Raw genomic sequence first — 89,839 nt, 5'->3', positions numbered from 1 at the left:
CCATTTGCTCTGACACACCAAGGGTTAAGATAGCACGCCACTGGGAGACTGGAGAATCTTTTGACTGGCGTGATTACTTTGAAATTGAGTCAAATGCTTTTTCTCCCAGAGAACGAGTTGACGTCGTCACTACGCTAAATGATCTCGCTCAATTACCTGAATTTCAAGAAACACTTACCAGAAGTCAAAGCCCGCACATCAGAGAAGTATATGAAGAAGCTGCGAAACTGGCTTTAAAGAACGTAGAAACATTGGAATCAATGAACAAGAAGCTGGGTCTTTCAGATCAAATGGTTGTCAAACATTTAGAGCCAAATCTCCAACGGCAGAAAATACGTATAGGTAACTTATCCTCTGTTCGTCCTGGTAGTTTTGCAGATGCTTCTACGCGCTTCGTTTCCGTCGACTTTGATCTACTAAAAAGAGCTAGTTACGGTAGTGAAAAATATAAAGGAGATGGAAAGGGTATCACTCATAACTTTAGCTTACATGATGTATTGTATCATGAAATTAAGCATCTTTCTGATATCAATGTTTACAATAAATGCCTTATGGGGCAGCGCTTTAAAGCTGCAAATTTGAGTGGTGCACGCTTTGATACGGGTCCTAGTGGCTCACTTGCAGAGCGCAATAAGCATACGACAGATCGCTCAACCGAGCAGTATGCTATCGGCGCAACCAATCACGCAAGAAGTCGCTATTTTGATGAAGAAAAACGAGTTTACAAAGAACAAGATTCACCGGTAGATGAGCGGATCTCTTCAGAAAAAAACGAAAACTATATGGCTAAAGTAGAAATAGAAACGGAGTTCCCATTGCCTATACTCTCTAGAGAGGAGAAAGTACATACAGAGATTACACCAGAAAGCTTTATCAAAATGATTGTACATGGAGAGTCTAAAATAGAAAATGAATACGAAGTCCTCGATTCTATTCATGAAGATTACAAACCGAACTTACCTCAGCCTTCATCCTCAGTAAGGGCGGGAGATATAGATATTCCTCCCAATAAGATACCTGCCGCTTCAATTTCAGTAATACACTCCCCACCTTCTGTTCATCATGTTCAAGGACAGCAATCACATGGAATAGGTATATAATAATGAGCTTTACTGCACAATTATTAGCTAAACGCGGCCACTCTATAGAACGCCTGTACTATCTGCATGCTTTTATTGATGATCGTCTTGCTTACTACTTCATATTAATTGATCCGCCAAAAGAGCCTGCATTTTTGGCGGAGATACAAAAAGGCAACGCTATGATTGATCTTGAAGAATTCGCACTGGAAATTGTTGCAAAAGGATATGGAGAACCTTCAGAGGAACTACAACAGAGAATACAACAAAAATATAACGCTGTGGTCAAAAAACCTGAATAGTTGGTTTTTTCTATTTCAGGCAGACACATATGTGTCCGTTCAAATGGGGGGGCTAGTTCACACAAGAGCTCCCTTGTGGGGGATTCACGCACTATTTCCCATCATTAGCTGTGCAAGACGTTCTCCTCTTTACATAGCCAAGCCACCGGATACGCTCATGCATGAAGCAAATGCAGAGCAAGTATTATGTGGCTTATTACCGTGTCAGCACGGATAGGCAGGGGAAAAGCGGACTCGGGCTGGAGGCACAGCAGGAGGCAGTACGGCGGCATCTTAATTTCGGCGAGATGCTAGTGCGGGAGTTCACGGAGGTAGAATCCGGTAAAAAGAGCAACCGCCCAAAGCTGCTAGAGGCGTTAGAATTCTGCAAACAACATAATGCTACCCTACTTATCGCAAAACTGGATAGATTAGGCCGTAACGTCTCCTTTATCGCCAGCCTGATGGACTCAGGAGTCTCCTTTACTTGTTGCGACAACCCACACGCCTCTAAATTTATGTTACACATGCTAGCGGCCTTTGCAGAGCACGAGCGAGAGCAAATCAGCATCCGTACCACGCAAGCTCTCGCCGCAGCCAAAAAGCGCGGAGTCAAACTCGGTGAACATGCCAAAGCCCCTGATAACCAAAATGGTAATCGTGCAGAGATATTTGCGCGGACGATAGACATTCTCAAAGTTATCTTTAACGCCCGCTTTTGTTATAATAGCGCCTAGCCAGCTATCATAACTAACTTTAGCCGTCTCGCTGACGTTCTTGATCTCTAGCTTGATCATTAACGCTTTATTTTCTGACTCTGTGCGACCTCCAATAGTTTCGATTGGGGCATTATCAATGATGACTGAAAGGACTTTAATCTGAATATTTTCTAATTGAACAGCCTCTTTTGCATCGGCCCATATATCAGGTTCTGTAGCTTCTTTCTGCTTACCATCAGAACTAACAACTTTCTGTTTCGCTCCACTATTCCCCTCAATAGCCTCTCCGATCTCTGTGGCCGCATATACCCAAGCGGAGGCGATGTAGAGAGCGATTCCGCAAACGACTAAACCAGAGATAGCATAGCCCGCTCCAGTGCTCTTCTTGAGCGCGATAAGGACAACTGAGATTGCAGCCATAATCAGGCCAATGATACTTAGCGGCATGGTGATCACGCCAACAAAAGGAATCCACGCAATGACAAAGGCGGCAATAGGAAAGAAGTGGGAGGTGCGAGAGGAAGTGGAATATGACAGTTTCATGACAATGGCACATAAAGCCTCTCTGCTACTGGTGTGAAGAGGCAATTTGTGCAATAATGCGCTCGATTTTTGTATTTACAGGCAGGGGTTATAAAGAATTTCTCAAAGCGTGAAAATGAAGTGTGTGTTTTGCCATACGACTTTACATAAAGCACCCTTCAATTGCGAGCCACTCGCAGTGACATTACTTGCACGAGCGCCCTTCATCCATCATTGAGCGTACAGGATGGGTAAGTTGTCGATGGTTTTCTTGTTCAGGTTTAATGTTGGCATGGTAAGTCCTTTCTTGTTGAGTAAGCGACGAGTAAACATTTGATTGCTTAAACGTGCTGACTCGGACGTAACATGGCGGGGCAGGGTGACGAACTAAAATCATTGAATTACAGTGTGTTGCAGTATCAAAACGTAGGTAAGAGCACTGCACCGAAAATCCCCATAGTCCAACTTTTAATCAGTAGGCGCTAATCGTAACATAACTGTAGCATAAGAATAGAAACTACGAGCGAGGTGTGCTGCTCTCTGAAGGCGCCTTTTTTTCCTTCAATATGTTGATTAATAACAATTAATGTTTATATTTGTTCGTTTTTTAGCACCGCAAGTTAATCTTGGATTTATCTAAAAATCTATCTAAAGGTTTACTTGCATTAACCTTTTTATTGCATACTGAGAATATAAAGAAACACATGAGAGAAGTATGAAGTTATGGCTGATTCTACAGGAACAAACGGTGGTGAGACTATAACAGGCACTGCGGTAGCAGATAATATGTTTGGTCTAAACGGTGCGGATATCTTAAATGGCGGCGATGGAGCGGATATACTTTATGGTGATTCAATAACAACTGCCGAAGTGTTGGCGGCAAATCCTTCGATAACTTATAACGCCGCCACTGATTCGTACTACGAATTTGTGAATGGAGGCTTTACTCATGGAGCGGCAACTACGGGTGCAGCGGCTAACCAGGTAAATGGCCTAAGTGGGAGTCTGGCAGTCATCACTTCTGCAGCAGAGAATGCATTTGTATTGGGATTAACAGGCGGTGCCCGAACATGGTTGGCTGGTTCAGATGCGACGACAGAAGGCGAGTGGTTCTGGACAGATGGTCCTGAAGCGGGAACACAATTCTGGACAGGCGGCGCAGGCGGCTCCGCTGTAGGAGGAGCCTATTCGAATTGGGTGCCAGGTGATCCCTCAAATGGTAGCGGGGCCTGGGATTATGTTGAGTTTCGTGCCGACGGTACTTGGTGGTCTAATGCTAGCACTTCAAGCTTTTCTTATGTTGTTGAGTGGCATGATGTCACTTCCACTGAAGATAACTCTGCGGATACACTCAATGGCGGAAATGGCAATGACACACTCTATGGTCAGGGCGGGAATGACGTGCTTGATGGTGGCGCAGACAATGACACTATATTTGGCGGCGATGGCGCTGATAGCATCGATGGTGGCACGGGAGTGGACACCTTAAACGGTGATGACGGAAATGATACGATTAATGGTGGCGATGGCGCTGACATCATTAATGGCGGAAATAATAATGACACCTTAAACGGCGATGCCGGAAATGATGTCATTGATGGTGGCGCCAATCATGATGCCATTACGGGTGGTAGCGGAGCTGATACGATCAATGGTGGTACTGGACGTGATACGATCGATGGTGGCATAGATGATGATACCATTAATGGTGATGGCGGTCATGACAGTATTATCGGTGGTTTAGGGGATGATACTCTTAATGGTGATGGCGGTCGTGATACGATTGAAGGCGGTGCAGGTAGCGATACGATTAGCGGCGGTAATAGCACCGATAGCCTACTAGGGGGTGACAATGATGATGTTATCAATGGTGATGGCGGCAATGATACTATCGATGGTGGTAATGGTAACGATGTCGTTAATGGTGGAAACAATGATGATAGCCTAGATGGTGGTGCTAATAGCGATACCGTTGATGGTGGCGCGGGTGCTGATACTGTAGGCGGTGGTGCCGGTGAAGACTTAGTTGAAGGTGGTTCTGGCTCTGATACTCTCAGCGGTGGTGATGATGATGACTTTATTGTAGATGTTGATTACGAAGGTGCTGGTGGGTACGATGCCGCGGGTGCTGATACACTTTCTGGAGATGCCGGAGATGATATCCTTGTTTCTACTTCAGGTGCCGATCAATTATATGGCGGTGGCGGAGCAGATATCTTTGTGTTTACTCCATTTGATGCAGTGATCGATGCGCGAATTTATGATTTCTCTCAAGGAACAGACTTGCTCTACTTGATCGATTTGACGGGAGCTTACAAGATAGATACGAGTTACATATTTGATTTTGACAATGATTTCACGACTTCGGTGGGTGGGGGGAATACCACTCTTACCTTTGGTAATGGTAGCACAATCCAGATTGATGGAGTCACAGCTCTTACAGTGGCTGATTTTGACGGACAGCATCTCTTCTAGAGCCTAACCCGAGAGCATGGGTTTTGAAGAAAGTGCAAGCGAATCCATGCTTGATGGGGTTCGAAAGGCCATCCAACGCTACGAGGAATATACGGGGTTTAAGGACTTCATTTGCATAGCTGATGGTATGAATGATTCCAGAAAATAGTCCCGACTATGCTCCTATTGCACCTAAGAGTTCATCGAGGCCCTGCGATAAATTTTGCTCGATTTTGCCGCCCTGACCAGTCACTTTTTTCGCGAGGAATATCTTGATGGTCTCCACGTATTTCTGCAGCACTAAGTTATGGCGTCTGTTTCCTAACTCAAAGCCGTCGCGCAGGAACTTGTAGATGTCATAGGCGGTCTCAGCCTGCAGACTGTAATTGAAGGTGCCGCCGTGTGCGCGCATTGAAAGCAGGCTGGCTTTGCATTCTTCCAGCGCACCTTCATCAGTATCAAGGATAACCTGGCTGGCTGCTTGTTCCAGCTTTTCCACATCCTCTGCGACCCACTTCAAGCATTCAGGACTGAAGGAATTAATGGTTTTCTGTGCTTCGGTTAAGATTCTTGGGGTAATAACTTCCTTCAAGCTTTGCTGTAAACCGATCTTCCGACGAAGCTCTTGTTGTGCAACAAGTTGCATCGGCCGGTTGCCCTCTTTTGTAATCTGAATTTTATCTAATTTCAGGAACATGACGGGCTGCATAATGCGACGATTTTTATCTACAGTTCTTTTGATTCGTCGTCGACATGGGCCGGTAAAACGTTCCCAAACGATGAAGTCACGAGGAAAATCAATAATATTCTCTAGATGCTGGTAGAGAGTTTTGGTGGTGTATGGTTTGACCAGAAACTCTGTTACACCCATATCTCGGGCTTCCATCACATCTTCTTTGGTGGCGCGGGCGGTCAACATGATTACTGGCAGCAATGCGAGCTTAGGGTCTTCTGATTTACGCAACTGGAGGATCAGGTTAATGCCGCTCAATGACTTGGTGTCCCATTCTGTGATCAGAATATCAGCAGGTTCAGACTTCATCATCTCCAAAGCCCTTTTTCCGCTTTTCGTAATGGAAATATTGCTCAACCCCAGTTTACGCAGAGTTCGCTGCAGCAACTCTGCCATATGGAAGTCGCTGTCTACAATGATAATACGTGCTTTAGTAAGGTCGGGATTTCTTTTTTTCATCTGTCTACTCATGGTTGTTTTAACATGCGCCTCATGCGAATTTTATAAGTTCTTCATTAAGCGGCCGCTAATTGGATATATAATTCTGTTAGTTACAAAAAATGGTCGGGGCGGTTGGTCTTCAGTTAATCGACTGTAGTTCCTGAATATGTCATTTTTATTACAGTTTTTAATTTATTAGAAGATACAGCCAAGGGTTGCAGTAAATCGCAGTAAACTCAAAGAGGAGAGTGATTGATCTATTTTGTGGATTGCTAGGGGGTTACCTAGTTAAGAAATAAGTCGGAGATGCACCCTAGATTTCCCTTACGAATTTGTAATGCAATTTTATGCTTATAGCGGCTATAACGCCTTATGGCGTTACATATGATGAAATTAGTCGTGGGCATGGATAGCTTGCAGGAATTTGCGAAATGGCAGTCGCATGAACGGCTCGATTTTAAAGGTCGTGCAGTGAATGTGGTTTATACGCGCCATATGCCTAAGCAGGTGACTGAGATATTGCTCAGCGGCGGTTCGATTTACCGGGTGATTAAAGGGGTGATGCGTTGTCGGCAGAAAATTCTTGGGTTTGATCGGGTGGAGACATCGCAAGGTACTAAATCCATTATTTATACGGATACAGAAATTATGCGTACTCATCCATTGCCCAAGCGTGCATTTCAAGGCTGGCGCTATTTGAAAGAAGATGGCACCCCGCAAGATGTGGCCCCTTATGCGGTGGGCGATGAATTGCCTCCAGCAGAGATGGAAGCGGAGTTGAGCGAGCTTGGGCTGCTTTAGCGCGCGTACGAATTATCCAATCGCCTCTTGTATCTGCGCGATAGGCATCTATGTTTAAGGTATGAGTCAATTAGAGATTATTTCTGCCAAGTTCGGCATGGGCCAAAAAATCCGTCATAAGTTGTTTGATTACCGTGGGGTGATTCTGGATGTAGATTCAGATTTTCAACTCAGCGATGATTGGTACAAAAAGATGGCGAAAACCCAGCCAGCCAAAGATGAGCCATGGTATCATGTGCTCGTGCATGAATCCGCGCAAATGACTTATGTGGCAGAAGCAAATTTGCAAACAGATGCATCTGAAGAGAAAATTGACCACCCGGTGATTGATCTCTGTTTCGATATTGACGCACAAGGCAAATACCAGCGCCGTTTGAACGTCCAATAATTCCTGACAGCTTGACGTTTTTTTAACATTCATCAAGTATGGTGGATGTAGGGTACAAAATAATGTCAAAAACTTTTTCACATGCTTCAAGCCGCGCGCCTTCTTTGCAAGATTGGGCCGGACGGTTTGTATTTATCGCGTTGTTCTTCGGCTCGGTATTATTGGTTGCGATTGGCCGCTTTGAAGATACGAGTATGGGCCAGGTACAGCAGAAGGTTTCAGGCTTCTTGGCTCCGATTGGTAGCTTTATTGCAAGCCCCGTTGAAACAAGCTTAACTACGATGACAAACTTCCAAACCGCATTGAGTAATGCCACCAATGCGAATCAGCTGGCCGCAGAAAATGTCGCACTTCAGCAATGGAAATTACGAGCGGAGCAGCTGCAAGCCGAGAATACCGCCTTGCGTCAATTGATGAAAGTGGTGCCGGTCATGAACACGGTCGATCTAACCGTACGTGTTTTGGGTAGCGTGGCGGGCCCTTATAGTCATCAACTGCAATTAGCCGCCGGTTCAGATGATGGCGTCAAAGAAAATATGGCGGTGGTGGATGGACATGGTTTGGTCGGTCGTGTGATGGGCATGACGGGTAGCAGTTCGCAGGTGTTGACACTGACGGATATTAATTCGCGCGTGGCAGTAGTAACGGGTAAAAGCCGAGAACATGCCGTAGTAAAAGGCTTAGGCGAAGGGTATCTGGGGCTCTATTACCTGCCAGAAGATACGAAAATTCAATTGGGCGAGAAGCTTTATACCTCCGGTGATGGCGGGTTAATGTCTGCCGGTATTTTAGTAGGTGCCGTGGTGGAGATCACTGAAACCGGCGTTACCGTTGCACCCATCGTGGACCGAGCGCGCTTAGATTACGTCCGCCTGCTCATCGCTTCCGATGGATAAGTCGGCCGAGTGGCGAGATTTTATCCCCGTGTTGTTAGCGGTGCTGGTGACGCTAATCGCGCCGCATCTTTTACCTTCTGAATTACGAAATATTGCGCCGCCTTTAGGCTTGGCGGTGATTTTCTTTTATTTGCGTCGCGGTGGGTTTCCGCTCTGGGCAGCCGTCATTTGCGGTGTGTTACTAGAGATATTACAGGCGATGCCTTTGGGCGTTGGTGTTTCTGCGGCTTTGCTACTTTACGCCCTAGCACGTCGACGTGAGGAGCGTCAGGAAGCTTCAAGTTTTGCACGTAATGCATTTAGGCATTTTTGGGTTTCGGCCCTCGTTATGCTGTGGATTTATCTTTTAATGTCGCTTACACAAGCGCAATTCTTCCCCATTGCGGCGCCGCTTTTGCAATGGTTGGCTTTAGGGTGCAGCTATCCGTTGATTTACGCCTTTTGTCATGCCATGCATCGACCCATGAGCAAATCAATCGCATCGCATCTGTAGTGTTAAAAAATGAACTTTCATAAACGCAAAGATTTAGAACATCCGGCCATTAGTCGTCGGGCGGTGTTGCTGGGTGCACTGGGCTTGGGTGGCATGGGAGTGCTGGCTGGTCGGCTTTATTATCTGCAATTTATTCGGACCAAACAATTTGCCATGTTGGCCGAAGATAATCGGGTGAAGTTGCAAGTCTTGCCGCCCATCCGCGGGAAGATTCTTGATAGAGAGGGCAAGGCGCTAGCCGAGAATGAGAGCGTTTTTCGTCTGTTCTTGGATTTAGATAAAAACCCTAATCCACGCGAGAGTTTGGCCAAATTACAGCAATGGGTGAGTTTGAGCGAAGAAGAACTAGAGCGTATTGAGAAGCTTCTTAAGCGCCGCCGTGCCACGGTGTTGATTAAAGAAAATGTGCCGTGGGATTCCGTGGTGACCGTCGAGCATAACATCCCGCAACTGCCGGGCGTGAGTATCGAGCAAGGGCAACAACGCATTTATCCCTTGGCCGAGCAAGCCGCACATGTGATCGGGTATGTCGGGGGCGTAAAGGATGCAGAGAAGAAGAGCTTTTATCGTTGGGCAGAGGCCAAGGCAGGACGTCAGGGTTTAGAGCGATCAATGGAGGAACGACTGCGCGGTGAGCCCGGTTTGCGTCAATTGGAAGTGAATGTGCACGGGCTTGCGCTGCGTAAACTGGATGAACGTCCGATCGTTAAAGGGCAAGATTTGCAGATGAGCCTACATCGCGAATTGCAGGCCTTCACTTATGATACGCTATTGCAGCAAGAAAGCGGCGCCGCGGTGATTATGGATGCGCGCAATGGTGAAGTGCTTTCCATCGCCTCCGCGCCGTCCTTTAATTCGACCGTGATGAGTCAAGGCATCGGCCAAATGGCTTGGAATAAACTGCGAACGAGCGAGAAATTCCCCCTACTCGATAAATCGATTACCGGCCAATACCCGCCGGGATCTGTCTTTAAAATGATGACGGGGCTTGCGGGGTTAGAGTCAGGAACCGCGGCGCCGCATCGCCGAGTTCATTGCCCAGGGCATTTCCGTGTGGGTCGTCAGCGCTTTAATTGCTGGCGCGTGGGCGGTCATGGACAGATGGATTTGCGCAATGCTTTGATGCAAAGTTGCGATACGTATTTTTACACTATCGCGCATGAAACGGGCATGGAGAAGTTGGCTGAGATGTGTGCACGTTTTGGCTTGGGGCAGAAGACCGGCGTGGATATTCCGGGTGAAAAAGGCGGCCTTATTCCCGGTGCCGATTGGAAACGTAAATCGTACGATCAGCCATGGTTCCCGGGTGATACGGTCAATGCTTCAATCGGACAGGGCTATGTGTTGACGACTCCGTTGCAGCTCGCTTCGATGACGGTGGCGTTGGTCAATGGCGGCAACTTGCATCGCCCGCGTTTGCTGCAGGAAGAAAAGAGCCAGCGGTTGGGCATTGACCCTGCCCATTTAGACGTGATTCGTAGCGGGATGGATGCTGTCGTGAATGCCCCGCGTGGCACTGCACGAGGCTCTCGCCTGCCGGATGTGGATTATTTGATGGGCGGTAAAACGGGTACAGCGCAGGTGCGTAAAATTAAGATCCGTGGACAAAAGCAATCGGAGCTTCCTTGGAATCAGCGTCACCATGCGCTGTTTGTTGGCTATGCACCGCTAGAGAACCCGCGTTATGTTTGCTCTGTTGTGATCGAGCATGGTGGTGGGGGGAGCGCTGTGGCGGCCCCAGTTGCGAAAGCACTTCTTCTTAAAACCAAGGAGCTGCTGGGATGATCAGTCACCGTGATGAGCTGAATTTCATGCAGCGCCTTGGACAATTAAACTGGGTGCTGTTGCTGCTTACATTGCTGCTGGGCGGTATTGGTATTGCGATGCTTTATTCGGCCTCAGGCGGCGACTGGCTGCCTTGGGCAAAAGCGCATAGCATCCGTTTTTCCGTAGGCTGCGTACTGATGTTGGCCGTCGCCGCGATGCCGCTAAAATTTTGGTATCAGTCAGCCTATCTTTGGTATGGGCTAGGCGTAGTGCTTCTGATCGTTGTGGAAGTGATGGGGCAGATGGGCATGGGTGCTCAGCGCTGGGTCAATATTGGTGGTATGACCATTCAGCCTTCTGAATTTATAAAATTAGCGGTGATTTTGGCCCTTGCAAGATTTCTTCACACGCTGCATCCGATGGATCGCAAAAGCCTTATCTGGATGATTCCTCCCCTTGTGCTGATAGCGCTCCCTACAGTGCTCATCCTAAAACAACCCAACCTTGGAACGGCAACTATTCTAGTCGGTATCTCGTTGGCGATTTGGTTTGCGGGAGGTTTGCTGTGGCGCTACGTGCTACTGGGACTTGCAGGGATTGCCGCTGTGGTTCCGCTCAGCTGGAATTTTTTGCTGCATGATTACCAAAAGCAACGTGTGATGACATTCCTTGATCCTGAATCCGATCCGCTTGGTGCAGGCTATAATATTATCCAGTCGGTCATAGCGATCGGCTCGGGTGGGCTAGAGGGAAAAGGCTTTGTCAAAGGCAGCCAAGGGCAGCTCGACTTTTTGCCAGAGAAACATACGGATTTCATTTTCACCATGCTGGCTGAGGAGTTTGGGTTTATCGGTTGTATCGGGCTTTTATTTATCTTCACCCTTTTGTTGGGCTATGCGGTGGCAATCGCCATTCGGGCAAGGCAGCGTTTTGGTGGCATGGTGGCAACGGGTGTCGCTGCGATGCTATGGCTGCATGTAATGATTAATACCGCAATGGTGATGGGCCTTATTCCTGTCGTTGGTGTGCCGATGCCATTTTTGTCTTACGGCGGTACGATCCTGTTGGCGACCTGCCTCGCTATGGGCCTGTTGCAAAATATCTATATCAATCGTGATACCGTATTAACGCGCAATAGTTGACCGCAGGCGGCAGCTCTAGTAATTCTCATTCAACAAAATTTAGGAGAGTTATCTATGGGCGCACTATCAGGAAAATCAGCATTAGTCACCGGCGCAACAGGTGGTATTGGCGAAGCGATTGCGAGAAAACTAGCGGCTGAAGGCGCCAAAGTTGCGCTCTCCGGCACACGCGAAGAAAAGCTAAAAGAAGTGCAAGCGGGCATTGATGGTTCAATTATTCTTCCCGCCAATTTAGGCGATGCCGAAGCGATTAATGGCCTGATTGCCGATGCGACGGAGCAGCTTGAGGGTATTGATATCCTTATTTGCAACGCCGGCGTGACCAAAGATAACCTCACCATGCGTATGAAGGATGAGGAATGGGAGCAAGTGCTTCGCATTAATCTCGATGCGGGTTTCCGCCTGAACCGCGGCGTGTTACGCGGCATGATGAAAAAGAGATGGGGCCGTATCGTAAATATTACCTCTGTCGTAGGTACAATGGGCAATCCCGGTCAAGCCAACTACTGCGCGTCAAAAGCCGGCCTGCAAGGCATGAGTAAATCGATCGCAATGGAAGTGGCGAGCCGTGGCATCACCGTGAATTGTATCGCACCAGGTTTCATTAAAACCCCAATGACCGAGGCGTTAGACGAGAAACAAACCGATCGTATCACCAGCAATATCCCCGCAGGTCGTTTTGGCCTACCCGAAGATATCGCCGCTGCCGCTGCCTTCCTAGCCAGCGATAATGCAAGCTATCTGACCGGCCAGACCTTGCATGTTAATGGTGGATTGTTGATGGTTTAGGCTCCTATTTCTTGCATTCTGTTATTTCATGTGCTACCCAACGCATAGAAACCCACTGGGTGTAAGACAACTATTTGAATAACAAGGATAATCAAATGAGTGATATTGCTGATCGCGTAAAGAAAATCGTAGCTGAACACCTAAGTGTGGAAGCAGACAAAGTCGTAGCAGAAGCTAGTTTCATCGACGATCTAGGCGCTGATAGCCTTGATACTGTTGAACTAGTGATGGCTTTCGAAGAAGAATTCAACATTGAAATCCCTGATGAAGCGGCTGAAAAAATTCAGACGGTTCAAGATGCAGTGAATTTCATCCAAGAAAATTCATAAGCGAATACGCTTAATTTAATTAAAAACAGGGGCGCTTTTTGTGCCCCTGTTTTCCATCACACATAGGAGATTTCTCATGAGACGTGTCGTTGTTACAGGAATGGGTTTGATTACACCGCTTGGTGCAGGTGTCGAAGCAAGTTGGAAACGCCTCATTGCAGGTGAAAACGGTTTCAAGAATATCGATAATTTTGAGACGCATGACATCCCTTGTAAGATCGCTGCTTATGTGCCCAAAACAGGCGAAGGCGCTTTTGAGATTGATAATGTGCTGGATAAAAAAGATCAGCGCAAAATGGATGAATTTATCCATTATGGTATTGCCGCTGCAGATGAAGCGATTGAAATGTCTGGCATTAAAGACATTATTGAAAAAGAAGCGGAGCGTATTGGTGTTCTGATTGGTTCGGGTATCGGTGGTTTGCCAGCGATTGAACGTACGGTTCAGCTGATTGCTGAGCGTGGTGCAAAACGGGTTAGCCCTTTCTTTATTCCTGCATGTTTGATCAATTTGGCCTCAGGCCATGTTTCGATCCGTCATGGTTTGAAAGGCCCTAATCACTCGGTGGTTACGGCATGTTCAACAGGCGCGCATGCGATTGGTGATGCCGGTCGTTTGATTTCTTACGGTGATGCTGATGTGATGGTAGCAGGCTCTGCTGAAGCCACTATTTGTCGTACGGGTATGGCGGGTTTTGCTGCTGCACGTGCGCTATCGACCAGCTATAATGACACGCCTTCAAAAGGCTCCCGCCCATGGGATAAAGGCCGTGACGGTTTTGTGATGGGTGAAGGTGCGGGTATTGTTGTATTGGAAGAATATGAACATGCGAAAGCGCGTGGTGCGACGATTTATGGCGAGCTTGTGGGCTATGGCCTATCAGGTGATGCGCATCATATTACCGCGCCTGCCTCCGATGGTGATGGCGGCTTCCGTGCGATGCAATCAGCTCTTCGTAATGCAGGTCTTGAGACGTCGGATGTAGATTATATTAATGCGCATGGTACTTCAACGCCGCTCGGTGATGAGATTGAATTGGGCGCGGTGAAACGCCTCTTTGGTGAAGATGTTCACAATCTTTCGATGTCATCGACTAAGTCTGCGATTGGTCACCTTCTCGGGGGTGCGGGTAGTGTGGAAGCGATCTTCTCATTACTAGCAATCCGCGATCAAATTGCGCCACCCACGTTGAACCTAGAAGATCCATCTGAGGGTTGCGATATTGATCTCGTGCCTCTCAAAGCGAAGAAACGCGAAATTAATACCGTGCTTTCTAATAGCTTTGGTTTCGGTGGAACGAATGCTTCTGTTGTGATGAAGAAGATTTAACCCTATATTTAGGGCTATGGACTTTCTAAACCGACCAAAATCTACGCTACGTCTGGGCGGAATGCTGGTGGCAGCATCGCTTATCATGGCGCTGATTTCGCAATATGGTTTTGAGCTCTGGCCGTGTGACTTATGTATTATACAGCGCTATCCTGCGGCGGTGGCAGTGGCGATTGCTATTATGGCTGAATTCCTGGGTCGCCCGCGCTTTATGTTGGCGCTCTTTATGCTTGCTTGCCTAGTGACGGCGGATATTGCGCTCTATCATACGGGAGTAGAGCAAGGCTGGTGGCCGGGACCAACGAGCTGCAGTGGCGATGGTCTCTCCGGGGCGGTGCTTTCCCTAGAAGAACTCAAGTCTGAGATTATGGGCGCACCACTGATTCGTTGCGATAAGCCCGCCATTGAAATCATGGGAATCACCATGGCGAGCGCCAATGTGCTGTTCTCAGGCCTCTTATTTATGATGGCATTTATGGGACTGATGAAATCACGTAACGGAGTCGAGAATGTCGAAATTAACGGATAAACCTTTGCCGGGAAGCCTGTCAGAAGAGGCCGAATTAGAAAGCATGATTCGTGTGAATCATGCGGGTGAGTATGGCGCGAAGCGCATTTATGAAGGCCAGCTCGCTTTCATTAAAGATACCGATGCTAAAGCCAAAATTCAGGAAATGGCTGAGCAAGAAGAGGCCCATTTAGAATATTTTGATTCGCAAATTAAAGCGCGAAAGGTGCGTCCGACGGCGCTGCAGCCGTTGTGGCATTTAGGCGGTTATGCGTTAGGTGCGGCCACGGCCATGATGGGTAAGAATGCAGCGATGGCTTGCACGGTTGCTGTCGAATCTGTCATTGACGAACATTACGCTGAGCAAGAAGCGATGCTCGGCAAGGATGAGAAAAAGTTAAAAGATAAAATCACTCAATTCCGCGCCGAAGAGCAAGAACATCACGCTACCGGCCTTGCAGAGGGTGCTGAAAATGCTGTGGCCTATCCTGTGCTTTCCGCAGGTATCCGCGGTATTACCAAGCTTGCCATTGAGCTTAGCAAGCGAGTTTAATTCGCCGGAATAATATCGCGACCGTTCATTTTGGCGGTGTAGGGCACGCGCGACGAGAGTTCATCGCCTTGGGCGTAGCGTTTGAGGATTTTCTTCTCGTAAACAGTCAATATGTCTTCGATTTTTGTATCTCCGTAATCTGCGCGTTCATGCAGGTAGCGCAGTCCCGCCTCGTTGGCGAATGTATCGGCGACTTCGGCCTGAGTGCTCTGGCCAATAAATTCGCGTTTGATGGTTCTATTTAATGTGAGCGTCATGCGCGATTGCCAGATAGGTTCGCGGCGCTGGGTGAATTGATTGGTCGAGCTACGACGCATGGTTCGGTCGATCCATTCGCTGGTTTTATCGATCCATTCCAACGCATCATCGGCGTCAATCGGGATGGCATGCAGCCGTTCGCGTTTGCGGAATAGCCCTTCATGCACGGGACGCATTAATTTGCTGCGTAGCAAGGCCTGCCACGCCAAGGCGCGCGCCGTTTTCTTATTCTCGCCGACACAAATAAAGGAGATCGGATCTTTATCGGTTTTCTTAGTGGAAGCCTGAATATGGTAAGTCTTGGTTTTACGATTCCAGTGTCGCTCCACATGGATATTCGCCTCTTCGGCTTTCTCTTTCAACAGGTCAATCATGGTAGAGTTGGGCGAGGTAAGCTCCTTCATCCCGGCTGCCGTCATGAGGCGTAACGCGCGTGGCAGCTTAACCTTCTGTGCGGGTACAAGAATATCGAAGGCCAGTCCGTGCAAGAGTTCAATCCTTGCATGGTGACGGGTGGTTTTACCCCAATATCCAATCGAGAAGTTCGGCGAGAAGAGCGTTTGCTTCGTCGCCTCTGCCACTGTTTCATGCGGCACTGGATTCAGGCTCATGCTCGCGACAATGGCACCTTTGGCGATGAGTGAGGCATGGGTAGAATGAATTTCCCAAACATAACGAGTTTCGAGATATTTCAAAAAACCTTTGGTGAAAGAAGGGTTGCTCTGAAAGCGGTGGAGCAGGGCATCTTGCAAGTTCCGCCAATCCTCGCAATTTTTCTGGAGCCAGCTTTGCGAATCTTCATCGGCAAAGGCAGCATCTTGGGCAGCATCTTCAGGGGTTGGAATTCTCATTTCAACCAGTAATGTCGCTAAATCCGAGGGTTCCTTTAAGCGCCCTTCTTGCATGCGTCGTAGGATTTCAGAAGCGGGAATACGGTATTCTCGTTTTTGATGAGCCGCCAAATGCAGGGCGAGGGGGAAGCGTTTCTCAGCAGAGAATTCAGCAATGGCGGTACTGCGTTCCCGATGGTTATCCATTTCGAGGGCGTTGAGCACTTGCAGTTCGGCCAGTTCTAATTCGCGTTCAATTTGGGTGAGCATGAGTTTCTGCGCCAAGCGTTCCCGCTCGGTTAATTTACGGCTCGATTGATTCAGGTTAATCTCACGTGCAAGCGTGTCCATTTCAATAGAACTATAAGGCGGGTGATTAATACCGCTATCGAGCCTTATGACCATCGTCTTGGCGAGCTTTTGGCATTTATCAAGTGCGAGCTTTGGTGAGAGATCATGCAGAAATGCGGCTAAATATTTATGCAGATTTTTACGGCATTGTTTGCGGCTGGTTTCACGTTCAGACAGTCGCAATTGACCCACCCATTGCACTAGCTTCGCGCCATTAGAGGGAATGTCTTTCTCAGGATGAGCGCGTAAAGTTCCGATAGAATGGGTGATCTGTTCAAGCGTAATATCAGGCACGGCGTGATTGATACGGAAAGCAATTTCGGCAATGGTTTCGCTTACCCAATGCTGCATGCGCTGGTTTGGAATATCTGAGTATCGGCGTATGGGGGATGTGACGTGGGAATAGGCATATTCGCCCAACGCTGCATGGCGGCTGCGGCGAGCGGCATAAGTGGCGCGATCGAGGATTAATTTGATATTACTGTGATGTGATTTTATGAGTGCTTGGCGCGCATCAGTGGCTTCGCTTAATGTCTCATAACCTCGGTGAGTATTGATCCCGTCAAGCTTCACCTGATGCACTCGGAAAAGATAAGGCAAGTGGCAGGCATCAAAGAAACGGGCATTGGCGCGATTGGCTAATAGGGCAGTTTCTTCGACCATTTTACTGGCGGCGCTATCGCGGGCGGAGAGTTCTATCACGCTGCCCTCTTCGCTAATATGGGTGATTTTGTCGTGCAAATCATCGCTCATGCTAATGGGTAAAACGCCTTCATTGCTGCGCCGGCGGATGCGCTTGAGCAAGCCGCTATACTCGCTCCATTTGGCGAAGCGGCCTTGCGGGTTTTGCTCAATATCATCGGCGATTTGTTTGTAATTTGCAATCTCTGGGTGGATAAGGCTCGCAAAGATTTCGATATTTAGAAGCCGCTTGGTTCTCATATCGATTGTCACGCGGGTGGTCATGCCAGCGCGGATGCTCTTATCGGAAAGGCTGAAGATTCCATTGCCATTTTCTCCATCATCTTGGCTGAGGCGAAAAGGGAACATCGGCTCCACTACCGTATCGGCACCATATTCGGTTTCGGTCATTTTGCGGGCGCGCTTATCGAGGAAACTATCTTTGGAAATAAAGCTGGCCACATCAGCAATCGTGACATCGACGATGAGCTTTCCGCCTGTCTCCTTGAACCAGATGGCATCATCACGGTCATATGAATGGTCGCTATCAATGCAGGCTCCGCGCACGATGGGGCGGGCTTCACGGGCTTCCCAAGAGTCAATAGTGCTCAAGGCAGCCTGAGCGACTGCTTCCGTTTCAGACTGTATGTCTGGTCTAAGCATCTGGTTTATTATAGCATAAATTGACAGAAAATGCGCGTTTGGCGCGAATTGGGCTTGTCATTGCCCATAGTTTGCGGCATTCGTGGCAGCATGAAAACACTCGAAGGTAAAGTCGCACTTATCACAGGCGCAAGTCAGGGAATCGGCGCAGCACTCGCACAAGCCTATGCAGGCGACGGAGCGCAGGTGGTCATGGTCGCACGCTCGGTTGAGCGAATGGAGCAGATTGATGATCTCATCCGTGCAGAGGGCGGCAAGCCTGCCGTAATCGTTCCATGTGATTTGTTGGAAATGGATTTGATTGATGCGATCGGCCCCAACTTGTTAGAGCGTTTCGGCAAGCTAGATATTCTGGTGGGTAATGCTGCGATGCTTGGCAATCTCGGCCCCCTCACGCATATGGAGCCAAAGACGTGGCAAAAGGTGATGGATCTAAACGTCACGGCAAATTATCGCCTGCTTCGTATTTGCGAGCCATTGCTTAAACTCTCCGAAACCGGTGGGCGTGTGATGATGGTGACCTCGTCTGTTGGCCAAAAAGCGGCACCTTATTGGGGTGCTTATAAAGTGAGCAAATCGGCACTGGATGCGATGGTGCAAATGGTGGCCGCTGAATGGAATGAAACGAAGTTACGCATTAATGCGGTCAACCCGGGTGCGACTTGCACGGCGATGCGTGCGAAAGCCATGCCGGGTGAAGATCCGGAAATGATCAAAAAGCCGGAAGAAGTAGTGCACTTGTTCTTAGAATTAGCTAACGATTTTGACACGCGAAACGGTGAAATTATCAACGCATAAAAAAAGCCACCTCGAATAAACGAGATGGCTTTTCCGTGTTTTTGCTTAAATTAAGTATTAAGCAGCCGCCTGTGCAGAGGCACCTGGAATGCGTAGGTTTTGGCCCGGATAGATACGGTCAGGGTCTGAGAGCATTGGCTTATTCGCTTCAAAAATCTCAGGATAACGACCGGCGTTACCGTAGAATTTACTTGCGATTCCACCAAGCGTGTCGCCGCTTTGTACAGTGTAGAATGTGGCTTCAGGAGCAGCTTCTGTAATGTTTAAGTTAGACTCAACTTGTGAAACACCTGCGATGTTACCGGCGATAAGAATCGCTTTTTCAGCCGCTTCAGCAGTAGGTGCCGTACCGTTAAGCGTTACTTTATCGCCATCAACGGTTGCTTCTAAACCTTCAATACCAAAATCATAAGTTTGAATTTTGTCTTGAATGGCTTCGTTTGCGTTTGCGTCAGAAATACCAACTGCGTTAGCTAGTTTTTCGCCTGCGTCTTTAAAGAAATCAAAAATACCCATTATAAACCTCCATGTAATATTGTGGAAGGCGGAGACTATCAGGTTTCTGCGGTATTTCCAGTATTTCTACTAAAATAACGTTTCGAGAACGCCACGCTCGGCGGGCTCAACCACAGGGGTATCGCCTTCGGTGATAGCTTTGCCTGCTTCAGCATTAGCCTTAATGCGGGCTTTTTCCTTTTTCGCATCTACAATCACATCTTCTGTTTTTGTAGGGACGAGCCAGTTATCTTTGGCCTCTTCTTTGGTCTTTACGCGCTCTTTATAAATGCGCTCGCGGATGTTCGGATCAGCTTTGGAAACCCCCGCACGTGAAAGCAGAGCATTATCAGCTTGCGAGCCGATAGCATAAGCATCAACTACGCCTACAGCGGTTTCGGCAACGCCCATTTTGCGGCGGATATCATAATCGATATCGCTAATATCTTTGCCATCTACGATGAGTGACTTGGCTTGCAGGTCTGCGGGCGGCAGGCCGAGGCTATCTTCGCCTTCAACGGGTGGGCGCAGTTGGAAATCGGGCGGAGTGGAAAGCGGCGGGCGTGATACGACTCGAAATTCATCAGGTGCTTTGCGATCGAGGCCCAGCATATCGCGCGCATTCTGGCCGTCACAGGCGGTAAGGCTTAATAATGAGGCGACGATAATTAGTTTTTTCATGTTTCACTCGTAGTTGGCGCAGCGCGCTGTTTCGGCTCTATTATAGTTTCAATCAGCAACAGTACAACCCCGATAAATATCGCAGCATCAGCGATATTAAAGGCTGGCCAGTGCCATTCATTTAAATGGAAATCGAGAAAATCGACGACGGCGCCGTAAAGAATGCGATCAATGATATTGCCGATCGCGCCACCAATGACGAAGCCAAGCGAGATCGCCGCAAGGCGTGATTCTGCTTTCCATAACCATACGAGCAGCATGGCAGTGATGGCCAGTGCTACGATGGTGAGAATGATCGGCATCCATTCCGGGTGGTTAGAAAGCATGCCAAAGCTTACGCCACGATTCCACACTAACACGAGATTGAAGAATGAAGTGACCTCGCTAATGAAGCGGCTTTGCAATCCATCCATCACAACCCATTGCTTGCTCACTTGGTCGAGCACTAGGATGACGATGGCGATGAGGAGCCCGAGGCGTTTCATGTGGATTTGCTTTCTTTAAAATAGTCGCGAGCATTCTGTGCATCGCGTTTAATTTGTTCTATCAGCTCTTCGACGCTTGCGAAGATCTCTTCGGGTCGCAGGTAGTGATTTAACGCTACTTTCACGCGCTCGCCGTATAAATCGGGTGACACATCAAATAAGTGCACTTCCATCAAAGGGCGGGTCAGTGGATACATCGGACGGATACCGTAATTAGCCACGCCTGGGTGCTGCGTGCCATCGGCGCGAGTCATCGTTACGGCATAGATGCCATAAGCGGGGGAGAATAAATTGGGAGGCGCGATGTTGGCCGTAGGGAAATCCCATTCGCGCCCGCGCTTATCGCCATGTAAAACACGACCAGCCATTTGATAATTGCGTCCAAGCAATCCGCGTACTTTATCGGGGCTGCCGTCACGCAAGCCTTGGCGAATGCGGGTGGAGGAGCAGGGCTCGCCCTCAATCAAGAACGGTTTTATCGGCGAGTAACCAAAAGGTGCGATTTTAAGCATTTCGGCATTGCCGCCGCGCTTATAGCCGAATTGGAAATCACTGCCTGTAACGAGATGTTTGATGCTTAAGCCATCGATCAAAATTGTCTGAATGAAATCTTCAGCAGGCAGTTTCGAGAATTCGCGATTGAAGGAAAGTATGAATGCATGATCTACCTCAGCACCTTTAAGGAGTCGTAATTTTTCGGCTACGGGAAAGAGGCGAAGCGGGGGGAGCTCGGGGTTAAATAGTCGACGAGGGTGCGGCTCAAAACTCATGACGGCCAGAGGTGCGCCAAGTGCCTCAGCTTGTTTCCTCGCTTCGGCAAGTACGGCGCGGTGGCCTAGATGTAGTCCGTCAAAGTTACCCAGCGCCAACACGCAACCGCGTGCCGATTCGGGGAGATCTTTATGGGTGCGATGTAACTGCATGGCGACAGCTAGGCGGTTGCCTCAACCTTACTTTTCTCGCTCATCGGTCGTTCATCGGGCAATTTGAAATAGATCAAAATCGGCAATGAGATGTAGATGGAAGAGTAAGTTCCTGCCACCACACCAAACAGAATCGCTGCGACAAACCCTTGGATCACTTCACCGCCAAGCGTGACGAGTGCAATAAGGGCCAGTAAGGTCGTACCAGAAGTAAGTAAGGTACGGCTGAGGTTAAGGTTAATACTTTCGTTTAGCATCTGCATGAGTGGCATCTTTTTGAACTTACGACGCATCTCACGCACACGGTCAAATAATACCACCGAGTCATTAATCGAGTACCCGAGGATGGTCAGAATCGCCGCCACGGAAGCGAGGCCAAATTCATACCCCATGAAGGAGATAAAGCCGAGCGTTGCTATCAAATCATGCAGCAATGCCAGCACAGCGCCAAGACCAAACTGCCATTCAAAGCGGAACCAAATATAGATGAGAATTGCTGTAATTGCGAGCACCATGGCCAGCGTTCCTGCTTGGATAAGCTCCTTACCTACCGTCGGGCCGACATAATCGACCTTACGATAATCAATGGTGTAGTCTGTTATCGCAAGTTTGTCTTTTACGTTAGCGATTAGTGCTTTTTGATCACTACCTTCGCGTGATTGGAAGCGTAGCATGACTTCCTTTTCATCTCCAAAATGCTGGAGGCTGACTTCGCCATAATCGGCGGAAGGAAAGAGCGGACGGAAATCGGCCAAAATCGCGGGCTTGTCGGTGCGGACTTCCATCAACACACCGCCGGTGAAATCAATCCCCCAATTTAACCCGCGCGTGAGGAGTAAGAAAATCGCTCCCAATACGATGAGTGCAGAGAGGGCAAAGCCGAACCAGCGTCTGCCCATAAAGTCAAACTTAGGTGTATCGCTAAAGAAACGCAGTGGAAAAATTTGCATCAGGGTGCCCCAAAATAATTAGTACTGAACAGCGATATAGCCGATAAATGCGATGGTGCCAACACTTCCTGCAATACGGCCTAATTTACAGCCTTGCCAAATACCGAATACGAGCAGGATACTGCAGGCAATGAGTAGCGGAATATCGTTCGTTAGGAACACAGGTAGCACGTCGAGCGGCTGGATCATGGCGGTGAAACCGACAATGCCGAAAATATTCATCAAGTTGCTGCCCAACACATTACCCACGGCCATCCCCGCCTGGCCCTTGCGTGCTGCGATGAGCGAAGTAGCGAGTTCAGGCAATGAGGTGCCAATGGCAATAATGGTCAAGCCGATCACACCTTCGGATACACCAAGGGCAGTTGCCGCTTGTACGCCGCCATTTACGAGTAATTTTCCGCCTAATACCATCACGATAAGTCCGATGACCGTATAAATAATCGCTCGGGGTTGCGAGAGATCAGCGCCGCCCATTTCGTCTTCTAATTCAGCTTCAATTTCCGAAAAACCATCCTTCTTGCCCTGCGTAAAGGTGTAATAAGTATAGGCTAAGAGCATGATGATAAAGAGTCCGCCTTCAAGCTGACTAATTTGCCCGCTTTGCGCAAAGATCCAAAATAAAACACTTACAATAAGCAAAACATAGCCATCAGGCTTCAAGAGCCCTTTATCCAGCGTGAGAGGGTAAAAGAGCGCGGTCACCCCCAAAATAAGGAGGGTGTTGCTGATATTGCTGCCGACGACATTACCAATCGCCATATCGGCATGGCCATCGAGGGCAGATTCAAGGCTAACCACGAGTTCGGGCGCGCTCGTGCCATAAGCGAGGATGGTTAGGCCGATCACGGCCGCAGAAATACCGAGGTTTTTGGCTAAAGCAATGGCGCCGCGGACTAATATTTCGCCGCCGCCAATCAATAAAATCAGCCCGCCAGCGAGCAATGCAAAAGTTTCCATACGCGGTTTATAAGGCGCAATGTGTTAAAACGCGAAGTTTTTTGGCTTTCATACGGCTATTTTCATGGTTTTGTCATATTAGAAGCGTATAATTATTGAATATGAATAAATATTTACCGAAATATTCCGAATACCTCTTGTTAATAACGCTTGTTTGGCTCGTGCCTGACGCGGCTTATGCGAGTAGTGTTTCTACCGTTCTATGTACCGTGGGTGGTTATATCTGGGGACCTGTTGGAAGTGTGTTAGCGATGCTCGGCGTCGTTGCAATTGGCTTGATTTCCATGTTCGGGAAAATTCAAATTTCCAGTGTTTTGACCGTCATGGTCGGTATTGCGCTTATCTTTGGTGCTCCAGGGATTTTGGAGCAATTATTAGGGTCTAGTTTTTCTAACAGTTGCGGCATCACGGTGAGCACGGCTGAAGCGAAAGCTATTGCGAATAGTACTTTTTACCTAATGCTTAGCTGCATTCTCTCTTGGTTCTTAGGACCGGTCGGTAAAGCGATTGCGACAGTGTCTATGATTCTGCTGGGGTTATTCGCGAGTTACGGCCGCATCTCTTGGTATCAGGCATTGTTAGTGGCTGTCGGAATTGCGACCATGTTTGGATCCGTAGGTATTGTGCAATCTCTAGGCGTCCCTGTGTATGATTCAAAGGGTGTCGTCAATAACTTGAGTTATGGCAGTCTCTGTATGGGGAGTGTAAGCTCAGTTATTTCGATTGAGAAAATTCTCTGTAATATGATCGGCTGGTTTACAGGTCCGATCGGTAAGGGTATTGCGACACTTGCTATCATTATTTTAGGGATCGGAGCTTTATTTGCCAAAGTATCTTGGGGCATGACAATGGTGGTTGCTTTAGGAGCGGCGATGGTCTTTGGCTCTACAGGTATTGTCAAAGCATTAGGAGCGGATCCATTGCTTTACGGTTGTGGAACGGGCGATCTTCGAAATCCAAAAGGCGTGCGGCCAATGCAAACGCTGCCAACGCTTCCATCCGGGCCGGTGGTTTCAACGACAACCCCAACGACAACGACTATTCCTTTGCCGCCGGTAACACCGCCATAATATTATGAGCTTATTGAAACGAAAATCAGAAGACTTACAAGAGCTGCGTGATATTGCAGATGATGTGGATGAGGCGGCGTTCTGTCCTTATGCCTGCCATGTTGATCCACATACGATTCTTACCAAAAATGGAGAATTACTGCAGACGTTAAAGATCGTTGGTTTTACTTATGAGGACATTGCTCAAGAAAATGAAAATTTACGTGATGTGATACGCACCGCGATCACCCAGTCTATTTTAACGACGGATTATGCCATTTGGTTGCATACGATTCGCCGCAAAGCCTCGCTCAAACCAAAGGGTGATTACCCTGCTGATTTTTCAAAAGTACTCAATGGCATGTGGGGTGAGTTGAAAGACTGGGAGCATCAGTATGTGAATGAGGTCTACTTGACGATTGTGAAGGAAGGCGAAACATCGGATATGGGTAATTTGCCGCGCTTCTTGAGATCTATTGTGCCGGCAATGGAGCGTAAAAGCCGATGGAAGTTTTTAGAAACGACTAAGGATGACTTGAACGCAACAGTAGGTCGAATTCATGAGCATTTATCTGGATTTGGGGCAAGGAGATTAGGGTTTTATGAGCAAAATGAAGTGGTTTATTCAGAGCCGCTTAGTTTTCTTAGTAAGCTGACGACGTTACTTGATCAGCCGATGCCGCTACCGGACATTGGTTTGGATGACTATCTTACGGCGCAAGAAGTGACCTTTGGCTTCAATGCGATGGAAGTGCGCGAACCGGATGGTCGTCGGCGGTTTGGCTCCCTTCTAAGCGTGAAGGAATATCGTGAGCTTCCAACCGATTCGATCGATTTGCTACTACAGGTTCCGGCTGAATTTATCATCACGCAATCCATGGATTTTATCAATGCGAAGAAGGCGCTTGGAGAATATAAAAAACAAGAACAGCTTTTTAAAATAAGCGGTGAAGAAGAGCTCCCGAAATTGACGGGGTTGGCTGAAGTTTTGCAAAGTGATATCAAAACAAACGTAGATTTTGGTGAGCAGCAACTCAGTATTTTTACCTTGGGTGATACGGTTAAAAAAATGGAAGAGAGTGTGGGGCACGTCGTGCGCGCACTGAACGGAATTGGTATTATCGCGATGCGCGAAGATATTAAATTTGAAGAAGTTTACTGGTCGCAGCTTCCTGGAAATTTTGAATTTCTAAGGCGATTACGCTCGATCGCGGCAGCGCGTATCGGTGGCTTTGCCAATATTAGTAACTACCCCGCTGGTCTCGCAAGTGGTGGGCCATGGGGGGCTCCGGTGACCGTTTTTCATACGGCGGCACAAACACCGTATTTCTTCAATTTTCATATCGGTAATAATGGGCATACAGCTATTATTGGGCCTGAAGGCGTAGGGAAGACGGTTTTATTGAATTTTTTGCTTTCAGAATCGCAAAAATTCCATCCTAAAGTTTACTTCTTTGATCGTGACCGGGGTGCGGAAATCTTTTTGCGTTCCATCGAGTCAGAATATTATTTTATTGATCGTCGTGATGCTCATGAATCCAAAGAGCAGGAGCGTCCGACGTTTCATAAAGTGCCGCGTATGAATCCGTTGGCGATGGAGAGTACTCCGCAGAATCGTTCGTTTTTATTAATGTGGTTGGATGCCATGTTGCGTGCAGATAAATTCTACCGCCCGGAAATGAGTGAAGAGTTTTGGCCAGATTTTGAGCGTGCCTTGGATTATATTTACTCGCTGCCAAAGGAGGAACGCTGCTTAACTCCACTGATTGATTATTTAAAAGAGCAATCACCCAAACTCGCCACGAAGATGTATGGCTGGTACAAGCAAGGTGAATTTTCGCGCTGGTTCGATCATGTGGAAGATGATTTAGATGTATCGACTGCGCGTAAGGTGGGGTTTGATTTAACGGCTGTGGTCAAGATAAAAGAGGCAATGCCTGCGATCGCAGGCTATTTGCTTCACCGGGTGGTCGAGCAGCTCAATGGCGAACCGACCATTATCGTATTGGATGAGGCTTGGGAATTGATGGATAATCCAATTTTTGCGTCTCGCATGGGTAGCTGGTTGGAAATGTTGCGTAGCCGAAATGCGATTGTGATTATGGCAACGGAGAAGGCGGATGAAGTCTTAACGAGCCCGCTTAGTGCGCAAATTATGCAACAGGTTGCAACGCAAATTTATATGCCAAATGCAGCGGCTCAACCTCAGGAATATGCGAAGATATTTGGCTTAACGCCGATGGAAACGCAATATTTAGGTAAAATGAGCTTGCGTCGCCGACAGTTTATGCTGAAGCGTGGCAGACAATCGATTGTGGCCGAGCTCGATTTACGTCAGTTAAAATCTCAAGTTGCCTTGCTCTCGGCGAAGGAGCCGGGACTTAATGCGATGACAAAAATTATGTCTGAGAAGGGGCTGAAGCCCAAAGATTGGCTTTTCGATTTTTTTGCGGAGGTAGAGAAAGAAGAATGATACAAAAATTTGCGGTTCTGTGTTTAATTTTGCTGGGAGTGAGTTTTTTCCCGGCGATTGCGCAGGCGCAGATTTTAGGTATCGAAATAAGCGGCAATCTAGGCACGGTTTGTACCGGTGGAGTGGCGCCCGGTGATAGCCTCTTTGCGAATAAGCCAGGTGATCCTTTTATCTGCGCTTCCAATGCATCAATGTTTGCGCGCTTTTTCTGTATTATTGAGACGACACTTGGGCTGGTGTTGGGAACCGCTTTTTGTGCCATTCGTGATGCATGGGTAGCGCCTTTTGCAGCGATGATGATGCTGTTGATGGCGGTGACGGGCATTTGTTTTGCGACCGGCATTGTTCGGTTTACCGTTAAAGATGTGTCTCTGCTGATTTTCAAAATGGGCTTGGTCACTCTTTTTGTAACCAATGCGGGGGTGGCGCTTGACCTTGCCTATGGCCTTTATGTTGGGATCATGAAAAATACGGTCAGGCTGATGATGTTAGGCTTTACTGATTTAGCTGCCACAGCAGGTAGCGCCGCTTCGGCGATTGAAAACTCCGTGGGCCTCAGTGGTGGCGGGAATGCCTTTACGGAAGCGGATAATAAAGTGGATTGGCTTGTAAAAAAGGTTCATGAAAAGGCGAGCAATGTTAACCCGTGTACAACCTTAACCTTTTTAGGCGGGTTATTACTTGTGGTTCCTTTCGCTGCAGGGATCGTGTTCATGGCGTTGATTACCTATTTGGGTTTCTTTGCCCGTGCCGCTTACGGATATCTTTATGCGTTGATCATGGTCACGTTCCTGATCGCTGCGATGCCGATCTTTGTCAGTTTCGCGCTGTTTAAAACAACAGATGATTTATTCACGCATTGGCTATCTTATTTGGGTTCCAATGTGATTCAGATTTTTATTATTTTTGCTATTATGGGCTTTGCTGCCTTGGTCGATTTAGGAGCTTTCATAAAAGAGCTCGATCTATTGATAATGCCGCATACCGGGAACCTTTCAGGTGGGTGGCTTAACATTGGTGAAGTCACAGCTTGTAGTATTTGTGAGCCCAATTTTACAACAGAGAAGGGCGGAGGGGTGCCTTATGATCCTACTATTCACTTTGGAAGGCCTTGGCTTGATACAGGCGCTCCTTGCCCAACTCCGAAAAAAGCATTGGATTGGGGCAAGGTTATGGCGCATGGGGTGTTCTTTAAATATCTGGCGCTTAATGGGGTTGCGCTATTCATCATAACGATGATCATGGAGGAATTCATGAAAATGGGCCCTGATATGGCGAGAATGCTGGGTGGAGCGAAGCTCATACATACTATTACCGGAGCGTCTACGATGGGGGCAAGGTACCATTCGGTTTCGAGCGCGCTGCATACGGGGAGTGTGTTATTTGAGACTGGCGCTAAACAGCGCTGGCGAACCGATGGTCAAACATCGTCTGATCGCGGCTTCTTAGCCAATACGACAGTGGGCCGAGTATTTAGTGCTACGGCGGGTGGTTTTGCTACTGCAGCAAATGGTGAGCATGTGATGTATGGTGGAGGAAATCAGGATGAAAACGATACTAGTTATAATCAGGAGCGGCGCGATCTTGACAGGGCAAAAGAGCAAGCCAACACGCAAGTGAGAACGACCATTGAAACCTATAGTGATGCCAAAACAAAAGCGGAAAGTATACAAAAGCTCTATCGTAAGGGAGAGGCGACACTGGATCAGGTAACGGTGGCGAATCAGAATTTAGCAAAAGCACATGAAAATGCAGTCAAAGCTAAAGACATTCGAGATGCTCAGGAAAGCGACGTGAAGCGCGACAAGGCGGCGGGTAAAGAATATAAACAAGGGCTCCGTAAATTAGAGAAAAATCCGAAATCCGTAGGTAAGTCTGTAATAGATAGCACACTCGAAGAGCCAGGTGGAGGCTAATGATAGGGTCGCCTATTTTTATCCCATTTCCTGCCTTGCGTGAACGGTAGAATCAGTCTAATTTTGTCTTAAAAATAATAAGAGAGTGTTGGCATGCTGAGTAAGCTGCAAGAGCTCCTAGGCAAAAAGAATGCTGGGGAAACGACCCAAAAGAACTGGTATACGGACCGGCATCAGTCTGTGCTTGTTCAGCGCAATGTACTCACCGTAATCTCTCTCATGGCAATTATTTTTTCTGCGGTTGCGATTTTCTTTGTTTATCGCAACATTCCGATTGTTACCGTTGAGCCTTTCGTGATTCAGGTGGAGCCACGTAGCGGTATGACGCAGGTGGTGCGTGCGGCTACAGCGAGAGAGTTGGGTGCGCAGGAGTCGATTAATAATTTCTTTATTGTGCGTTATATTAAGGCGCGTGAAACGTTTAACGCGGCGATCCAACAAAATTTCCATGTGGTGCGCTTGAGCTCCGACCCTTCGGCCGTGTTCCGTCAATATGCTTGGGAAGTGAACCCTAATAACCCAGATAGTTTTCTTGCTAAGTCGGGTGGGGCTGGAACGCGTGAAGTGAAGATTAAATCAATGGCGCGTCTTGATAAGAACGGGACGTGCGCAGATGTGACATGTCAGATTCAAGTTCGGGTGAGAATCATTGAAAATGCTCAAAGCAAAACGCAATATGATCGCGTGATTTTAATGGAATATACTTACACAACTCTCAATCTGGCGGTGGAAGAGCGTTACTTAAATCCAATTGGATTTAGAGTGTTGTCGTATCAGGTCGATAATGAGGTTTTACAATGATGAAGAAACTCAAGTTACTTGTTTGTTTGGCTTCGGTGGTGCTTTGGGCAACATCGAGTTTCGCTTATGTGACGGGTACGCCCGTGCCGACAGATAGTCGTATTAAGACATTTGTTTATAATGCTAACGATGTGTATCGCGTGTTGACTCATTATGGGTACCAAATGAATTTAGAATTTGGTGAAGAGGAGGAAATTGAAACGATCTCTGTGGGTGATCGTTCGGGGTGGCAGATTACACCGGATGAGAATCGAATTTTTGTGCGGGCGATGGAAGATAAAGCGCATACGAACATGACGGTTATTACAAGTGAGCGTACATACCAGTTTGATCTTTACTCGGCACAGCCAGGGCAGCAGGGCTGGGATGAGTTGGTTTATGTGGTGCGATTTTACTATCCATCTGATTCGCCAAATCAGTTTGTGTCTGCGCCCCAGCAAGCGCGACCAATGATGGCTGCGTATCCGACTGCACCTATGCCTCAGCCGATGATGCCACAGATGGCGCCACAAATGATGATGCCTGCACCAATGCTTCAGCCGATGATGCCACAGATGGCACCACAAATGCCATCAATGTCGATGCTTCCGGCGCTGCCTGCATTGCCACCTTTATCCGCACCAGCATTTTCATCTATGGCGCAGTTGCCGCCGATGTTTGGCTCAATGGCTCCTCAGCCATCTATCGCGATGCAGCGACCACAGTTGCCTCAAATGCCTATGGGGCAACCGCTTTATTCACCCGCATTGCCGCCTGTATCTGCCCCGCCAATGGCTTCGCCGCAAATGATGATGCGTCCGGCTACACCTGTGCCTCCAGTAAATGTGGCGCGAAAGCCTTTCGGTATGATTGTTCCGCCACATGTCGCCGTTGCGCCGCCGCCAAAGATGCCGCATCCGCGAGCTCCTTTTATTGTTAATGAGATGGGTAAGCCTGCGCAACAATTGGCGCGGGAGTACCCTCAGGGCTCTTATCGAAATCCGTTGCTGGCCCCACGTCGTTTGCCGTCGCTCGATCGATTTATGAAGCCGAGTGCTGCAGATGAATTCTCCTCCTCCTCCTCGATGAATGTTTCGCCTATGGGACTGCCCTTGCCTTCAGCGGCACCGGGTGGTTATATTCAGTTCTGATGTCAGATGAAGAACAAAAACCTCCTCCTCCTGATGGTTCCGGTGGATATGAGGAGGAAGGTTATTCTCCGGAGGCGCAGCCTCCAGAGGAGGGCGCCTTTGGCGATAATAGTGGCCCTGCAGTTGCCTCATCAGCCAATAAAAATATGATTTTGATGGTGATAGGTGGGCTTCTGGGTTTATTTATTCTGTATCAGGTTTTTTCAGGTGACGATGAAGTGTCAGTTCCTATACCGCCCCAGACAGGAGCTTCTTTAGATGGAGCTGCCGTTGCTGCTGCGACGGATATACCTATGCCAGCGGCGCCTATTATGGCTCCACCTTTGCCGCCGCCACCACCTCTTATGCAAGAGGAGGCTTTGCCAGAGTTGCCCCCGCCTCCCGCGACACCAGTCATCGATTTTATGGGAGGAGATCTTGCGAATGAAGAGCTTCAGCAACGCCGGGCTTCAGAAATGCTGATTATTAATAATCTACCTGACGGGACTAAGGGTGAAGATGAAGTGGATGGTAAATCGCAAGCTGAGCGTGCTGTTGCTACCCATGTTGGTGATTTGGAAAACTTAGTGCTGCAAGGGAAAATTATCGATGCTGTTTTGGAAACGGCGTTGGATACAACGCTGGAGGGGCCGTTGCGTGCTTTAGTGACGCGCGATGTTTATGCAGAATCTGGCTATACTGTACTTATTCCAAAAGGTTCGCGCATTATTGGTACTTATAATGCGGATACGGTGCGCGGACAGGGACGAGTTTTTGTTATTTGGAGCCGTTTGATACGTCCGGATGGTGTAGATATCCAATTGAATTCGCAAACGATTGATCGACTGGGCCGTTCTGGTATGGCGGGGCATGTGGATGACCGTTACTTCGAAATATTCGGTGGCGCCGTTCTGACCTCGATTCTTGGTATTACTTTGGCAGGTATTAGTGATGCTATTTTAGATCCGCCTGAGACGTCGACGACTCAGAGCACGGATGGAGCGACGACAGAAAGTACGAATGCTGTCACAACGGCAATCACTGAAGGAGTGGCTACGATTGGTGCAGTCTCAAAACAAGTGGTGGGTGGTTTGTTGGATGCACGTCCGAGCATTACAGTCGACCAAGGTACACCGCTTAAAGTCTATGTAAATCGTGATTTGGAGTTTCCTGGAGAAGCTGCAAGGGGAGTGAGGATAATTCAATGAGTGTTACGGCGCTTCAAACCTATTTAGCCCCGATCCAAGCGTTATTTGAACGTGATGGGGTAACCGAAATTTCAATCAATAGTCCCCATGAAGCATGGGTTGAACAGCGCGGAGAAATGCGTCGTGAAGAGATTCCGGAATTTAACCTTGAGCATTTGAAAAGCTTATCTCGTTTGATTGCACAATCGACGGATCAGCATATTAGTGAAGAATCGCCCTTGCTTTCGGCGACCTTGCCGAACGGCGAACGTATTCAAATTGTGTTTCCCCCTGCGGTAGAGGTGGGCAATGTGGCTATGTCTATTCGTAAACCAAGTACGTTGGATTTAGACCTTGATCAATATGAGAGCTTTGGCGCTTTCCAATCGACCGAGGTGGGTAAACTTGAAAATACCGATGATGTTAAACTTCGTCAGTTATTGGATGAGGGGAATGTAAAAGAATTTATTAAACAGTCGGTTGCATTAAAGAAAAATATTATTGTGAGTGGTGGTACCTCTACCGGTAAGACGACATTTGTGAATGCAGCTTTGAAGGAAATTCCATCCAGCGAACGGATCATTACCGTGGAAGATGCGCGTGAGGTGAAAATTGATCATATTGTCAATCGTGTGCATTTGCTTTCGTCCAAAGGCGGGCAGGGGCTTGCGAAAGTGGAGACACAAGATTTGATCGAAGCGTGCTTACGTTTGCGTCCAGATCGAATTATCGTAGGTGAGTTGCGTGGCGCCGAGGCATTTAGCTTCTTGCGTGCCGTTAATACCGGTCACCCAGGTTCGATTTCAACCTTGCACGCAGATACGCCTAGTTTGGCTCTGGAGCAGCTTATTTTAATGGTAATGCAGGCGGGGCTTGGCATCACACGCGATCAGATTAAAAACTACGTGGAAAATGTGATTAACGTCATCATCCAATTAAAACGCGGTGATCGCGGACGTCGTTACGTATCGGAAGTTTATTTTAAGGGTGAAGGGGAGTAAGTTGGCGCATGGCCACTAATTCAGAAACTGCGAATTTTTTCCTCATTGCAGGGGTGATTCTGATTTTAATGATCATCCCGATTTATTTGGGGGGCATCGGCAGTATCTATTTTGCATTATCTCATCTTTATGGTGAGCAATATGGTGAGGCCTATGCCAAGTTAATGGTAAATCCGCTGAGCTGGTGGACGTATATGAAATGGATGTTTGTAGACTTCTATTTGCCTTATAGCACCCATCCGCAGTTGCAAGATTCTGATTTTCAGATGAAATTATTCGGTCCCATCTTTGGCTCGATTTTCGGGATGATTGTGCTGCTATGGATGATGCGTGCGCCGCTTCTTGATTTTCGTCCGTTTTCAGAGAAGGAAGAAATCCATGGTTCGGCGAAATGGGCGTCTGAAGCGGATATTAAACGTGCCGGGTTGCGCTCTAAGAAGGGCTTCTTACTGGGGCGTACGGGAGCCAAAAATTATCTTGTGGCGGATGATTTCCAACATGCATTGCTCTTCGCACCGACCGGTTCTGGTAAAGGTGTGGGTTTTGTATTGCCGAACCTTCTTTTCTGGGAAGAGTCGGTGGTGTGTCACGATATTAAGTTAGAGAACTTCCTCGTAACGTCCGGTTGGCGTCAGTCAATTGGTCAAAGTTGTTACGTATGGAACCCGGCTGACCCGGATGGGCATACCCATTGTTACAATCCACTTGATTGGATCTCGACCAAGCCCGGTCAAATGGTGGATGATGTACAAAAAATCTGTAATCTTATTCTGCCAGAGCAAGAGTTTTGGATGAATGAAGCGCGCTCGCTTTTGATGGGCGTTATTCTCTATCTCTGTGCGGATCCGAATAAGCCTACTAGTTTTGGCGAAGTGGTGCGTACCATGCGTTCGGATGATGTAGTTTACTCGCTTGCCGTAGTATTGGATACAATTGGTAAGAAGATTCACCCGGTATCCTATATGAATATCGCCGCATTCTTGCAAAAAGCCGATAAAGAGCGCTCGGGTGTAATCTCTACCATGAACTCCGGTTTGGAGCTATGGGCCAACCCATTGATTGATACGTCAACGGCCTCTTCTGACTTTAATATGATGCAGTTGAAGAGAGAAAAACTGACCGTTTATTGTGGTGTGACACCGGATAACTTGCAACGTCTTGAGCCGCTTCTAAAAGTATTCTATCAGCAAGCGGCTGATTTCTTAACGCGTAATATGCCAACGGCAGAAGAGCCATACGGTGTGCTCTTCGTAATGGATGAGTTTCCGACCCTTGGCGAGATGCAAGCATTCCAAAGTGGTATCGCTTATTTCCGTGGGTACCGTGTGAAACTCTTCTTAATTGCTCAGGATACTCAACAGCTTAAAGGTATTTACGAAGAAGCTGGCATGAACTCATTCCTCTCGAATAGTTATTACCGTGTGACGTTTGCGGCGAATAATATTGATACGGCGAATATGATTTCGCAGCTTATTGGTAATAAAACCGTGAAGCAATATTCGCATAATAAACCGAAATTCCTCGATTTGAATCCAGGCTCTCGTACCATGAATGAATCGGAAATTCAGCGTGCATTGTTGCTGCCGCAAGAGGTGATTACTTTGCCGCGTGACCAACAGATTCTATTGATCGAGTCATTCCCGCCGATTAGAACGCAAAAGATTTTCTATTTCGAGGATCCGTTTTTCTGTAAGCGTGCATGGGGCCAGAATCAGTTTAAGCAAATGACGGGGCCGGTACCGGTTGATGTGCCAACGCAAGAGCCATATGACCCGCGCAAAAAAGCCGAGCCAGCTCCCGAGGCTGAAGCACCACCAGCCGATGCGGCGTCAGCTCCACCAAGTAACGATGTACCGGGCGGTGGCTCCGATGTGGCAACAACGTAAATTTAGGCAAATATCATGTATAGTATCTGCGCATTAGCATCGAAAGATAAGCCGCTTGATGAGGAACGTCGTGAGCTTCTTACTTCAGCATTGGCGCCCAACCAGTGGAAATGGTTGCGCCGTAACCGTGCTTTGGTGATGCGCTTTCGTAGTGCGCCCGCGGGAGTGCAAATAATCGCTGCGCGCGAATCGGCGGAGGTAGATTTATTCTTCAAGAAAGATGAAGGACCTTTTGCACCGAAGAAGCTTCTCATCTGCGATATGGACTCAACCGTGATCGAACAAGAATGCATTGATGAGTTGGCAGATTTTGCCGGTTTCCGCGAAAAGGTAGTGGGTATTACCGAAGCAGCGATGCGCGGAGAATTGGATTTCGAAGCCGCCTTACGTGAGCGTGTGGCATTGTTGAAAGGTTTGCCAGAAGCGACAATGCAGCAAGTATTTGACGAGCGTCTGACCCTATCAGAAGGGATTGAATGGTTGGTAAAAGGCATGAAGCGCGAAGGTGCGAAAGCGATTCTTGTGAGTGGTGGTTTCGTCTTCTTTACCGAACGCGTGGCCCGCAGAGCGGGTTTTGAAGAGCATTACGGTAACCGCTTGGCGGTTGAAAATGGTGTGCTAACCGGCGAGATCGTTGCTCCGGTTCTCACCAAAGATTCCAAGCTGAAAATTTTAGAACATAAGATCAACCAACTCGGTATTACGTCAGAAGATGTGTTGGCGATTGGTGATGGGGCTAACGATATTCCTATGCTGCAACATGCCGGCATGGGCGTGGCTTATCGTGCAAAAGCTGCAACGAAAAAGGCCGCGAAATTCTCACTCGATTTTGCTGATCATGAAACGCTGCTTTGGGCGCAGGGAATAAAATCGACTGCCTGAAGGAATATCGTTATTCCAGCGAAGGCCGGAACTGCCGCTAATCTTATTCGCAAAGCTTTGGGGTGTGAGGGCCCTAAGATACTGGTCTGTGCCGGTTATGACGAGAAACTAAAGAAATAACCCCTGTAGGCGGGTTGTTTTCGTCCAACCGGTTTCGGTATAAATTTGCATGGTGAGTGCTGGGTCGGCCAAATGGTCGAGGAAGCGTGCGAGGCTTTGAGTGATGGTGATCGCTTCTTCTTCGCTCAATGTTTGATGTACGAATAGGTGACATTGTAGTGCCAGACGAAGGGTCGCGAGGCGTACGCCGATAATGGTGATGCGATCTGTCAATGTTTCGCCGAATCCAGAAAAAGGAAAGAGAGCCATGCCGAGTTGAGCGCGAACCCAGCGTTTGAAATAAGGCTGCCATTGGTCATCCACAAATTTCCAGCCTTCACGCATGGTTTGTAGGTTGCTCATGCTATTGATACCAAAGGCAATGGTGCTGGTTGCTGCATCGATTTGGATATCGAGCGCCTTGTGCATCGTACCTAACACTGCCTCTAAGCGTGGACGGTTTGATTTACGAGCAGCACCGACTAAGCCAGCGAGTGAATGGTAAAGGTGGAACGGGTCCTCTGTTTTTGCTTCGGGCGTGCCCAAACGGCTATCGGCGCTTTTAAGGTAGAAACCTACTGCCATTGGCCAGGTTGCGATATCAATCATTTGCATTGACTGAGCCACGGCGTGAAACTGTGCAATAACCTCTCCAGCAGGCGTGCCATCTGCGATAGCAGCTTGTAGAAAAGCTTCGTGAATCTCAAGAGCTTTATCATTTTCTAGCCCGTCTGGTAAATAATTGGCCAGACTTAAGGGCGTGCGGTCCGTTTCGGGTTTTACCCACTTTGTATCGGTGGGTGCCAGAAGCGCGCGGCGTGCGACTTCAGGGCAAGAGATCGTCGCGGTTTGTACAACAGTTTCGCCTAATTGACGGGTAACACGCGGAAAGAAGTGGCAGGCATCGCCTAAGAATTCAGTGCCTTTGGCAGCATGAATTCCACACCAGCCGTTATCAAATTTCACGCAATGATCGGTTTCAGCATCGCGCTTCATAATATGTTCGACTTCGCCAGAGGTGACGAACTCCATGAGCTCGGGTGCCTCAGCCTCGTAACGCGCGATAGTGGCTTTATCCACTTGCATACCCCAGCCTTTGCAGCAGGTGTCTTCGCATTTATCACCGAGGCATTCGAAGCCTTCTAACCAAGTGGATTGTAGCATCATAAAAAATGCCCAGCATTTCTGCCGGGCACTCCATGTTTAAAAGGATTTACTCATCATCAAAGTTCAGAATTTCTTGAACTTTATATTTGCTGTTTTGGAATACATATTGAACCGCAGTACGGGTCGGGACGTAAACAAATAGAGGCGCGCGTGTGTTGGCAGAAACTTTCACATCATGCGGTGAGCGATGCACTGAAACGATCAGTAAAATGGTTAAGTTATCCAGTTCTTCTACGCCAACATCTTGTGCTGCTTTTTCGATATCTGCACGATCAATCAGTGCATTATCGAGTGCGACAGGTAGTGTAATGAATGAAACGGTGGGATCATTCAGGGATTGAAGTAGCTTGAACTGTGCGAGTTTTTCACTTGGAAAGTCCGTTAAAGCATATTCAAAGTTTCCGGCAATGCCGAGCAACCCTTGCGGGAAAACGATTGGATTTTCGGTTGATACTTCAATTTCGCCAAAGCGAGTTTCGATCGTAGCGGTGCTAGATTCGGTTTGTTTTAAAGCAGCGTTAACTACCTCTGAATCTGCATTATTTGGTTGTTGGGTCACGGTATGTAACATCTCCCACGTTCCTTATTTCACGAAAGGTAACCGACTACTTGCCTTGTCATCCTTCGGTTGAGTATAGCACGGTTACCTACCGTGTTAAAAACATTTTCCTTTTATTTAGCGCTTACGAAATAAAATGGCGGCTCAAAGTTGTGTATGCGGCGCTTACTTTCTGCCACGATACGGGGCCGTTCAGGGTGGGCTGACGCTTTGTCCGCCTAACCTCTAAATTGTCCTAATTTAGAGGAAATCGACCAATCTTAACCGGTTAATGGTTGAGAATGATTGGAATGCTGCTTGAAGAATCGTTTGATCAATGGCCACTTGGGTAGAGGCAGCCACAATATCAGTATCGATCACGCGGCCTTTCACGCCTTGCCAATAGAGCTGGAGCTCCTGATGGCGGACGGAAATGGCATCGATTGCGACGATATTGGCATTAATGTCCGTTTTTTCGGCGATTAAATCTTGCAGGCCCTCTTGTACGAGCGCTTGCGCCGCTTCTAAGTTTGGGTTTCCGCTTGAACTGTCATCATCCACATTGAGTGCTTGTGTAATGGCAGCGATCACTTTCTGGAAGCCTTCTGCATCCGCTCGTAAGCCATAATTTATTTCGATATTATCATCGAGGCGGGCGATTAAATCTTCGGAACTCCCCTGATAATAGGCATTGTCAGCGACACCAGGGATACGTGAAGAAGGGTTATCGACCACCGGTGGCACATTGGTGCGTGTTCCCGCAAAAAGGTGGCGGCCTTCAAATGTGCTGTTGAGCGCCTCCGTAATTCGGTCACGCATCGAAAGTAATTGACTGCGGAACTGTAGCGTTTCACCGGTGCTGGCGGCACGACGTAAAACCAGAAGATCTTCAATATCATCAACGGTCTCAATAATACCATCGAGAATTAGGCCGCTCGTATTGACGCGTGCTAGAATGATCGCGCCACTTTCGACATAATTTTCAGCTTTGGCGATTTTTGATTCAAGGGAAACAAAATGCTCTACCTGTGTTCCTAGGCCTTGAAAGCGGTCGGTCTGTTTCCCACTGGAGATTTGACCCTGCAGGTCGGCAAGATTTGCCTGTACGCGACTAACATCACCCAGAGTGCTCTGGTGGATGGCGAAGGTACTAACGCGGCTAATAGTCATAATTCATTCTCCCTTAGAATGCCTGTAACAAGGTATCAAATAGTTCATCGGTGATCGAAATAACCCGTGCAGAGGCGGCATAAGCATTTTGGTAAATGATCGTATTGGCGAGCTCTTCATCGAGGTTCACACCGCTCACGGCGTCGGCTCGTTCTTCGTAACCACTCAATAACGTTTCATCGTTATTGGCATTTCGTGCAGCAGAGATAGAATTTGCGGCGATATGGCCGAGCATTTCTCCTGCATAAGCGTCAAAAGTGAGAGAGGTATTGGGTAATCCACCTGCTCCGGTAAAATCATGCGTATCAATACCCAATTTTGCCAATCGCTGGATGATGCTATGGTCACCAGAATAGCGTTCGACCGTATAAATTGGGGCAAGCGACGGGCTGGATGGTTGATTGGAGAGCTGCAGATCACCGGTTGAGATGAGGCCTGAATTTTCATTGAAGCGAGAATCAACTGCCAGGTTAAGGGCTGAGTTTTTCACCGTATCGCCGGTTTGGGTTAGTGTGTTGTTATTGAAAAAGTTATTGAGGCCAAAATGGTGCGAGAAGCCACGACCATCGCCGACGCGAGCGGGGGTATCGCTAGGTAAACCAAGGTGGCGGCTGCTCGTATCGTCAATGGCTAATGTAAGGCCGTCACGAGCGGATTCAATTTTTAGGAAACCGTTTTGTTCGCCATAATCGCCACTTGAATTAGAGAGTTCAACGCCATTTTCATCGACAAGAGACGCACGCAAGAGCGGCTGCAAAGTGCTTGGGAAGGTGAAAACCCCAGTACCAGCGGTCACCGCACGCGCAGGAACGCGATCATTTTCTGTATCCGTTTGTGGGTTGAGGATACGGTACGTCACGGTCGTGGTGCTTAAGTTCCCGCTTTCATCGCGTGTGACCATATCGACATTTATATCGTAGAAGGCTGAGGCCGGGTTGCCGCTCAAATCAGCGCTGATCGTTCCATTTTGCTGTAAACGTTGTTGCTGTCCGCCTGCAATCGTATCGTAGGGTGGGCTGTATGTCTGTGCGGCGACGTTGGTCGAGGCGCCGATACCCGCAGGGGTCACCACTGTAATTTCAAAGGTGTTGCCGGTCACATTGCTGACGACGAAATAGCCATCAAATTCAGCAGCAGGAATACCATCAATCGGGACGCCAGGGTCCCCCAATCGCACCATATCGCCATTGACGAGCGTGTGATTTACACTGGTCGTGACGGTTACTACGTTGCTTGCCGCATTGGTGATGAATGTGTTCGCAGGGTTTAGGCTAATGGTTGGAATGGTGTTGGTGGTTGAAGTAATATCGGCGGCAGTGTCATCGAGCACTTGAATAGAATCCACCCAGAAATCGGCATTCTCACCAGAGATATTTTCAATATCGAAATCAAATTCGATAATCGGCGTGGTACCCGGCACGGTATCGCTAATCAGTGCAAGTTCAATATTATTGATATTGCCAACCTGTAGGCGGTTTTGCGGCACACCATAATGGTGATTGATCTCGTTAATGATGGTTTGCACATCCACTTCGCCCGCTGCCTGCCCATCAAATAATTCGCTAAATTGTAGCGTTAGGGGACGGAAGCCTGATACCTCATCGTTAAAGGCGCTGGCGGCGGGTGTGCCATCTTCATTCAAAGCGGCAATGGTTACAGAGCCTTCCCAGAAGCTACGTTCGGCGACATCGTAAGCGGCGGTACCGACGAGTTCACTTGCCGGTGGATAGCCCGAACCTTGATTGTGAATAGCATTGAAATTATCACGAAGTTGCGCGGCTAATTGATCGATTTGATCTAGAATATTTGGGAGTAATTCATCACGTACATTTAACAGCCCTGCAAGTTTTCCTTCGCTGAATCGGGCCTCAATTTGTCTGCTTGTGCCGCCACTTGCAAGATTAATGGGCATGCCGAGCGGTTGGTTATTTTCATCTAAACCTTGCAATATGAGCGGGTTAATATTGCCCTCTTCAATCAGCGTATCAATCGAACCAATCTCGCGATATTCAATACGGCTATAACCAAAATCGATCAAGTTAAGGCCGTTACCTGCATAGAGGTCGACGCCCCCATTTTCTTTTTCATTCACACGAATATCAATGTATTCGGCGATTTCTTCGATGAGTAAGTCGCGTTGATCAAGCAGTGTCGCGGTAGGCGAACCAAATGCCTTGGCTTCAGCAATCGCCTCATTCGTAAAGAAGAGCTCTTCTAGGCGTTGGTTTAAGATAGTGATTGAATTGTTTAACTCGCTATCGACCTGAAAACGCAGTTCCTCTAGCCCCTGTGCGAGGATTGCAATTTCACGTGCTGCGGTGGTGGCAGATTGAATCACGGCTGCACGGGTGGAACTACGCTCCGGCGTTTCCGCCATGAGTTGAATGTCGTTAAAGAAAGTCTCGATATGGTTATCGATACTATTACCCAAAGAGGGGTCACCCAACAGAATTTGAACTTGATCATAATAGTCGGTGATGGTGTCGCTTTGGCCTAGCTGACTGGTTTGATTATAGATCGAAACCTGCAAATATTGATCGACGGTACGCGTCACATCTTCGATACGCACACCCGCGCCCCTACCATCATAAGTGACCGACTCCAGATTCACAATCTGGCGCGAGTACCCTTCGGTATTGGCATTGGCAATATTGTTAGAGATCAAAGCCATCGTGCGTTGATTGACTTTGAGCCCCGTAAGTGCCGTATTTAATGCGAGTGATAGACTCATGGGTTTTAGACCTGCTCGTTTAAGGTGACAGACACGGAATCCAGTTTGCTTTCTGGCACTCCACGAAGATCGTAATTGGGTTTGCGATTATGCTCATTGACCACTTCGGTAATGGCTTCAACCACGCGCGCATTCACATCTCTTGCGGCGAGTAGGCGGCGGTGGTTTTCTTGCTTAATTTCGTTAAAAACCGAAATCATATCGGCAAATTCTTCCCGCTCTTCATAGGTAACGGCTTCAAGTAAATACGGATATTTTTGAACACGTTTTAACTGAAGTTCAACGGCCTTGGTCAGCCATTTCTTTTCATTCTGCAATGGGTCAATCGCTTGAATATCCATCTCCGCTAGGTAATCGACTTCCAAGGCGAGTATCTGCGCAAGGCGGGCGATAAGGGCCAATACATTTTCCATATTAATGCTTTGCGGGCGGATATCTTCTGCCGGCTCTGCTGTGTTTTGATAAGCGTCCATTATTGTACCTCCTCAGGGGTTTTCGCTGCGGCAAGTGCGGCTGCAGGGTCTTCTTTCGGGGTGGCGGCGAGTTCTACTGCTGCGCCCCCTTCTTGCACGCGTAGCATTTCGCGCTTCACATGATCGGCCACACCGATACCGCCAGAGCGGGACATCAGCTTGCCATATTCATCAATCATCATGGATTTATAAATATCTTCACCTGGGCCTTCATTGCTTGGATCGAAATCGACTTCGGCAAACATATGCTCCATCATTTGTGCGAGGAACACGGCTTCAAATTCTTGAGCCGCTTTTTCAATCGCCTCATTGCCACCGGTTTTACCCCCGCTTTTGCGGGCTTGGTCTAGCTTCATTCGCGTTTGGTCGGCTAATGCCTTGGCGCGGTCTACATTTACGATCATAGGATCCTCCATTATCGTGTCTCGATTTCTGCCTGTAATGCACCGGCAGCTTTAATATTTTGTAAGATGGCAATCATGTCGCGGGGGCCTACACCCAGCGCATTTAACCCGCCGACGAGTTGTTTGAGCGACGCGCCACTATTGAGAACGGCGAGCTTAGCATCACTTTCTTCATCCACCGCAACTTCGGAGCGCGGTACGATTTCGGTGGTGGCACCAAACGGTGCAAACGGATTAGGTTGCGAGACTTGCGGCGTCTCTTCAATCCGCACAACAAGATTACCCTGTGCGATGGCGACCGTATCAATGCGGACATTTTCGCCCATCACGATCGTGCCGGTCGCTTCATCAATCACGACTTTAGCAACCTGATCCGTCGCCACTTTCAACTGTTCAATATCGGCCAGCAAATAGGCTACGGCATTTTTATACTCTGGTGGAACACTGACCTGCACGGTACCCGGATCCGTCACGACCGAAGCTTCAGGGCCTAAGCGAGAGTTGATCGCCCGTGAGATATTATGGGCCGTGCTTAGATCAGGATTACGCAGCGCGAGTTTGACGGAATCGAGGGTATTTAGGGCGAAACCTACTTCGCGCTCGACCACACCGCCGCCGGAGATAATCGCGTTGGTCGGGACGCCTTTTGTAATACTCGTGCCAGATGCGCCTGTTGCCGAGAAGCCGTTAATCGTTACGCCGCCCTGAGCGACTGTGTAAACTTGGCCATCTGCACCGTAAAGGGGCGTCGCCAGTAAAACCCCGCCTTGCAGGCTTTTTGCATCGCCCATGGCGCTTAAGGAAACATCAATTTTTGCCCCAGCACGTGCGAAAGGCGGGAGTTTGGCCGTCACCGTCACCGCCGCTACATTCTTGGTTTTGAGGTTCTGCCCACGCGTATTGACGCCTTGGCGTTCCAAAAATGCGATAAGGCTTTGTTCAGTAAAGGCGTTATTTTGCAGCTTATCGCCGGTTCCATTCAAGCCAACGACGAGGCCATAACCCACAAGCATATTCTCACGAATACCTTCAAACGCGACGATATCTTTAATACGAGTATTCTGCGCCGAGGCAATATCTGCCCAGAGCACAAAAATAGAAAGTAATATCAATAAGTTTTTCATAGCCTGTAGAGCTATGCGAGAATCGTGCCAGAAATTGCTTTTTGCGCCCTGTGCGCAACTACTATCGCTCCGATGGCGCGCCGCTTTGTGGGCTCATGGCTGGCATGGCCTGCTGATTATGCTTTTTGGCTGGTTTTAAGCCGCCGCTGCTGCGAAGCCTTCAATATCTGCTGGGCCTTCAATATTGCTGGTTTCGATGTCTTTGGCGATGCGGCGTACTAGGCCGGACAGGACTTTGCCTGTGCCAAGTTCAACGGTGTGGGTGACGCCGCTATCATGTAAGGCGAGCACGGAATCGCTCCATTTAACGCTGCCGGTGACTTGATCTACCAGCAAGCTGCGGATCATACCTGCTTCTTTGACCGCATCCGCTGTTACATTGGCGATCACCGGTACGGCGGCATCTTTCATTTCGACTTCGGCCAAGGCTTCACGCATACGTTCGGCGGCGGGTTGCATCAGCGGAGAATGGAATGGTGCACTTACATTAAGGAGTAGGGCGCGTTTGGCTCCGGCTTCTTTGGCAAGCTCGCAGGCACGTTCAATTGCGCCTGCATTACCAGAGATTACGACCTGACCCGGTGCATTATAGTTGGCGAGTACACAAATTTCTTCAACATTAGAGGCGCTGCGTGCCACATCTTCTACGGCTTCGGTCGCAAGTCCGATAATGGCTGCCATGCCACCTTTTCCGGCTGGAACGGCTTGCTGCATTGCATCGCCACGAATGCGTAGGAGCCTTGCTGTATCGGCGAGCGAGAAAGTGCCCGCAGCGCAAAGTGCGGAATATTCGCCTAAAGAATGACCGGCAACATAAGCCGCATCGGTAATTTTGGCGCCACACTGTTTTTCTAGTACACGCCATACGGCAATCGAGCTTGCCATAATCGCAGGCTGCGCATTGGTCGTGAGGGTGAGTTCTTCAACCGGCCCCTCAAACATTAACGTGGAGAGATTCTGGCCTAAAGTATCGTCCACTTCGGCGAATACATCTTTGGCTTCGGCGAAGGCTTCGCATAAGGTTTTGCCCATGCTAACCGCTTGTGATCCCTGTCCAGGAAAGAGAAATGCTTTTGTCATAACGGTAAGTACTGCGCTTTAGCGAAGAGCGGGTCAAGAATTTTCCCTGCTAATGTCTATTTACACTTCATTTTCACTAAAGCGGCACTCACGCGCCATGCCTTCTTACGCCAAAATTCTCGACAGGCTTGCTTTGTAAGTCTGGCCTTAAGTTTAGCGGTTGAAATGGCTTCATAAAAAACATGACAAAACGCTTGCATTGGCAAGCTAAATGGGTATGTTGCGTTTCCATTTGGCCATGGTTGGCTAGAGTTAAGATGCAAATTTGCAGGAGATTACGAACATGGCATTTTACGAATGCACATTTATTGCTCGCCAAGATTTGGCGCCAAATGATGTCGAAAAACTGACGGATAACATGATTGCCGTGCTGGAAAAGCATGATGCAAAAATCATCAGACGTGAGGGTTGGGGCATGCGCCCGCTCGCTTACGAAATTAATAAAAATCGCAAAGGTCACTATGTGATGCTCTCAATTGAAGCATCTGAAGCGGCTCTTGATGCGTACCGTACTGAGCAACGTTTGTCTGAAGAGACGCTACGTAGCCTCGAAATTAAAGTAGACGAAATGGATAGCAGCAAGCCATCAATCATGATGCGCGACGAAGCTGCTTAAGGAGATATAACTATGTCATTTGGACAAAAAACTTTCTTTAAACGTCGCAAAACTTGCCCGTTGAGCCATTCAAAAGCTCCGGCGATTGATTATAAAGATGTCAAAACTTTGACACGTTATGTCTCTGAGCGCGGAAAAATCATGCCAAGCCGTATCACTTCGGTTTCTGGTAAGAAACAACGCCTTCTGAAGCAGGCGATCAAACGCTCTCGCATTCTTGCTTTAATGCCGTTTGTGAGTCAATAAGACGATAAAGGCCTCCCAGAAATGTGGAGGCCTTTTTTTTACCATGGATCAGGAAAAACAATCTCTCGCAATTTCATTGGCTGGCGGCGCTGTCTCGGCCTTTTTGTATTTTCTGGCCGTGCGGGGTGGGTTCTTTAGTTTTCTCATTTCTTACACGCCGCTTATCCCGCTTTTCTTAGTTGGATTATCAGCTGGGCCTCGTGCCGGCGGTATGGCCACCCTATTCGCACTCTTTTTGGGGTGCTTCCTAACCGGTTTATCGGGACTGGTGATTTATTCTGCGCTTTACGCGGTTCCGGCGGTATTTTTTATGCATGCGGCCTTAAGCCAGCTTTCCGATCCAAAGCGTTGGTATCCGATTGGCGGCGTATTGACCGGAATCAGCCTTTATGCCGCAGCGATGGTCGGGGTGCTGATTGCTGTCTCCATGCGTGATATGGTGAGTGTTTCTGAGATTCTTCCCCCGCTACCGCCCGAAGGGATCTCTCCTTTGATGCAGCAAGCGCGCGATCTTATTTTGGAGTCGCCATTCCTTGTCTTTGCGATGGGAGTCTGGATTCAGGTGCTGGCTTTTTACGGCCTTGCCATTTTTGCAAATTTCATGCTGAAGGGTTGGAAATGTGAGATTCGTGATCGCTTGACGCTGACTCCCTTTATGCCTTCAATCATGATTTTTGGCGCGATATTAGTCGCTGGGTTGCTTTCTTTTAGCAGCACTTTAGCCATACAGATTGCCGGTAAGACCGCCTTCATGATCTTATTATTGCCATATTTTTTGATGGGAGCTGCTCGTTTACATGCTTGGACACGTGGTTGGCCGAACCGTTTGAGCTGGCTGTTTGCAGTTTATATGCTGACAGTGCTTGTATTCTTGCCAGTTTTCTGCTTTATCGGCGCCGGTCTGTATGAACAGGCCAAGTTTTTGTCTAACCGCTATGGGAGCGGGACAGAGAGTGAATCTGACAAATAAGGAGATATTGTCATGGAAGTTATTTTATTAGAACGCGTTGCTCGCTTGGGTGGTATGGGTGATGTTGCAAATGTGAAAAATGGTTTTGCTCGCAACTACCTTATTCCACAAGGTAAAGCGATGCGCGCAACAGCCGCTAACAAAGCTGAGTTTGAAGTACGTAAATCTGAAATCTCGAAGCAAAATGATGCTCGTAAGGTTGAAGCAGATAAGTTTGCGAAGAAAATTGAGGGCACCATCGTTGAGTTGGTTCGCCAAGCATCAGATGATGGCCGTCTCTATGGTTCAGTGACTGTACGTGATATTGGTGCAGCGCTAACTGAAAAAGGTTTTGAGATTCCACGTCAGAACTTGCTTCTTGAGCGTTCGATCAAAGAAATTGGTTCTTACGAAGTAAAAGTTATGCCTCATCCAGAAATCGAAGTGGTTCTGCCGGTACGTATCGCACGTAACGAGTCTGAGTTCCTAACGTGGGATGATGCACCAGAGGAAGAAGAAGTAGTAGAAGCGCCAGCAGATGAAACGACTTCTGAAGAAGACGCCGCTTAATTTTAAGCGCTTTCTTAGAATGCAATAAAGGCAGCTCGGTTTCTCCGTGGCTGCCTTTATTTTTTTCGTTTCCACCAGGGGTTCCCAATTTGAGATCCCCAGAAAAACATGTTTAGAATCATCCATAAAAATAAGATGATTAGAATGTATCCATCATTCATAAGAGTGGTTTTTTTTGGTTAAAAAAATATGCGATTTTGTAACAGTAAAAAAGCAAAGTGAACCCACCGACTATCGTTCAATCGGTCTATTTCTCCAAGAAGCCAACTGTGAAGTTCTCGTGACGGTGATAAGGCATTAAAAAAGCCCCCGTGAATCGGAGGCTTTTTCGTTATCTAAGGGTGGTGCTGTTTTGTTTACGCAGCCACCCTACCTTCAACCGCTGTCACAATTTTGCGAGCAGCATCGGCTAGGTCATCGCCGGATTGGATTGGAAGTCCACTCTCCGCCATGATCTTCTTGCCTTCTGCGACATTGGTACCTTCAAGGCGAACTACGAGTGGAACCGTAAGGTTCAAATCACGAGAGGCGGCAACAACGCCCTCTGCAATAATATCGCAGCGCATAATACCACCGAAGATATTTACGAGAATTCCTTCAACATTCGGATCGCCCATGATGATTTTGAACGCTTCTTTCACTTTCTCTTTGGTCGCCCCGCCGCCTACATCGAGGAAGTTAGCCGGCTCAGAACCATAGAGGTTGATGATATCCATCGTCGCCATCGCAAGGCCGGCACCATTAACCATACAGCCAATTTTACCATCCATCTTAATGTAAGCGAGGTCGTATTTAGACGCTTCTAGCTCGAGTGGATCTTCCTCGGCTTCGTCGCGCAGTGCAAAAACCTCTGGCTGACGGTAAAGCGCGTTTGGATCGAAATTCATTTTCGCATCCAAAGCAATGAGCTCATTGCCCTTTGTAATGACAAGCGGGTTGATCTCAATTTGTGAAGCATCAGTACCCATGAATGCATCGTAAATGCCTTGTGAGAATTTGTAGAAGTCACCCATTAGTTCCTTGGGAATTTTGAGCGCAAATGCAAGCTGACGTGCGTGGAACGGTTGGAAGCCGCTCGCAGGATCAACCTTAGTCGTTACGATTTTCTCCGGAGTTTCTTCCGCCACCGCTTCAATATCCATGCCGCCTTCAGTGGAGGCCATGAAAGTTACGAAGCTCGTATCGCGGTCGATCACGACGGAGAAGTAAAGTTCCTTATCAATGTCGCAGCCTTCTTCGATATAAAGGCGTTGAACCTTCTGACCTGCAGGGCCCGTTTGGTGCGTGACCAAGGTCATACCCATAATTTCGTCAGCAAGTGCTTTCACTTCATCAATTGATTTTGCGAGTTTTACGCCACCCGCTTTACCACGGCCACCCGCGTGGATTTGTGCTTTAACCACCCAAAGATTGCCACCTAGCTCTTTAGCAGCAGCAACAGCTTCATCGGTATTTAAGGCAGGAAGGCCGCGGCCAACGCGTACACCGTATTTTTTGAGAACGGCTTTCGCTTGATATTCATGGATATTCATGGGTTTTCACCTTCTAAAAATGTTTCAATCCCGTCACTCTAGCGCGTGAGCGCAGAAGTGCAAGAGAGACTGAGAGTTTGCCTCTATCTAAGATGCACTTTCTCAAGTAGCTGCTGTACGGCTTCAACCGAGTGATCGAACATCTCTTTCTCTTGAGTGTTCAAGCTAACTTCAACGATTTTCTCAACGCCGTTTTTACCAATAACAGTAGGCACGCCAATATACATATCTTGCACGCCATATTCACCGCTTAGGTAAGCGGCGCATGGGAAGATGCGGCGTTTATCTTTAATGTAAGATTCAGCCATCGCAATCGCGGAAGCGGCGGGTGCGTGGTAAGCTGAGCCATTTTTCAATAAGCCAACAATCTCTGCACCGCCATCGCGGGTACGCTGAACAATCGCTTCAATACGCTCATTGGTTGTCCAACCCATTTTCACAAGATCAAATAACGGGATACCGGCAACAGTAGAGTAACGTGTGAGTGGAACCATTGTGTCGCCATGGCCGCCTAAAACGAAGGCTGAGACATCTTCAACCGACACATTGAATTCTTCTGCCAAGAAAGTACGGAAACGCGCGCCATCAAGTACACCAGCCATGCCGACAATTTTGTTGGCTGGCATTTGGCTGACTTCTTTAAACACCCAAACCATTGCATCCAGTGGGTTCGTGATAACGATCACGAAAGCGTCTGGTGCATATTTCGCGACATTCTCTGCCACGGTTTTGATGATAGAAGTATTGATATCGATCAAGTCATCGCGGCTCATGCCAGGTTTGCGGGGTACGCCAGCGGTGACGATCACCACATCTGAGCCTTCAATATCTTTATAACTATTGGTACCCATCATATCCGCATCAAATCCACTGACGGGAGCTGATTCCGCAATATCGAGTGCTTTGCCTTGCGGCATGCCTTCGGTAATATCGAATAACACCACATCACCGAGTTCTTTTAAACCGATAAGATGTGCGAGTGTTCCGCCGATCATACCGGAGCCGATAAGTGCGAATTTTGTACGTTTAGCCATGGGGGTTCTCCTAGTGAATATCTATATGTGTGGGCACTATAAGCGCGTAAATGGCAGGTGCAACTACAGATAGCTTGATTGCATGATTTTAAGGCCAGTTTTTTTAGATAAAACTTTAGCTATTTCGTCGTAAAATCTTCACACTAAAACAGTAAAGAGCATTAATCATTTATGGTATTCTAAGGATAAGGAAAAATCATCGGGAGTATTGGAATGCAACTTACATCTAGAACTGAAATGGGCTCCTCTTTCGAAGGTCAGGCAACGGGAGATTTATCCTTTTTAGATGGCGATATGAATACCGCCTTGAAGAGCGCTGACACTAGAAATTTGGATGAACTACTTCCGCAAATTAAGGCGCTAGAGTCTATAGTTTCAAACTTACATAGCTTAATAGGTAGACGGCTCAAACAAGAGCAACAAGAGGTCAATGCAGAAATCCTTCAAGCAGAAGAAGTGTTTACTATGGGAGCCGAAGACACGATTGATGTGCATGCGTTGCTCAATGAAATGGAAAACCTTGAAGATTCTTATCGATAGGTAAGGCTTAAACTACCCATTTAATTTATAAATATCGCCGCTGGCACTTTTAGCCTTCTGCAGCACTTTTCCGCGGCCCGAAAGCGACGGATTGGTCATGAAATATTCATGCGCACTCAGGCCTTTCTTTTTGTAAGGCATGCGGGTGTAGATGCCATCTTCGCCTAACATCCAACTTTGTTTTTCATCTTTAAAATTAGCCAGCATTATTTGCCCGAGAATTTGTGCGTGAACGGTTTCATTCTCAATCGGCACGAGCACTTCGACACGACGATCAAAGTTACGCGGCATCCAATCGGCCGACGAGATATAGAGTTTTGCCTCTTCAGAGGGCAACGTATGGCCATCGCCAAAGGCATAGATGCGCGAATGTTCTAAGAAGCGCCCGACGATGGATTTCACCGTGATATTTTCCGATAAGCCTTTGACGCTCGGTTTCAAACTGCAAATGCCGCGTACGACAAGGTTGATGGTCACGCCTGCTTGTGAGGCGATGTAAAGCGCATCAATAATCTCAGGATCGAGTAACGCATTCATTTTCGCCCAAATGAAAGCAGGGCGGCCTTCTGTCGCATGCACAATCTCATTTTTAATGAGAGTAAGTAAATGTGGACGTAGTTCTTTCGGTGCCAATACCAATTTCTTCATGTCGCGCGGTGGCGCGTAGCCGGTGACGAAATTGAACAGATAAGCAGCGTCGCGGCACAAGGTTTCATTGCAGGTGAAGAAGGAAAGGTCGGTATAAACTTTCGCCGTTTTCGGATGGTAATTGCCGGTGCCGAAATGGGCGTAGGATTTCAAGCCCGTTTCGTCTTTGCGGGTCACGAGTGTCACTTTGGAGTGAGTTTTGAGTTTGACGAATCCGTACACGACTTGCACGCCAGCGCGCTCCATATCGCGCGCCCAGCGAATATTAGCTTCCTCATCGAAGCGGGCTTTGAGTTCGACCAAAGCGGTCACAGACTTCCCATTCTCTGCCGCTTCGATCAGCGCGGCCACAATCGGCGAGTTTGAGCTGGTACGGTACAGCGTCGATTTAATCGAGATCACATCCGGATCGAGTGCGGCTTGCTGCACGAAGCGCACCACCACATCGAAGCTTTCATACGGATGATGTACGACGATATCCTTTTCGGCAATGGCGGCGAAACAATTGCCATCATAATCTTCAATCCGCTCCGGGAAACGGACAGTGAAGGGTGGGTAGCGGCATTCAGGGCGTTCTATTTGCAGTAATTCGGACAGATGCGAAAGGCCGACCATATCTTCCAGCGCTACGATATCACGCTCTTCGACTTGTAACTGCTCCATCACCAATTGGCGCAGCTCTTGCGGGGTATCTTTGGTCGTGTTGATGCGCACGGCGCGGCCACGACGACGGCGTTTAATGGCGCGCTCAAAGCCGCCGACTAAATCTTCAGCATCATCTTCAATATCTAAATCACTGTCGCGAATGACGCGGATAATTCCGCTATTTAACATTTTGAATTTGGGGAAAAGCTTGTCGATGAAAAGAGCGATCACTTCTTCAACTGGAATCATGCGGATGGTTTCATCATCATCGTCTGGATCCGCCAGGGTGACGAAACGCTGTAGCTTCGGCGGAAACAGGATAACCGAGGTTTGAGTATCGCGGCCGTTCGGTGTTTCCAGCGTGAAAAGCTGCGCGATGCCCAAATTTGGAATGAACGGGAAAGGGTGTGCCGGATCAATCGCAATCGGCGTAAGCACGGGGAAAATATTTTCCGAAAAATACTCCGCTAGCCAGTTAAGTTCCGCTTTTGAGAGCGCGTCTTTCGTGATGACATCGACACCCTGTTTGCTTAACTCGCCACGGAGCTGAATCCAGCATTGCTGCTGCTGCTGCATGATTTCGGCAATGCCGGTACGCATGCCTTTGAGCTGCTGCTTGGGAGTCATTCCATCAATCGAGATGCTCTGAATACCGTAAAGCTGTTGGTCCATAAGCCCTGCGACGCGCACCATCACAAACTCGTCTAAGTTTGATCCGCAAATGGAGAGGAAGTTCACCCGCTCCAGTAGAGGGGTGTACGGATTCTCCGCTTCTTCCAACACGCGGGCATTAAAAGCCAGCCAAGAAAGCTCACGGTTAAAGTATCTGTCTTCAGGTAAGGATGAACGGTTCATAGCGCGTGACACTATGCGCCCTTTATGCAAAAGATACAAGTCTATGGCGAAGCAGATTTACATTTTAAGGCATGCTCTGACCGAGCCCTATAGCGATAGTGGCGGAGATTTTGGTCGAAGCTTAATCGCCAAAGGTTTTGAAGATGCAGCTAAAATGGGTGAGAAAATTGTCGCAAGCGGCTTTATTCCAGAGGCTATTTACTGCTCTACCGCCAAGCGCACGCAGCAAACCTTAGAGATGGCTTGGCCGCATATTGGCGCGAGTGACCCTAAGATGACCCATCTGGATGAACTCTATTTGGCCAGCGAGGGTGATATTCTAAATATCATCCATAATTTGCCTGAAACGGCTCAAAAAGTCATGATCATCGGTCATAATCCAGGAGTGCACCACCTGGTGCAAATTCTTAGCGCAAGTACGTTGATGAATTTTTCACCCGCGACTTGTGCAGTACTGCAAAGCGAACATGCAAGCTGGCAAGATATCACGCCAGATAGCATGAAACTCGCCGAGCTGCTTGTTGCAAATTAATTAGATATCTTGGCCGGTTTTCGCCCAATCAGCGAGGAAGGTTTCTAGGCCTTGATCCGTGAGGGGGTGTTTCACCAATTGGTGCATCACTTTTGGCGGAATCGTTGCGACGTCAGCACCCATCAATGCGCTATCCACTAAGTGTAGAGGGCTGCGGATAGAAGCGACAAGAATTTCAGTGTTGAAATCATAATTGCTGTAGATTTGTACGATATCGGCGATGAGCTGCATGCCATCGTGCGAGATATCTTCTAAGCGTCCAACGAAGGGAGAGATAAACGCCGCGCCGGCTTTAGCCGCCATCAATGCTTGTGCCGCTGAGAAACAAAGCGTTACATTCACCATGCGACCTTGGCTTGAGAAATGTTTGCATGCTTTCAAACCGTCCATGGTCAGGGGAAGTTTCAAGGCGATGTTATCAGCGATAGCGAGAATTTTTTCACCTTCGCGTTTCATGCCTTCAAAATCAGTTGCCGCCACTTCGCCGCTTACAGGACCGTCAACGATCTCACAGATTTCTTTGAGCAAGGGTAGGAATTCTTTACCTTCTTTGGCAACGAGTGATGGGTTGGTCGTTACACCATCTAGCAAGCCAGTTGCGGCGAGTTCTTTGATTTCATCTAAGTTAGCAGTATCAACAAAAAATTTCATGAGGGCTCCTGAGTTATATTTGAGGTGGTTATAGCTCAATGCGCCTTAACTGCAAGGTCTAGTGCTTGGCTCTTTTTCGATTCGCTAGTTCCGTTACTTTCTCGCTTGCGGTGGTCTGAAAGAAAGCGGGGATGAGGCCATGAATGAGCGCCATTATTCCGGCAGCAAAGCAACTTAAGCCGTAGCGCAGCGCAAAGCGTTGATGGTGGAAATATGCTTCCCCTGTATCGGTTAAATGCTGTCGGCTTTTTTTAATCATTACTTTTACCTTCGGTTAACCTCTTTGCTCTATACTATAGATAAGTCACTCTTTGAAAGGAAATGCGTTTTGAATTCACCTGAAATTATAGATGCCGTTGGTAAGTTAATCACCTTTGATTGGGTCAAAGAGAAGGCGGGGAGCTATTTTGATAATGCCGAGCATTTAAACGAAGAAGATTATTTGACGATTCGTGCCAAGTTCACCTCGGACGTGATGAGAAATAAGTTTAAACCGAAGATGGAATCTTTAGATTCAAACTGTGCGATCTTTTTGAAAAAGATATGCGGTAGGTTGATTGAGGAAAAGATTGCAGGCCATATGCGCGAGCAAGAAAATCACCAATTAGCGAAATAAGCGAAAATTACTCCAGTGCCTAAGGGACAATAGAGTCGACAGAAAGCTCACATAGGGGCTTTAAGTCGCTACCCATTCTAGTTTTTCGAATTCTTCTTTCAAAATAATATCAAGTTCATCCATCGAAACGTCTTTGCCTAAAGCGCTGAGCGAGGTCACTCCATGTTCGTGAATCCCGCAAGGGACGATGCCAGAAAAATGTGAGAGATCAGGGCTCACGTTAATGGCGATGCCATGAAAGCAGACCCATTTCTTTACACGAATACCAAGCGCTGCGATTTTATTTTCGCGCCCATCCGGCTGTACGACCCAAATGCCAATGCGGCCTTCGCGGCGTTCGCCTGTTACGCCGCAGCGGGCTAGGCTGTTGATAATCCACTCTTCCAACAAACATACATAGCGGCGTATATCAGGTTTAGGCTGCATACGCGCTTTGAGGTTAAGCATCGTATAAACGATGCGCTGACCGGGGCCATGATAGGTATATTGTCCGCCGCGTCCTGCATCATAGACAGGGAATTTCTCAGGGGTGAGTAAATCGCTGATTTGAGCGCTACTGCCAGCCGTGTAAAGCGGAGGGTGTTCCAGCGCCCAGAGCAGCTCACCTGCCTCGCCATTGATAATCCCTTCGACACGCTGCAGCATGGTTTCATGTGCCGTTTCGTAATCAATAAGGGAAGGGGATGTAATCCACTCAGGCATTAGCGCATTTGCGGTGGCGTTTGTCTGCTGCTTCGCGCCAGAGCTTCATTATAGACGCAGACAATTTCATTGCCATGGCGCAGGGTGAAACGACTAGAGACTCGTTCAACGATAATTTTATCGCCACGCGCTCGGAAGTTGATCAGCGCCTCGTTATTTTGAGCATCTACATGGTAAAATGCTGGAATTGAGGCGTTTTTATCGCGGAACTCGAAATAGGTAAATTCGCCATCATCATAGATTTTGACCGGAGCGAAGATTTGAGAGCCACGAATGGAATAGTTGAAATTGAAATTCTCATACCCGTCTATTTCAGGTTTCCGCAACTTCTCTTTTTTCTTTTTCTTGCTCACGAAGGTCTGAGTCGGATAAATGAATTTCATCACCCAAATTAGATTAGGGTCTTCAATGCTTTCCGCTTCTTCTGCGTGCAATTCAAATAAGTAAGTACGCTTATTGGTCAGCAGTGTCATGTTGGTTTGCGCGTCCTGTTCGACTGGCTTTAAAAAGATTCGGTTTCCAGAAGGCGTGATCTGCCATGGTACGGAGTCACCCATAGAAATCGTTTGAATTTCTTCGCCCACATCTAGCAAAATACTGGACTGATAGCCGTAATGGCCGGTAAATTTGAACACCTCATCCGGCGCATACATGATGGTATGAATGCGGCCATCAACGCCTTGAGGGCGCGGCGACTTTAAAGCGTCCGCAGCACTGGGAGAGAGCAAGAATAGCCCGCTCAGAAGCAATGATAGAGTAAAAAGACGCATCATAGTTTATCTGTGTGTCACTTCCTGCACATTATATTGACCTACCCGAAAATCGATTTTTTCTGCGAGTTCATACGTTTCCTTTGCCGTATTCCATTGCAAAACCTCATTGGTATTCTGGTCTACCGTAAGTTTGGGGAAACGAAAAGTAATATTCGTGACCCAATTATTTTGTTGTTGCTGCTTGCCCCGTGCAACATTGGTGGTGAAGTAAAGGGTTGCGCGGCTTGGGTAGCTAGCAAGATCCATCCGGATATCATAGATAGAGACCGTACGGGTCGCCGATCTTCCATATTTGTTGAAAGGGCTGCTAGGGTTCTCAGGATTAATAAAGCGTTGGTATCGTTGAAATTCTTTTTCTCCGCTTGTGCTGCGGATACGGTTGAACTGCCATTCTAATTTTGTCACATCATAACGGAAGGCTTCGCGTTCTTTCAGATAGTTTGAGAGCAAGAACCGGGCAACCGCAACATTAATATCTTCAGCGGGTTTGCTTCGTAATTTACTGATAATAGGCAACTCTTCTGCCAAATCATCGCTGTAGATCGTATAAGGCACGGTACGCGATAAAGGTAGCATTGAAAGGTAGGTGATGGCAGAGAAGAAGATAGTGAGTGCAGAAAGTGCCATAATGAGGATAAAGAAGCTTCGTTCGACAAGAGGGCGGTGGTAAATCTCATCAAACCATTGCTTTGCATTAACAAAATAGCTTTCATCTGCCACCGACTTGCGAATGGCACTGGTATCTAACTGCTGTCTGATATCCTCCATGGTTTAATAATTACCCCTAACTGTCATAGAAATGAAATGTTTATGTGCGATCATTTAGATAATGAAGTATAAAAATACTGGGAGTGTCATGTAATGCGTCAATTTTATATAAGTTTTTTGATGGTTCTATTCGCAGGATTGACTACAGCGAGTGCTCAAGTAAATACAACTCAAGCTGATTTGTTAAACAGTATTGGCAAAGGTGGCAGTGCAACAGGCTCTGGCGCGGGCAAGAATTTGCTCGATACTTACAAAAATCAACTGAAACAAGGTATGGCTTGTACGAATGGTAATACAATCGGCTGTAAGGCGCTGCCTAATCGAAGTGGTTCTACGTCGAGCAGTCCAACGGCACCTCCGACGAAGTCCAATCCACCTCCAGCGACGCCTCGGACGAACTCGTCACCCTCAATGAGACCTCCAGCGACACCTCGGACGAACCCAAACCCTCCAACGACACCTCCGAAGACACCGCCGTTGACTGGATTAACGCGTGATAAACTCGTTGATGAAATGGGTAAGGCGGTTGCAAAGCGTATTAATAATTTGGGTAGCAACCTACCGACGGCCGATCTTGCTGGCATTATTCGTTATATTGAAGCAATGAATACGATTCTGAGGCTCTCTGAGGCGCCTGCAGATAAGCCAGCGATTACGGCTGTATTGAATAAACTGGCACAATCTAATACGGCGCCAATCATGGCGAATTTGGAGGTGATGCAGAAATCAGAAAGAGAGTTAAGCGTCCTACAAGTCGCCCGTCGAGTCGAGGGAACTGAGGTGATGACCAAGGTGATCAATGATTTCGGTAAGAATGGTGGCCGTAAAATGAAAAAAGCGATGTATAAAATGGACGAAAAACTTCGCTCAGTGCATGCAAGCGCTTCGCTTAAAGAAAAAAATAAAATTCGCAAAGTGATGAATTTGCTCAATGAGCACTCACGTAAGGATATTCCAAATCAAGTCATGAAGGCAGCCCTTAACCCTCTTATGATGAAAGGTAAGCTATTGCCTGGGTTTGATGGTCAAATGATTGCTCAACTGTTAGAGTCTACAGATTATAATTATGATGAAGAAGATGATGATGATGATTTACCGGGTGCTGACGTTATTAAGCGCGCCTCTCAAGTTAAATAAATAAAGGACTGTAAGCTGCATGGCTAAAAACGAAGCATGCGATTTTAAACATAAAGGAGTTAGAGGGTTAAGCCTCTTTCTCCTTTGCTTCGTTCTGTTATTTGCTTTTTCTGCCCATGCGCAACTGCAAATTCCTGGCTGTAATAAGAGTCCAACAGACTTGTTGAAGCTGATTCCTCCCGTTCCGGGCATCAAAGATGTTCGAAAAACTCTTGATTTTGCTACAAATTTAATGGGAATGACTGATGATGATCTTTATAATAATTTAGATCAAATCAGCCCTATGTTGGATGGTTTTCATCCTGATAAAGTGACAGATCAGTTAAGTAATTTGGATAATATCCTTCAAAACCCCAGCTTTGAGGCAACGGGTGTTTTAGGGGGGATGATTGATGGAGTTTTGAGTGCCCAGAGTCTGCCGGCATTTGATGCAAAACTCAGGACGCTTCACAAAAAATATGGAGATAAACTAGCTCAGGAAGCTGATCCGAACAAAAAAGCAAACTATGTTAAACAGCAGAAAAAGATATCGGATTTAATTGCCAAATGGCCCGAAGTGCCTGGTGCGGTAGAAAAGGCGCAAAAAGATCTAGCAGGGTTTCTTGAAAAAGAAGGCGTGATGAAGGAGATAGATAAAGCCAAGGACCTTCTCGATAAAGCCATGAACCCAGAGACTCTAGGAAGTGACATTACGGGGCTTCTGGGTAAAATCAAGAATCTCGATATGAGTAAACTTGCGGGCATAAAATCAAAACTAGATTCTATATGCGGTATGTTGCCGAATTTCGGAGATTTACGCGAAAAGGTGACAGGAGTTATTACTGCATATGCTGATGGCGTTTTAGCGAAAGCTAAAGATGAATTAAAAAAATTAGCAGAAGAGGCGCTAGGTAAGTTGCTGGATAAGCTACCTTTAGGGCCGATGCGCGATAAAGTTGAAGATGCATTGAATAAACTCAAAAATGGTGATCTTGCAGGAGCGGTTTCGGGGCTTGCAAACTCAGGGGTTAATGCTGCTCTTGATCAGCTAGGGTTAGGCGGTATTGACGGTCTAGTGAATGGCTTGGGCGGTGGTGGCGGGTCTCGTGATCTCGTAAGTGTAGGCCCAGGATTTGGACTGCTTTGTAAAGCCAAGCGAATAAGTGAAAAATATAAATGTCCGGAAGTTGAATGTGATAGCAATATACTTCTAAAAGGTGCGAATTCGGGTGGCAAAGAATTTACGGACCGCGTGAAACAATATTTTGAATATAAACCACCGACGAATAATCGTGATCGTTACTTAGATAAGGATCATCATGATTATGAGATTAATAAGCCCGGTGAGAAAACAAGAGCCGGTGCTTACCGAATGGATAACCCGAAGAAAGGCTGCGGCGTCATTAGCAGTCTTGTTGGCGGCTTTGGCGGCGGCGATGATGAAGTAAGCGAGCCGTGTCAGGATAATCGCTATCGTGATATGTGCTTTATAGGGACCCTGGGTGTCGATCATGATTATGAGATTTATGGACGAACGCTAATGGAAGATGAATTGCCCTTCCCTGGAATCGCTGGGTCGTTGCCGCAATATGATAAATCTTCAAAGAAACTATCGTGTATCGTTCCTAAAAACACAGAACGCCTATCGACTTTGGAGCTGGATAATGGATGGCGCTATCGTGATATGTGCCCAGGCAGTCAGAATCTTCGTAGGGTCCCAAAAGATAAACTTGAAGATAATGCTTATGATATTTTCCGAGGCGCGTTTGGTTGCTTCAACCCTTTGCCTAAATGTGGATTAAAGAATGATTGGGAACTTAATTCTATCCTATGGAAAAATAAAGAATATAAGAAATATATAGATAAATTCTCTGGCCAAATTTTAGCAGGCCTTGGGGGTGCCATAGGCGGAGCTGTTGGTTCGTTAGTCGGTGGTGGTAGTGATATAAAGAAAAAACTTGAGCAGCTTCTATTAGCGGGCCAATTCAAGGAAATTGAGAAATTAATGAAGCCTAGCAAGTCAGCGGCTGCTGAATGTAAGCCGGCTTATTGGGTGCGCTTAATGCTTGATAGTTGTGCCAATCAGCATATTTCGCAAAAATCATTTAACCCAGATTATATTTATAACCGGGATAAAGGCGAAGTGGGGAAATCTCCACGTTTTTGTCAGCCGTTTAGAGCAAAGCGTATTGGGTTCGGAGAAGGAGAATATGATGTAAGGGATTATCTGAAACGTTCGTATAAAGGCTTGCTTAAAGATGATTATATGCCGTGGATTAAATATGATCGTCACGAGAATTCCGATGCAAATAAAGAGGCGGATGAGTTCCGTAAAGATAATTGGCCCGAACGTAAAATTAAGTGGCCATCTAAGACTTGGAGCAACAGTAGTGATGTTGAGTTGAAGACGGGTTATAATAAAATGAATAACCTTTTGAGTCTTCCGGGGGTTGATAAGCTTACAAAATCAATTAATGCATACGCTGATCACCCTGTAGAACGGATTATTGATCCGCTACATCCATTTTCGCCGCGCTATGACATTGCGGAACTGTCGGATACTACCTTATTGACAGATCGTAATTTATTTGGTGATGTAACAGAGAGTAAAACGAACTTTTCTGTTTATCTCAGCACACCGACTCCAAACCCTTTAGGTGGCGATGCCGTGCCAAAATCAAAGAAATATTTCTGTGTCCCTAGTAAAAAGCAGAAAAAAGGGTATTGGGAATTTGGGTGCACTATCTATTGTTCTGCGGTGGAGGTAGACCTCCTACGCTTCCGTTATAAAGATTACCGCCTCTGCATGGGATGCCAGATTGATACGAATGAAAAAGCATTCTGGGACGAGTATAAGATCAATTGGAAACATTATAGGAAGAAATATTGCAGGGCTTCCGGTAAGAATTCAGATTGTGATTATGGTGACGAGATATGTAACTCATGTCCAAAAATTGCAAAACATGCGGCACTCGCTGCGGTGGCTGCTGTTGGTTGTGCTGTTGAAACGTACTTCGGTGTTACAGATGGGCCTTCATGTAAGGAAATGAAGAAACAACTTAAGAAAGTCGCCTTCTACACAATAGCATGCAACAAATGTGGTCGTGCCGCTAGGGCCGAATCATTGGAACGCACACGTTCGGGTGATAATAAAAAAGAAGAACCTGAATGGGGTCCAACGGCAGTAGGTAAAAACTGGCCAGTATGCAGTACGCGGTTTAACCATAAAGGGGATCCGGCATTATGCAAAAAAGCTAAAGAAGAGTACACCTGTGATAATCAAGGTGAGAAGGCTAAAGACGATATCAATATTGATAAAGAGTCAAAATCGGATGCGGAAAAGTGTGAGAAGAAAAACATTGATAAGATTTGCGGTGATGCTGCGAAGCCAATTTACAGTGTTAATTTCTTAAAAATTCGTACCCGCAAAGGGGACTTTAGAACGGATGATAAGACGCCGAAAAAGAGACTGGGCTCTGGACTTTATGTTCCATCCAGCATTGGAGGAAAATTTGGTAAGAATGTCGAAAAATGGAAGAAAAAATATGCAGATGAAGATCCTGCTGATGGGCACGGCTTCCGTGAATATTTTAAAAACCATCGTCCGTATATGCGTTGGTGGGATACAGGGGGAGAAGCCTTCCAACCGAAGAAAGATCCAGACTATTGGTGTGATTGGGGACAAAATGACGCTGTAATGGGTGTTGGCCGAGATTATAACTCGATCCATGGCCGTAAAGCACAGCTTTGCCGCTATGGCGGTGGCGCGGGTATTGGCGATAGCTGTATGACCATGCAGGATTGGAAGGACGGTAAAAACGGCAGTAAGACCATTCCACAAGATAGAAAATTCCCATCGCTTGCGGGCTCCGAATGGGCTGAATTAAAAATGTATCAAGCGAACTGTTTCCGTACGCATGGTCTCAGTTGTCTCTGTCAGTATGAGAAAACCTTTAAAAAGCAATCAAGTGAAGAAAAAGTCTTAACCTTACTGGGAGCGGCACTTTCTACGCCGACTAAGGTCAGTGAAAAAACGCAAGATAGCAAAGATATGATTGAACAAATCCGACAGGAGGCCCCTTTAATATGGCGTGGTTATGTGAGTACGCCTGCCAATCGTGATGACGCAAGAACGGGCCAGGTGATTGGTAAGAATCAGCAATTCCCGTATGCTTATGGGTCGCCTAAGTCGGGGAGTATTATTATGGGTGGCCTTGATAAGGCACAGAAGCATGATATTTTAATTTGGCCCGCCGGTAAGGGTGGATTGCCGCATGTGGCGTTTGTTGAAGCGACACGAAACGTGAACAACCCTAAGGACCTTAACTTTGTAGAAGTGAGTGAATCTAATAACGGGAAATACCCAGATGCTTGTGGAGGTACGAGTTATTCAGGGCGTGGTGCGAACCGAAGGCTTTATCCGAGTAAGAAAGACTTGCCCGAGTATGTTCAGGTGCTTATTGAAGAGCAAGTGGCCGCGACCTATTATTGTGATGACCCTGAGCTTGGTCATTGTGTTGAACGTCAATGGAATAACGTCATCATTTATCGTCCACGACTTGACGTGAGAGAGATGAAGTTCTGATGGTACGTTTAGCTATAGTTTTAACGATGCTGCTGCCAAATATGCTACAGGCAGCCCCTGCGACGACCTGTAAAGAAATGATCCAATCAGGAATGTCGCTTAATGAAATTTCAGCAGGCGGGGCTACTCGTGCTGCTGTTCTTGATTGTAAGGGGCGTGGGGATATGCCGCTTTACCTGCGCAATCAAATGGGGGCAGCACCCATTGTAACAGCGGTAGGCAATAGCCATCCAGGTGCTCCTTGTCGCCCAGGAACTAAGCACCAATGCCCTAATACCATGCGTAAATATACAGATGGTAGTGATTCTCCGCCCGGATATGATCCCGCAAAGAATCCAAAATTTAATGAACCTGTTGGAGTGTTTGGTGAGTTGAATGAGAGAGAAATTCCGTGTGGTGCATTGACTTCGTTCGCGCAATCGGCCATGCAAAACTTACTTGGCAAAGCAAAAATAAACATTCCAACTCCTATAGCTGAGATCAATGCTCGGATGAATAAAATTCAAGGTTATATGAACCAATTAGGCGGGCTTGTATCAACGTTTCAAGCTGGGGGGGCAATTCCGAGTAATCAAGCGAATCAATTGCTCACGAGTATTGGAAGCGAAATTTCGGGTTTGTTAGGCCAGATGCCTGTTGTAGGAGGAGCCGTAACAGGACTTGTAAACCAAGGTATGGGTTTACTCAGTACGCAAGTGAATAAATTTATCAATACGAATACGGCAACGCCGCAAGCTGAAATTGATGGAATCGCGGCAACTCTAAATCAGCATTTAGGGACCGTTCAGGGGCATTTAAATACAGCGCGTAGCGAGGTAGTGAAAGCTCAACAAAAGCTCGATGATGCAACAAATGGTTTGTTCGGTGATTTTAATCTTAAGGATGAGATTAATAACGGCATTACGAACTTATTAAGCAAATTATTTAAATATAAGGATTGTCAGAACGGAAAGTTTTGGGGGATTTTAAACAGGCTTTTTGCTCTGGTTATGAAAAAAGGCAAGCATGTTTACAATGTCGGTAATAGCACTTTTATTTCGCCTGATGAAAGCTACATCACCTTACCGCTAGGTGCGAATATTTCGTTTATTAGTCAAACAGGACCGCCAGCAGTGAACTTCTCTTTGCCCAATGGAGGTAGCTTCACCGATGCAAAAGGTTATGAAGTTAAACTAGCCCCGGGCGTGACACCTAAATTCCGACGGGATGGCTTTGTAAGGGTTTCAGATGGAAATCAGTATCGCGTTCACCCGCGCCAAGAAGTGATCTTAAATCCGAATGGAATTATTGGAATTCCGGCAAAAACGCGCATTCCTGTAGATCCTAAAGGTAAGATCTATCCGATGGGTGCAGTGACTCAGCCGCCCGTATGGTATGATGATTATATAAGTTCGCTTAAATAGTTTTCCGCAAGCTCTATGCCTTGTGCATCACCAACATGTAGCCATGCGCCTTCGTGAACCATGCCGTAAAGCGGACAATTTTCGCCCTTATTAACGGCTGCTTTATAGAGTTGGCTTAGGCTGAATGCACCCTTTGGAGCGCCGTCCAGAAAGCGTTTATGCAGGCGTTGAATACCCATATAAACATAAGCTGATTTTCCCTCAACGCGTGGCTGAATGCGGCCATCTTCAGCGAGACTGAAATCGCCTGCGCCTTTATAGCCGACTGCGCGTTCTAATGGACAAAGTAGCATGAGCCCGTCCATATGAGATGCATCCCATGCTTCATTCATTTTCTTCAATACAGAACTATTCGATTCTTCCACACAAATGACATCGCTATTAAGGGTGAAGAAACTGCTCCCCAGCAAAGGCAACGCACGGCAGATACCGCCACCCGTTTCTAACAATTCTTCCTCGCGCGAGATGGTGCAGGTAAAATTCTGCTTTGCGAGGTAACCCTCAATTTGTTCGCCTAAATGATGCGTATTTACAATCGCTTCTTCGATGCCAGCGTGTTGGACTAGCTTAAGCGCATAATCAATCAGCGGATGACCTCCGACTTTAACTAAAGGCTTTGGCGTTTCGCTCGTATAAGGTTGCATGCGGCGGCCACGACCTGCGGCTAAAATCATTGCTTCGATAGGGTTAGCCAATCTGGCCTCCTGATTTCTGTTTGGTTTCTAATGGAGGAATGCCGCGTAAATTGCTGACCGGTAAAACTTCATCCATCCACGCACGTAGCGGGCGGATAATCGGATGTTCCATATCATTCTCTAAATGCTTCCACACGCGCGGTAAGAGGTCGAGATAATCGTGCTTATCGTCACGCATGGCGAGGCGAGTGAAAATACCGATAATTTTACAATTACGTTGAGCACCCAGAAGGGAGTAAAGTGCCATGAAACTATCAGACGGCCATTGCATTTGTTGAATATAATGGTTGATGGCAGTCATGGCCGTTTCCGGTGCGACGTCGCGGCGCGCATCTTCGATGAAGGAAACGAGATCATAAGCTGGAGAGCCCATCACGGCATCTTGGAAATCGAGTAAGCCGACTTTACCCACACCCGCGCGCTTTGGCATCCAGAGTAAATTATCCGCATGGTAATCGCGTAGTACGACCACGTTAGGCAACCATGGTGCCCGCTCGAATAAATCTTGCCAGAGTTTCAAATAACTGGGGCGAAGTTCCGCCGCGCGTTCTGCGCCAAGCATGGCGGCGAGATACCAATCCACAAAGAGAGTAGCCTCGCGCAACAGTAGCTCAGTATCATATTCAGGAATTTGAGGTGCATCCTCTTGGCGCTTGTGCAGGTCAATCAGAAAATTGGTCGCTTCCAAATAAAGCTTTGATTCCTGTGCCGGTTTTTCCTTAAGCCAGTGGCTGTAAAGGTCGTCGCCTAAATCTTCAAGCAGCAGGAAACCTGTCTCCAAATCGCGCGCAATAATATGCGGCGCGCTATAGCCGTGCCCAGTTAAATAGTGTGCCATCTGAATGAAGGGAGGGAGGGGTTCTTTCTCCGGCGGTGCATCCATGAGGACCGCACGTTTATCGCCAAGATGCACGCGTTGATAGCTGCGAAATGAGGCATCGCCTGAAAGGAACTCACATTTTGCTTCGCCCCAGCCATTAGCTTGGAGGAATGCTTGAGCGGCTTGTTTGCGATCAGCGGGCATGAAATGCTTTCTCTATCGTTTCGAGCTCGTCTTGGCGTGTCGGCGAAATGATCCGTGCCTGACGATGTTTATCTGTTAATTCCAGTGTAAGGGCTAATGCGTCTTTTGGCAACCAATCGGCGCAGATTTCTGGCCATTCTAGGCAAAGGATACCGCTCTGCAGCATGTCGGTAATGCCAATCTCTTCGCATTCGGATGTGTCTTCGATTCGGTACGCATCCATGTGGTGTAATGGCACATTACCGCCATTTGGCAAGGTTACAGGATATTCCTGCACGAGCATAAAGGTGGGTGAAATCACCGCGCCTGTGTAGCCAAGCGAGTGAATGAGGTGGCGCATGAAAGTAGTTTTCCCCGCACCCAATGTGCCGCTAAGGGTAAGGCAGTCGTGCGGGCGTAATATACTGCCAACGGCCTGTGCGAGCCTCTTTGTATCCTCTTCAGTGTGGAGCGTGAAAGTAATGGTTAATCCCTTTCCTCAATCCATGCCATTTGAATGGCTTCGAGAATCTTTTCGCTGCAGCCATTGGCATCGCCTTCAAAGCCATCCAGCGCCAAAACCCAGTCGCGTAAATCGGTGAAACGTAGGTTTATATTATCAGCTTGTGGGTGGGCTTCTTCCAACTCAATCGCAATATCCAGTACATCTGTCCAGCGCATGTCAATTCTCCTTTGCTTGTGCGTATGTGATAGACTAAACAGAAACTAATGCAATGCGCCGCAAAGAATAAGAAAAATAATGGGTGGCTCGCAGTAACGGCTTGTATCCTGATGTTAGGGGTTATGGGCTTCGCTGTGACGGCTTCAGCGCAAGTACGTCCGCAAGCCAGTGCATCCGTTATTCGTGACTTTGCGCGTGTGAGTTTTACGCATGCGGCGCCGCTTAAATTGCGCAATGCGGTGAAAGGCCGTCAGATTCGCCTGCGGTTTGATAAGCCGGTCGAGATATCAGCGGCACCCTTGCTGAAGAAACTAAAACCTTATGTGATTTCGATTAGTCAATCGAACGATAAGCGCAGCCTGCTGATCACCACAAACCGAGAATACCGTATTCGTAGTTTCGTCAGCGGTAAAAATACTGGCATTGATATTATTGGTTTGCAAAAAGGCGGCACTCAGGCAGCCGTGAAGAAAAAAACTCCTCCCGCCAAAAAGACGAACGCAAAACCGAAGAAGAGAACTGAAGCGCCGAAGAAGAAAGTTCCAGCAAAGAAAACCCCGCTGCCTAAAGCGCGCCCTTCTTTTAAACCCACACCACCAAAGCCGGTCGTAATCGAAAAGCCCAAAGTACCAGTGGCCGCACCTGCTTTGACTCCCGAACCTAAAAAGGCGGTGCAAGTAAAGCTGAAAACCGAACCTCCGAAGATTAATCCGCTGCTGCCCAAAGTGGAGCCAGAGCTGGTCGTTGAAGCGCCGTCTGCACCAGAGCCAGAACCTGTTATTGAAACGAAACCCGAACCTACGCCAGCGCCTGTTGTTAAAACAAAGCCCGAACCCGTGTCGGCTTCGGCGCCTCTTGCAGCAGGAGAAGAAAAAGTAGCCTTGGTAGAGCAGCCAAAACAAGTGGCCGCTCCGGTTGCACCGGTCACTGTGGTGGAAGAAGAAACTACAAAGGAAGTGACACTAACTGCTGCGCCGGAATCTCCTTTGCCGGGTGATGCTATTAAGGTGGAAGCATTGGAAGATGGTATTGCGCTGACCTTCCCGTGGGATAAGCGTGTAGCAGCAACGGTCTTCCGCCGCGCTAATCGAACGCTGATTTTATTTAATGAGCAAAAAGCGTTTAATCTTTCGCAATTAAGAGCCAACATTCACGTAAAGAATGTAAAAACGAATCAAATTTCGGGATTAACTTCGTCACAATTATGGGTGATTGAAACACCCCTTAAAGGCATCCATGTTAGCCGAAAAGAGAAGAGCTACGCATGGCGAATTGAATTGTTGCCGGAAGAGAAATTGCCGAAAAAGCTGCTGCGTTTGCAGCCAAAAGTAGAGCCACCCCTAAAGCCGCATCTGTTTGTGCCCGTATTAGAAATGGCGAGCCCGTTCAAATTCTATGACCCGTTGATCGGAGACCAACTCACGGCGATTCCGTTTTATGAAGCTGGTACGGGGTTAGTGCCGCCACGCCGTTTTGCAGAATTCTATATGCCGAGCACGGCGCAGGGACTTATTATTCAGGATGCGATACCGGAGCTACGCATCGCACGGACGCGTAGCGGCGTCAAGGTGACGGCACCGGGAGGGATTTTGCTCTCGAAAGATATTCTGCAAGTGCAATTGCCAGATCCTGAAATTGAAGACTCTGAAGCGGCGGATAGTTTTTTCCCGTATCAGAATTGGCAGGCACCGGTTGATGAGCCAGACGCTGCCGTGTTTGAGGGGCGTCTATGGCGTCAGGCTGCGGAGCAGGATAAGAAAAAGAAACGTATCGCCCGCAAGCGCCTTGCAGAATTATACTTATCGCAAGGTAAAGCGGTGGAGGCAAAAACGCTTCTACAGAATCTTGCGACGGATTCTCCAGTTTATTTCACCCGCAATAAAATGCACGCCTTGTTGGGAGCCGCGCATTTCTTATCGTACGAATTCCCGCAAGCAGAGACGGCCTTTAAACATGCCACAATCGAGAAGGAAGAAGAGCTCGATTTCTGGCGGGATATTTTAAATGTGATTCTGCGTGGCGAGGGTAGGGCCGATTATCAGAGTAATCACGCTCGCTATATTAGCCATTATCCGCCTGTAATGCGCCAGCGTTTAGCCTTGATTGCAGCGGATCATCTCATCAATAATAAGAGATATAATAAAGCGCTGAAAATTTTCGATACGCTCCATAAAGACCATATGCTCGAAGATGTGAAGGACCATGTAGAGTTTCTGATTGCACGTGTTTTGGCCGGAACGACGCAAAAAGATGCCGCGCGTTTAATGTGGGGTAGGCTCGCGCAGAAAATGCATAATCGCTACATTCGCCCGCGCGCTTTATTTGCGATTGCCAATCTCAACCTTGCGGAAAATAAAATCTCGATTGAAGAGGCGATCGCGCAATTAGAGCCTATTCGTATTATTTGGCGTGGCGATCAATTTGAAATCACATTGCTGAATTTATTGACGCGTCTTTATGAAGAGGTAGGGCAGCATCGTGAAGCCTTGCGCGCGTATCGTGAGATCATCACTTATTTCCCGAACTATCCGAAGAATATTGAAATTACGGGTAAGATGGCGGATATTTTTCGCAAACTCTTTAATGAGGGTGCCGCGGATAAGTTGACGCCTCTGCAAGCTTTGGCGCTGTATTATGAGTTTCGTAATCTCACGCCGATTGGCGATGAGGGCGATAAGATGATTCAGAATCTCGCCGACCGACTCACCGGTGTTGAGCTGCTCGATCGCGCTTCGTCGCTGTTACAGCATCAAGTGGAGTTCCGTCTATCAGGGGAGCAGCGTAGCCGTGTGGGAGCACGTTTGGCATTGATTCACTTGTTGCGGCGTAAACCCAAAGAGGCACTGAAAGTGCTGGAACTGACCGGTTATGGCGGCAACCCCTATAGCCTGCAGCATCAACGTTCATTGCTGACGGCACGTGCGCTTATGGGGGTCGATAAAGCTGATAGAGCGATCGCATTGCTAGAAGGAGATGATACGCGCGACGCGAAACTCCTGCAACTCTCCTTGCATTGGAAAGAACAAAATTGGCAAGAAGTAACGAAGGTTGCTGAAGGGCTCATGGGGCAGCGTGAAGATCCAAGTTTACCGCTTAGCGCTGCTGAAACCGATGTTCTCATGAAGCTTGCTATTGGTTATGTGTTTGAACAACAACGCGGACAATTGCAATATTTACGTGATTATTTCGCGCCGCTCATACCGGATAAAAAGTCGAAAGATCTATTTGCTTTCATTACCGAAGATACCAAGCTCGATTATCGCAATATTGCCAAACTTACGGCGCAAATTGGCCGGATGGAAAGCTTCCTCGCTACTTATCGCGAGAAGATTAAAGAAGAGGGTTTGAGTCAAGCGGTGCAGTAGCGACTTAAGCGGTCAGTGTGTGTGTAGGATTAACGGGTTCCGCGTCTAATTTACCGACATGCCCATTTCTATTTTCTAGCTCTTGGTCAGAATATTTTTTCTCTTTCGGAAGGGAGTCACTCTTCTCTTCTTGCATGCTTACTGGTTGAGCAGGCTTAGACTTAGTCGGTTTACTTGATGGAGATGTCTTTTGGAACTTCGCTTCTTGAGTGGGCTCTTTCTTCGCTTTTGCCTTATCGTCATGTTTGGCAATCAAGCGGCTGGAGAAATATAACCCGGCCGTACAAACGGAAGTGTAAAATGCTTCAAAGGCTCCTGTTTTCAACAAGTAAGGCCAGTCAATTTTGGGGAATCTCTTTTTAATGCCTGGGTAATGCTTTACAATTCTTTCGCCTGCTTTCTCGCCTGGAGCTTCAAAAAGCTTTGCGTTAAGTGAAACTCTCCCATTTCCCCATTTTCCCGTTTTTTCATTCTTTATTTGGCCATTTACTTTTTTCTTATCCATCAAAACGGCAATAGGAACGATAATCGCAGCCGTAGCGGCACGACCAAGTAAAACGCTTTTCCACGTCTGTTTGGGCTCTGCCGCATAGACGGAGTCATCTTCTGGTACGGTGCCGAACATCGTATCAAGCCCTCGAGCGATGCTTTCGCGCTTATCTTCAAAAAGTTTAATGACAGGCGCCATAATAGAGCCATCTAGGAATGAGAAGAAAACCATCTTCGACATTTCAGATTGTTCTTCATTCATCCCCCAACCTTTGAAGGTATTCATAAGGTTATCGCCACGGCTTTTTAGCCAGTTATTGAGTGCACCACCGTGTTTATCACCATTTTTGGTCATATAGGTCGCATAAGCGGAGATCGCAAAGACGGCAAAATTATTCAGGAAGGGGTAAATGAAAGCGTCTAGTACCCTTAAGCCACGGGTACGCTTCTGTTTGGGTTTGTCAGAGGCAGCCCAATCGGTTGACGGATTGCTATCCGCTCCAGAGGAACTCTGTTGCTGTGTTTCTGACGTATTCTGCATGCAGGAACATTAAACCATGGATTGCAGATTTTTAGTGTTACGGTTATGTGAAGATACCCACTACAATATAGGCTGGAAGCTTAGTTGGACTGAAAGGAACTAGCTCGCCATCGCTTCTAACGTACCTTCGTCAAAATCGGCATTAGTGGCCACTTCTTGCACATCATCCAAGTCATCCAAGGCTTCGATCAATTTCATCGCTGATTCGGAGGCATCGGCATCCAATACGGTGAGGGTTTGGGGCACCCAGCGTAGGCTAGATTCTTCTGCATCGCCAAATTTCTCAACCAAGCCGTCACGCACTGTGCTGAAATCTTCTATCGCGCAGGTGATTTCGTGTCCGTCATCATCTGATTCACAATTCTCTGCACCGGCTTCTAGCGCGGTTTCAAACATCGTGTCCGCATCGCCAGCTTCTGGCAAATAGGTGATCACCCCTTTGCGGTCAAACATAAAGCCAACCGAGCCGCTTTCGCCCATATTGCCATTTTGTTTAGTGAAGGTAGAGCGTACTTCAGCCGCGGTGCGGTTTTTGTTATCGGTCGCGGTTTCGACAATAATTGCGATACCACCGGCGCCGTAGCCTTCGTAGCGGATTTCTTCTAACTGGCCGCCTTCAAGTTCGCCGGAACCTTTTTTGATGGCCGTGTCGATTCTATCATTGGGCATGTTTAGCTTTTTGGCGGTCACAATAGCACCGCGCAAACGTGGGTTCATATTCGGATCCGAGCCTGATCTAGCCGCGATCATAATCTCTTTACTGCAGCGATTGAAAACCTTACCGCGCTTTTTATCCTGCGCACCTTTGCGATGCTTAATATTTGCAAATTTCGAATGGCCTGCCATGAGTATCTTCCGACTAGTGGTTAATGTTTGCAGATATCATAACCTGCCTGTTTCATCTGGCAACTGCTAACTCATAAAGGTTTTTTAACGATTCTGTGTTAGAGTGCCTCTATGAGATGGGTAGATTATATTTTGGGCTGGAATAAAAACTCGCCAACTCCTGACGAGCAAGGCGAGCCGACTACAATAGCGCAGGAATCTAGGCCCATCGCATATTATACCAGCCTGATGCGCCGTAGCGAGATAGCTAACCCTTAATCGCCGAATTTAGAGAAGAAACCGAGCTCTTTAGAAGGCACTTGGGCTACAAAGACCATTGGCCCAAAAGAAACGCTGAAGGCAGGTGGGTTGAAGCGGGGACCTCTCGATTATCAGATGACGAGATAGCCGAATGGCAAGCCAACACTAGTTGGTTGTTGGATGCCAGGATTCATGCGCATGAAGAGCGGTTTAGGCAGTTTTTAAAAAGCTACGATGGTTGGGGACGAGGCAGTCATCATACAACTTATTCTATTGAAGAAATTGAGGAGTATGAAAAGGAGCTAAAAGTGCATAAATTTATGCAGGGAAAATACGATGATAGTGTTGAAAAACTGCTCCATTTTATGAAAAGACATGTCAAACGAGCAGAAGAAGACCCTAACCTTTTTAAGCCCGGTGCGCGTGATAGTTTAGATAGGCTGAAAGTGACCTATGAAAAACTAGATACGTTGCTGGACTTAAAGCAATTGCCGCCCAAGCGTGTCGAAAAGAAAGAATTGAGCAAAGAGCAGTTGGAGCCTCTAAAATCCGAGTATTTTAGGCTCTATGAACATTTGCAAGCCTCAGATGAAGTGCTTAAAAAGATAGAAGAAAAAATTTCTGAAACGATCAAGTTGCTTAACTATAAACTAGATGGCAAGGAAATCGCCCGCCGAGATAGCTTGGGTCCATTGGAAGTTCAAAAATATGAAAAAGAGCAGCAAGATCGTAAGAAGAATTTGGGTTCTCCTAAGACAGATCATGATATGGCGAGAGAATGGGGTTTTCAATTAAGCCATATCCAGCATGCACACGGTTATTACGAAGAATTGGGATCATCTCACGCTGAGGCGCGGCGGCCCGAAATTAACCCGCGTATGGTTGAGATGATGAAGCGGACGTTGGAGTTAAATAAAGATTACGCAGATCGCTATTTGAAGGGTTTCTTCGACACTATGACCGGTGAAGAAAAGATTTCTAATGAGGGTGTTCTGGAAGGACTGGCCGGAATTAAAAAACTAGTTGCTGAGTTTGAGAAAGTGAGTGATATCGGAAAATCTACTCCTACTGCATTCAGGCAATGACCTAACCCACCATGGCTTGTGTCCACCGGGTGAGGAGTTCCTGCCATTCAGGGCGCGGATCAACGGCGAGGGCGTTATTTAAATCGGTAATAGCATCAGGAATTTGGCCGTTACTGCGATGGATATGGGCAAGCGCAACATGCGCGAGGGCAAGGCCTTTATCAATATCGATGGCTTTGTTGAAATCCATCATCGCCATATCATGGTCGCCCATTTGCTGCTGCAATTGCCCGCGATGGAAATGATGAAGCGCTGCATCGTGATGATAGCTTTTATGCCAATTCTGGCCGGCTTCGATTGATTTCTCTAAATCGGCTTGTGCTTGGCGGGTGTCCTGTAGCTCGAGGAACATGAGGGCGCGGTGGTGCCATGCCATGGAATAATCTTTATTCTGCTTGAGCATTTCACTCATGAGACCAATCGCATGCTCGTTATGGCCATGACGCCAGTAGTAAATCGCCGTATCATGTGCTTGCTGATAGGGCAGTAACTCTTCTAAATCACATGGCTTACGGCGAATTTCCGTTTCGCAGGCGACGGCGGTCATCAAATTGCTTTCATATTCGGCCAATTCCATGCCGCGCTGCCATCCGTTTTGCTGCAAAGTGAGCGCCGGTTGGTTATTGTGATCTTGAAAAATTGCCATTTCAATATCAGCTTTGGCTTTTTCTGCCTCGCCCATCGCAAAGAGTAATAAGGCGCGCTGTAAGCAAGCGGCAGAGTGCTCGAAATGGATGATGGAATGGTAACGATACGCCACTTCAATCGCGTGACTGTAAGCTTCCAGTGCTTCGGGTAATTTATTTTGCAGGCGTCGTGCATGGCCAAGTGCATGCCACGCATCGCAATTAGCGGGGTTTTTTTCTAACAATTGCTCAAGTAAATATTCTGCCTGAGTGAACTGTCCTGTTAATACGAGTGCTTTTGCTTCGGACGCTTCAGGGGTTCCATCCGCAATATTGGAAAGACTAAGATCCTCTGCTGTTGACACTTCTGGCTCGACTGCCTGGGGTGTTTCTTCTACTAATTTGTCTTTACCGAACAAGACAGCCTCCTATTTTTAATGCCTCAACATGCGTGGCAAGTCCCGTTTTATCGTCGGTTTCTACATAAGTACCGCACAGGGTCGCCTCACCACTAGCAGGTTGCATTCTACCCCGCCTTTTGTAAAGAAACTGTTTAAGAGGTTCCGTTTTTTCGAAGCCGATTACCGAGTTATAGTCACCGCACATCCCCGCATCGGTCTGATAGGCGGTGCCAGCGGCCATAATATGGGCATCATTGGTCGGAATATGCGTGTGTGTTCCGACGACGAGCGAGACCCTGCCATCCAGATATTGTCCCATTGCCGCTTTTTCGGAAGTCGCTTCGCCATGGAAATCGACGATGATCGCATCGCAATTAGCCCCGATTTTGTAAGGTGCGAGCATTTTATCAGCGCAGGAGAAGGGGTTATCCAACGATAGCTTCATAAAAATCTGCCCCATCAGGTGCAGGACAATGACTTTTTTGCCATTAGGTGTCTTAAATTCCTGTAATCCACGTCCCGGTGTGCTCTGCGGGAAGTTCGCCGCGCGGATCAGATAGGGCTGGGAATCCAGTGCCGGCGTCAGCTTATCCTGATCCCACACATGGTCGCCCGTGGTTACGGCGTGAGCACCGGCTTTCATGAAATCATCGGCGATTTCCGGCGTGCAGCCAAAGCCACCTGCAGAGTTCTCGCCATTGACCACGATAAAGTCAGCTGCATAGTCAGTTTTAATTTGTGGAAGCTGTTCACATAGAGCCTGCCGCCCACTGCGACCCACAACATCGCCAAAGAAAAGGATTTTCATGCAAGAGAGTATAGAGAATTAGTGGTTAAGCGCAATCACCCTATCTAACTGTCTATCATGGGCTTCTGTCGGTAGCATATCGACCTTTTGAAAATCATAAGCGCAGCCGAGGGTGAGGGGAGGGGGTGCGATCGCTGTGAGGGTACGATCATAATAGCCACCGCCATAGCCGAGGCGGTTTCTAGCCTCATCAAAAGCAACGAGCGGCACGAGGATGATATCTGGACAATGCTGCGGACAGTGGCTTAAAGGCTGTTGAATTCCGTAGAGTCCCGATTTTAATTGATCCGTATGATATTCATGAAACGTAAGTGCATCTGGTATCTCAGGGGTGCGCGGCAGTAAGATAGTTTTGCCGGAGTCACGCAAGGCTTCTAATAGTGCCAGCACATCTAGCTCGCCCTGAATAGGCATATAGCCGGCGATGGTTTGGTAGTTTTGTGTAGTTAAAAATTCTAACGCTTTTACGGTCCAAGCCTTAGCATAAGCTTCTTGATCCAGCAGCGATAACGCTTGGCGGCGCTTAAGCATGGTTTGGCGTAATGTCGATTTATCATGTGAAGTCATCATTATGAAGTAAACTTACTATCTCAAGGATAGGCTGGCAAGGCCAGCCCGGCGCTAGCGCCGTAAGCCCTAGTAGCATTTGAACGTCTAATAACGAAAAAGCGAGAGAGGACCACCCTGACCGTGGGCCTTTCTAATCCGCATGCGACCCTGTTAACCAGGTGGGCGCCTTATGATAAAGGCCACGGCCTAAATCAGGGAAAGCTCCCTTACATACGATGTATCGGTCCAAGGGATCTAGCGCCTTCACGCATCGGGCAGTACCTCTCTCACCCTTATATATAAGCATTTCTGCGGATTACTCAAGGTATAGGGCAGCAATGGAACAGGAATTGTCGCGTTACAACTATAAGACAGAAAGGGGTGAAATAATTTACATACGTTAACACAATATTCACATTCATGCGGTAAGATACTTAGATAATGTTTCATGAATTCATACAGCGTTTAACGCCTCACAAAAATCTAGCAGGAAAGTGCGAATGCGCGCTTTTATCTGCTACCCTTAATCCACGTTTTCATAAAACGCAGCAGCAGCTCACGTCGCGCTTTTTGAATGCTTACGTACGCTATATGTTTGATAGCGTGAATCTTGCTAAAGAGATTGAGACGGTGCGTGCGGAAGGCTACGAACAAGTTTCCGGCGTATTGCGTTCGACGATTCGTACCGAAAATGAAGAATTCAAGAATACCGAAACCCCTCTCTATAAGGCGATGATGGATGTGGTGAAGCAACGTGCGCAGGAAGCCTGTGATGAATCGATGCATGAATCGAAACGGAAATCGCATCAATTCAGCCAGCTCTCACAATCCGTGCTGAAAGACCAACGACACAACCTCATGCTTGCGAAAACCATTTTGATGGCGCAACGCAATGGGCAAGATAAAGTGATTGAGGAACTCTCAATGATTCAGCTGGGCATTTCGCCTGCCGATGCATTCGCCGCCAAGTTGCTGCAAGATTCTGATAACTTACAGAATAATGATAATATCGATGTACTTTGCTATGCCTCTTTGGCAGAGGGGATTCGTTCGGTGGCTAATAGTCAGATGAATCACTTCTTTCAGATGCGTCGTTTCGAAAAGGAACGTAATATTAACAGTTTTAACGGCATTAGCAGCGATGAGATTATCGAACAGCTCGAGTTGGATGTATCGTTGGTACTAAAATATGATGCGCTGGTCGAGCTAGAGCAAAAGCAAACGATGCAATTGCATCGTGCGGATCTTTATTTATCCGAACACGATCTTCCGAACTTTCATTAAACCGCCAAACCTTCTAACTTTCCGGCGATGCGTTCGAGTGTATCGGCGATCACTTCTTCGACTTCTTCTTTATCTTGGCTGGACTTGCGGCGTGCATATTGGCGGGCTTCGCGTAGCTCTGCCAATAGCATGAGCGCGGTAATCACCAAACGCATATTTTCGGAGCTGACCGTATCGGCTCGACTGCCAAAACTTTCATCTAATTGAGCGAGGCGACCGGATAAATCTTCCGCGAGCATTTGCAGTTCTGCTTCTTCGCCATCATCACATTGCAGATTATAAGGGCGGCCATGGACATTTAACGTGATGGTACTCATGCGGCATCTTCCATCATTTGGGTGAGCTGTTCTGCCATTTGCGCGAGCTGGGTATCCGTATCCGCGAGTAGAGATTTAAGCTCCGCCGTCTCTTGATGCAGGCGCATATTCTCGGTTTCCAGTAGATCAATTTCAGGATGCTCGCTTACTTGGCTCTGTAAATATTCGAGTTTTTGGGTGACTTGCACGAAGGCGTCATTCAAGCGCGAGGCTGCTGCGTCGACACGGGCATTACCCATAGGGTGGATGGTTGGTTCGTCTTCCATGAGGCCTACCTTAACAGGGAGATTAAAAATCGTAAAGTTTTGGTTGCGAAAAAATGGCGCGGCGCCTAGGTTGCAGGCAATGATAACCCATTCATATGCGATGTTGGTAAAGAGGCAAGCAAGGCTTGTCCGCCAGAAATCTGGCGAAGCTTGCGTGGCATGTGAACGCTCATTTCTTTTGGAACAAAAGAAATGAAGAAAGAAGAGCCTGAAATGACCGCCCAACCTATCGTTTGCGAATTCCCTGATGTTGTCACCCCTAAGAAAATGGCCGATGCAATCCGTGTGTTGGCGATGGATGCGGTGCAGGCAGCAAATTCTGGTCACCCTGGTATGCCGATGGGCATGGCCGATGTGGCAACGGTTCTATTTAGACAATTCTTGAAGTTTGATCCGAAACAGCCCTATTGGCCTGATCGCGATCGCTTCGTACTATCGGCAGGTCATGGCTCGATGCTACAATATGCATTAATGTATCTGACAGGCTATGAAGATATTACGCTAGAGCAAATCAAAAATTTCCGCCAATGGGGTGCAAAAACAGCCGGCCATCCTGAGTTTGGCGAAGCAGCAGGTATTGAAACCACGACAGGACCGCTGGGTCAGGGCGTGGGTAATGCCGTAGGTATGGCGCTGGCTGAGCGTATGCTAAATGCAGAATTTGGTGGTGACTTGGTGGAGCACTTTACTTACGCGATTGCGGGTGATGGTTGCTTGATGGAAGGCATTAGCCAAGAAGCGATTTCGCTTGCAGGTCACTTGGGCTTAAGCAAATTCATCCTACTTTGGGACGATAATAACATTTCGATCGATGGTGAAATCTCACTCTCTGATTCGACCAACCAACTGATGCGTTTTGAAGCGTCTGGTTGGGATACACAAGAGATTGATGGCCATGATGCGGCTGCGATTGCACAAGCGATTGCGAAAGCACAAAAAACGGGCAAGCCAAGCTTGATTGCCTGCAAAACGACGATCGGTTATGGTTCGCCTAATAAAGAAGGCACGTCAGCCACTCATGGTGCGCCACTAGGGGAAGACGAAATCGCGGCAACTCGCGAGAAACTTGGCTGGCTGGTTCCGGAAGCATTCGAAATCCCAGATGAAATTCTACATGAATGGCGCATTGCTGGCACGCGCGGCCAAACCGAATCACACGCGTGGGGTAAACGCCTTGAAGAATCAGGCAAAGAAGCAGAATTCACAAACCGCATCAGTGTTGAACTAACCGATGGTTGGCAGCAAGCGGCGGATGCTTACAAGCGTGCATTGGCACAAGAGCAGCCCAAAGAAGCAACCCGTAAAAGTTCGGCTCGTGCGCTCGAAGCACTGGTGCCGGCACTTCCAGAGCTTGTCGGTGGCTCAGCTGATTTAACAGGCTCCAACCTGACAAAAACAACGGCGATGCAGCCGGTGACGAAAGATGATTATTCCGGTCGTTACCTCTATTGGGGTATCCGCGAGCATGGCATGGCGGCGACCATGAATGGCTTGGCACTGCATGGTGGTTTTGTGCCTTATGGCGGAACCTTCATGGTATTTACCGATTATTGCCGTCCGTCTATCCGCTTGGCGGGCTTGATGAAGCAGCGTGTGATTTATGTGATGACGCATGATTCTATCGGCCTTGGCGAAGATGGTCCAACGCATCAACCAGTTGAGCATCTGCCAAGTTTACGCGCAATGCCAAATGTGAATGTATTCCGTCCGGCGGATGCGACAGAAACTCTAGAATGCTGGGCGCTTTCACTGGCATCAGCTGAGACTCCATCCATTCATTCGTTATCACGCCAAGGTTTGCCATCCGTTCGTACTGAATATACACAAGAGAACCTCTGTGCGAAGGGTGGCTATGTACTTAAAGGCGACGATGATGCTCAAGTAACGCTTATTTCGAGCGGTTCTGAGATTGAGATTGCCTTGAATGCACAAACGCAACTTGCCGATAAAGGCATCACGGCGAAAGTCGTATCACTTCCTTGTTGGGAGCTATTCGAACAGCAACCTGAAAGCTATCGCCAACAAGTGCTTGGCAAAGGCTTACGCGTGGGTATCGAAGCGGCGCTTGGCTTTGGCTGGGATAAATGGCTCGGTGAAGATGGCATTTTCGTCGGCATGAAAGGCTTTGGTGCATCGGCCCCAGCCCCTGAATTGTATAAACAATTTGGCATTACGGCAGAGAATGTGGTCGAGCAAGTTAGCAAAAAGCTTTGATTGATGAGTGATTCGATGATCGAATTACAAGAAGAGCTATCGCACCAAGCGTATGAGATTTCACGCTTGAGTGACGAGCTTTACGCCCAGCAAAAAGAGATTTTGCATTTAAAGCAGCAACTTGGGTCTTTCAAGGAGGCGCTTGAGGGCGGCTCTCACATTAGATCTCAGGCAGAAGAGACTCCTCCTCCTCACTATTAAAACGCGCTGTAACACAATCTTCATTTTATAGGTAATGTTTTGTTCACACTTCATTGGTAAACTTAGCTTAATAAAGAAATTAAGTTTGTAGGAGAACACCAATGTCAGCAATTCAAGATATAGCACAAGAACTAGCTCAGGCTTACCTAGATTATCAAAATGCACCGACTCAGCAAGACTGGGTTGATGCAATGCAGGAGATGGGGCAGAAACTGATTCAGCTAAAGGAAGCCGCTGAAGACCTACACGTCACAAATTATGCAGAGTTAGACTATGGTGCCGATCCAGTGATGACGGCGGCAGAATGGACTGATTTACAATCGTTGCTTTCTGATATTCCTGATCAAGCGAATAATTTGGGTGATGAAGTGACTGATGCGCTCGATGCACTTGGTAGTAGTATTCCGAACGAAGCGATCCCTAACGGATCAGTGGTATCTATTGTGGACGCAATTGAGAATATGCTGGGTCAAATGCAAAGCGATATGAGTAATGCTGACGATCAAGATGAATATTATGATTTAAAAGATTACTGGGAAGGGACGATTGAGAATCAAATTATTGATTTCTTCAATGTTGTATCAGTTAACGGTATTACGATTGATCCGGACGATGTTCTGGCAATTCAGGATATGCTGAATAGCGTAAGTTCTTTTGTAGATGGTGGCCTTATTCAAGGTATTTGGGATGCACTGGGCACTACCGCTCCCACCGTGCTGACGATGCAAGAAGTTATTGATCAGATGGATGCGGCGCAAGCTACTTATGAGGCTGATAATGATGGTGCAGATTTCTTAAGCACTTTCACGAGCCTTGCTTATGACGCTTATGCTGCAGCACAGGATGCCGGTGGAATTTCACCCGCACACCAGGCTGAGTTGTCAAATTTAGTCTCCTATTTAGTGAATGAAGGTTTATTTGATCCGAGCGCTGCTGCGTCTACTCATCCTATTAATGCGATGATTGATGGTTTGCAGTTGACTGTAACAGTCGATCCGACGGTACAAGACCTTATCAATGAGCTGTTTGATGCAAGAGATGCCAATATGTCTGGTAGCAGTGATGATGATTTGATCGATACATTTATCGATCTAGCCGATGATATCATGGCGTTATCTAGCACAATGAATCAAACACAGCAGGGGCAGCTTTCGGATTTATTCACTTATCTTGTGAATGAAACGAGCTTTGACCACCTTAACCCAACAGCCGCTCAGCAGCCTCTTGTAGATATGATTAATGACCTGCAATTGACCATTACCGTTGATACAACTCCGTTAACAGGAGAAGTGCTGGTTATGATGCTTGAAGATGCAATGAGTGGCCACGGTGTTGATGATGATGATACCACGATGCTCAACACATTCTTAGACCTCGCGGATGATCTTCTGGCGGCACAGAATAACCAAACTATCCTGCAAGGAGATTATGACACGATCGCAAATCTCTATTCTTATCTTGTGAATGAAACGAGCTTTGATCACCTTAATCCAACACCGGATCAGCAGATCCTAGTTGATGTGATTAATGATCTGCAATTGAATATTACGGTTACGACTCTTCCTCCGACTCTCCAAGATGACGTAAATAACTTTGTGGACTTAATGGTTAATGCTAGTGCCGTTGATTTAGATAATATCTCACAAGACTTTAATGACTTCCTCGTGGCAAATCCAGATGCTGTAGCGCTTGTAAGCCAAGCCCAGCTAAATGCTATTGACGCAGTAATCGAAGGCTATATCGCCAGTGGTGATTATACGTTGGATGCCAATGGTAATGTAACAAATACATTGGTTGCTGAACTTATCGTAACGCTCAGCCTTGATATTGTGGATCCGAATGCGGTGACGGGGCCTACTCCAGGTGATGATGTTTTGGTTGGTACTGCAGGAAATGATGTTATTGATGCCTTAGCAGGTGATGATGTTGTGAGCGGTCTAGCCGGAGACGATACCCTTAAAGGTGGCGACGGTGATGATCATCTGATGGGTAATGATGATAATGACAACCTCCATGGCGGTGCCGGGAATGATACATTAGAAGGCGGTGAGGGTAACGATACACTTTCCGGCTATATCGGATCAGGTGATGATCCTGCTGAAAACAGTGATGTCATGGATGGCGGTGCCGGTAATGATACTTTCTATGCTGGCTTTGGCGATACAGCATTAACAGGTGGGACGGGCGCTGATAACTTTAACCTGTTCTTTGATCCTGGTTATACCGATACCATTACTGATTATGAATCTGTAGATAGTATTCTTATCGATGGTTTGAGCGGTGTGCAGGTTCTTTCCGTGGATATTACGGATGGTAAGGTTGAGATTACGACAGCAAACGGAACACACACGATCTTGATTAATGGATTACTCGCTGGCGACATCACAGTCGGGGGTGACCCAAGTGATTTGGTAGGGATACCTGGTTTTGTACCACCAGTAGCTAATACGCTAACGCCAGCTGAGATCATTCAACAAGCGATTGATACATTGATTAGCACGAGTGCGTCTGATCCAGATGGTATTGTTAACGGCCTTAGCGGTGTTGAAATAATGGCGCAAATTGCTGCTATTTCGGATGCGCTTTCTCAGGTAACGGGTGGTGTGTCTGGTTTAGATGCACAGCTACAAGTAGATCTAATAGACGCAGTTCAGACGCTAGATGCAAACGACTTCACAGCGGATGTGATTGATGATGCAGTAGATGCATTGATTGCGGCTTACTTCCCTAATTTAGGCAATACGAGTGTCACGCCAACAGACGGTGATGATGATTTAGACGGCACTTCAGGAGACGATGTTATTGATGGTCTTGACGGAGATGATACGATCGACGGTGGTGACGGTAACGACACGATCGATGGTGGTGACGGTAACGATGTGATTGCTGGCGGTGCCGGTGATGATGTCATTGATGGTGGCGCTGACGCTGATACGATCAATGGCGGCGACGGTGACGACACGATCGACGGTGGCGATGGCGATGATGTCATCACGGATGGCACGGGTAATGATGTGTTAACCGGTGGTTCTGGAAACGACATCTTCAACCTAACATTAGAGCCAGGCGCTAATGATACCATTACAGATTGGGAATCTGGCGAACAAGTGACGGTGACGAATCCAAATGGTTTCTCTATTACCGGCCACACCGTTACGATTAACGGAGCAGATGCAGTGATTACACTGACGACCGCTTCAGGTGATTATACGTTCACGCTAGAAAATGTGAACCTAACGGAAGCAGAAGTGAATGCGCTCCTAGATAATGATACCATTGATATTGCAGGTTATCAGCCATCTACCGGTTCAAACTCGACAGGTGTGACTGCATTGATTGATGATCTCGAATTCGCTATCAATCAGTGGGAGTCTGGTGATTTTGTACTAGGTGAGGCTAACATTATTAATGCGCTGGCTGCTTTACAGGATACCATTACTCAATTCGCAACGGATCCAAGTCAAAATAGCATGAGCTACGGTGATTACACTAACTTGGTGGATGCATTGAACTCGATCGATCTTAGTAACTTTGAAAGTGCTCAGCTTGAACTTGATATTGACGAAGCGCTTGATAATTTAGGGCAAAGCTACACTGCTGGTGTTGATACAAGTAACCCTGATTATGACGGTTCTATTGCCGCGCAGATCGCTGATCTAATTCAGCAGATTGACGAGCAAGCGGATAATAATGATCCACAGGATGTGCGTGACTTAAGCATTGATCTTCACACCTTAATAACGGCTGAAGGCCAAACGCTAACGCAAGATCAATTAGATGCGCTAGAAGCTAGCTTTAAGAAGCTAGTGGATGACGGTTACGATCTACAAGGTGCAGATCCAAAAGGTCTCAATGGCGTGATTCAAGATCTTGGTCTTAATATGTCTGACATCATCGACACAAGTGGTAATGGCGCTCCGGATGACACGGTTGAGAAACTGGTTGAAGATCTGGCTGAAGCATTTGAGATGCTACAAGATGGCACCCTGAATCCAGTGGTACAGGCAGCGTTCCAGCAGATATTTGATGATGTGCTCGGCGAGCTAGAAGATGTGTTCCAGTATGGTGACGTATCAGTTGATGCCGGTTTGGAAGCGGATCTTATCGGGCTTCTAGGACAGATTAATAACTCTCCACTCACCCTTGGTAATGCGACGGTTGATAGCGTGTTAATGCAGTTAAATGGCAGCCCATCGTCAAATGTATCAGATCTGGCAGTTGATTTAGCGGATCTTGCACAACAATTCTTGAATACGACAGACTCTACCGCTCAAACGCAGATTGAGTCTAGTATTCAGGCGAAGTTAAACCTATTAACCAAGCTTGTTAGCTATGAAGATCTAACGATTGATGCAGGTTCATTAACGTCATTGATTGATGGTCTACATGACCTGAACAACCTTGATATGGGTGTTGCAGATTCAGTTGATGAGCTGCTGACGGAACTCGGTGAAGATCCTGACTATGCGGATAGTGGACAAGGCACGGATGTGACTTTGGTTGCACCGCAAACCATGGCAGATGCTTTGACGGCACTCCAAGATGCGTTTGATGTTTACCAGAACCCACAAAACCAGGGTTCGCAAACAGCAGCTGAAGCTGAAATTGGTCAGCTAGTGGGCTCTCTGGCAAATGCCCTACAGTTCGGTGAAGTTGATTTTGCAGATGTTTCGGTTCTTGAAGCGTTAGTGAATCAAATTGATGCGGCGAATTTAGCGTCACCGATTGATAATGCAGTTGAAGGACTTTCACAGTTGCTCAGCGGACAAAACACACAGAGCCTATCTGATTTAGTTTCTCACATTCAGTCGATGGCAAGTGATTTTGTAGCGGCGAGTACGTCAGATGACAAAGCGGCAATTGAAGAAGCCTTAGAAGGCGACCTTCAGGCATTAGCAGACATCTTGACCTATACGGATGTAAATATTGATGCAGGGGTAATGACAAGTATTCAAGAAGCATTAGGTCAAGTGGATAACTTAGATCTAATAGGCCTTGAAGGCGCAGTGCATGGTCTCTTGACTGCGACAGGTGCAAATGTTGGTGGTAGTGGTAGCAATAACAATGGTAACAATGGTAACAATGGTAACAACGGTACCACGGCATTAGACCTTGCCATTGAAGCCCTTGTGGTTGGTATTGAGATTGCAATGGATGAAGATTCGTTAGATGATTTGACGCTAGCGTTGACTGATCTGTTAATTGCAAATCCTGGAACGAGCGCAACAGCTGCTCAAGCCGGTCGTATCGATATCAAATTGGAAACGCTTCTTAACCTCGATATATTGGTTCTGAATCCTTCTGGTGAGTTTGATAATGGAAAAATTCAAGGCATAGTGGATGAGCTGAACTTAGATATCGTGGATCCAAACGCAACAACGGGTAATGGTAACTTTAATACTGACTTGGCCGGACTTCTGGCAGACCTGGCGGGCTTGCAAGGATCTTGGGATGGTCTACCTGATGCTGATCAGCATCTTATGGAACCCCTGATTACCAACGCGGTGGCGGCTATCAAAGCGATTGTTGATAGTGGTGATTATGAAGTTTCTACCCAAGAGCAGAGTATTATTGATGCGCTAAATGGAATTGATAATAAAGATTACGATCTTGATTTGTTGGAAGATATGATCAACACCACCTTAACGACTCTGGGTGAAAATCCATCTGCAACCATGGATTCAAGTGGTAACGGTAACGGCAACGGTAACGGCAATAATACGAATATCGCCGATCTGTTGAGCCAGCTCGATGGCGCGATCCAAGGTTTCACTACTGCATTGAGTGCGAAAAACTCAACCGCAGGTGATGCTGCTGAGGTTGAGGTTCTTGCGAAGCTTAACCAAATAGACTTGAGCACCTTAACAGCTGCACAGAAGGCTGATGTATTGGCAGCACTAGAACTGCAGGATGATGTAAACTTCCGCAGTGATGCTGAAGTGATAATCAACGATCTTCTAGATGCATTGGGTGCAACGGATATTTCAGCCGTGAATACATTTGATCCGTATATCGTAGAATCGATTAAAGATATCGTGACATTGATTAAATCGATTATCGATACTCAAGGTTCACAAGCACAGCAAGACGCGTTTGATGATATCGTAACGCTTCTGACTGACTTAGGAGTTCTTGAGCCTGGGTTCCTCACGATTGAAGGTGACATGCAGAACATGGAGCTAGATAGCTTTATGACAGATCCTTCGGATGTGAAACTGGATGTTGATTCAGTTGAAGCGAGGATTGATGATGCAGCTGATTCGATCAGCGCTGTGAAGATAGCGATGATGAATTCTGACGTATCGGCAGTCAAAGTGGCTGAAGATGCGATCGATGTCGCGGAAGTTCATGCAGATTGTGTTGAGTTAGACATTGATGCCGATGATGGCCTAATCTAATTCATTCACTTATGATGATTAAAAAGGGGAGGAGCTTTGCGGCTCCTCTTTTTTTATCTACTTGGCCAGGAGTGGGTAGAACTCTTTATGTTTGCGAATCCAGGCGGCGGCGTAGCTGCAAACGGGCGTTACTTTTTGGTCTTCTGCTCTCAGCTTTTCTAGCATGCCTTGCATGAGTTTACCGGCAGCGCCTGTGCCACGTAATGCTAGGGGTGCTTCGACATGAGTGATGAAGAGAACATCATTATCGGCACGATAATCTGCAAAGGCGGTATGCCCATCAATCGTTAGTTCAAACCGACTCGCTTGCACGTTATGAGTCACGATGGAGTCCATATTTAGAAAGGATTCGGCGGTGGCGGTGGAAGTGCCTGCAAAGGTGACGTTGGAATGGGTGCAATGTAATAACCGCCCCCTGTTTGAGGCATCAATGGTGCTCGGACCTGCGGCATAGCCGGTGCTACAGGCGGTGCCGGTATGGCCCCTGGGATAGGTTGGTAAGTGGCTTGCGGGGTGGCAGGAATGATCTGTACTTCCGCTGGGCTTGCTGCAGGGGTTTGACCCTCTGGCGCTTGCGGTGCACCCGTTGCTGCAGCGGCGGCCTGTGATGGAATCGGCTGTTGCAAACCATAAGGGCGTGGTTGTTGGCGCATCATTTGTTGCTGTTGAGCGTAATATTGTTGCTGCTGCTGATACTGCTGCTGGTATTGTTGTTGATATTGCTGTGCGGCTGCTGGATTAGCTATTCCTGTGTTCGCGTAATAACCGTAAGGGGCCGCGTAAGGGGAAGCGGCTTGGCGTTGTTGCTGTTGTCCCGGACGTTGTTGCATTCCGCCTCGGCGGGCGTTTTTAGAGGATTTCTGAGCTTCCATGTCGGACTCGGCCATATATTGGCCTGTAAAGTATCCGGCCCCAAACCCAACGGTAAAGGAGATAACCTCGGCACAGCCAGAGAGTAATAGCGGTAAAACCGCCAAGATCAGAAAATGTCTAAATTTATTGCGCATACTAAAGAGCAGCATAGGCAATAAAGGTAGGTGGGCTCAACTTATCCACAGTTTATGCGGCAGTTTTAACGCCTTTTTCATCGAGTAGTGTCTGTAATTCACCGGATTCATACATTTCGCGTACGATATCGCATCCACCGACGAACTCACCTTTAATGTAAAGCTGCGGAATGGTCGGCCAGTCAGAGAAGTTCTTGATTTCTTCGCGCAATGCAGCATCCGCCAACACATTGCGATCCAAGAACTCGACACCGACGCGTTCTAAAACCGAGGCAACCACCGATGAAAAACCACATTGAGGGATCTTTCGGCTACCCTTCATAAAGAGGACCACATCATTTTCGGCGATATCAGTTTTGATTTGTTCAATAGTTTCAGACATGGTTTTCTCTCCTTGAGCGTAGATTAGACGGATAAGTCAGCAAGGCTGACTCCCCAGATTTCGGGTGTCATTTTATTCAGGTAATAAGGTCTTCACTTGTAAGGCATGTAAGGTGCTATCCATGGCGCCATTGAGCGCATTAAATACCATCTTATGTTGAATCACACGGCTTTTGCCACGGAACTGTTCGCTCGTGACAATGACAGAATAGTGATCATTATCGCCGGCAAGGTCGGTTAATTCTACTTTTCCGTCTGGAAAAGTGGCGTCAAGTAGCGCTTCAATTTCATGTGCGTGCATAGGCATAAGCAATATGTAGTGCGCTAGATTACAAAATCAACGTTTTGTTAGGATTTAGCTGTTAGAGTCTTCTTTATGGATATCGGACAAATGGAACCGACCGTGAAGGTCATTGCGATGCCGCAAGACACCAACCATGATGGTGATGTGTTTGGCGGGTGGATTGTGAGTCAGATGGATTTGGCGGGTTCGGTGCAAGCGCGTCGTACGGCGCGTAATCAGATTGTGACGATTGCGATGGAGAATATCAAATTTCACAAACCCGTGTTTGTCGGCGATCTCTTAGAGTGTTTTTGCCGCGTCACGCAAATTGGTATTAGCAGTATTACCATCGAAGTCGATGCCCGCGTCGAACGGTTGATGAGTGGGAAAGTTGAGAAAGTCACCCAAGGTTCGTTCGTGTATGTGGCGATTGATAAAAACCGCAAGCCCATTCCCGTGAGTTTGCGCGAAGATAAAGCGAACCACAAAAAATGAGGGCGACTCTCTCATAAATGAGGAAGTCGCCCAGGGTGGTTAAATGGTTTCTAAGCTTCAAAACTCTGCAGGTTCGCGCCCGAAGAGGTGCTGAAAGCAAGCGAGGTAGTCAACGGTGTAGTCAACTCTCTTGTATGGATTCAGATATCCCTCCCAGCTGACGGAACCAATTCCATCTCGAAGACTGGTTGTCAGATGTAAGCCAATCGCATCAAGCCGTTGACAGAGGCTCAAATATTCGAATTGGTTAAGTTGTGTTGCAGTCCCTGTGACAAAGCTGTCTGCACCAATGCGGTGGCTAAGAGGTGCGTTAGAATAACTCATAAAAAATGTTTTACAGTAGAAGAATTCAACATGCAGGATGCATGGAGAGTTTTCCCAAAAAAAGGTGAGAATTGAAAATATAATGCTGTGTGCATTATTAGAAACAGTTCTCTCGTCCTTAGTACGTACACTAAAAAATATAAGTGATGATGATTGACTAAATAAATTTAGTGTACGTGCTAATTGGACGAAGGAACAACTTCATTATAGGTGAAAATACAGGTTTTCTGTGTGAAGGTTTTGTTAAAATGGGCCTTAAATTTCACGAAATATAGCGATTTTCTAAGGAAAATCCAAATTGGCTGGATGAGAGTTGAAAATTCTCGAAAATAGTTTGGCAACTAAAAACCAGTAATTTCAGTCACAAAAGAGCATTCGTAAATAAAAAATGAAGATTTATCACAAAAAGTGCGATTTCATGCTTGACCCCTGACGGCTGTCTGCGTATAACACACCTCCGCTGCACAGGGCACTGAGCCCCAACAAACAGCGAATGTTATTTGATATCGTAAAGCAATTGAGCGCAGGAGATGATATGCTATTCAACTCTTCGGTTTACCGAAAAGTTGACATATACACAGCATATTATGTTCTTGCACAATAACACACCATGTTATGTGGTACCACTGACCGTAAGATCCCTTTGGGCAAGCGGTGGTATAATATAGTATGTGCGTGTAACCATAAATTCTTGAATAATTAGTAATTATTCGAACACAACGAACCATATAATTTATTATGTAGTTCGCTAGTATATTTGAGTGTTTCACAAAATTCATGTGAAACAAACAAAGGATTCAAACATGAGAGTTTGATCCTGGCTCAGAACGAACGCTGGCGGCAGGCTTAATACATGCAAGTCGAACGAGAACGGGACTTCGGTCCTTATTATAGTGGCGCACGGGTGAGTAACGCGTGGGAATGTACCAAGAAGTAAGGGATAACAGTTAGAAATGACTGCTAATACCTTATAATGACTCCGGTCTAAAGATTTATCGCTTCTTGATCAGCCCGCGTTGGATTAGTTTGTTGGTGGGGTAATGGCCTACCAAGACTACGATCTATAGCTGGTCTGAGAGGATGATCAGCCACACTGGAACTGAGACACGGTCCAGACTCCTACGGGAGGCAGCAGTAGGGAATATTGGACAATGGGCGAAAGCCTGATCCAGCCATGCCGCGTGAGTGATGAAGGCCTTAGGGTTGTAAAACTCTTTCATTGGTGAAGATAATGACGGTAACCAAAGAAGAAGCCCCGGCTAACTTCGTGCCAGCAGCCGCGGTAATACGAAGGGACCTAGCGTAGTTCGGAATTACTGGGCTTAAAGAGTTCGTAGGTGGTTGAAAAAGTTAGTGGTGAAATCCCAGAGCTTAACTCTGGAACTGCCATTAAAACTTTTCAGCTAGAGTATGATAGAGGAAAGCAGAATTTCTAGTGTAGAGGTGAAATTCGTAGATATTAGAAAGAATACCAATTGCGAAGGCAGCTTTCTGGATCATTACTGACACTGAGGAACGAAAGCATGGGTAGCGAAGAGGATTAGATACCCTCGTAGTCCATGCCGTAAACGATGTGTGTTAGACGTTGGAAATTTATTTTCAGTGTCGCAGGGAAACCGATAAACACACCGCCTGGGGAGTACGACCGCAAGGTTAAAACTCAAATGAATTGACGGGGACCCGCACAAGCGGTGGATTATGTGGATTAATTCGATGCAACGCGAAAAACCTTACCTACCCTTGACATGTATCGAAGCCCGCAGAAAAGCGGGGGTGCCCGAAAGGGAACGATAACACAGGTGCTGCATGGCTGTCGTCAGCTCGTGTCGTGAGATGTTGGGTTAAGTCCCGCAACGAGCGCAACCCTTGTCATTAATTGCCATCATTTAGTTGGGCACTTTAATGAGACTGCCGGTGACAAACCGGAGGAAGGTGGGGATGACGTCAAGTCCTCATGGCCCTTATGGGTAGGGCTTCACACGTAATACAATGGCGCGTACAGAGGGTTGCCAACCCGCGAGGGGGAGCTAATCTCAGAAAGCGCGTCGTAGTCCGGATCGGAGTCTGCAACTCGACTCCGTGAAGTCGGAATCGCTAGTAATCGCGGATCAGAATGTCGCGGTGAATACGTTCCCGGGTCTTGTACACACCGCCCGTCACACCATGGG

The 89,839-nt window shown here is 47.3% G+C and carries 82 protein-coding genes, 1 rRNA gene and 1 other RNA gene; 43 read left to right on the top strand and 41 right to left on the bottom strand.

From position 1 onward, the window contains the following. The coding region (locus tag P8P30_01000; GenBank protein MDG1286123.1) for a hypothetical protein at positions 1-1,100 on the top strand (1,100 nt) is incomplete at its 5' end. Between the two features lie 2 nt (positions 1,101-1,102). Further along, complete coding sequence (locus P8P30_00995; protein MDG1286122.1) at positions 1,103-1,381, top strand: hypothetical protein; 279 nt, start codon at positions 1,103-1,105, stop codon at positions 1,379-1,381. Between the two features lie 509 nt (positions 1,382-1,890). Here the strand turns inward: P8P30_00995 and P8P30_00990 are convergent. Continuing rightward, positions 1,891-2,622, bottom strand: a complete 732-nt coding sequence (locus P8P30_00990) for a hypothetical protein (protein ID MDG1286121.1) — start codon at positions 2,620-2,622, stop codon at positions 1,891-1,893. A 702-nt stretch (positions 2,623-3,324) separates the two neighbouring features. On the opposite strand from P8P30_00990, the gene P8P30_00985 reads away from it, so the two are divergent. Continuing rightward, on the top strand, positions 3,325-5,076 hold the full coding sequence (locus P8P30_00985; protein MDG1286120.1) for a lectin-like protein: 1,752 nt from the start codon (positions 3,325-3,327) through the stop codon (positions 5,074-5,076). A gap of 154 nt (positions 5,077-5,230) precedes the next feature. Here the strand turns inward: P8P30_00985 and P8P30_00980 are convergent, their stop codons facing one another. Then, the gene (locus tag P8P30_00980; GenBank protein ID MDG1286119.1) at positions 5,231-6,247 is read right to left on the bottom strand and encodes a response regulator; all 1,017 of its coding nucleotides are present in this window, start codon (positions 6,245-6,247) and stop codon (positions 5,231-5,233) included. Between the two features lie 366 nt (positions 6,248-6,613). Between P8P30_00980 and P8P30_00975 the strand changes: the two genes are divergently transcribed. The 11 genes from P8P30_00975 (at position 6,614) to P8P30_00925 (ending at position 15,225) form a co-directional block, all read left to right on the top strand. Continuing rightward, on the top strand, positions 6,614-7,030 hold the full coding sequence (locus P8P30_00975) for a DUF1489 domain-containing protein (protein MDG1286118.1): 417 nt from the start codon (positions 6,614-6,616) through the stop codon (positions 7,028-7,030). Between the two features lie 61 nt (positions 7,031-7,091). Beyond that, positions 7,092-7,418 carry a heat shock protein HspQ gene (gene hspQ / locus P8P30_00970; protein ID MDG1286117.1) on the top strand — a complete coding sequence of 109 codons (327 nt, stop codon included), beginning with the start codon at positions 7,092-7,094 and terminating at the stop codon, positions 7,416-7,418. Between the two features lie 62 nt (positions 7,419-7,480). Next, entirely contained in the window at positions 7,481-8,314 is an 834-nt protein-coding gene (gene mreC, locus P8P30_00965) for a rod shape-determining protein MreC (GenBank protein ID MDG1286116.1), read from the top strand. Further along, positions 8,307-8,807, top strand: coding sequence for a hypothetical protein (locus P8P30_00960; protein MDG1286115.1), 501 nt, complete (start codon positions 8,307-8,309; stop codon positions 8,805-8,807). The genes mreC and P8P30_00960 overlap by 8 nt, the downstream gene beginning before the upstream one ends. Positions 8,808-8,816: 9 nt before the next feature. Next, positions 8,817-10,592: a penicillin-binding protein 2 gene (gene mrdA, locus P8P30_00955; protein MDG1286114.1), complete on the top strand. Its 1,776-nt coding sequence runs from the start codon at positions 8,817-8,819 to the stop codon at positions 10,590-10,592. After that, a complete protein-coding gene (rodA, locus tag P8P30_00950; protein MDG1286113.1) occupies positions 10,589-11,716 on the top strand; it encodes a rod shape-determining protein RodA in 1,128 nt (375 codons plus the stop codon). Before mrdA ends, rodA begins: the two co-directional genes overlap by 4 nt. 54 nt (positions 11,717-11,770) lie before the next feature. Continuing rightward, a complete protein-coding gene (gene fabG / locus P8P30_00945) occupies positions 11,771-12,505 on the top strand; it encodes a 3-oxoacyl-[acyl-carrier-protein] reductase (protein ID MDG1286112.1) in 735 nt (244 codons plus the stop codon). A 95-nt stretch (positions 12,506-12,600) separates the two neighbouring features. Then, a complete protein-coding gene (locus P8P30_00940) occupies positions 12,601-12,834 on the top strand; it encodes an acyl carrier protein (GenBank protein MDG1286111.1) in 234 nt (77 codons plus the stop codon). Positions 12,835-12,889: 55 nt separating this feature from the next. Continuing rightward, positions 12,890-14,164 carry a beta-ketoacyl-ACP synthase II gene (gene fabF, locus P8P30_00935; protein ID MDG1286110.1) on the top strand — a complete coding sequence of 425 codons (1,275 nt, stop codon included), beginning with the start codon at positions 12,890-12,892 and terminating at the stop codon, positions 14,162-14,164. A gap of 16 nt (positions 14,165-14,180) precedes the next feature. Further along, positions 14,181-14,693: a disulfide bond formation protein B gene (locus P8P30_00930; protein MDG1286109.1), complete on the top strand. Its 513-nt coding sequence runs from the start codon at positions 14,181-14,183 to the stop codon at positions 14,691-14,693. Beyond that, positions 14,674-15,225 (top strand): demethoxyubiquinone hydroxylase family protein, encoded by a 552-nt coding sequence (locus P8P30_00925; GenBank protein MDG1286108.1) that lies wholly within the window; start codon positions 14,674-14,676, stop codon positions 15,223-15,225. Before P8P30_00930 ends, P8P30_00925 begins: the two co-directional genes overlap by 20 nt. Here the strand turns inward: P8P30_00925 and P8P30_00920 are convergent. Further along, entirely contained in the window at positions 15,222-18,008 is a 2,787-nt protein-coding gene (locus tag P8P30_00920; protein ID MDG1286107.1) for an RNB domain-containing ribonuclease, read from the bottom strand. The genes P8P30_00925 and P8P30_00920 overlap by 4 nt on opposite strands. Before the next feature lie 90 nt (positions 18,009-18,098). Here P8P30_00920 and P8P30_00915 point away from each other — a divergent pair, with 90 nt between their 5' ends. Continuing rightward, the gene (locus P8P30_00915) at positions 18,099-18,806 is read left to right on the top strand and encodes an SDR family NAD(P)-dependent oxidoreductase (protein MDG1286106.1); all 708 of its coding nucleotides are present in this window, start codon (positions 18,099-18,101) and stop codon (positions 18,804-18,806) included. A gap of 57 nt (positions 18,807-18,863) precedes the next feature. Here P8P30_00915 and lysM read toward each other — a convergent pair whose 3' ends face one another. From lysM to P8P30_00885, 6 genes are all read right to left on the bottom strand, one after another. Further along, complete coding sequence (gene lysM, locus P8P30_00910) at positions 18,864-19,322, bottom strand: peptidoglycan-binding protein LysM (protein ID MDG1286105.1); 459 nt, start codon at positions 19,320-19,322, stop codon at positions 18,864-18,866. A 69-nt stretch (positions 19,323-19,391) separates the two neighbouring features. Further along, positions 19,392-19,982: a DUF3035 domain-containing protein gene (locus P8P30_00905; GenBank protein MDG1286104.1), complete on the bottom strand. Its 591-nt coding sequence runs from the start codon at positions 19,980-19,982 to the stop codon at positions 19,392-19,394. Beyond that, complete coding sequence (gene lspA / locus P8P30_00900) at positions 19,979-20,467, bottom strand: signal peptidase II (GenBank protein ID MDG1286103.1); 489 nt, start codon at positions 20,465-20,467, stop codon at positions 19,979-19,981. Before lspA ends, P8P30_00905 begins: the two co-directional genes overlap by 4 nt. Further along, positions 20,464-21,390 carry a riboflavin biosynthesis protein RibF gene (gene ribF, locus P8P30_00895; GenBank protein ID MDG1286102.1) on the bottom strand — a complete coding sequence of 309 codons (927 nt, stop codon included), beginning with the start codon at positions 21,388-21,390 and terminating at the stop codon, positions 20,464-20,466. The genes lspA and ribF overlap by 4 nt, the downstream gene beginning before the upstream one ends. A gap of 8 nt (positions 21,391-21,398) precedes the next feature. Then, entirely contained in the window at positions 21,399-22,340 is a 942-nt protein-coding gene (gene secF / locus P8P30_00890; protein MDG1286101.1) for a protein translocase subunit SecF, read from the bottom strand. Positions 22,341-22,358: 18 nt separating this feature from the next. Next, positions 22,359-23,300, bottom strand: coding sequence for a calcium/sodium antiporter (locus tag P8P30_00885; protein MDG1286100.1), 942 nt, complete (start codon positions 23,298-23,300; stop codon positions 22,359-22,361). Positions 23,301-23,401: 101 nt separating this feature from the next. Between P8P30_00885 and P8P30_00880 the strand changes: the two genes are divergently transcribed. The 9 genes from P8P30_00880 to serB all read left to right on the top strand — a co-directional run bounded on the left by P8P30_00880 (position 23,402) and on the right by serB (position 35,604). Further along, entirely contained in the window at positions 23,402-24,370 is a 969-nt protein-coding gene (locus tag P8P30_00880) for a TrbC/VirB2 family protein (GenBank protein MDG1286099.1), read from the top strand. 4 nt (positions 24,371-24,374) lie between these two features. After that, positions 24,375-26,822 carry a hypothetical protein gene (locus P8P30_00875; protein MDG1286098.1) on the top strand — a complete coding sequence of 816 codons (2,448 nt, stop codon included), beginning with the start codon at positions 24,375-24,377 and terminating at the stop codon, positions 26,820-26,822. Further along, positions 26,819-28,738 (top strand): type IV secretion system protein, encoded by a 1,920-nt coding sequence (locus P8P30_00870; protein MDG1286097.1) that lies wholly within the window; start codon positions 26,819-26,821, stop codon positions 28,736-28,738. Before P8P30_00875 ends, P8P30_00870 begins: the two co-directional genes overlap by 4 nt. Positions 28,739-28,831: 93 nt before the next feature. Continuing rightward, positions 28,832-29,539, top strand: a complete 708-nt coding sequence (locus P8P30_00865; GenBank protein MDG1286096.1) for a type IV secretion system protein — start codon at positions 28,832-28,834, stop codon at positions 29,537-29,539. Further along, entirely contained in the window at positions 29,536-30,669 is a 1,134-nt protein-coding gene (locus P8P30_00860) for a TrbG/VirB9 family P-type conjugative transfer protein (GenBank protein ID MDG1286095.1), read from the top strand. The genes P8P30_00865 and P8P30_00860 overlap by 4 nt, the downstream gene beginning before the upstream one ends. Continuing rightward, on the top strand, positions 30,669-31,856 hold the full coding sequence (locus tag P8P30_00855; GenBank protein MDG1286094.1) for a TrbI/VirB10 family protein: 1,188 nt from the start codon (positions 30,669-30,671) through the stop codon (positions 31,854-31,856). Before P8P30_00860 ends, P8P30_00855 begins: the two co-directional genes overlap by 1 nt. Further along, entirely contained in the window at positions 31,853-32,836 is a 984-nt protein-coding gene (virB11, locus tag P8P30_00850) for a P-type DNA transfer ATPase VirB11 (GenBank protein MDG1286093.1), read from the top strand. Before P8P30_00855 ends, virB11 begins: the two co-directional genes overlap by 4 nt. An 8-nt stretch (positions 32,837-32,844) precedes the next feature. Next, entirely contained in the window at positions 32,845-34,722 is a 1,878-nt protein-coding gene (locus P8P30_00845) for a type IV secretory system conjugative DNA transfer family protein (protein MDG1286092.1), read from the top strand. Between the two features lie 15 nt (positions 34,723-34,737). Beyond that, positions 34,738-35,604 (top strand): phosphoserine phosphatase SerB, encoded by an 867-nt coding sequence (gene serB, locus P8P30_00840; GenBank protein MDG1286091.1) that lies wholly within the window; start codon positions 34,738-34,740, stop codon positions 35,602-35,604. A gap of 108 nt (positions 35,605-35,712) precedes the next feature. Here the strand turns inward: serB and fliB are convergent, their stop codons facing one another. From fliB to fabD, 8 genes are all read right to left on the bottom strand, one after another. After that, positions 35,713-36,870, bottom strand: a complete 1,158-nt coding sequence (gene fliB / locus P8P30_00835) for a flagellin lysine-N-methylase (protein ID MDG1286090.1) — start codon at positions 36,868-36,870, stop codon at positions 35,713-35,715. A 46-nt stretch (positions 36,871-36,916) separates the two neighbouring features. Continuing rightward, positions 36,917-37,441 carry a flagellar assembly protein FliW gene (gene fliW / locus P8P30_00830; GenBank protein ID MDG1286089.1) on the bottom strand — a complete coding sequence of 175 codons (525 nt, stop codon included), beginning with the start codon at positions 37,439-37,441 and terminating at the stop codon, positions 36,917-36,919. A gap of 228 nt (positions 37,442-37,669) precedes the next feature. Beyond that, complete coding sequence (locus P8P30_00825; GenBank protein ID MDG1286088.1) at positions 37,670-38,578, bottom strand: hypothetical protein; 909 nt, start codon at positions 38,576-38,578, stop codon at positions 37,670-37,672. Between the two features lie 13 nt (positions 38,579-38,591). After that, positions 38,592-41,309: a flagellar hook-associated protein FlgK gene (flgK, locus tag P8P30_00820; GenBank protein ID MDG1286087.1), complete on the bottom strand. Its 2,718-nt coding sequence runs from the start codon at positions 41,307-41,309 to the stop codon at positions 38,592-38,594. Between the two features lie 5 nt (positions 41,310-41,314). Continuing rightward, positions 41,315-41,782, bottom strand: a complete 468-nt coding sequence (locus P8P30_00815; protein MDG1286086.1) for a hypothetical protein — start codon at positions 41,780-41,782, stop codon at positions 41,315-41,317. After that, positions 41,782-42,186 carry a rod-binding protein gene (locus tag P8P30_00810; protein ID MDG1286085.1) on the bottom strand — a complete coding sequence of 135 codons (405 nt, stop codon included), beginning with the start codon at positions 42,184-42,186 and terminating at the stop codon, positions 41,782-41,784. The genes P8P30_00815 and P8P30_00810 overlap by 1 nt, the downstream gene beginning before the upstream one ends. 11 nt (positions 42,187-42,197) lie before the next feature. Next, positions 42,198-43,310: a flagellar basal body P-ring protein FlgI gene (locus P8P30_00805; GenBank protein ID MDG1286084.1), complete on the bottom strand. Its 1,113-nt coding sequence runs from the start codon at positions 43,308-43,310 to the stop codon at positions 42,198-42,200. A gap of 135 nt (positions 43,311-43,445) precedes the next feature. Beyond that, a complete protein-coding gene (gene fabD / locus P8P30_00800; GenBank protein ID MDG1286083.1) occupies positions 43,446-44,390 on the bottom strand; it encodes an ACP S-malonyltransferase in 945 nt (314 codons plus the stop codon). 283 nt (positions 44,391-44,673) lie between these two features. Between fabD and rpsF the strand changes: the two genes are divergently transcribed. From rpsF to rplI, 4 genes are read left to right on the top strand one after another with little or no spacing between them, the layout of a single operon-like run. After that, positions 44,674-45,006: a 30S ribosomal protein S6 gene (gene rpsF / locus P8P30_00795; GenBank protein ID MDG1286082.1), complete on the top strand. Its 333-nt coding sequence runs from the start codon at positions 44,674-44,676 to the stop codon at positions 45,004-45,006. Between the two features lie 12 nt (positions 45,007-45,018). Then, positions 45,019-45,252, top strand: a complete 234-nt coding sequence (gene rpsR / locus P8P30_00790) for a 30S ribosomal protein S18 (protein MDG1286081.1) — start codon at positions 45,019-45,021, stop codon at positions 45,250-45,252. Positions 45,253-45,295: 43 nt separating this feature from the next. Further along, the gene (locus tag P8P30_00785; GenBank protein ID MDG1286080.1) at positions 45,296-46,222 is read left to right on the top strand and encodes a hypothetical protein; all 927 of its coding nucleotides are present in this window, start codon (positions 45,296-45,298) and stop codon (positions 46,220-46,222) included. Between the two features lie 12 nt (positions 46,223-46,234). After that, positions 46,235-46,771 carry a 50S ribosomal protein L9 gene (gene rplI, locus P8P30_00780; GenBank protein ID MDG1286079.1) on the top strand — a complete coding sequence of 179 codons (537 nt, stop codon included), beginning with the start codon at positions 46,235-46,237 and terminating at the stop codon, positions 46,769-46,771. 356 nt (positions 46,772-47,127) lie between these two features. On the opposite strand, the gene sucC is transcribed toward rplI, so the two are convergent. Then, a complete protein-coding gene (gene sucC / locus P8P30_00775) occupies positions 47,128-48,303 on the bottom strand; it encodes an ADP-forming succinate--CoA ligase subunit beta (protein MDG1286078.1) in 1,176 nt (391 codons plus the stop codon). A gap of 83 nt (positions 48,304-48,386) precedes the next feature. Continuing rightward, positions 48,387-49,337, bottom strand: coding sequence for a malate dehydrogenase (gene mdh / locus P8P30_00770; protein MDG1286077.1), 951 nt, complete (start codon positions 49,335-49,337; stop codon positions 48,387-48,389). Between the two features lie 213 nt (positions 49,338-49,550). Here mdh and P8P30_00765 point away from each other — a divergent pair, with 213 nt between their 5' ends. Next, entirely contained in the window at positions 49,551-49,877 is a 327-nt protein-coding gene (locus P8P30_00765) for a hypothetical protein (protein MDG1286076.1), read from the top strand. A gap of 12 nt (positions 49,878-49,889) precedes the next feature. Here P8P30_00765 and P8P30_00760 read toward each other — a convergent pair whose 3' ends face one another. Then, positions 49,890-52,025 (bottom strand): RNA degradosome polyphosphate kinase, encoded by a 2,136-nt coding sequence (locus tag P8P30_00760; protein MDG1286075.1) that lies wholly within the window; start codon positions 52,023-52,025, stop codon positions 49,890-49,892. Between the two features lie 43 nt (positions 52,026-52,068). Here P8P30_00760 and P8P30_00755 point away from each other — a divergent pair, with 43 nt between their 5' ends. Continuing rightward, positions 52,069-52,557 (top strand): histidine phosphatase family protein, encoded by a 489-nt coding sequence (locus tag P8P30_00755; protein ID MDG1286074.1) that lies wholly within the window; start codon positions 52,069-52,071, stop codon positions 52,555-52,557. On the opposite strand, the gene fsa is transcribed toward P8P30_00755, so the two are convergent. Together fsa and P8P30_00745 are read right to left on the bottom strand one after the other, a co-directional pair. Continuing rightward, on the bottom strand, positions 52,558-53,208 hold the full coding sequence (gene fsa / locus P8P30_00750) for a fructose-6-phosphate aldolase (protein MDG1286073.1): 651 nt from the start codon (positions 53,206-53,208) through the stop codon (positions 52,558-52,560). Positions 53,209-53,266: 58 nt separating this feature from the next. Next, entirely contained in the window at positions 53,267-53,467 is a 201-nt protein-coding gene (locus P8P30_00745; GenBank protein MDG1286072.1) for a DUF6356 family protein, read from the bottom strand. A gap of 69 nt (positions 53,468-53,536) precedes the next feature. On the opposite strand from P8P30_00745, the gene P8P30_00740 reads away from it, so the two are divergent. Further along, on the top strand, positions 53,537-53,824 hold the full coding sequence (locus tag P8P30_00740; protein MDG1286071.1) for a hypothetical protein: 288 nt from the start codon (positions 53,537-53,539) through the stop codon (positions 53,822-53,824). Positions 53,825-53,884: 60 nt separating this feature from the next. On the opposite strand, the gene lipB is transcribed toward P8P30_00740, so the two are convergent. Genes lipB through P8P30_00725 form a run of 3 tightly spaced genes read right to left on the bottom strand, consistent with a single transcriptional unit; the run spans position 53,885 to position 56,067 of the window. After that, positions 53,885-54,526: a lipoyl(octanoyl) transferase LipB gene (gene lipB / locus P8P30_00735; protein ID MDG1286070.1), complete on the bottom strand. Its 642-nt coding sequence runs from the start codon at positions 54,524-54,526 to the stop codon at positions 53,885-53,887. After that, a complete protein-coding gene (gene virB9, locus P8P30_00730) occupies positions 54,526-55,299 on the bottom strand; it encodes a P-type conjugative transfer protein VirB9 (protein ID MDG1286069.1) in 774 nt (257 codons plus the stop codon). The genes lipB and virB9 overlap by 1 nt, the downstream gene beginning before the upstream one ends. A gap of 3 nt (positions 55,300-55,302) precedes the next feature. Beyond that, positions 55,303-56,067 (bottom strand): VirB8/TrbF family protein, encoded by a 765-nt coding sequence (locus tag P8P30_00725; GenBank protein MDG1286068.1) that lies wholly within the window; start codon positions 56,065-56,067, stop codon positions 55,303-55,305. A 120-nt stretch (positions 56,068-56,187) separates the two neighbouring features. On the opposite strand from P8P30_00725, the gene P8P30_00720 reads away from it, so the two are divergent. The 3 genes from P8P30_00720 to P8P30_00710 are packed head-to-tail and all read left to right on the top strand — an operon-like array spanning position 56,188 to position 63,171. Next, positions 56,188-57,204: a hypothetical protein gene (locus P8P30_00720; protein MDG1286067.1), complete on the top strand. Its 1,017-nt coding sequence runs from the start codon at positions 56,188-56,190 to the stop codon at positions 57,202-57,204. A gap of 19 nt (positions 57,205-57,223) precedes the next feature. Beyond that, complete coding sequence (locus P8P30_00715) at positions 57,224-61,768, top strand: hypothetical protein (protein MDG1286066.1); 4,545 nt, start codon at positions 57,224-57,226, stop codon at positions 61,766-61,768. 26 nt (positions 61,769-61,794) lie between these two features. Next, a complete protein-coding gene (locus P8P30_00710; protein ID MDG1286065.1) occupies positions 61,795-63,171 on the top strand; it encodes a hypothetical protein in 1,377 nt (458 codons plus the stop codon). On the opposite strand, the gene P8P30_00705 is transcribed toward P8P30_00710, so the two are convergent. The 4 genes from P8P30_00705 to iscX are packed head-to-tail and all read right to left on the bottom strand — an operon-like array spanning position 63,150 to position 65,556. Beyond that, a complete protein-coding gene (locus tag P8P30_00705) occupies positions 63,150-63,866 on the bottom strand; it encodes a nucleotidyltransferase family protein (GenBank protein ID MDG1286064.1) in 717 nt (238 codons plus the stop codon). The two genes, P8P30_00710 and P8P30_00705, sit on opposite strands and share 22 nt — an antisense overlap. Next, positions 63,859-64,890, bottom strand: a complete 1,032-nt coding sequence (locus P8P30_00700) for a phosphotransferase (protein MDG1286063.1) — start codon at positions 64,888-64,890, stop codon at positions 63,859-63,861. Before P8P30_00700 ends, P8P30_00705 begins: the two co-directional genes overlap by 8 nt. Further along, a complete protein-coding gene (gene tsaE / locus P8P30_00695) occupies positions 64,880-65,353 on the bottom strand; it encodes a tRNA (adenosine(37)-N6)-threonylcarbamoyltransferase complex ATPase subunit type 1 TsaE (protein ID MDG1286062.1) in 474 nt (157 codons plus the stop codon). The genes P8P30_00700 and tsaE overlap by 11 nt, the downstream gene beginning before the upstream one ends. 2 nt (positions 65,354-65,355) lie before the next feature. Further along, positions 65,356-65,556 carry a Fe-S cluster assembly protein IscX gene (iscX, locus tag P8P30_00690; GenBank protein ID MDG1286061.1) on the bottom strand — a complete coding sequence of 67 codons (201 nt, stop codon included), beginning with the start codon at positions 65,554-65,556 and terminating at the stop codon, positions 65,356-65,358. A gap of 42 nt (positions 65,557-65,598) precedes the next feature. Between iscX and P8P30_00685 the strand changes: the two genes are divergently transcribed. Next, complete coding sequence (locus P8P30_00685; GenBank protein MDG1286060.1) at positions 65,599-68,916, top strand: hypothetical protein; 3,318 nt, start codon at positions 65,599-65,601, stop codon at positions 68,914-68,916. Between the two features lie 4 nt (positions 68,917-68,920). Here P8P30_00685 and P8P30_00680 read toward each other — a convergent pair whose 3' ends face one another. After that, positions 68,921-69,946, bottom strand: coding sequence for a hypothetical protein (locus P8P30_00680; protein MDG1286059.1), 1,026 nt, complete (start codon positions 69,944-69,946; stop codon positions 68,921-68,923). Positions 69,947-70,045: 99 nt separating this feature from the next. Beyond that, positions 70,046-70,792, bottom strand: a complete 747-nt coding sequence (locus P8P30_00675; protein ID MDG1286058.1) for a YebC/PmpR family DNA-binding transcriptional regulator — start codon at positions 70,790-70,792, stop codon at positions 70,046-70,048. Between the two features lie 111 nt (positions 70,793-70,903). Here P8P30_00675 and P8P30_00670 point away from each other — a divergent pair, with 111 nt between their 5' ends. Continuing rightward, a complete protein-coding gene (locus P8P30_00670; GenBank protein MDG1286057.1) occupies positions 70,904-71,050 on the top strand; it encodes a hypothetical protein in 147 nt (48 codons plus the stop codon). A 41-nt stretch (positions 71,051-71,091) separates the two neighbouring features. Further along, positions 71,092-72,117: a hypothetical protein gene (locus P8P30_00665; protein ID MDG1286056.1), complete on the top strand. Its 1,026-nt coding sequence runs from the start codon at positions 71,092-71,094 to the stop codon at positions 72,115-72,117. A gap of 1 nt (position 72,118) precedes the next feature. Here P8P30_00665 and P8P30_00660 read toward each other — a convergent pair whose 3' ends face one another. The 4 genes from P8P30_00660 to ssrS all read right to left on the bottom strand — a co-directional run bounded on the left by P8P30_00660 (position 72,119) and on the right by ssrS (position 74,786). Further along, positions 72,119-73,162, bottom strand: coding sequence for a tetratricopeptide repeat protein (locus tag P8P30_00660; protein ID MDG1286055.1), 1,044 nt, complete (start codon positions 73,160-73,162; stop codon positions 72,119-72,121). After that, positions 73,152-73,952 carry a TIGR00282 family metallophosphoesterase gene (locus P8P30_00655; GenBank protein MDG1286054.1) on the bottom strand — a complete coding sequence of 267 codons (801 nt, stop codon included), beginning with the start codon at positions 73,950-73,952 and terminating at the stop codon, positions 73,152-73,154. The genes P8P30_00660 and P8P30_00655 overlap by 11 nt, the downstream gene beginning before the upstream one ends. 18 nt (positions 73,953-73,970) lie before the next feature. Beyond that, the gene (locus P8P30_00650) at positions 73,971-74,522 is read right to left on the bottom strand and encodes a 5-formyltetrahydrofolate cyclo-ligase (GenBank protein MDG1286053.1); all 552 of its coding nucleotides are present in this window, start codon (positions 74,520-74,522) and stop codon (positions 73,971-73,973) included. Between the two features lie 102 nt (positions 74,523-74,624). Next, positions 74,625-74,786: non-coding RNA, 6S RNA (gene ssrS, locus P8P30_00645), on the bottom strand. Positions 74,787-74,942: 156 nt separating this feature from the next. Between ssrS and P8P30_00640 the strand changes: the two genes are divergently transcribed. Continuing rightward, positions 74,943-75,785 (top strand): hypothetical protein, encoded by an 843-nt coding sequence (locus tag P8P30_00640; protein ID MDG1286052.1) that lies wholly within the window; start codon positions 74,943-74,945, stop codon positions 75,783-75,785. On the opposite strand, the gene P8P30_00635 is transcribed toward P8P30_00640, so the two are convergent. Then, entirely contained in the window at positions 75,782-76,102 is a 321-nt protein-coding gene (locus P8P30_00635; protein MDG1286051.1) for a cell division protein ZapA, read from the bottom strand. The two genes, P8P30_00640 and P8P30_00635, sit on opposite strands and share 4 nt — an antisense overlap. Next, entirely contained in the window at positions 76,099-76,368 is a 270-nt protein-coding gene (locus P8P30_00630; protein MDG1286050.1) for a hypothetical protein, read from the bottom strand. The genes P8P30_00635 and P8P30_00630 overlap by 4 nt, the downstream gene beginning before the upstream one ends. 192 nt (positions 76,369-76,560) lie before the next feature. Between P8P30_00630 and tkt the strand changes: the two genes are divergently transcribed. The 3 genes from tkt to P8P30_00615 all read left to right on the top strand — a co-directional run bounded on the left by tkt (position 76,561) and on the right by P8P30_00615 (position 85,181). Further along, entirely contained in the window at positions 76,561-78,582 is a 2,022-nt protein-coding gene (tkt, locus tag P8P30_00625) for a transketolase (protein MDG1286049.1), read from the top strand. A gap of 3 nt (positions 78,583-78,585) precedes the next feature. Further along, positions 78,586-78,783, top strand: coding sequence for a SlyX family protein (locus P8P30_00620; protein ID MDG1286048.1), 198 nt, complete (start codon positions 78,586-78,588; stop codon positions 78,781-78,783). Between the two features lie 101 nt (positions 78,784-78,884). Further along, positions 78,885-85,181 carry a calcium-binding protein gene (locus P8P30_00615; protein MDG1286047.1) on the top strand — a complete coding sequence of 2,099 codons (6,297 nt, stop codon included), beginning with the start codon at positions 78,885-78,887 and terminating at the stop codon, positions 85,179-85,181. A 57-nt stretch (positions 85,182-85,238) separates the two neighbouring features. Here P8P30_00615 and P8P30_00610 read toward each other — a convergent pair whose 3' ends face one another. The 4 genes from P8P30_00610 to P8P30_00595 form a co-directional block, all read right to left on the bottom strand. Next, the gene (locus P8P30_00610; GenBank protein MDG1286046.1) at positions 85,239-85,505 is read right to left on the bottom strand and encodes a GNAT family N-acetyltransferase; all 267 of its coding nucleotides are present in this window, start codon (positions 85,503-85,505) and stop codon (positions 85,239-85,241) included. A gap of 14 nt (positions 85,506-85,519) precedes the next feature. Then, a complete protein-coding gene (locus P8P30_00605) occupies positions 85,520-86,188 on the bottom strand; it encodes a hypothetical protein (GenBank protein ID MDG1286045.1) in 669 nt (222 codons plus the stop codon). Positions 86,189-86,240: 52 nt separating this feature from the next. Beyond that, a complete protein-coding gene (gene grxD, locus P8P30_00600) occupies positions 86,241-86,570 on the bottom strand; it encodes a Grx4 family monothiol glutaredoxin (protein ID MDG1286044.1) in 330 nt (109 codons plus the stop codon). A gap of 72 nt (positions 86,571-86,642) precedes the next feature. Further along, on the bottom strand, positions 86,643-86,876 hold the full coding sequence (locus tag P8P30_00595; protein MDG1286043.1) for a BolA family transcriptional regulator: 234 nt from the start codon (positions 86,874-86,876) through the stop codon (positions 86,643-86,645). A gap of 69 nt (positions 86,877-86,945) precedes the next feature. Here P8P30_00595 and P8P30_00590 point away from each other — a divergent pair, with 69 nt between their 5' ends. Continuing rightward, positions 86,946-87,347, top strand: a complete 402-nt coding sequence (locus P8P30_00590; GenBank protein ID MDG1286042.1) for an acyl-CoA thioesterase — start codon at positions 86,946-86,948, stop codon at positions 87,345-87,347. A 1,123-nt stretch (positions 87,348-88,470) separates the two neighbouring features. Continuing rightward, positions 88,471-89,839 (top strand): 16S ribosomal RNA (locus P8P30_00585); the annotation flags it as partial.

The sequence above is a fragment of the Rickettsiales bacterium genome, assembly GCA_029252805.1.
In the GTDB taxonomy this organism is placed as follows: domain Bacteria; phylum Pseudomonadota; class Alphaproteobacteria; order Rickettsiales; family JALZUV01; genus JALZUV01.
Note: the sequence above shows the minus strand (reverse complement) of the source record. Positions and strands in the feature narration are given on the sequence as shown.

Bases quoted from the DNA above. Each gene is read 5' to 3' on its own strand.
- P8P30_00860 (MDG1286095.1), top strand. From the start codon at position 29,536: ATGATGAAGAAACTCAAGTTACTTGTTTGTTTGGCTTCGGTGGTGCTT.
- P8P30_00825 (MDG1286088.1), bottom strand. From the start codon at position 38,578: ATGACTATTAGCCGCGTTAGTACCTTCGCCATCCACCAGAGCACTCTG.
- rplI (MDG1286079.1), top strand. From the start codon at position 46,235: ATGGAAGTTATTTTATTAGAACGCGTTGCTCGCTTGGGTGGTATGGGT.
- mrdA (MDG1286114.1), top strand. From the start codon at position 8,817: ATGAACTTTCATAAACGCAAAGATTTAGAACATCCGGCCATTAGTCGT.
- virB9 (MDG1286069.1), bottom strand. From the start codon at position 55,299: ATGATGCGTCTTTTTACTCTATCATTGCTTCTGAGCGGGCTATTCTTG.
- P8P30_00920 (MDG1286107.1), bottom strand. From the start codon at position 18,008: ATGCTTAGACCAGACATACAGTCTGAAACGGAAGCAGTCGCTCAGGCT.
- virB11 (MDG1286093.1), top strand. From the start codon at position 31,853: ATGAGTGTTACGGCGCTTCAAACCTATTTAGCCCCGATCCAAGCGTTA.
- P8P30_00595 (MDG1286043.1), bottom strand. From the start codon at position 86,876: ATGCCTATGCACGCACATGAAATTGAAGCGCTACTTGACGCCACTTTT.
- P8P30_00870 (MDG1286097.1), top strand. From the start codon at position 26,819: ATGATACAAAAATTTGCGGTTCTGTGTTTAATTTTGCTGGGAGTGAGT.
- P8P30_00845 (MDG1286092.1), top strand. From the start codon at position 32,845: ATGGCCACTAATTCAGAAACTGCGAATTTTTTCCTCATTGCAGGGGTG.
- P8P30_00930 (MDG1286109.1), top strand. From the start codon at position 14,181: ATGGACTTTCTAAACCGACCAAAATCTACGCTACGTCTGGGCGGAATG.
- P8P30_00655 (MDG1286054.1), bottom strand. From the start codon at position 73,952: ATGAAAATCCTTTTCTTTGGCGATGTTGTGGGTCGCAGTGGGCGGCAG.
- lspA (MDG1286103.1), bottom strand. From the start codon at position 20,467: ATGAAACGCCTCGGGCTCCTCATCGCCATCGTCATCCTAGTGCTCGAC.
- P8P30_00805 (MDG1286084.1), bottom strand. From the start codon at position 43,310: ATGAAAAACTTATTGATATTACTTTCTATTTTTGTGCTCTGGGCAGAT.
- fliB (MDG1286090.1), bottom strand. From the start codon at position 36,870: ATGATGCTACAATCCACTTGGTTAGAAGGCTTCGAATGCCTCGGTGAT.
- P8P30_00725 (MDG1286068.1), bottom strand. From the start codon at position 56,067: ATGGAGGATATCAGACAGCAGTTAGATACCAGTGCCATTCGCAAGTCG.
- hspQ (MDG1286117.1), top strand. From the start codon at position 7,092: ATGAGTCAATTAGAGATTATTTCTGCCAAGTTCGGCATGGGCCAAAAA.
- P8P30_00880 (MDG1286099.1), top strand. From the start codon at position 23,402: ATGAATAAATATTTACCGAAATATTCCGAATACCTCTTGTTAATAACG.
- P8P30_00905 (MDG1286104.1), bottom strand. From the start codon at position 19,982: ATGAAAAAACTAATTATCGTCGCCTCATTATTAAGCCTTACCGCCTGT.
- P8P30_00680 (MDG1286059.1), bottom strand. From the start codon at position 69,946: ATGCAGAATACGTCAGAAACACAGCAACAGAGTTCCTCTGGAGCGGAT.
- P8P30_00985 (MDG1286120.1), top strand. From the start codon at position 3,325: ATGGCTGATTCTACAGGAACAAACGGTGGTGAGACTATAACAGGCACT.
- lipB (MDG1286070.1), bottom strand. From the start codon at position 54,526: ATGCCTGAGTGGATTACATCCCCTTCCCTTATTGATTACGAAACGGCA.
- rpsF (MDG1286082.1), top strand. From the start codon at position 44,674: ATGGCATTTTACGAATGCACATTTATTGCTCGCCAAGATTTGGCGCCA.
- P8P30_00765 (MDG1286076.1), top strand. From the start codon at position 49,551: ATGCAACTTACATCTAGAACTGAAATGGGCTCCTCTTTCGAAGGTCAG.
- flgK (MDG1286087.1), bottom strand. From the start codon at position 41,309: ATGAGTCTATCACTCGCATTAAATACGGCACTTACGGGGCTCAAAGTC.
- ribF (MDG1286102.1), bottom strand. From the start codon at position 21,390: ATGCAGTTACATCGCACCCATAAAGATCTCCCCGAATCGGCACGCGGT.
- P8P30_00675 (MDG1286058.1), bottom strand. From the start codon at position 70,792: ATGGCAGGCCATTCGAAATTTGCAAATATTAAGCATCGCAAAGGTGCG.
- sucC (MDG1286078.1), bottom strand. From the start codon at position 48,303: ATGAATATCCATGAATATCAAGCGAAAGCCGTTCTCAAAAAATACGGT.
- P8P30_00755 (MDG1286074.1), top strand. From the start codon at position 52,069: ATGGCGAAGCAGATTTACATTTTAAGGCATGCTCTGACCGAGCCCTAT.
- serB (MDG1286091.1), top strand. From the start codon at position 34,738: ATGTATAGTATCTGCGCATTAGCATCGAAAGATAAGCCGCTTGATGAG.
- rpsR (MDG1286081.1), top strand. From the start codon at position 45,019: ATGTCATTTGGACAAAAAACTTTCTTTAAACGTCGCAAAACTTGCCCG.
- P8P30_00640 (MDG1286052.1), top strand. From the start codon at position 74,943: ATGTTTCATGAATTCATACAGCGTTTAACGCCTCACAAAAATCTAGCA.
- P8P30_00980 (MDG1286119.1), bottom strand. From the start codon at position 6,247: ATGAAAAAAAGAAATCCCGACCTTACTAAAGCACGTATTATCATTGTA.
- P8P30_00885 (MDG1286100.1), bottom strand. From the start codon at position 23,300: ATGGAAACTTTTGCATTGCTCGCTGGCGGGCTGATTTTATTGATTGGC.
- P8P30_00975 (MDG1286118.1), top strand. From the start codon at position 6,614: ATGATGAAATTAGTCGTGGGCATGGATAGCTTGCAGGAATTTGCGAAA.
- P8P30_00865 (MDG1286096.1), top strand. From the start codon at position 28,832: ATGCTGAGTAAGCTGCAAGAGCTCCTAGGCAAAAAGAATGCTGGGGAA.
- P8P30_00940 (MDG1286111.1), top strand. From the start codon at position 12,601: ATGAGTGATATTGCTGATCGCGTAAAGAAAATCGTAGCTGAACACCTA.
- P8P30_00815 (MDG1286086.1), bottom strand. From the start codon at position 41,782: ATGGACGCTTATCAAAACACAGCAGAGCCGGCAGAAGATATCCGCCCG.
- mdh (MDG1286077.1), bottom strand. From the start codon at position 49,337: ATGGCTAAACGTACAAAATTCGCACTTATCGGCTCCGGTATGATCGGC.
- P8P30_00630 (MDG1286050.1), bottom strand. From the start codon at position 76,368: ATGGAAGACGAACCAACCATCCACCCTATGGGTAATGCCCGTGTCGAC.
- tkt (MDG1286049.1), top strand. From the start codon at position 76,561: ATGAAGAAAGAAGAGCCTGAAATGACCGCCCAACCTATCGTTTGCGAA.
- P8P30_00615 (MDG1286047.1), top strand. From the start codon at position 78,885: ATGTCAGCAATTCAAGATATAGCACAAGAACTAGCTCAGGCTTACCTA.
- P8P30_00785 (MDG1286080.1), top strand. From the start codon at position 45,296: ATGGATCAGGAAAAACAATCTCTCGCAATTTCATTGGCTGGCGGCGCT.
- P8P30_00710 (MDG1286065.1), top strand. From the start codon at position 61,795: ATGCTGCTGCCAAATATGCTACAGGCAGCCCCTGCGACGACCTGTAAA.
- secF (MDG1286101.1), bottom strand. From the start codon at position 22,340: ATGCAAATTTTTCCACTGCGTTTCTTTAGCGATACACCTAAGTTTGAC.
- fabG (MDG1286112.1), top strand. From the start codon at position 11,771: ATGGGCGCACTATCAGGAAAATCAGCATTAGTCACCGGCGCAACAGGT.
- P8P30_00620 (MDG1286048.1), top strand. From the start codon at position 78,586: ATGAGTGATTCGATGATCGAATTACAAGAAGAGCTATCGCACCAAGCG.
- P8P30_00635 (MDG1286051.1), bottom strand. From the start codon at position 76,102: ATGAGTACCATCACGTTAAATGTCCATGGCCGCCCTTATAATCTGCAA.
- P8P30_00960 (MDG1286115.1), top strand. From the start codon at position 8,307: ATGGATAAGTCGGCCGAGTGGCGAGATTTTATCCCCGTGTTGTTAGCG.
- fliW (MDG1286089.1), bottom strand. From the start codon at position 37,441: ATGTTACATACCGTGACCCAACAACCAAATAATGCAGATTCAGAGGTA.
- mreC (MDG1286116.1), top strand. From the start codon at position 7,481: ATGTCAAAAACTTTTTCACATGCTTCAAGCCGCGCGCCTTCTTTGCAA.
- P8P30_00605 (MDG1286045.1), bottom strand. From the start codon at position 86,188: ATGCGCAATAAATTTAGACATTTTCTGATCTTGGCGGTTTTACCGCTA.
- P8P30_00590 (MDG1286042.1), top strand. From the start codon at position 86,946: ATGGATATCGGACAAATGGAACCGACCGTGAAGGTCATTGCGATGCCG.
- P8P30_00715 (MDG1286066.1), top strand. From the start codon at position 57,224: ATGGCTAAAAACGAAGCATGCGATTTTAAACATAAAGGAGTTAGAGGG.
- lysM (MDG1286105.1), bottom strand. From the start codon at position 19,322: ATGGGTATTTTTGATTTCTTTAAAGACGCAGGCGAAAAACTAGCTAAC.
- rodA (MDG1286113.1), top strand. From the start codon at position 10,589: ATGATCAGTCACCGTGATGAGCTGAATTTCATGCAGCGCCTTGGACAA.
- P8P30_00720 (MDG1286067.1), top strand. From the start codon at position 56,188: ATGGTTCTATTCGCAGGATTGACTACAGCGAGTGCTCAAGTAAATACA.
- fsa (MDG1286073.1), bottom strand. From the start codon at position 53,208: ATGAAATTTTTTGTTGATACTGCTAACTTAGATGAAATCAAAGAACTC.
- P8P30_00700 (MDG1286063.1), bottom strand. From the start codon at position 64,890: ATGCCCGCTGATCGCAAACAAGCCGCTCAAGCATTCCTCCAAGCTAAT.
- P8P30_00650 (MDG1286053.1), bottom strand. From the start codon at position 74,522: ATGATGACTTCACATGATAAATCGACATTACGCCAAACCATGCTTAAG.
- P8P30_00915 (MDG1286106.1), top strand. From the start codon at position 18,099: ATGAAAACACTCGAAGGTAAAGTCGCACTTATCACAGGCGCAAGTCAG.
- P8P30_00760 (MDG1286075.1), bottom strand. From the start codon at position 52,025: ATGAACCGTTCATCCTTACCTGAAGACAGATACTTTAACCGTGAGCTT.
- P8P30_00855 (MDG1286094.1), top strand. From the start codon at position 30,669: ATGTCAGATGAAGAACAAAAACCTCCTCCTCCTGATGGTTCCGGTGGA.
- grxD (MDG1286044.1), bottom strand. From the start codon at position 86,570: ATGTCTGAAACTATTGAACAAATCAAAACTGATATCGCCGAAAATGAT.
- P8P30_00670 (MDG1286057.1), top strand. From the start codon at position 70,904: ATGAGATGGGTAGATTATATTTTGGGCTGGAATAAAAACTCGCCAACT.
- fabD (MDG1286083.1), bottom strand. From the start codon at position 44,390: ATGACAAAAGCATTTCTCTTTCCTGGACAGGGATCACAAGCGGTTAGC.
- P8P30_00745 (MDG1286072.1), bottom strand. From the start codon at position 53,467: ATGATTAAAAAAAGCCGACAGCATTTAACCGATACAGGGGAAGCATAT.
- P8P30_00995 (MDG1286122.1), top strand. From the start codon at position 1,103: ATGAGCTTTACTGCACAATTATTAGCTAAACGCGGCCACTCTATAGAA.
- P8P30_00685 (MDG1286060.1), top strand. From the start codon at position 65,599: ATGCAATGCGCCGCAAAGAATAAGAAAAATAATGGGTGGCTCGCAGTA.
- P8P30_00990 (MDG1286121.1), bottom strand. From the start codon at position 2,622: ATGAAACTGTCATATTCCACTTCCTCTCGCACCTCCCACTTCTTTCCT.
- P8P30_00925 (MDG1286108.1), top strand. From the start codon at position 14,674: ATGTCGAAATTAACGGATAAACCTTTGCCGGGAAGCCTGTCAGAAGAG.
- P8P30_00875 (MDG1286098.1), top strand. From the start codon at position 24,375: ATGAGCTTATTGAAACGAAAATCAGAAGACTTACAAGAGCTGCGTGAT.
- P8P30_00810 (MDG1286085.1), bottom strand. From the start codon at position 42,186: ATGATCGTAAATGTAGACCGCGCCAAGGCATTAGCCGACCAAACGCGA.